Source organism: Paenibacillus sp. AD87 (assembly GCF_001659845.1).
Classification (GTDB): domain Bacteria; phylum Bacillota; class Bacilli; order Paenibacillales; family Paenibacillaceae; genus Paenibacillus; species Paenibacillus marchantiae.
In genome coordinates this window covers 794,241-909,583 of the sequence record NZ_LXQN01000019.1, presented here as the reverse complement: position 1 = coordinate 909,583, position 115,343 = coordinate 794,241, and the positions used below count along the sequence as shown (strand labels likewise).

At 45.0% G+C, this 115,343-nt stretch carries 94 protein-coding genes and 1 riboswitch (2 of these 95 cut by a window edge); of the genes, 4 read left to right on the top strand and 90 right to left on the bottom strand.

Annotation, left to right across the window (positions count from 1 at the left end; all coding sequences use genetic code 11):
* Positions 1–738, top strand: the 3' portion of a protein-coding gene (locus gpAD87_RS27560) for an alpha/beta hydrolase (protein WP_064641947.1). It extends 51 nt beyond the left edge of the window; the window shows 738 of its 789 coding nt (coding positions 52–789); its start codon lies beyond the left edge, outside the window; its stop codon occupies positions 736–738.
* Positions 739–840: 102 nt separating this feature from the next.
* On the opposite strand, the gene argH is transcribed toward gpAD87_RS27560, so the two are convergent.
* The 7 genes from argH to argC all read right to left on the bottom strand — a co-directional run bounded on the left by argH (position 841) and on the right by argC (position 10,033).
* Positions 841–2,244, bottom strand: coding sequence for an argininosuccinate lyase (argH, locus tag gpAD87_RS27555; RefSeq protein ID WP_064642079.1), 1,404 nt, complete (start codon positions 2,242–2,244; stop codon positions 841–843).
* A gap of 108 nt (positions 2,245–2,352) precedes the next feature.
* Complete coding sequence (locus gpAD87_RS27550) at positions 2,353–3,588, bottom strand: argininosuccinate synthase (protein ID WP_063567516.1); 1,236 nt, start codon at positions 3,586–3,588, stop codon at positions 2,353–2,355.
* Between the two features lie 85 nt (positions 3,589–3,673).
* The gene (gene argF / locus gpAD87_RS27545; protein WP_064641946.1) at positions 3,674–4,642 is read right to left on the bottom strand and encodes an ornithine carbamoyltransferase; all 969 of its coding nucleotides are present in this window, start codon (positions 4,640–4,642) and stop codon (positions 3,674–3,676) included.
* 199 nt (positions 4,643–4,841) lie between these two features.
* Positions 4,842–6,098: an acetylornithine transaminase gene (locus tag gpAD87_RS27540; RefSeq protein WP_064641945.1), complete on the bottom strand. Its 1,257-nt coding sequence runs from the start codon at positions 6,096–6,098 to the stop codon at positions 4,842–4,844.
* A 365-nt stretch (positions 6,099–6,463) separates the two neighbouring features.
* The gene (argB, locus tag gpAD87_RS27535; protein ID WP_064641944.1) at positions 6,464–7,303 is read right to left on the bottom strand and encodes an acetylglutamate kinase; all 840 of its coding nucleotides are present in this window, start codon (positions 7,301–7,303) and stop codon (positions 6,464–6,466) included.
* 325 nt (positions 7,304–7,628) lie between these two features.
* Complete coding sequence (argJ, locus tag gpAD87_RS27530) at positions 7,629–8,867, bottom strand: bifunctional glutamate N-acetyltransferase/amino-acid acetyltransferase ArgJ (protein WP_064641943.1); 1,239 nt, start codon at positions 8,865–8,867, stop codon at positions 7,629–7,631.
* 116 nt (positions 8,868–8,983) lie between these two features.
* Positions 8,984–10,033, bottom strand: a complete 1,050-nt coding sequence (gene argC, locus gpAD87_RS27525; RefSeq protein ID WP_064641942.1) for an N-acetyl-gamma-glutamyl-phosphate reductase — start codon at positions 10,031–10,033, stop codon at positions 8,984–8,986.
* A 330-nt stretch (positions 10,034–10,363) separates the two neighbouring features.
* On the opposite strand from argC, the gene cls reads away from it, so the two are divergent.
* Positions 10,364–11,812 (top strand): cardiolipin synthase, encoded by a 1,449-nt coding sequence (gene cls, locus gpAD87_RS27520; RefSeq protein ID WP_064641941.1) that lies wholly within the window; start codon positions 10,364–10,366, stop codon positions 11,810–11,812.
* Positions 11,813–12,035: 223 nt separating this feature from the next.
* On the opposite strand, the gene gpAD87_RS27515 is transcribed toward cls, so the two are convergent.
* The 29 genes from gpAD87_RS27515 to gpAD87_RS32005 form a co-directional block, all read right to left on the bottom strand.
* Positions 12,036–12,941, bottom strand: a complete 906-nt coding sequence (locus gpAD87_RS27515; RefSeq protein ID WP_064641940.1) for a YitT family protein — start codon at positions 12,939–12,941, stop codon at positions 12,036–12,038.
* A gap of 99 nt (positions 12,942–13,040) precedes the next feature.
* Positions 13,041–14,154, bottom strand: a protein-coding gene (gene prfB / locus gpAD87_RS27510; RefSeq protein ID WP_157258584.1) for a peptide chain release factor 2 whose coding sequence is annotated in 2 segments (ribosomal slippage) — positions 13,041–14,081 and positions 14,083–14,154 — 1,113 coding nt in all. Because the reading frame shifts where the segments join, the coding sequence is not laid out codon by codon here.
* 465 nt (positions 14,155–14,619) lie between these two features.
* Positions 14,620–17,124, bottom strand: coding sequence for a preprotein translocase subunit SecA (secA, locus tag gpAD87_RS27505; protein ID WP_063567525.1), 2,505 nt, complete (start codon positions 17,122–17,124; stop codon positions 14,620–14,622).
* 817 nt (positions 17,125–17,941) lie between these two features.
* Positions 17,942–18,505 carry a ribosome hibernation-promoting factor, HPF/YfiA family gene (hpf, locus tag gpAD87_RS27500; protein WP_053779540.1) on the bottom strand — a complete coding sequence of 188 codons (564 nt, stop codon included), beginning with the start codon at positions 18,503–18,505 and terminating at the stop codon, positions 17,942–17,944.
* Between the two features lie 378 nt (positions 18,506–18,883).
* On the bottom strand, positions 18,884–20,914 hold the full coding sequence (locus gpAD87_RS27495; protein WP_064641938.1) for an S-layer homology domain-containing protein: 2,031 nt from the start codon (positions 20,912–20,914) through the stop codon (positions 18,884–18,886).
* Positions 20,915–21,935: 1,021 nt separating this feature from the next.
* Positions 21,936–22,133 (bottom strand): cold shock domain-containing protein, encoded by a 198-nt coding sequence (locus gpAD87_RS27490; RefSeq protein ID WP_024631599.1) that lies wholly within the window; start codon positions 22,131–22,133, stop codon positions 21,936–21,938.
* 146 nt (positions 22,134–22,279) lie between these two features.
* Positions 22,280–24,106, bottom strand: coding sequence for a glycosyltransferase (locus gpAD87_RS27485; RefSeq protein ID WP_064641937.1), 1,827 nt, complete (start codon positions 24,104–24,106; stop codon positions 22,280–22,282).
* A 15-nt stretch (positions 24,107–24,121) separates the two neighbouring features.
* Complete coding sequence (locus gpAD87_RS27480) at positions 24,122–25,036, bottom strand: NAD-dependent epimerase/dehydratase family protein (RefSeq protein WP_064641936.1); 915 nt, start codon at positions 25,034–25,036, stop codon at positions 24,122–24,124.
* A 43-nt stretch (positions 25,037–25,079) separates the two neighbouring features.
* Positions 25,080–26,855 carry a thiamine pyrophosphate-binding protein gene (locus tag gpAD87_RS27475; RefSeq protein WP_064641935.1) on the bottom strand — a complete coding sequence of 592 codons (1,776 nt, stop codon included), beginning with the start codon at positions 26,853–26,855 and terminating at the stop codon, positions 25,080–25,082.
* 15 nt (positions 26,856–26,870) lie between these two features.
* Complete coding sequence (gene rfbG / locus gpAD87_RS27470; RefSeq protein ID WP_064641934.1) at positions 26,871–27,938, bottom strand: CDP-glucose 4,6-dehydratase; 1,068 nt, start codon at positions 27,936–27,938, stop codon at positions 26,871–26,873.
* Positions 27,932–28,726: a glucose-1-phosphate cytidylyltransferase gene (rfbF, locus tag gpAD87_RS27465; protein WP_064641933.1), complete on the bottom strand. Its 795-nt coding sequence runs from the start codon at positions 28,724–28,726 to the stop codon at positions 27,932–27,934. The genes rfbG and rfbF overlap by 7 nt, the downstream gene beginning before the upstream one ends.
* Before the next feature lie 16 nt (positions 28,727–28,742).
* Positions 28,743–30,308 carry a lipopolysaccharide biosynthesis protein RfbH gene (rfbH, locus tag gpAD87_RS27460; RefSeq protein ID WP_064641932.1) on the bottom strand — a complete coding sequence of 522 codons (1,566 nt, stop codon included), beginning with the start codon at positions 30,306–30,308 and terminating at the stop codon, positions 28,743–28,745.
* A gap of 573 nt (positions 30,309–30,881) precedes the next feature.
* Positions 30,882–31,571, bottom strand: a complete 690-nt coding sequence (locus tag gpAD87_RS27455) for an acylneuraminate cytidylyltransferase family protein (protein ID WP_064641931.1) — start codon at positions 31,569–31,571, stop codon at positions 30,882–30,884.
* A gap of 9 nt (positions 31,572–31,580) precedes the next feature.
* Positions 31,581–32,714, bottom strand: a complete 1,134-nt coding sequence (gene neuC / locus gpAD87_RS27450) for a UDP-N-acetylglucosamine 2-epimerase (protein WP_064641930.1) — start codon at positions 32,712–32,714, stop codon at positions 31,581–31,583.
* 6 nt (positions 32,715–32,720) lie between these two features.
* Entirely contained in the window at positions 32,721–33,770 is a 1,050-nt protein-coding gene (gene neuB / locus gpAD87_RS27445) for an N-acetylneuraminate synthase (RefSeq protein WP_064641929.1), read from the bottom strand.
* A complete protein-coding gene (locus tag gpAD87_RS27440; RefSeq protein WP_197521528.1) occupies positions 33,771–35,570 on the bottom strand; it encodes a motility associated factor glycosyltransferase family protein in 1,800 nt (599 codons plus the stop codon).
* 135 nt (positions 35,571–35,705) lie between these two features.
* Positions 35,706–36,050, bottom strand: coding sequence for a hypothetical protein (locus gpAD87_RS27435; protein WP_064641928.1), 345 nt, complete (start codon positions 36,048–36,050; stop codon positions 35,706–35,708).
* Positions 36,050–36,430 (bottom strand): flagellar export chaperone FliS, encoded by a 381-nt coding sequence (gene fliS, locus gpAD87_RS27430; RefSeq protein ID WP_064641927.1) that lies wholly within the window; start codon positions 36,428–36,430, stop codon positions 36,050–36,052. Before fliS ends, gpAD87_RS27435 begins: the two co-directional genes overlap by 1 nt.
* 23 nt (positions 36,431–36,453) lie before the next feature.
* Positions 36,454–37,965 carry a flagellar filament capping protein FliD gene (gene fliD, locus gpAD87_RS27425; protein WP_064641926.1) on the bottom strand — a complete coding sequence of 504 codons (1,512 nt, stop codon included), beginning with the start codon at positions 37,963–37,965 and terminating at the stop codon, positions 36,454–36,456.
* A 12-nt stretch (positions 37,966–37,977) separates the two neighbouring features.
* Entirely contained in the window at positions 37,978–38,352 is a 375-nt protein-coding gene (locus tag gpAD87_RS27420) for a flagellar protein FlaG (RefSeq protein WP_064641925.1), read from the bottom strand.
* A gap of 153 nt (positions 38,353–38,505) precedes the next feature.
* Positions 38,506–39,279: a flagellin N-terminal helical domain-containing protein gene (locus tag gpAD87_RS27415; RefSeq protein ID WP_064641924.1), complete on the bottom strand. Its 774-nt coding sequence runs from the start codon at positions 39,277–39,279 to the stop codon at positions 38,506–38,508.
* Positions 39,280–39,468: 189 nt separating this feature from the next.
* Positions 39,469–39,702, bottom strand: coding sequence for a carbon storage regulator CsrA (csrA, locus tag gpAD87_RS27410; protein ID WP_064641923.1), 234 nt, complete (start codon positions 39,700–39,702; stop codon positions 39,469–39,471).
* Positions 39,702–40,151 (bottom strand): flagellar assembly protein FliW, encoded by a 450-nt coding sequence (fliW, locus tag gpAD87_RS27405; protein ID WP_064641922.1) that lies wholly within the window; start codon positions 40,149–40,151, stop codon positions 39,702–39,704. Before fliW ends, csrA begins: the two co-directional genes overlap by 1 nt.
* An 83-nt stretch (positions 40,152–40,234) precedes the next feature.
* On the bottom strand, positions 40,235–41,143 hold the full coding sequence (flgL, locus tag gpAD87_RS27400; RefSeq protein ID WP_064641921.1) for a flagellar hook-associated protein FlgL: 909 nt from the start codon (positions 41,141–41,143) through the stop codon (positions 40,235–40,237).
* A gap of 23 nt (positions 41,144–41,166) precedes the next feature.
* Positions 41,167–42,729, bottom strand: a complete 1,563-nt coding sequence (flgK, locus tag gpAD87_RS27395; protein ID WP_064641920.1) for a flagellar hook-associated protein FlgK — start codon at positions 42,727–42,729, stop codon at positions 41,167–41,169.
* 18 nt (positions 42,730–42,747) lie between these two features.
* Positions 42,748–43,248, bottom strand: a complete 501-nt coding sequence (locus gpAD87_RS27390) for a flagellar protein FlgN (protein ID WP_064641919.1) — start codon at positions 43,246–43,248, stop codon at positions 42,748–42,750.
* Positions 43,249–43,256: 8 nt separating this feature from the next.
* Positions 43,257–43,541, bottom strand: a complete 285-nt coding sequence (flgM, locus tag gpAD87_RS27385; RefSeq protein WP_064641918.1) for a flagellar biosynthesis anti-sigma factor FlgM — start codon at positions 43,539–43,541, stop codon at positions 43,257–43,259.
* 152 nt (positions 43,542–43,693) lie between these two features.
* A complete protein-coding gene (locus gpAD87_RS27380; RefSeq protein WP_064641917.1) occupies positions 43,694–44,101 on the bottom strand; it encodes a TIGR03826 family flagellar region protein in 408 nt (135 codons plus the stop codon).
* 312 nt (positions 44,102–44,413) lie between these two features.
* Positions 44,414–44,899 (bottom strand): ComF family protein, encoded by a 486-nt coding sequence (locus gpAD87_RS32005; RefSeq protein ID WP_157258582.1) that lies wholly within the window; start codon positions 44,897–44,899, stop codon positions 44,414–44,416.
* A gap of 378 nt (positions 44,900–45,277) precedes the next feature.
* Between gpAD87_RS32005 and gpAD87_RS32350 the strand changes: the two genes are divergently transcribed.
* Positions 45,278–45,514 (top strand): hypothetical protein, encoded by a 237-nt coding sequence (locus gpAD87_RS32350; protein ID WP_197521527.1) that lies wholly within the window; start codon positions 45,278–45,280, stop codon positions 45,512–45,514.
* 113 nt (positions 45,515–45,627) lie between these two features.
* On the opposite strand, the gene gpAD87_RS33035 is transcribed toward gpAD87_RS32350, so the two are convergent.
* From gpAD87_RS33035 to gpAD87_RS27265, 23 genes are all read right to left on the bottom strand, one after another.
* A complete protein-coding gene (locus tag gpAD87_RS33035; RefSeq protein ID WP_064641915.1) occupies positions 45,628–47,520 on the bottom strand; it encodes a helicase-related protein in 1,893 nt (630 codons plus the stop codon).
* Positions 47,521–48,083: 563 nt separating this feature from the next.
* Positions 48,084–48,464, bottom strand: a complete 381-nt coding sequence (locus tag gpAD87_RS27365) for a hypothetical protein (RefSeq protein ID WP_064641914.1) — start codon at positions 48,462–48,464, stop codon at positions 48,084–48,086.
* A gap of 325 nt (positions 48,465–48,789) precedes the next feature.
* The gene (locus gpAD87_RS27360; RefSeq protein WP_063567747.1) at positions 48,790–49,512 is read right to left on the bottom strand and encodes a response regulator transcription factor; all 723 of its coding nucleotides are present in this window, start codon (positions 49,510–49,512) and stop codon (positions 48,790–48,792) included.
* A gap of 4 nt (positions 49,513–49,516) precedes the next feature.
* Positions 49,517–50,677, bottom strand: a complete 1,161-nt coding sequence (locus gpAD87_RS27355; RefSeq protein ID WP_024631628.1) for a sensor histidine kinase — start codon at positions 50,675–50,677, stop codon at positions 49,517–49,519.
* 47 nt (positions 50,678–50,724) lie between these two features.
* Positions 50,725–53,448: a stalk domain-containing protein gene (locus gpAD87_RS27350; RefSeq protein ID WP_064641913.1), complete on the bottom strand. Its 2,724-nt coding sequence runs from the start codon at positions 53,446–53,448 to the stop codon at positions 50,725–50,727.
* A gap of 316 nt (positions 53,449–53,764) precedes the next feature.
* The gene (locus gpAD87_RS27345) at positions 53,765–57,478 is read right to left on the bottom strand and encodes a SwmB domain-containing protein (RefSeq protein WP_197521526.1); all 3,714 of its coding nucleotides are present in this window, start codon (positions 57,476–57,478) and stop codon (positions 53,765–53,767) included.
* A gap of 212 nt (positions 57,479–57,690) precedes the next feature.
* Complete coding sequence (metK, locus tag gpAD87_RS27340; RefSeq protein WP_064641911.1) at positions 57,691–58,893, bottom strand: methionine adenosyltransferase; 1,203 nt, start codon at positions 58,891–58,893, stop codon at positions 57,691–57,693.
* A 257-nt stretch (positions 58,894–59,150) separates the two neighbouring features.
* Positions 59,151–59,423: an alpha/beta-type small acid-soluble spore protein gene (locus gpAD87_RS27335; protein WP_064641910.1), complete on the bottom strand. Its 273-nt coding sequence runs from the start codon at positions 59,421–59,423 to the stop codon at positions 59,151–59,153.
* Between the two features lie 148 nt (positions 59,424–59,571).
* Complete coding sequence (locus gpAD87_RS27330; RefSeq protein WP_064641909.1) at positions 59,572–60,165, bottom strand: hypothetical protein; 594 nt, start codon at positions 60,163–60,165, stop codon at positions 59,572–59,574.
* A 148-nt stretch (positions 60,166–60,313) separates the two neighbouring features.
* Positions 60,314–62,947, bottom strand: coding sequence for a hypothetical protein (locus gpAD87_RS27325; protein ID WP_064641908.1), 2,634 nt, complete (start codon positions 62,945–62,947; stop codon positions 60,314–60,316).
* A 113-nt stretch (positions 62,948–63,060) separates the two neighbouring features.
* Positions 63,061–63,231: a hypothetical protein gene (locus gpAD87_RS32345; RefSeq protein WP_197521525.1), complete on the bottom strand. Its 171-nt coding sequence runs from the start codon at positions 63,229–63,231 to the stop codon at positions 63,061–63,063.
* A 180-nt stretch (positions 63,232–63,411) separates the two neighbouring features.
* Entirely contained in the window at positions 63,412–63,615 is a 204-nt protein-coding gene (locus tag gpAD87_RS27320; RefSeq protein ID WP_064641907.1) for a hypothetical protein, read from the bottom strand.
* Positions 63,616–63,735: 120 nt separating this feature from the next.
* Positions 63,736–67,311 carry an S-layer homology domain-containing protein gene (locus tag gpAD87_RS27315; RefSeq protein ID WP_064641906.1) on the bottom strand — a complete coding sequence of 1,192 codons (3,576 nt, stop codon included), beginning with the start codon at positions 67,309–67,311 and terminating at the stop codon, positions 63,736–63,738.
* Between the two features lie 517 nt (positions 67,312–67,828).
* Positions 67,829–68,170, bottom strand: a complete 342-nt coding sequence (locus gpAD87_RS27310; RefSeq protein ID WP_053782862.1) for a hypothetical protein — start codon at positions 68,168–68,170, stop codon at positions 67,829–67,831.
* A gap of 206 nt (positions 68,171–68,376) precedes the next feature.
* A complete protein-coding gene (locus gpAD87_RS27305; protein ID WP_064641905.1) occupies positions 68,377–72,267 on the bottom strand; it encodes an S-layer homology domain-containing protein in 3,891 nt (1,296 codons plus the stop codon).
* Between the two features lie 161 nt (positions 72,268–72,428).
* Positions 72,429–73,556 carry a glycosyltransferase family 4 protein gene (locus tag gpAD87_RS27300; protein WP_053782860.1) on the bottom strand — a complete coding sequence of 376 codons (1,128 nt, stop codon included), beginning with the start codon at positions 73,554–73,556 and terminating at the stop codon, positions 72,429–72,431.
* Positions 73,557–73,928: 372 nt separating this feature from the next.
* On the bottom strand, positions 73,929–74,687 hold the full coding sequence (locus tag gpAD87_RS27295) for a WecB/TagA/CpsF family glycosyltransferase (protein WP_064641904.1): 759 nt from the start codon (positions 74,685–74,687) through the stop codon (positions 73,929–73,931).
* Positions 74,688–74,693: 6 nt separating this feature from the next.
* Positions 74,694–75,848 (bottom strand): polysaccharide pyruvyl transferase CsaB, encoded by a 1,155-nt coding sequence (gene csaB, locus gpAD87_RS27290; protein WP_064641903.1) that lies wholly within the window; start codon positions 75,846–75,848, stop codon positions 74,694–74,696.
* Positions 75,824–77,845, bottom strand: coding sequence for a DUF5693 family protein (locus tag gpAD87_RS27285; protein WP_064641902.1), 2,022 nt, complete (start codon positions 77,843–77,845; stop codon positions 75,824–75,826). Before gpAD87_RS27285 ends, csaB begins: the two co-directional genes overlap by 25 nt.
* Before the next feature lie 239 nt (positions 77,846–78,084).
* Positions 78,085–79,806 carry a phospho-sugar mutase gene (locus gpAD87_RS27280; RefSeq protein ID WP_064641901.1) on the bottom strand — a complete coding sequence of 574 codons (1,722 nt, stop codon included), beginning with the start codon at positions 79,804–79,806 and terminating at the stop codon, positions 78,085–78,087.
* A gap of 57 nt (positions 79,807–79,863) precedes the next feature.
* Entirely contained in the window at positions 79,864–80,295 is a 432-nt protein-coding gene (fabZ, locus tag gpAD87_RS27275; protein WP_064641900.1) for a 3-hydroxyacyl-ACP dehydratase FabZ, read from the bottom strand.
* A 483-nt stretch (positions 80,296–80,778) separates the two neighbouring features.
* Entirely contained in the window at positions 80,779–81,003 is a 225-nt protein-coding gene (locus gpAD87_RS27270) for a DNA-directed RNA polymerase subunit beta (RefSeq protein WP_024632706.1), read from the bottom strand.
* A 12-nt stretch (positions 81,004–81,015) separates the two neighbouring features.
* The gene (locus gpAD87_RS27265) at positions 81,016–81,855 is read right to left on the bottom strand and encodes a flagellar hook-basal body protein (RefSeq protein ID WP_064641899.1); all 840 of its coding nucleotides are present in this window, start codon (positions 81,853–81,855) and stop codon (positions 81,016–81,018) included.
* Positions 81,856–81,920: 65 nt separating this feature from the next.
* On the opposite strand from gpAD87_RS27265, the gene gpAD87_RS32000 reads away from it, so the two are divergent.
* Entirely contained in the window at positions 81,921–82,085 is a 165-nt protein-coding gene (locus gpAD87_RS32000) for a hypothetical protein (protein ID WP_157258581.1), read from the top strand.
* A gap of 409 nt (positions 82,086–82,494) precedes the next feature.
* On the opposite strand, the gene gpAD87_RS27260 is transcribed toward gpAD87_RS32000, so the two are convergent.
* The 31 genes from gpAD87_RS27260 to ychF form a co-directional block, all read right to left on the bottom strand.
* Entirely contained in the window at positions 82,495–83,379 is an 885-nt protein-coding gene (locus tag gpAD87_RS27260) for a flagellar hook-basal body protein (protein ID WP_064641898.1), read from the bottom strand.
* A 103-nt stretch (positions 83,380–83,482) separates the two neighbouring features.
* Positions 83,483–84,481, bottom strand: coding sequence for a rod shape-determining protein (locus gpAD87_RS27255; protein WP_063567732.1), 999 nt, complete (start codon positions 84,479–84,481; stop codon positions 83,483–83,485).
* A 219-nt stretch (positions 84,482–84,700) separates the two neighbouring features.
* Positions 84,701–84,988: a sporulation transcriptional regulator SpoIIID gene (spoIIID, locus tag gpAD87_RS27250; protein WP_024632710.1), complete on the bottom strand. Its 288-nt coding sequence runs from the start codon at positions 84,986–84,988 to the stop codon at positions 84,701–84,703.
* A gap of 171 nt (positions 84,989–85,159) precedes the next feature.
* Complete coding sequence (locus gpAD87_RS27245; RefSeq protein ID WP_064641897.1) at positions 85,160–85,897, bottom strand: M23 family metallopeptidase; 738 nt, start codon at positions 85,895–85,897, stop codon at positions 85,160–85,162.
* 789 nt (positions 85,898–86,686) lie between these two features.
* Positions 86,687–88,027 carry a stage II sporulation protein D gene (spoIID, locus tag gpAD87_RS27240; protein WP_064641896.1) on the bottom strand — a complete coding sequence of 447 codons (1,341 nt, stop codon included), beginning with the start codon at positions 88,025–88,027 and terminating at the stop codon, positions 86,687–86,689.
* 461 nt (positions 88,028–88,488) lie between these two features.
* Entirely contained in the window at positions 88,489–89,835 is a 1,347-nt protein-coding gene (gene murA / locus gpAD87_RS27235) for a UDP-N-acetylglucosamine 1-carboxyvinyltransferase (RefSeq protein ID WP_083678749.1), read from the bottom strand.
* A 520-nt stretch (positions 89,836–90,355) separates the two neighbouring features.
* On the bottom strand, positions 90,356–90,613 hold the full coding sequence (locus tag gpAD87_RS27230) for a DUF1146 family protein (protein WP_062321714.1): 258 nt from the start codon (positions 90,611–90,613) through the stop codon (positions 90,356–90,358).
* 603 nt (positions 90,614–91,216) lie between these two features.
* Entirely contained in the window at positions 91,217–91,621 is a 405-nt protein-coding gene (locus tag gpAD87_RS27225; RefSeq protein ID WP_062321712.1) for a F0F1 ATP synthase subunit epsilon, read from the bottom strand.
* 59 nt (positions 91,622–91,680) lie between these two features.
* Positions 91,681–93,084, bottom strand: coding sequence for a F0F1 ATP synthase subunit beta (gene atpD / locus gpAD87_RS27220; protein ID WP_063567728.1), 1,404 nt, complete (start codon positions 93,082–93,084; stop codon positions 91,681–91,683).
* Between the two features lie 94 nt (positions 93,085–93,178).
* Positions 93,179–94,051: an ATP synthase F1 subunit gamma gene (gene atpG / locus gpAD87_RS27215; protein ID WP_063567727.1), complete on the bottom strand. Its 873-nt coding sequence runs from the start codon at positions 94,049–94,051 to the stop codon at positions 93,179–93,181.
* A 208-nt stretch (positions 94,052–94,259) separates the two neighbouring features.
* Complete coding sequence (atpA, locus tag gpAD87_RS27210) at positions 94,260–95,774, bottom strand: F0F1 ATP synthase subunit alpha (protein WP_063568357.1); 1,515 nt, start codon at positions 95,772–95,774, stop codon at positions 94,260–94,262.
* 16 nt (positions 95,775–95,790) lie between these two features.
* Positions 95,791–96,339: a F0F1 ATP synthase subunit delta gene (locus gpAD87_RS27205; RefSeq protein ID WP_064641894.1), complete on the bottom strand. Its 549-nt coding sequence runs from the start codon at positions 96,337–96,339 to the stop codon at positions 95,791–95,793.
* Positions 96,336–96,824, bottom strand: a complete 489-nt coding sequence (atpF, locus tag gpAD87_RS27200) for a F0F1 ATP synthase subunit B (RefSeq protein ID WP_063568355.1) — start codon at positions 96,822–96,824, stop codon at positions 96,336–96,338. Before atpF ends, gpAD87_RS27205 begins: the two co-directional genes overlap by 4 nt.
* Positions 96,825–96,938: 114 nt before the next feature.
* Entirely contained in the window at positions 96,939–97,163 is a 225-nt protein-coding gene (gene atpE, locus gpAD87_RS27195) for a F0F1 ATP synthase subunit C (protein WP_062321699.1), read from the bottom strand.
* A 76-nt stretch (positions 97,164–97,239) separates the two neighbouring features.
* Entirely contained in the window at positions 97,240–98,058 is an 819-nt protein-coding gene (gene atpB, locus gpAD87_RS27190) for a F0F1 ATP synthase subunit A (RefSeq protein WP_063568354.1), read from the bottom strand.
* Between the two features lie 41 nt (positions 98,059–98,099).
* The gene (locus gpAD87_RS27185; protein WP_063568353.1) at positions 98,100–98,480 is read right to left on the bottom strand and encodes an ATP synthase subunit I; all 381 of its coding nucleotides are present in this window, start codon (positions 98,478–98,480) and stop codon (positions 98,100–98,102) included.
* Positions 98,473–98,727 (bottom strand): AtpZ/AtpI family protein, encoded by a 255-nt coding sequence (locus tag gpAD87_RS27180; RefSeq protein ID WP_063568352.1) that lies wholly within the window; start codon positions 98,725–98,727, stop codon positions 98,473–98,475. The genes gpAD87_RS27185 and gpAD87_RS27180 overlap by 8 nt, the downstream gene beginning before the upstream one ends.
* A gap of 186 nt (positions 98,728–98,913) precedes the next feature.
* A complete protein-coding gene (gene wecB, locus gpAD87_RS27175; RefSeq protein ID WP_064641893.1) occupies positions 98,914–100,071 on the bottom strand; it encodes a non-hydrolyzing UDP-N-acetylglucosamine 2-epimerase in 1,158 nt (385 codons plus the stop codon).
* A gap of 223 nt (positions 100,072–100,294) precedes the next feature.
* Positions 100,295–100,924 (bottom strand): uracil phosphoribosyltransferase, encoded by a 630-nt coding sequence (gene upp / locus gpAD87_RS27170; protein ID WP_053782842.1) that lies wholly within the window; start codon positions 100,922–100,924, stop codon positions 100,295–100,297.
* A gap of 423 nt (positions 100,925–101,347) precedes the next feature.
* The gene (gene glyA / locus gpAD87_RS27165) at positions 101,348–102,595 is read right to left on the bottom strand and encodes a serine hydroxymethyltransferase (RefSeq protein ID WP_162842473.1); all 1,248 of its coding nucleotides are present in this window, start codon (positions 102,593–102,595) and stop codon (positions 101,348–101,350) included.
* A 233-nt stretch (positions 102,596–102,828) separates the two neighbouring features.
* A complete protein-coding gene (locus gpAD87_RS27160) occupies positions 102,829–103,422 on the bottom strand; it encodes a TIGR01440 family protein (protein ID WP_064641892.1) in 594 nt (197 codons plus the stop codon).
* 141 nt (positions 103,423–103,563) lie between these two features.
* Positions 103,564–103,645: riboswitch (ZMP/ZTP riboswitch) on the bottom strand.
* A gap of 116 nt (positions 103,646–103,761) precedes the next feature.
* On the bottom strand, positions 103,762–104,334 hold the full coding sequence (locus gpAD87_RS27155) for a low molecular weight protein arginine phosphatase (RefSeq protein ID WP_064641891.1): 573 nt from the start codon (positions 104,332–104,334) through the stop codon (positions 103,762–103,764).
* 124 nt (positions 104,335–104,458) lie between these two features.
* Positions 104,459–105,019, bottom strand: a complete 561-nt coding sequence (locus tag gpAD87_RS27150; protein ID WP_064641890.1) for a manganese efflux pump MntP — start codon at positions 105,017–105,019, stop codon at positions 104,459–104,461.
* Between the two features lie 173 nt (positions 105,020–105,192).
* Positions 105,193–106,350 carry an L-threonylcarbamoyladenylate synthase gene (locus tag gpAD87_RS27145; RefSeq protein WP_442950745.1) on the bottom strand — a complete coding sequence of 386 codons (1,158 nt, stop codon included), beginning with the start codon at positions 106,348–106,350 and terminating at the stop codon, positions 105,193–105,195.
* A 283-nt stretch (positions 106,351–106,633) separates the two neighbouring features.
* Positions 106,634–107,293 (bottom strand): stage II sporulation protein R, encoded by a 660-nt coding sequence (gene spoIIR, locus gpAD87_RS27140; RefSeq protein ID WP_064641888.1) that lies wholly within the window; start codon positions 107,291–107,293, stop codon positions 106,634–106,636.
* Between the two features lie 299 nt (positions 107,294–107,592).
* Positions 107,593–109,152 carry a glycosyl hydrolase family 18 protein gene (locus gpAD87_RS27135; RefSeq protein WP_064641887.1) on the bottom strand — a complete coding sequence of 520 codons (1,560 nt, stop codon included), beginning with the start codon at positions 109,150–109,152 and terminating at the stop codon, positions 107,593–107,595.
* A gap of 756 nt (positions 109,153–109,908) precedes the next feature.
* On the bottom strand, positions 109,909–111,129 hold the full coding sequence (locus gpAD87_RS27130; protein WP_064641886.1) for an FtsW/RodA/SpoVE family cell cycle protein: 1,221 nt from the start codon (positions 111,127–111,129) through the stop codon (positions 109,909–109,911).
* A 213-nt stretch (positions 111,130–111,342) separates the two neighbouring features.
* On the bottom strand, positions 111,343–112,563 hold the full coding sequence (locus tag gpAD87_RS27125; RefSeq protein WP_063568410.1) for an FtsW/RodA/SpoVE family cell cycle protein: 1,221 nt from the start codon (positions 112,561–112,563) through the stop codon (positions 111,343–111,345).
* An 85-nt stretch (positions 112,564–112,648) separates the two neighbouring features.
* Positions 112,649–113,533 carry a peptide chain release factor N(5)-glutamine methyltransferase gene (gene prmC, locus gpAD87_RS27120; RefSeq protein ID WP_082935381.1) on the bottom strand — a complete coding sequence of 295 codons (885 nt, stop codon included), beginning with the start codon at positions 113,531–113,533 and terminating at the stop codon, positions 112,649–112,651.
* A 25-nt stretch (positions 113,534–113,558) separates the two neighbouring features.
* Positions 113,559–114,626: a peptide chain release factor 1 gene (gene prfA / locus gpAD87_RS27115; protein WP_064641884.1), complete on the bottom strand. Its 1,068-nt coding sequence runs from the start codon at positions 114,624–114,626 to the stop codon at positions 113,559–113,561.
* Between the two features lie 651 nt (positions 114,627–115,277).
* On the bottom strand, positions 115,278–115,343 hold the final stretch of the coding sequence (gene ychF, locus gpAD87_RS27110; protein ID WP_064641883.1) for a redox-regulated ATPase YchF. 1,035 nt of this gene lie beyond the right edge of the window; only the last 66 of its 1,101 coding nucleotides appear in the window; the start codon falls outside the window, past its right edge — the gene reads right to left on this strand; it ends in the stop codon at positions 115,278–115,280.

Genomic DNA, 115,343 nt, shown 5'->3' with positions numbered 1-115,343 from the left:
AGTATGCATGTTATTCTTCCACAACAGACCCACAATCAGATTGGCATGGATAACGTATCCGGTCAGGGATTACATCCCACGCTGTATCTGCTGCATGGGCTATCGGATGATGATTCCATCTGGCTGCGTCGTACATCCATCGAACGATATGTTGCGGACCTTGGTATTGCCGTTGTGATGCCTCAGGTACATCGCAGCTTCTATACGGATATGGCAGAAGGCGGACGCTACTGGACGTTCATCAGTGAAGAGCTGCCTGCACTCGCGCGTTCCTTCTTCCCGCTATCACACAAACGTGAGGACAACTTTGTTGCTGGCTTGTCCATGGGTGGCTACGGAGCATTCAAGCTGGCACTTCACAAACCGGAGCAATACGCAGCTGCGGCAAGTTTGTCGGGAGCGCTCGACATGGTAGCACATATGGATAACCGAATTGTTAAGGCATTAAGTGATGCTGAATTCAAGCGGATTTTCGGAGCAGAAATTAAAGGCTCGGAGAATGACTTGCTGCATCTACTTGAAGAAAGCAAAACATTCAAAGATCCAAAACCTTTGCTCTACCAATGCTGTGGGACAGAAGATTTCCTGTATGAAGAGAATCAATCGTTCCGTCAAGCTTGTGCACAGACCGATTTTCAACTGACGTACGAGGAAGAACCCGGTGGACATGACTGGGGATATTGGGACGAGAAGATTCAGAATGTGCTGAAATGGTTGCCTTTGCGTGAACGAGAATAGGTTCAATTTATAAAATATGAAAAACAAAAAAACAGGCCAGAGACATATTCTCCGGCCTGTTTTTGCGTTATATATCTTTATTTCATTCTAGTAAATGCGTCACTAACCCCGATTGGTGATCCATTGCTCTGTAATTTTAAGCACCTTTTCACTACGTCCAATCGCATCAGCCACCTGGTTCGAAGCTGTTCCACCGTATACGTTACGAGCATTTACAACCGCTTCTGGTTGCAGCACGTCGTAAATACGCTCATCGAACAACGGAGAGAACTGACGGAATTCATCAATTGTCAGATCCAGCAGATACTTACCGTTCTGGATACAATACAATACCGTCTTACCGATAACTTCATGCGCTTGGCGGAATGGCAAACCTTCGCCCACGAGGAAGTCCGCAATATCCGTAGCATTCGAGAAATCCTGATTGACTGCTTGACGCATCCGACCCTTATTGACCGTCATCGTCGCAATCATCGGAGCGAACAATTGAAGTGCGCCTTCCAGCGTCGCTACCGTGTCAAACATGCCTTCCTTGTCTTCCTGCATGTCTTTGTTGTAAGCGAGCGGCAGAGATTTCAGCACGGTCAGCAAACCGATCAGGTTGCCGTACACACGTCCTGTTTTACCACGAACGAGTTCCGGAACGTCTGGATTTTTCTTCTGTGGCATAATGCTGCTGCCCGTGCAGAATGCATCATCCAGTTCAACAAAACCAAACTCTGTGCTGCTCCACAGGACCAACTCTTCGCTCAGACGGGACAAGTGAGTCATGATCAGCGAAGCGGCTGCCAGGAACTCCACAATAAAGTCACGGTCACTGACCGCGTCCAGACTGTTCTCATATACACCATCGAAGCCCAGTTGTTCCGCCACAAAATGACGGTCAATCGGGAACGTTGTGCCTGCAAGCGCACCTGCACCCAGTGGCAAAACGTTAATGCGTTTGTAGCTGTCCATAAGACGCTCTGCATCCCGTTGGAACATCGATACATACGCCATCAGGTGATGGGCGAACAGAATCGGTTGTGCACGTTGAAGATGCGTATATCCCGGTACAATCGTATCGAGATTATCTTTGGCTTGTCCGATCAGCGCTTCCTGCAACGAGTGCAGCATGCCAACAAATCCAACTACGCGCTCACGCAAGTACAAGTGCATATCCGTTGCCACTTGGTCATTCCGGCTACGTCCTGTATGTAATTTGCCGCCTACAGGGCCGATGGTATCGATCAGGTTTTTCTCAATATTCATGTGGATGTCTTCATCCGATACGGAGAATTCCACTTCGCCTGCACGGATTTTATGCAGAACAGTGATCAAACCTTCCTTAATCGTTTCTACATCCTCTGCTGGCAGAATTCCACATTTGCCCAGCATCGTTACATGAGCCAGACTTCCTTGAATATCTTCCTCGGCCAACGCTTTATCAAAATTGATTGACGCTGTGTATTCCTCAACCAGGTGATTGGTTTGTTTGGTAAAACGTCCTCCCCACAGCTTGCTCACAGTGAGTACTCCCCTTTCGCTCATGGACAAAGCCGCTCCTGCCAGATGTGCAAGAACGGCCCGCCTTGTCAGTTATTATCGTGAAGCTTTATATGCTGCATAATGAGATTAGTTTTTGTTTTGTTCCACACCGGAATTTACTTTCAAACGCAACGCGTTCAGGCGGATAAAGCCAGTTGCATCCCCTTGATCGTATGCTTGCGTTGGATCAGCTTCCATCGTGGCAATGTCAGGATTGTACAGGCTGACAGGGCTTTTCACACCTGCGCCGATGATGTTACCTTTATACAGTTTCACACGAACGGTACCTGTTACATTTTTCTGGCTTTCAGTCACCAGCGCTTGCAGCGCCAGACGTTCTGGTGCGAACCAGAAGCCGTTGTAAACGAGTGTGCTGTAACGTGTGATCAGACTATCACGCAGGTTCATGACTTCACGGTCCATCGTGATGGATTCCATTTTGCGGTGTGCCGTAAACAGAATTGTTCCACCTGGTGTCTCGTATACGCCACGGCTCTTCATGCCGACAAAGCGGTTTTCTACCATGTCCACACGGCCGATACCATGTTTGCCACCAAGTTCGTTCAGCTGCTCCATCACTTGCAGCGGGCTCAAGCGCTCACCATTCAGTGCAACACAGTCGCCTTGTTCAAATTCAAGTTCAACATATTCCGCTTGATCCGGTGCATCTTCAGGTGCACTGCTAAGCAGGAACATGTCTTTGTTCTCGTCCGCACTTGGATCGAACCAAGGATCTTCCAACACGCCGCTCTCATAGCTGATATGCAGCAGGTTACGGTCTGTGGAGTACGGTTTAGCCGCCGATGCGGTTACCGGAATGCCGTGTTTTTCAGCGTAAGCGATCATTTCGGCACGTCCCGGGAACTGGTTGCGGAACTCTTCCAGACGCCAAGGCGCGATGACTTGAATGTCTGGTGTCAGCGCAGCTGCGTTCAACTCAAAGCGAACCTGGTCATTCCCTTTACCCGTAGCGCCGTGAGCAATCGCTGTAGCGCCTTCTGCACGAGCAATATCCACCATACGTTTAGCGATCAGTGGACGTGCAATACTTGTACCGAGCAGGTATTGTCCTTCATAAAGGGCACCTGCTTGGAACATTGGATAGATGAAATCTTTGGCGAACTCGTCGCGCAGATCGTCGATGTACACTTTGGAAGCGCCTGTAGCGAGAGCTTTTTCCTCAAGGCCGTCCAGTTCATCCTTTTGTCCGATATCCGCCGTAAATGCGATAATCTCCGCATCATATGTTTCTTTCAACCATTTCAAAATTACAGATGTGTCCAACCCGCCAGAATAAGCGAGTACGATTTTTTCCTTAGCCATGTTCGATGGTCCTCCCCAAGTTCAGTTGCTTAATCTATCATCGCGAAATCTGTGCCTAAAATCAACCCATTCAGGCAAACAGCATCTATTCACTCATTAACGCAGCCATCAATGCTTTCTGCGCATGCAGTCGGTTCTCCGCCTGATCAAAGATCAGGGAGTTTGGACCGTCAATCACTCCAGCACTCACTTCTTCTCCGCGGTGAGCTGGCAGGCAGTGCAGGAACATATAATCAGGCTTCGCGCCTTTCATCAGTTCCTCATCCACCTGATACGCAGCGAATGCTTGTTCACGAATCTTCTGTTCCTCTTCAAAACCCATGCTCGCCCATACATCCGTATACACGATATCTGCATCCTTCACAGCTTCCTGTGCACTGTACGTTACTGTCACCTGTGAGCCGCTTTCCTGTGCAATGCTGCGCGCTTGCTCTACAACTGCGCTGTCAGGCTCATATCCTTCCGGAGTCGCTACCGCAACATGCATACCCATCTTCGCTGCACCAAGCATTAGGGAGTGCGCCATGTTATTGCCGTCTCCGACATAAGCCATTTTCAGACCTTCCAGCTTTCCTTTGTGCTCAAGCACTGTTTGGAAATCTGCGAGTACTTGGCATGGATGTGCTGCATCGCTCAGGCCGTTAATAACTGGAATATCCGCATGTTGTGCCAGTTCAGTCACATTATGGTGTCCAAAGGTACGAATCATGATGCCGTCCAGGTAACGTGACAGGACTTTGGCTGTATCATGTGTCGTTTCCCCGCGACCGAGTTGGATATCGTTTTTGCTCAGGAAGAGCGCGTGTCCGCCCAATTGGAACATGCCGACTTCAAAGGATACACGCGTACGTGTAGATGATTTCTCAAAAATGAGTCCGATCGTTTTGCCTTGGAGTGGCTTATACGGCACACCGTTTTTTTGTTTGCCTTTAATCTCAATCGCAAGGTCCAGCAAATAGCGAATTTCCTCCGCTGTATAATCTATAAATTCAATAAAATCTCGGCCTCTAAGATCGACCTTCTGTACCTTTTCCGTCTGTTGCGCTTGTGTCATGTTAGTGTTGTCCTCCTTATTTCCGGTTCCCTGCACCCGCATGGGCAGAAAAGTGTAGAAGGTTGATATCTTGCCATCCGACTACTCACTTTCATCTTCCGCTAGTTTACCGCGCGGCTACAGGGATTCATGATTCATCATTTTGGTTCCGCTTCGAGGCCCGCGAAGGCCCCGAGTCAGAAGGTTGTATACAGTCTTTTTAGACGTTCTTCGCAGCTACATGCTCTTCAATCAACGAAGCAACCAAGGATACCGCCTCATCGATCTCTTCCTTGCTCACATACAAGTTTGGAAGCAGACGAATGACATTCGGCCCTGCGGATACAAAGAGAATGCCTCTCTTCTGACCAGCAAGCACGATGTCGCCTACTGCTTCAGCACATTCGATTCCAACAAGCAGCCCCATACCCCGAACTTCTTTTACAAACGAATTACCAGCTAAACGCTCCCGCAGAGAGTTCATCAGGTATTCGCCCATTTCAGCTGCACGCTCAGGCAGGTGATCTTCGAGCATGGTTTCAATCGTTGCAATGACAACGGAAGAAGCAAGTGGTGTTCCGCCAAACGTTGTTGCATGACTGCCTGCAGTAAACGCATCCTTCAGATAACCTTTACCCAGCATCGCACCTACAGGGAATCCACTACCAATTCCTTTAGCTACCGTGAAAATGTCCGGCTCAATGCCATAATGCTCATGCGCGAACAGTTTACCTGTACGTCCCATTCCCGTCTGTACTTCGTCTACAATCAACAGCAGTCCGTGCTCTTCACACAGTTCCCGAACGTGGTGAACAAAATCTGGTTTGACCGGATGCACGCCACCCTCGGCTTGCACCATCTCCAGCATAATCGCTGCTGTATTGGGTCCGATCGCAGCTTCGAGAGCCGCTGTGTCATGCAATGGTACAGTTACGAATCCGGCTGGCAATGGCAAAAATCCTTCTTTCACCTTATCCTGCCCAGTTGCTGTCAAGGTTGCGAGTGTCCGTCCGTGGAAGGATTGGGCAAATGTAATGACTTCGTACCGACCTGTGCCTTTTACCTTCTGGTGATAGCGACGCGCCAGTTTGATTGCCGCTTCATTCGCTTCTGCACCACTGTTACAAAAGAATACAGCGTCTGCGCACGTATTTGCAGTCAACAAAGCCGCTGCTTTTTCCTGACCGGGAATCTGGAACAGGTTAGATACATGCCACAGCTCATCAATCTGAGCTTTCAGCTTGGCTCCGACTTTCTCCGGTGCATGGCCCAGACTCGTTACAGCCAACCCGCACATGAAATCAAGATAACGATTGCCCTGATCATCCCACAGCCAGCTACCTTTACCTTTGACCAAACTGATTGGATAACGCGCATACGTTTGGAAAAGAGAGCTTTCCGTCTGTGCCGCTGCACCTGTCGTTGCTACGCCCGCTACTGCTGTGCCAGAACCTGGCTGTTCATTGCCTTTTGCCATCACCTATCACTCCTTATTTGTTGGTATGAGTACACTAGGCAAACCATATAAGCTAAACCTACTTTCCACAAGGCCACTCCGATTGCAGTCCACCTTCCGAACATATGCATACTCCCACTTCGATGACAGAACAACCTTCCGATCGCTGTTATCCCCAGATTTCTTTGATTAATTGTTTAAAGGTGGAAATCCAGTGATAAAGGCGCACGCTCCGCTTCTTCAGGTTATTTCTGTCCTCTCCGTTCTCGCGTTTTTGTTTCTTCAGATTGGTACTGCACTCTCCGTTCTCGTGTCATGTCCAGTTCACCTTATATAAAAAATGCCGTGTACATAATGTTGATTCCTCTGGTTATCACAACTTCACCTTACTGCATACGGATAATGCGGGTTCCGATCGTTTCTCCGCCAAGCACACGGCTCAGGATCTGTGGTTCGCTGCCATCTACGATGATGACCTCACGCACTTTTCCGTGAATACAAGCGATGGCTGCACGTACCTTTGGAATCATGCCGCCATAGATTTCTCCGGTTTGGATCATATCCTCGATCTCTTGTACAGAGACAGATGGCAGTACTTTTTTCTCGCCACCTACATTCTTCATAATGCCAGGGACATCAGTCACTACGATCATCCGGCTCACTCCGAGATGGGAAGCTACCGCACCTGCGGCTGTATCCGCGTTGATGTTATAGCGCTGCCCGGTTGCATCCACACCAACTGGCGCAATAACTGGCATATAGCCCATTCCCACAATACCTTGAATAATCTCCGCGTTAACGCCCGTTACGTCACCTACCCAACCGATCTCTGCATGGTTGCTAACCGGTTTCGCTTGGATCAAACCACCGTCCACACCCGACAATCCCAGTGCACGTCCACCAACACGTTGGATTAGACGTACAATCTGTTTGTTAATACTCCCCGCAAGAACCATCTCCACGACGTCCAGCACGGGTTCCGTTGTTTTGCGCAATCCGTTCACAAACTCGGTCTCAATGCCCAGCTTAGCCAAGTTATCCGAGATCGCAGGACCGCCGCCATGTACGATGACAGGCTGAGTTCCCTGGGACTGCAAGTCACGCAGATCTGCAAAAAAGGATTCAGGCAACGCCGCCAGCGTACTGCCTCCGCATTTCATTACAAACGTCTGCTTCTCAGCACCAGCCTCTGTTCCGATACTCTCATTTTGCAATGTTGAATTCATGAGGGCACTCCTTTCAATTCAAATGTTTTAACGAGATTAACACTTCATTGATGCAATATTCTTCGGCTGACGTTCCGAATCCGGATCGTTCTTTCGATCGCTGTTGTCTCCAGGTTTTTTTAAATCCCCTCTTTTGAGGGGAAAACCCGGAGACAAAGGCGAACGCTTCGCTTCTACAGAATCGATTCCGCCTTCTCCACTAACTTCGCAGTTATAAACCACCAAAGAAAGTTCAATCCTTATACATTTTCAACATATTTTACGAAGCAGCTACTCATAGGAAAGCAGCATTCTCCGTTAACGTGTAAATATAAATAGTTGCTTATTACGTGCGGTATGCCGCGTTAATTCGTACATAGTCGTACGTCAGGTCACAGCCCCATGCAATGGCTGTACCCTCGCCGTGGTGCAGATCGACTACAATACGTACGGTATCGGTCTGCAAGTAGGCCAGCGCCGCTTCTTCGTCGAATACGACTGGACGGGATTGAGCGAGAACAGAGATGTCTCCCAGACGGATATCCACCATCTCCGGGTTCACCGGCTGTCCCGCGCGCCCTACGGCTGCAATAATCCGTCCCCAGTTGGCATCAGCGCCAAACATGGCGGATTTCACCAGGCTGGACCCAATGACAGTCTTTGCAATAGCTTGCGCGGATTCATCACTTACGGCACCCGTTACCTGTACTTCTACCAGCTTGGTTGCTCCTTCGCCATCGCGCGCAATGGCTTTGGCAAGCACTTCGCACACATAAGTGAATCCGGCAGCAAAAGCATCCCAATCCGGATGTTCCACGGTCAGTTCTTCGTTCCCTGCCAGACCGCTGGACATGGCTACAAGCATATCGTTCGTGCTCGTATCTCCATCAACTGTAATCATGTTAAATGTATGATTGGTCGCCTGACGCAGCAGGCGCTGCAACGCTTCTGCACTAATGACCGCATCAGAAGTCATAAAAGCCAGCATGGTCGCCATATTCGGATGAATCATCCCTGATCCCTTGGCAGCACCCGCAATCGTAATCGTTTTGCCGTTCACCTCAACGGAGACGCAGGCTTCTTTTTTCACCAAATCGGTTGTCAGAATAGCTTGGGAAAAATGCTCCGCCTCTTCTGCTTCCTTGCCCAAATGTGCCGGAAGTCCGCTAATCCCCGAGTGTACAGCGTCCATCTTCAGCAATTCACCAATGACACCTGTAGAAGCTACAGCAACATCCTCTTCTGCTACACCCAACTCACGTGCGGCCGCCGTACGCATGGCGTAGGCATCCTCTTCACCTTGTTGTCCAGTACATGCATTGGCATTCCCGCTGTTCACGATGACTGCCTGAAGGCGTCCATTGCTCAAGCTCTCACGTGTGACTTTCAGAGGTGCGGCTTGGAATACGTTCGTTGTATACACCGCAGCTGCAGTTGCCGGCACGTCACAGCGAATCGCTCCGATGTCGTTACGAGACGTTTTTTTCAATCCGCAGTGCAGTCCACCAGCAGTGAACCCGAGCGGGGTTACAATCGTTCCGTTCTCAACTATAGTAAAAGCCTTTTGCTCCACATTCGTTCCCATATGTTATCCCCCGTTATGCGTTCGGCTGCATGCCGATTGTCCGCTTGCTTTGCCTGATCCGTTTTCCCCACATTGTATCGGAATTGCGTCTAGACGCTCTCCCAATGATTCAACCCTTATGGATATACTGGAGTCATGTTCAGCCCGAGGTTCTCCTCCCATCCCATCATCAGGTTCATATTTTGAATGGCTTGCCCGGATGCACCTTTTACCAGGTTGTCGATGACCGAAATAATCGTCAAACGACCTGTACGAGGATCAGCTGCAAATCCGATATCACAATAGTTCGATCCGTACACTTCCTTCGTTGAAGGCCAGATCCCCGGCTCACGTACACGCACGAACGGACGATTTTCATAATATTTACGGTACAGATCAACGATTTCACGGTCACTATATTCACCAGTTAAATTAGCATACATCGTACTCATGATTCCGCGAGTCATTGGCACCAGTTGAGTTGTGAACGTTACTGTGACAGGAGATCCAGTGATATTTCCCAGCTCTTGCTCAATTTCGGGAATATGCTGATGTTTGTTCAGTTTATATGCTTTAAAATTCTCATTCATCTCTGCATAATGATTCGTCAGACTTGTTCCCCGTCCCGCACCCGATACGCCGGATTTGGCATCAATGATGATACTGGAAGGGTCAATCCATCCTGCCTCAACAGCTGGAATCAATCCGAGTAACGTAGCCGTTGGGTAGCAGCCTGGGTTGGAAATAAAGTTCTTGCCCTTCACTTTGTCGCCATACACCTCTGCCATGCCGTATACCGCCTGTTCCAGCAATGATTCAGATGGTGCCGGATGTTTATACCACTCTTCATACACCGTTCCATCCTTGAGTCTGAAATCTCCAGACAGATCAATGACCTTAAGACCTGCTTCAAGCAGGCTTGGAACGAGCTTTGCGCTTACACCAGACGGGGTCGCTGTGAACACCAGATCTGCACGACTTGCGATCTCAGCCGGGTCTACGCCGTCGAGTGGCCTCTGAATCACGTCCGTCAAATGCGGGAATCCATCTGCGATGGACTCACCACTGCTGGATGAAGAGATTACCGAAGTAATTTCAACCTGCGGATGGTTCTGGAAAAAACGAATCAGCTCCACCCCGCCGTAGCCGGTGGAACCGACGATTGCCACTTTTAATTTGTTATTCACTCTCGCTCCCCCAATCTTGTCGTATGCGCTACTTATACTGTTCTCCTGCTCCCAATGAGCTTTCATACAGCAATTCCGTCGCTTCTATGCATATTTGTGTATTATTATACGACTCTAGTTATATAAATACAACACTCTATCATCAATTTTACATGGATTCTCATCGCTTCCGAACATATCTTTCCAACATCTGCGGACGAACCCGTATACTTCTGCTAAAATACGTATTATAGGAAACATTACAACCAGGGTCTAATTCATAATCAATCTACACGAAGAAGGGTTTATGAATGGATTCATGATGGTCATTATGAGACATGGGGGACTACAGTGCATATCGAATCCATTTTACTTGTTGTACTCCTGGGCCTGAATATTATTTTCGCTGCAGCGGTCGTTTTCTTCGAACGAAAGGATGCCAGTGCATCCTGGGCTTGGCTGCTCGTCTTGAACTTTATTCCGGTGTTCGGGTTTGTACTCTACTTATTAACAGGGCAAAACCTGACGCGCTACCGACTTTTCCAGTGGAAAGAGCGCAAGAAGCTTGGGCTTGAAGAACGTATTGCTTCCCAGCTTGCACAGCTGCAAGACAATAGAACACCTTTCCGTAATCAAGCGACAGAGAGTAGTCAGGACATGATTTATATGAATCTGAAGCAAAACGATGCTCTGTTGACGGAAGACAATGCAGTCGAGATTATTACCGACGGTACAGACAAATTTCAGCGGTTGCTCGATGATATCGAAGCAGCACAGGATCATGTTCATGTGCAATACTACATTTATAGAGGTGACCGACTCGGCAAAAGAATCCGGGATGCACTTATTCGTAAAGCACGCGAAGGTGTCAAAGTTCGTCTGCTGTATGACGCGCTGGGATCACGGCGGGTATCCAAACGCTTTTTCAAAGAATTGCGCGAAGCAGGCGGTTTGGTTGAGGTCTTTTTCCCCTCCAAATTCAGTCTGATTAACCTGCGTATGAACTACCGAAATCACCGTAAAATCGTCATCATTGATGGCAACCTTGGATATACAGGCGGGTTTAATGTAGGGGATGAATATCTCGGCTTGAATTCCAAGTTCGGTTACTGGCGCGATACTCATTTACGTATTCAGGGTAATGCTGTTCATGCTCTTCAGACTCGTTTTCTTCTCGATTGGAATGAAGCGTCCAAGCAGCACGATACCCCGTATGTTCCGGCGCATTTCCCTCATATAGAGGGCACAGGAACAACCGCCATGCAGATTGTATCTAGCGGACCGGATGCAGAGACAGAGCATATTAAGAACAGTTATCTGAAAATGATTAATGGAGCTAAACATTCCATTCTGATTCAGACGCCTTATTTTATCCCAGATGCCAGTGTATTCGAAGCCATTCGTCTTGCGTGCCTGTCAGGAATCGATGTTCGAATTATGATTCCAAATAAACCGGATCACGCCTTCGTATATTGGGCTACACTATCTTATATCGGTGAGTTGTTAAAAGTAGGGGCAACCGTATTTATATACGATAACGGCTTTATTCATGCCAAAACGCTCATTATCGACAGTATGGTTGCATCCGTGGGAACCGCTAATATTGATTACCGCAGCTTCCGTCTGAACTTTGAGGTTAATGCCTTTATGTATGATGAAGCGATTGCGACTACTCTTGTGCAGACATTTGAGCATGATCTTCTTGTATCCCGTGAGATGACGCTTGATGAATACAATAATCGCAGTGTGAAGATCAAAATTAAAGAAGCGATTTCTCGTCTGCTGTCTCCGATTCTGTAAATACAGTAGTTATAGCAGATAGTAAGTAGTACAGTGATTTTCGTTCCAAAAGACAAAACAAAAAGCAGGTTCTTCCTTTCCAGCTATGTCTGGTGGAGGAGTACCTGCTTTTTTTAGATTATATGTTTACTTTCTTCTTATAAGTTAAACGAATGACCTCTACATTGCTCTCTGTTATTATGTGAATGTTAAGTTCAATGCTAGAGTGCCTACTCGCTGTGCCTTACAATTCCCCACGCTTAAAGCCTTCACCCAGTACTTCATGCGCATTGCTAATAATGACAAAAGCCCCAGGGTCCACGGACCGAATTAAAGCTTTTAGTCTCGGCACCTCATTCTGTCCAACGACCACCATCAGGACGGTTCGCTGATCGTCGGTGTAGCCACCTTTTGCCTCCAGCTTCGTCAGCCCACGATCCAGATCATCCAGAATCACCTTCGTAATCGGTTCGGTCTGGTTGGAAATAATGTAAGCTACCTTGGAATAACCAAGTCCCATTTCGATGGAATCAATTACTTTTCCTGTAACGTATAACCCGATTAGGGCAAAGAGTGACTGTTCCAATGACAATACAAAGGCAGCCATAATAATAACTGTAGCATCCATTATCACTACGCAAATAGAGTAACTCAGTCCGCTGTATTTCTGAACGATTCTGGCAAGAATACTCATGCCTCCTGTTGAACCTCTCCCCCGATAGACGATCCCAATCCCGAGACCAACCCCAATTCCTCCATAGAGTGAACCGAGCAGCGGATTCGTTGTTGGAATAGCCCAGTCTTTTGTGAGAAATACAAACAGTGGCAGTACAACGCTGCCGAGTACAGAACGTATACCATACTGCTTGCCAATCAAGAGAAAACCCGCGATTAGAAGCGGAATATTAATGGCCCACTGGGTGTATGCCGGTTCAAGCCCCAGCCATTGTTTGCCCAATATTGATAACCCGGATACCCCACCTGAAGCAATCTGGTTCGGTAGTAAAAATAAATTAAAGGCCACGGCAATCAAAAACGAACCTAAAATGATGGATACGGTATCCACAACGTTTCTCCAAGGGCCGTTCAGGGGAATGAGAGTGGTTAACCTCTTCTTGCGGTTATTTTGTAACTGCTGTTGCTGCTGCATGTCATCGTGCTCTCCTTTTTTTGTATATATGTTCAAAAAAAAGCCCCTATATACACCAGCATACGTCTACACGTATCAGGTCTATACAGGAACTTTTGATTAATCAGTTTCTACTTTAATCTGGCTGCGCAAATAACCATCGATGAATCCATCGAGGTCGCCATCCATTACTGCACCAGTGTTTCCCGTCTCTACGCTCGTACGGTGATCCTTTACCATACTATAGGGATGGAACACATAGGAGCGAATCTGGCTACCCCACGCAATTTCCGACTGTTCTCCTCGGATTTCGTCCAGATGCTGTTTTTGTTCTTCAATTTTACGCTCATACAATTTCGAACGGAGCATCGTCATCGCCCGCTCACGGTTCTTGATCTGTGAACGTTCATTCTGACACGTTACCACCACACCTGTTGGAAGGTGAGTAATCCGTACGGCTGAGTCGGTGGTGTTGATATGCTGCCCACCCGCGCCGCTCGCGCGGTACGTATCGATCTTGAGATCTTCTGTTCGAATATCCAATTCAATCGTGTCATCAATCTCAGGAACCACATCACAGGATACGAAGGAAGTGTGCCTGCGTCCCGAGGAGTCAAAAGGTGATATCCGCACCAATCGGTGGACACCCTTTTCGGCTTTCAGATACCCATAAGCATTATGCCCCTTGATGGATAGCGTGACACTCTTGATGCCTGCTTCATCTCCTGCCAGATAATCCAGCACCTCAACCTTGAAGCCACGTTTCTCGGCCCAGCGTGTATACATCCGCATCAGCATCTGTCCCCAGTCTTGTGACTCGGTACCACCAGCACCTGGGTGAAGCTCGAGAATCGCATTCATCTTGTCATACGGCTGATTCAGGAGAAGCTGTAGCTCGAACTCTTCTACCTTTCTCACGATGGCTGTCACGCTGTTGCCGATCTCCACAGCCAGATCATCATCGCCTTCTTCGTCAGCCAGTTCTGCCATCATGACCGCATCATCATAATCTTGCTGCAGCTTGGTGTATTGATCCACAGATCCCTTTACCCCGTTCAGCTCAGCGATTAAAGATTGTGCCTTATCATTATCATCCCAGAAATCCGGGGCGGACATCTTCACTTCGAAATTCTCAATCATCTCTTGCTTAAGATCTAAGTCAAAGAGACCCCCTAAGATTTGTTAGTTTCTTGCCAATTTCACGCAGGTCCTGCTTCACGCTTGGATCGATCATGTGCAATTCCTCTTTTCATTAAGATAAGCTCCCCGCATCCAGGGCATTCCTCTAGATCAAGTTTCCGATGTTTCACCTTGGAGTCTGGGTTACCTTTATGTCGGCAATCCTCTTCTCCATGTTCATGGTCACATAGTTATAACTATGCACCAATTACAGGTTATGCATCCTTCACTTGATCATTTGGAATACCCGGCTGCAAGGAGCCGTTCATGTCATTCTATTTAAGTTGAGCCAGCATTCGTTATACCTTACCACTCCGATTGCAGTAGCATCTTCCAATCGCTCTTATCCCCAGATTTTTTTGATTCCCTCTCACAAGGGAAAAAACCTGTGATAAAGGCGCAGCGTATGCTTCCGATGTAGCTTTCTTTCAGAAAGCTTTTAGCTCCGCTTCTTCAGATTCCTTCTGCACTCTCCATTCAGTTCCAACTTATACACAGGGTATATAAGAGAGTCGTTTAACTACTCTTGACCGTGGCAGTGTTTGAACTTTTTGCCGCTGCCACATGGACAAGCATCGTTACGTCCGATTTGGTCAGACACTTTTACCGGACGTTTCTCAGTAGGTTCTCCGCTTGTCGAGATCTGACTTTCGTCCACAACCGCTTGACGCTCCTGATTGCTCTCGATTTGTGCTCTCATCACATAGGTTGCCACTTCTTCCTGAATCGAAGCAATCATCTGATGGAACATCTCGAAGCCTTCGAACTGGTACTCACGCAGTGGATCTGTACCGCCGTAGGCACGAAGGTGGATACCTTGACGCAATTGATCCATCGCATCAATATGATCCATCCATTTGCTATCTACTGCACGGAGCACAACCACTTTCTCGAATTCACGAACCATCTCTTCACCGATTCGCTCTTCACGTGCATTGTACTTGTTCTGAACTTTCTCAAACAGGTAGTCAATAATCTCTTCTGCTTCTTTGCCCCACAGATCATCTTTCGTTACTGAACCTTCATCCAGCAGTTTGCTGTTCATGTAGTCAGCAACTTCCTGCAGTTCCCAGTTTTCCGGAATATCATCACTGCAATGAGCTTCCACAATACGTTCAATGGAAGGCTTGATCATATCCATAACGATCTGTTTGATATTCTCGGACTCAAGCACCTCACGGCGTTGTTTATATATAATTTCACGTTGTTGGTTCATGACATCATCATATTGGAGAACGACTTTACGTACGTCAAAGTTATTACCTTCAACGCGTTTTTGTGCCGACTCTACCGCACGGGTAATCATCCGGCTCTCAATCGGTTGGTCTTCTTCAAAACCAAGACGCTCCATCATGTTCAGTACATTGTCTGCACCGAAACGTCTCATCAGCTCATCACCCAGTGACAGGTAGAACTGTGTAGAACCCGGGTCACCCTGACGTCCTGCACGTCCACGCAGCTGGTTATCAATCCGGCGAGATTCGTGACGCTCTGTACCGATGATATGAAGGCCGCCCACTTCAGCTACACCTTCGCCCAGGATAATATCTGTACCCCGTCCAGCCATGTTGGTTGCAATCGTTACTGCACCGGCTTGTCCAGCTCCTGTGATGATCTCCGCTTCTTCCGCGTGATATTTGGCGTTCAATACCTGGTGACGGACACCACGGCGTTTCAGCATATCAGAAATACGCTCGGAGTTTTCGATGGAGACCGTACCAACCAGAACCGGTTGGTTCTTGCTGTGACGTGCCACGATTTCTTCCACAACCGCGTTGAACTTGCCATCGATGCTCTTGTACACCACATCAGCCATATCATCCCGTTTGTTTGGACGGTTGGTTGGAATCTGCAATACTTCGAGACCGTAGATTTTTTTAAACTCTTCTTCCTCGGTCTTCGCTGTACCCGTCATTCCGGCGAGCTTGCGGTACATCCGGAAATAGTTCTGGAATGTAATTGTAGCAAGAGTCATGCTCTCGTTCTGTACTTCAATGCCTTCTTTGGCTTCGATCGCTTGGTGCAATCCATCGCTATAACGACGTCCTGCCATCAGACGGCCTGTGAACTCATCGACGATCAGTACTTCTTCATCACTCACCACATAGTCAACGTCACGACGCATGATTACGTTAGCTTTCAATCCCTGTACGATGTGATGGTTGAGCGTAACATTGGCATGATCATACAAGTTTTCGATACCAAATGCTTTCTCCGCCTTCGCCACACCAGCTTCAGTCAAAGCTACGGATTTCACCTTGATGTCCACCGTAAAGTCTTCTTCTGGAACCAGACGTTTCACGAAACGGTCAGCTGCATAGTACAGATCTGTCGATTTCTGAGCTTGTCCGGAAATGATCAGAGGTGTACGTGCCTCATCGACCAGAATGGAGTCCACTTCATCAATGATACAGAAGAACAAAGGACGTTGTACCATCTGCTCTTTGTACAACACCATGTTGTCACGCAGATAGTCAAAGCCAAATTCATTATTCGTTCCGTACGTAATATCACATGCATAAGCATGTTGTTTCAAAGCATGGTCCATACCGCTCAGGTTAACCCCTACCGTCATGCCCATGAATTCATAAATTTGTCCCATTTCCTGGCTATCCCGTTGAGCCAAATAATCATTGACCGTTACCACGTGTACACCTTTGGACGTCAATGCATTCAGGTATACCGGGAGTGTTCCTACCAGTGTCTTACCTTCACCCGTCTTCATCTCTGAAATCCGGCCTTCATGCAGGGCAATGCCTCCGAGCATCTGTACGTCATAGTGACGTTTGCCCAGTACACGGCGAGATGCCTCACGTACGGTTGCAAATGCTTCAGGAAGAAGTTCATCTGTTGTTTCTCCCTTTTCAATGCGGGCACGGAATTCATCCGTTTTGGATTTCAGTTGTTCATCAGACAGAGCCTGAAATTGTGGTTCCAGTTTATTGATCACATCGACTGTCTTCATCAGACGTTTAACATCACGTTCGTTCATGTCGCCGAAGATCTTTTTGACAAGTCCTAGCATGGTATACCCCTTTCGTGCAAAACAGAATAGACCCCCTGCTGCCGCCACGCGACACCATCGGATGGATATGTATCCACTTGCCCGGGGGTGACAAACGATATAAAAAATAATATAGATGAATCAACTCCAGGCTTGCCAAGGTTCCCTCATGAAGCTGATTCGGTATTCAACCGGATCCGGTTATTAGAAATAAGCCGAATACCGAGCCTTATGAATCATGTTCATGGTGCTGTGCCTGTCATTGATTATGATTAGCGATCATTCGTTGACAATTCCCCATCAGGACAATGATTCTCTTGCATAAATTGTAACAGTTTGTAAGGGTCGCCGCAACACGCCACGGCACACTTCTTTGAACTTCTGAAGCCTCTCCGATGGAGTTTAAGTGCAAAAAATCATAGTCGTTAGCGGAAGCCCTGGATTCTATCGTTTCATTTTCCAGTAAGATAAGGCAGGTTAACGAATTTTGGTGGTAAATTTGGATGAAAATCTCAATATAGAGAAAAAGAATACATCTTTAACGACTTCTCCGTGAGTACTTATAATTTTGCATTCACTTTGCACAGATTTGTCTATTCCTACTATCTATTAGACGCAGTAGCATGGGAAATAGTTTCACAATCTTGCTTCAGTGACTTTTTTCCAGCGCCAGCACGCACAAAAGAGCCCCATCCCATAAAGGATGGAGGCTCTTGTTAGTTTAATCCATTACAGGAATCCAAAGTATCCCTGTCTTCATTCGTTATTATTAAGGAATCATTTTTCATTTCAGTTCATTGGTTCAGTTACTGAACTAAGTTAGGTTTCACTGAATCCGTTAACCTTGTTCAATCAAACCGTATTTACCATCGTTCCGTTTGTACACAACGCTGACTTCTTCGTTCTCAATGTTGGAGAATACGAAGAAATTGTGGCCAACCATGTTCATTTGGAGGATAGCCTCTTCCACGTCCATCGGTTTCAACATAAACCGTTTCGTCCGTACCACTTCCAGGTCATCATCTTCAGTCTCCGCATCCAGTTCAGCGGTAGCCACTGTACCTGTCGGATCTTCGACGAAGAGCGTTTTCAGGCTGCCTTCCTGGCGGAACTTACGGTTAATTTTCGTTTTGTGTTTACGGATCTGACGTTCCAGCTTGTCCACCACGGAGTCAATGGATGCGTACATATCGTCACTCTCATCCTCGGCGCGGAGCACAATGCCTTTCAAAGGGATCGTCACCTCTACTGTATGCAAGCCTCTCGTCGTGCTCAGGGTAACAGCACCGTCAGAGTTAAGGGGTGCATCGAAATACTTCTCGAGTCTACTCAACTTTTTGTCGACATAATCCTTCAAAGCATCGGTAACCTCGATTTGTTGACCTCGAATACTTAAATTCATAGGGCACTCCTCCTTTTCCTTTGCCACTTCATTATAACACGAATGTAAGCGCCATGTAAAAACTCCTGGTGACCGAATAATGACATCTGTTCAAGCCACATCAGCCAACATAGGCTTGCCGCCATATTTCGCGATATTTCACCATTTTGAGGCATAATCGTTAATTAACATGCATTGTCTTATTAGGCGCTTGATGATGTAATTAACCGTTTCCGAGCTCCTTCAATCTATTAGGGTATACTTCATAGAAAAATAGCCCTATGGAGGTTCTCTCTCTCCATAAGGCTACATAATAATATATTTTCCGAACCATATTAAACACTAAAAATTTCGTTTCTTTAGCTTTTGCCTTCTACTACTGCAGTGCTTATAATTGTCCTACTCTGACTGGAAGGACTCAATCACAGCATTTCCATCCTGATACATCGCAATTTTAGCGGCTTTGACCTTCGTGCCATCCTCCAGCAATGTAATGCGGTACGGAATTGTTTTATTGCCGTTAGCCTTCACTTTGGCCCAATCCGCTGGACTCAACACACTTCCTGTAATGGAGATTTTCCCATCTACAACCGAAATGGCTTCTGCATTGAACGATACTTCATACTTGTTCTCGATATAATCTTTGATTTCTCCCAGGGTGCTTGGCACTTCGGCACCACTCTCATTAACTAAACCTGCTGCTAAGAACTTCGCTCCAGTTGCGGTTACTCTGGCAACGTTAAGCGTTTTTAATCCATTAGCTGGCGCGGCTAAATGCCATTGTGCATATGCCGTAGTGTTCCCGTTGATCACTGTTGTACCGTCCACAGATGTTCCGCTGCCATCAACTCCTGTGTTCCAACCTGCAAAGACATAACCCTCTCTTGTAGGTTCAGCTGGCAAAGTCACTGTTTTACCTGTTTCCACTGTAGCTGCAGTTGGAGCATTGCCATTTCCTCCGTTGAGGTTGAAAGTCACTGTATATGTCACCTTCGTTTGGTCACCGCCTCCACCTGTGGAACCACCCCCAGATCCACCACTAGAAGATCCACCTGAAGAAGAACCGCCACTTGATGATGAAGTTGCAGTAGATGGTGTGTTTACAATAATGCTACCTTTCTGGTCACCCTGGACATTGCTCGGTCTTGCATCAAAAGTAGAATTTTGAGAACCAGAATTAAGTGTTACTGTTGTAATATTGGAAGCACCCAGTAGTTTAGAGATGGCGTTCAATACCAAGTTTACAACTTGCGCACCACTGCTCAGTTGGATTGTATTGTTAGCAGCTGCAGCATCAACTGTTACATCCTGAATCGAACCACTGAGCAATTTCACGGATACGGATGCGCTAAAGATATCAACGTCGTCAAATTTACCGTTCAATTGTACTGTTGCGTTGGCTGGCAGTTCTTTGGCCAGCTCAACATCGGTGAAACCTTCGCCGTTCAGATCGCTCTCTTCCAACTTGGCTGATGATTGAACAATAACCTTCTGGGCTTTAGTGGTACCTTCAGCTACTAGACGAACTGTACCGTCCTTTTTATTAACTAAAATGTTGACCAGCACTGAATCCACGAAATGAATAGAATTTTCACCGCCACCCTCGACGTTAGTGGTGCCGTGAACTTTTACGTTTTTAATTGTTACGTCTCCACTGCCAATACCTGCTGCAAGTAACAGATTACCTTTAATTTCGTAGTTTTCCAGAGTTACACCAGGCACATTAATAATCACATCGCCGTTGACTATCTTTGTCTCTTGCGTATTACCGTAAATTCCAGCCTTATCAATATTTACTGATTCTGCAGCAACTTCCCGGTTACTCATAGCAGATTCAATAAGCACTACCGCTTCTGCACGAGTTAGCTGCTTCTGGGCTTGGAATGTTCCATCTGGATACCCTTTCATGATTCCTTTCTTAATTACTGCCGCAACACTCCCCTGGCTCCACGTAGGAATCTTTCCTGCATCTGTGAATTGTTTGATCTCTTCGGTGTTGCTAGTGTTCAATCCAAGAATATTTGAAATCATTGTTGCAGCTTCCTGACGACTTACGTTGGAACCAGGGTGGAAGGTATTATCCGAGTATCCTTTCACATAACCAGCTTTAAGGGCTTTTGCTACATCATTATATGCCCAGTTAGACGAAGACAAGTCTTTGAAATTCGCTTCGGCTGTGTCTGTGAATCCAAACATGCGATTAACCAAAGTAATGAATTCAGCGCGTGTAATTGAATTATTCGGTTTTACTGAACCATCTTGATAACCTTTCAAACTTCCATTCTCAATCCAGCTTTGAATTTGTTGCTCTGCCCAGTGTCCTTGTACATCATTTACAGATTGTGCAGATACAGCACTAAGCGAAGACAATGCCATACTCAAACTTAGAGCACTAACAACTGCTCCACGTAGTTTCTTCTTTTTACTCATGTTATCCTCCTAAAGTCTTATGTATTATCCATCAAAAATCGTTTTAACAGGTTGTTAGCTGATTAATATAAATCTAACAATCTGTTATATGAGTCTAATTAACTACTAAACTAGATCTATACTACCATATGTTAATAGAATTATTCTACTATATTTTAACTTTTAATAATAGTTCAGGAAGGTAACTAGTATTTTTTCCACAAAACCTCATTATTTACAAGCCTTATCCAGCTACTCAGCGTCAAATTTGCATATTTACCCCGTAGACCTTTCAGTTTTGTGCACTGATAAAAATGATACCAAGTCTGATTCCAGAATAAGGCCATAAAGTACCTCAAGTAGCATGATATAACTATTAAAAACAAGAGGTACTATAAAAATCATGTTGAAATCGTTTTATCCAAATAGTCTTGATGTATCATAAGTTTTTGAGATTTTTGTTATTAGTAGAATAGGAGACTGAAATTTCATTGCATGGATAAGCCCTCTGTTTTTACTTTTCTATTTTTCTAGCTCCCCTTCATAAAACTGCGCATGAGGTTTCAAACTGCTTTATGATGTTCTTCTTCCTGTGTCAATACGGATTCTTTTCATCATTTAGTCATTTTCTAATAGCTTGGCGTTACTCCATAAATGCCAAGACTACCACCACTCGACTTGAAATGTTTCCATACTCCCCAAAGAACATTTACTAGGTAACCCTTGTCGTATAGCGCATGAAACCCACGAAGGGGAGTTCTCTAGTTCCAGACTCAACTTTCTCTTTATCCTCAAAACTTCCAAGGGCTCACACGTTACAAAGCCTTTGCTCATCGTTTCGAGGGGTGGCTCTCTCTTGTCCTAAATAAATGTTTCTTCTTGCACCGTGGCTCTTACCTCGAACGGACTTTCACCCAGCTAATTGAGTCTACCTTAGCTAGCCGCAAACAAAAAAAGACCCCGGAAAAACCGGAGTCTGATGCTAGCGATAATTCAATTGGTAACCATCTAACCATATATGTAGGTCGGATTGTCCGGATGATTATAATTTGATTACGTTAGCTGCTTGCGGTCCACGCGCGCCTTCGACGATGTCGAATTCTACGGATTGACCTTCTTCCAAAGTTTTGAATCCTTCGGATTGAATTGCGGAGAAATGTACGAATACGTCGCCGCCGTCTTCAGTTTCAATGAAACCGTAACCTTTTTCTGCGTTGAACCATTTTACTTTACCTTGCATGCACTAACATTCCCTTCGTCATCAAATGAAGTGAGGTTGTGTCAAAGACCCTTGCCCACAACTCAGATGATATCACCTAATCTTATCCATTGTCAATTGGTAAAGTAAATGTTTTCTTGGTATAAAATACAAAAAAAGAGACATACTCAGTTAAGTTGTAATACATATTTTTTCAGAGTCTCACGCCATACTTCATTACTCCTGTTAACCTCAGTGTAATCTTTAAAATAATTTAAATAATGTAAATCAGAGCAATACAGGTGAACCTCATCAATAATATCCAAAAGTTCTTCTTGCGAAGAGAAATTTTTATAAAAATTCTCCAAAGAAATGTATATCAACCAAAATGTCTTATCACATAGTATTTTATACATTTTTTTTATGATCTCTTCATCCTTAAAAATTTCCATAGATTTCATGACTTCAAAGAAGCCACGATGTTGCTCCAAGCGACTCTCAATAGTTGCATATTGTGACACTTTTCCACGCTTTTTTATTATCTTGATATTCTCTGCTTCCATTTTTTCTGGTGCTCCTTCATTGATCAGTTTCAATGAAGTAGAGTAAACTGCTCCATACTGACACATTAGCAACTCCCAGCACATATGAGGATAATGCAGCGTAGCCTCATTCCCTAATGAATGAATTATTTCAATATTTTCAATTACTTTCTTTTCTACAAGTAAATCTTTATTGAAAATAATACCTGACATATAGTTTGAAGTTAGCATAAATTGATATAATGATTCTGTTCCCGGTGAGGTTATAATTTCTTCAAACGCACTTTGGTTAGTTGTACTTGATTTAACTAAAGCGAGATTAGGCTCCGAGCGCAGAAATGATACCATTTTTTCCAATATATTTAAATCCACCGAATCTTCATCACTTAATAAGAGCATGAACCTTCCCGACGCTTCCTTACATACATTTACCAAATTACCATAAAACCCTTCATTTTTATGAAGTTCAGAATATGTAATTCGGCTATCAGTACAAGCTTCTATTTCTTTGTAGAAACATGCAGTGTCATTTTGAGTTCCGTTATTAGAAACTACTATCTCTAACTCATAGTCATAACTACTACTCAGCAAATGAATTACGTTTTCTAACGCTCTATGACCTCTATTGTATGAAGGTATACAAATACTCAGTAAAACATTCTCACGATTCTTGTTTAGTGACGTTCTCCGGTGATTATGAATATATTGAATATACTCTTGAGATTTTTGTATTTCAGTTGAGAAACTTATTATGTTTCTTGGTATATAGTTCGTATAAAGCTCAAAAAAAGTTTTCATTGTATGATAGGATAGGAACAACGTCAGATGCTTCAACTGTGCATTGCAACCACCTTGGAGAGTTGCGAGGAATTTGTCACCCTCCTCAATTAGAACGAAACATTCACGTTGCTCTTTAGCGATCGAGGACACTGCAGATAACGAATTACCGATCTCAAACTTTTCTACATACAAAAAAGAAGAGAATGAGTCAAATTCATTTTTTTTATAGCATGATGCTTTTGTTTCAAATAAAGTAAAAGTGTCCTTTATTTCTTTTGTCTTTTTGTTGTAAAAATAATACTGGTTTTCCACTTCTGTAGGAATTAAATAGTAGAGCAATTCAGAGAACGGTTTTCCATCAACTGGTAATTTTAATGCCTTTAAGTTCTCAATGTAATTCGTTTCAAATTCAGGAATGTTTGGTTCAATAAAAGCCTGCCGAATAAAACAGTCTATTTCCTCAGAAAATTCCAGTGATTGTGCAATTTTAAACATCGATATAGCCCGATGATATTCTCCTGATTCAAATAAGACCTCTCCAAAAAATTTATAAAAACGATGTTTATTTTCATTGGAATATTGGTCAGGATTGTTTGAAACATCATCATAAATCTCATAGAGTTTAAAAACAGCTTGTTCTTCATCCCCTTCTTGTATCCACTGCAAAAGCTGCTCCCACTCGAAATCATTCATATTGAACCTCGTTTCTCAAATTTCAAATTGATTTCTCACATAATCGACCGTCTCTCGAATCCCATTAGAAAATGTTGTTAGTCCAACCAAACCAATATCTTGTTCCAATTCAGCAAGGTCGGTTGAGAGATGCATCACTTGGTTGGGAGAATAAGGAATTCCACCAAACTTCAGTAGCTGTAAAGGTGAAACCTCATCTCTCATTTGCTCTATGAAACTTTTTAAAGGACGAGTGTCTTTACTACCTATACAATAAACTTTTCCATCCAGTCCCTTTAAGGCTAAGTCATAAAAAATTTTCGCTGCATCTTTGCTGTAAATAAAATTCCATATTTGCTCACCTTTTGTGAAAACTATATTTTCTTTTAACAACATTTTTCTAATAGTGTCAATAATCATTGTTTGGCTATCATCGTAGGGACCATATACACTTAGCACTCGTGTCCAAATATGCTTAACCTCTAACTGTTCACAAAGTATCCTACTTAATTGTCCCGCACTTAGCTTAGCTATACCATAACTATTCTCAGGAAAAGTCGCAGTTTTGGAAGTAAGAGGATAAGATGACCTTCCGTATTCTGCTTGAGACCCAGCGCCAATAAACATCCGGCAACCAAAGTTTTTTGCTAAACGTACCGCGTCTAATGTGAAATTAATATTGCTGTTCTGTGTATCAACGTTATTACGTTCAGGACCAACGCTGTCATTCCACGCAAAATGATAAAAAACATCATAATGTCCCTGAATATTTGCTGTTGCATATTCAGCTAAATTAAGTTCAACTATTTTGATTAAATCACTTTTGGGTAGGTACTTAATGCCTGTAGATTCTTTACGACATATAGCAAGTACTTCCACGTTGTTCTCCAAGAACAGTTGGATTAGGGCCATTCCAATAGAGCCCGTAGGTCCTGTAATTACAACCTTCATAATTAAAAACCCCTATAATGCTGTATTTTGTGATTAAAAGAATTTAACTAGAGAAATCAATTTCATCTACCAAATCGATCAACATAATCTCTTTAAGTACTTGTCGATCTAAATATGGAAACATGTCTTCTAATGGTCTGTTAACTACCAATTTAGGATATACTTCAGAATTGCTTGACAACAAGACCTCCAAAAAAGCTGGCCCAGAGGTATCAAAAAATTCCTTCATTATTTCAATTTCGTCCATTGATGTAATTGAGAAGCTTGGGATATCATACGCTTGGAAGATGCGACCAAAGTCAGGATTCGGATTCACCGTAGACTGTTTCCGGCCATTCATATACAAGTCTTGGAATTGACGAACCATTCCAAGTGATTGATTATTGAATACAACTATTTTTACGGGTAAATCAAGACGCACAATTGTATCTAATTCTTGAATATTCAGTTGAATACCGCCGTCTCCTGCTATGACAAGGACTTCTTTTTGTGAGGATAGGGCAGCTCCGATAGCCGCAGGCAGTGCAAATCCCATGGCTCCCATCCCCCCTGAATTCAACAATCTCTGACCAGAAGAAAGCCTAAATGACTGGGAGGCCCACATTTGGTGTTGTCCAACGTCCAAACAAATTGTATTAATCTGACCTGCCTGTAAAGATAACTTCTCAATAAATTGATTTGGTTCTACCTCAACACCCTCAGAAACAAATGACAATGTAGGATATTTGCTTTTTTTATCATTAATAAAGCTCAGCCAGTAATCGAGAGGTTTTTTTCTGTAATTAGCTAGTTTGATATTCAGCTCGGTTAAAAACACTTTAATCGAAGCCGTAATAGCAATGTCCACATGTACTTTAGCATTTAGCTCACATGCTTCGATATCTACATGTATTTTGGTAGCTGCTCTAGCAAATGTGTCTGGACGAGTTCCGGTTTGTCTACTATCCAATCTCGAACCCAGTATAATTAAAAGATCACAATTGGCCACGGCTAAGTTACTATATCTGTGCCCATAGGAACCAATCAAACCAAAGCTACGATTGTACTCTGTAGAAACAACGTCTAGTCCCATTAGCGAACTAACAATTGGAATTCCTGTGAGACTCAGAAATTTTTCCAACTCTCCTTGAGCACCACCGCTTCGAACCCCTCCACCTGCTAACACGAGTGGTCTTTTTGAGAAACTTATCAAATCAATAATTTCATTGAGTTTTTCTTCTGCAATAGTCTTCGATGCTGTACCTTGCCTAAGAAGTTCATACTCTTCGCTATTAAAAAAACTTGGCAATTCCTCCGGTTCGATATCAGCGCGCTGAAGATTCATTGGGAGATCTATTAAAACAGGTCCTGGACGTCCATTTTGAGCAAAATAGGTGGCTTTTTCAAGCTCATATCTGATCATTTTTGGATCAGTAATTAGCACAGCATATTTAGTGAGGGATTTTACAACACTAACAATATCGGTTTCTTGAAAACCTACCTGCCGAAGCGGTCTATCGAATTTGTATTCATAGGTGTTAACCTGACCAGTGATAAATAAACAAGGAACGGAATCAAAATAGCAGCTACCTATTCCTGTAAGCAAGTTCAACGACCCTGGACCACTGGTTGCCATAGCAACTCCTAATTTGCCATTCACACGTGCGTAAGCTTCGGCGGCAAATGCTGCCCCTTGTTCATGTCTCACTGAAATACATTCAATCTCAGGAGTTTTGGATATTGAATCAAGTAGGTGAACAATTGCCCCTCCAATAAACTCAAAAACATGAGAAACGCCTTGATCTTTGATGAAATGAACTACATAATCAGATAGTTTCAATTCCTTCCCCCCAAACTATGTTACTTGATGCTCTTCAATCTGACTCAAACAAAGATCAAGGAGAGTTTCTTTGTTAGGATCAGCCTTTGAAAAGGAAATAATTTGATCAATCGTCTTTTCCAGACACCATCTAGGCCTCCAACCTAATTCCTTTTTAGATTTAGAACAATCCAGTTTAAGATATGTCGCTTCATGTGGATGGTCACCAACAGAAATCTCGTATCCTTTGTTAGAATCACTCCATTTAGTGCACATCATTTGAACGATACATTCTACTGATTTTGCATCAGATTCATCTGGGCCAAAATTCCACGCTTCTGCATAATCCGATCCTTTTTCAAACAACTTTTCTAATAGCAGAAGGTAGCCACTCAAAGGTTCAAGAACATGCTGCCATGGTCTAATTGAATTCGGATTTCGAATTTGAACACTCTCGTCTGCCGATAAAGAACGAATACAATCAGGCACAAGACGATCCACAGCCCAATCTCCCCCACCTATGACATTACCTGCCCGTGCTGTTGCTACCGCTACCTTTCTACTTTCATTATTAAAAAAAGAATCGCGGTAAGCAGATGTCACCAGCTCTGAACATGCTTTGCTGCTAGAATAAGGATCATATCCACCAAGTGGCTCCGTTTCTCTGTAACCCCATACCCATTCCTTGTTGTCATAACACTTGTCTGTAGTTACATTTAAAACACATTTGACTGATTGACACTGTCTTACAGCTTCAAATACATTGACTGTCCCCATAACATTAGTCATATAGGTTTCAACTGGAGATTTATATGATTCTCTCACTAAAGGTTGGGCCGCCATATGAATAACAATTTCAGGTTGGGAGGTCTGCATAGCTTCACTTAGGGGATGATACTCTCTAATGTCCCCAATAACGCTTTTATAAATTAGATTCTCGACTTGGCAAATCTCAAACAAGCTAGGTTTCGTTACAGCCGATAATGAAAATCCGGTAATTTCTGCTCCCAGTGAGCTTAGCCATATACTTAACCAAGACCCTTTAAACCCTGTATGACCTGTTAAAAAAACTTTTTTCCCTTTCCAAAATTCCTTGTTCACCATTTAAATTCCACCTTCAATTTCCTTTCACTCCAAGGAGCATTCCCTTTCATCCACAACTCTTCCAAGTAGTTCTTGTCTCTCAACGTATCCATAGGCTGCCAAAAACCAGAGTGCTTAAATGCTTGTAACTGATTATTCAAAGCTAAATTCCTTAATGGCTCTTCTTCAAAAATCGTCTGATCATCTTCAATATAATCAATAACTATCGGGTTCAAAATAAAGAACCCGCCATTGATCCATCCATTATCTCCTTTTGGCTTTTCCTTAAAACCAAGCACATTTGAATCCCCATCTAATTCCAACGATCCAAAACGACCATTGGGTTGAACCGTTGTAACTGTGGCTTGTTTCCCATGACTCTGATGAAATTCAACGAGTTCCTTAATATTCACATCAGAAACTCCATCACCATAGGTAAGCATGAAGGGTTCATTATTTAGATATTCTCTTACTCGCTTAAGCCTCCCCCCCGTCATCGTCTCCAAGCCCGTATCAACCAATGTAACCTTCCATGGTTCAGCATGAATATGATGGATAACTTGTTGATTAGTGGTAAAATCAAAGGTGACATCCGACTCATGCAAAAAGTAGTGAGCAAAATACTCTTTAATTACATATCCTTTATAACCTAAACAGATAATAAAATCATTGAACCCATAGTGGGAATATAATTTCATAATGTGCCATAAAATTGGTTTACCCCCGATTTCAACCATAGGTTTAGGTTTGAGATGAGATTCTTCACTAATTCGGGTGCCGTATCCCCCCGCCAAAATGACTACTTTCATACCTGATCCTCCGAATCTATTTTTTCTCAAGCACAAACCTTCGAATGGTCTCTATCATGTAATCTACCTTTTCTACTGTAAGTCCTGGATAGACTCCAACCAGAAATGTATCATGCATGATTTTATCTGTATTCGTTAGACCCCCACTAACTCGATAATTGACATGTTGAAATGCAGGCTGACGAGTTAGATTGCCTGCGAATAGCATACGGGTCTGAATACGATGAGCTTCTAGATAAGCTACAACTTCATTTTTTGTAAACTTCACTCCATCGCGTAACGTTAAGATAAATCCAAACCAACTGGGGTCCGAATCCCTCGTAGCTCTTGGTAGAATAAAAAACTCCTCTAAATCCTTAAGCCCCTCTAAAAGACGACTAAAATTAAGTCTACGGGCTTGAGTAAAACTTGGTACCTTTTTCAACTGCTCTACTCCAATAGCTGCCTGCATCTCAGTTACTCGAAGATTGTAACCGATATGCGAATATGTGTATTTATGATCATATCCAAACGGTAACGAGCCTAGTTCCCAGCCAAAGCGTTTATTGCAGGTATTGTCGCAGCCAGAAGGGCACCAGCAATCTCTTCCCCAATCCCTGAACGACTCAAGAATGGACTTTAAAAGTGCATTGTTTGTATAGACCGCTCCACCTTCTCCCATCGTCATATGATGGGGCGGGTAAAAACTGGATGTGCCAATATGTCCAAAAGTTCCCGTTAATTGACCTTTAAAAGTTGACCCAAGGGCATCACAGTTATCTTCAACAACCCATAAATTATACTTAGAGGCAATTTCTATAACTTGGTCGATCTCGAATGGATTCCCCATCGTATGAGCTATCATAATTGCTTTGGTTTTGGGAGTAATAGCGGCCTCAATCCGGTCAACCAAAATGTTATACGTTCCTAAATCCACATCTATAAATACAGGAATAGCACCATTCTGAACAATAGGTGTTACTGTTGTTGGGAATCCTGCCGCAACTGTAATCACCTCATCTCCAGGCTTAATCTGACGATCTTTCAATTTAGGCGAACTGAGGGCAGAAAAAGCTAAAAGGTTAGCAGAAGAGCCAGAGTTGGTCAAAAGAGCATATCTCACTCCCAGAAAATTAGCATACTCTTGCTCAAACTGCTTATTGTATCGGCCAGCAGTTAACCAAAAGTCCAGTGAAGAGTCAACTAGACTCCTCATTTCTTTTTCATCGTAAACACGTCCGCCATATGAAACTGAGGATACTTTTGGAATGAAATCTCTATCCTTATCTGCATGGAACAAATCGTAATAGTTTTCTACTTTTGAGAGTATTTCTAGTCGGGATATTTTTTCGAGATAGAATTTATCAACTTCACCAATTGTCACAAGATTATCAGGCTCTATTGTGTCTTTATTACAAATATCTAAATATACTGTTTGCTCAAATACTGACAAAGTCATTTCAATACTATACTTTTCGTCATACTTATGTGGGGGATCGAACGCCACTGGATAGATTTCAACTGTATCATCATTGATTTCACAAGCAACCACACCATAACTTTCAGTTTCCTTTATACGAAAAATACTTCCCTGCTTAATCATTTACACACTCCTTATAATCATAGCCCTCTTGCTAAATTTATTTTTAAAGGCTGGAAAAATGTGGTCTATATCAAACGAATACAAATCATAGAAAATGAACTGTGGTTTCAAACCTTTAATTACTTTAACGACAAAATCCATTCAAATAATTAGAGATATTTTGATTGATTGGTCACTTTGTTGAAAAAAAATCGCTTTATGAGCATTTGCGCTTTAAAACGATTCAATTCCTGAGCTTATCAAACAATTAGAGCACAGGAATAATAGCGAAAACTCTACCAATTTTATGGTAGAGTTCCGATTTAAGAAAGGAAAAAATAAGATCTTATAAAAAAGAGTTTGTATTATTACTTACCTTTGCTGCTCGCCTGGAGCGGGCATAAACGGAACTTGGAATCTTAGCGTATATAAAAAAACTGCCTTGGAGTCATATAATTATTACTCTTTCAGAGACGTATCGTTAATAAAAGAAGTTCTAGCATACTTAAGTTGGTGAAAGAGTCTCTGACATCTTCTTAATTGCTTAACTTCCGGTATTATTAATCAGATGGAATATTTCATGAATGCTACACTTTATTTTAATAGCCATCTCAATTTCTCTAAATCTGCTAAGGTATCAACATCAAGATCATATTTCTTATCCATTACATAAGGAATCTTATTATCATTGAGACTAATATCTTGCGTTACAATATCGCTGACTTTATTGATGTAGATAGCACCATTTACTTTATAGTAGATAGGAAGATCTTGTCTTCTGACTGTACTTGATGTCTGCAAAAGTGACTCCAGTTTACCTGATTCATTGATTTTTCTCATAAACAACGGATGATCTTCCACTTCTGATACACTAATGATACTAGCATCTTCATGAGCGGCAATAAGACTGATCGCTTCATCGATATGAACGCAACTTCTCAAAGGTTGCGTTGGTTGTAACAAAACGACATAATCATAAATTTCATTCTGTGATTGTAAGGAGTGAAGTGTATATTTCAAAACATCTATCGTTTTCGCCTCATCTGTAGCAAGATGCTGTGGCCGCAATCTTTCAACCTCAACTCCATGGGCACGGCATACGTCTGCAATCTCAATACTATCTGTAGATACGTATATGCGGTCAATGTACCGAGATTCTAACGCAGCATTAATCGTATACACAATAAGGGGATTTCCATTCACATCCACAATGTTTTTATTTGGAATCCCTTTACTTCCAGCTCTAGCCGGAATAACCGCAACTATTTTCTTATCATGAAACATTAGCTCCCCCTAAATTAAGTCCAAGAACGTTTTTTGAATGTGAGTGTTCCAAATCGCATTTGACTGCAAAATTTTCATGAAACGCTCGGAGCTATCCCCATTCCCGAACAAGTTAGACTGTTTAATCACTCCATGTGGAGGCACAGAAGCTATAGCTTCTAAAATCTTTTTTTGTTCTTCTCCCACATGCTGAATCATAAAATCTTGATCAGAAATATATCTTCCAGTCTGTCGATTCCCAACATCAATCGTCGGCGTTCCATATATCCCTGCTTCACGAATGCCAGCACTTGAATTGCCTATAATATATTGAGCGTGCTTTAAAAGCGTTAAAAAATATTCAAATCGAATAGATGGATAAATTATAAAGCGAGGATGGTCTTCCAGTTCCTGATATGCATTAATAATCAGTTCGCTACCCTTATCATTATTCGGATAAATCACTACATAATTATGGCCCGATTGCAATAAAGCTTTCTTAAACTCTTCGACATGCTTGGGTAACAAATCTACTTGCGTTGTAACAGGATGATACATAACAATGCTATATGTGGAAAAAGGAATTTCATAGCGTTGTTTTACTTTTTCCAAAGATGGAAGTGTTTCGGAATACATAATATCAATGTCTGGTGAACCTATAACATAAATGTGTTCACTTTTTTCGCCTAACTGCATAATTCTACGTTTCGATTCTTCATTACTGACAAAATGCAAATGTGCAAACTTGGTAATGGCATGCCGAATGGATTCATCAATCGTACCCGAGACTTCGCCGCCTTCAATATGTGCGACCAAAATATTATTAAATGCTCCTACAATTGCCCCCGCTAGTGCTTCTAAGCGATCCCCATGAACTACAATCAAATCTGGTTTGATTTCAGAAACATAATTACTCAGTCCACTAATGGTATTACTTAGTGTTAAGTCCATAGGAGTACTATGGTTCTGGTTGATAAAGTGGTATACTTGCCGAAATCCATCCTTTTCAATCTCACGCCATGTAGAACCATAACGGGAATGCATATGCATTCCCGTTATAAATAAGTTCAACTCAAAAGCAGGGTCTTGATCAATTTTCATCATTAATGATTTTAATTTGCCATAGTCTGCTCTCGTTCCTGTTAGAAAAACAATTTTTTTCATTCGTTCTCACTCCACATGCGAGACATCGCTAAATTTCAAATGTTCGTCCTGCTGGATGGATCTCGTTACTTTCTTCCCCAATAAATCATTGTAGTGCTCTGCTTTGATTTCCCCTGCACCTGGACGTTTTACCCAGATATTCTGTTCCGTCAATATTTCTCCTTCTTGAATTTCTTTTGTCGTTACCACCGTTGCAAAAGCAAAATCTATGGTTACCTGCTCCTCAGCTACAGCGTTTTTCTCTCCACCACGCATCATAGCAATCTCCTTGGAACCTTGAATAAGTTCTGTTAATTGTTCAGGATCCATAGAACAAGCAATGTCCGGTCCAGGACGATCGAAGTGATCGGTGAAATGCCTTTCCAAAATGGAGGCACCTAATGCTACTGCTGCTAAACACGCATGGTTGTTTAACGTATGATCGGAAAGTCCGATTACCGCATCTGGAAATTCATCCTGCATCTGACTCATCGCACCAAGTCTGACCAAATGCGCAGGAGTAGGATACACATTCGTACAATGTAATAAAGCATATGGTGTACGATAACGTCTGAATATTTCTACAGATTTCCGGATACTCGCCAAATCATTCATCCCTGTAGAGAGAATAATTGGTTTACCCTTTTGCGCAATATACTCTACTAACGGATAGTTATTGCACTCGCCTGAACCAATCTTATAAGCAACAACATTCATTCGTTCAAGTCTGTTTACAGCCTCGCGAGAAAAAGGTGTACTGATAAATGTCATTCCCTTTGATTCAACGTATCGCATAAGTTCTCTCTCATCTTCTTCGCTTAACGCACATCGAGCCATAACATCATATATTGATACATCCGTATTTCCGGGAATTACTTTTTTGGCTTCCTGACTCATCTCATCTTCAATAACATGCGTCTGATGCTTGATGATTTCGGCTCCTGCAGAAAAAGCAGCATCTACCATCTCTTTTGCTACAGCAAGGGATCCTTCGTGATTGATGCCAATCTCAGCTATAACTACGGGGTCAAAGTCTGCACCAATCAATCTTTGGTTAATTTGAATATAAGGTTCCATCTAACACTCATCTCCCCTGACTATTCTTGATCGTCTAATTGCTTCAGTCATTATTTCAATAGATTCCGGTATAGAACTAACCATTGCAGTCAATAGTGATCCCAGATGTTCATGCATGAGGTCCGATTTTTTTCGCACATCTTGCTCATTCACAATGATTGGAAGTATTCTATCAAACTCCATCATTGCAATTGGGATAAAGGCTTCAAATATCACATCAAACCATTCTTGATTTGTAAGTGCACTCCATCTTTCTTCAACTTTTCCAAGCAGATCCCAAGCCTTTACTTGCTTTATTCTAGATTGGTCACGTCCTTTGTTTAATAACTTTTTAATTTGTATCGCTTCTTCTTTGGCTACCTGTAGTGCATCGATCAAGAACTCAAGCTTTGCTTCAAACTTAGGTAGTTGAATCAACGGCGAAGCACTGCTCTGATCTAAAAAGCTCTCCAAAAAATCCTCCGACAGTGTCCTCTCACATGCAAGCTTTTCATATATATCTTGTGCGGATACCCATGCAGCACCTGCAATTTCAGCACCATGTGCCGTAGTATTCAAAAATTCAACATCATGGAATAACTCAATCAGTTTTTCTATATCATCTTTCATCAACATCAAACTCAAAGTCGTTTCGTTATACCCACCTTTTACATTCTTCACTTTAAGCTTCTTCTCAGGATGTTCAGACGAGCTCACCTCTCCTGCAGTGTGATTCACTCCAGGTGCATAATAACTTCCATTATGGAAAGATAAATCTTGCCCAAAGAGAACTATGCGCTTAGCTCCCAATATAATTGCAGTCTGAATTGCCGTACCTACAACTGTAGTTGTAGAGTGAAGATATTTACGGTTTGTGTCTAAACCTAGAACATATGGCGTGACGGAATCATGATTTAAAAGAGAATAGACCACGCGCTTTTCTCTTTTATTGACAACGCCCTGATAACCTCTAGTCGCTACCATCAACGGAGTTTGGCTTGCAATCTCCGAAGAGAAAATCTGATCATTAATTTCATTTCCATCTAGTAAGGTGACCAAGTGAGGCTTGATTTGATTTTTTTGAAAAAACTGAATGCTGGAACCTGAGGCAATGACAATAGCATGATTTTTGATTTTTTTTAACCATTCCAGATCCTCTTGAAGTGATGGACCCGATGCAACAATTACCGCAGTCTCACCGGAGAAACGATTTTCCAAGTCATAAATTTCAGGATATTTACTAAACTCACTAATGTTATACAATGTATTTTCAAACCACAATTTCTTGAAATGCTCGCGTGTATTGTGATTTGTTACAAAAGCAGCATAGTGATTCATAAATTTCTCTCTCGTTTGTTGCAGTTCTTCAATCTCATTTTCAAGATAATATCGTAGTGGAACAAAGGCTAATTCTTCTTGTATATGTGTACTCAGTCTAGAAAACATTAAATTCAGCTGTTTTTCTCCGACAGACAACCATAGTAATCTAGACCATTCTAAAATAGGAGTCAAATCATATTGTTTCATTGCATATTGGAAAGAAAGTTCATTTGGCTCATACACTACAAAAAAGCGATCTGGATATTTTTCAATCAGATCAGAAATGCCAATCCCTTGACCAAATCCATATACAAAAATAATCCCAATATTCTGAACAGAGAGTTCAACAGCTTGCATCCATTGTGCATCATATTCAATATGTTCCTGGATCATCATGCTTCCAATTTCCACATCGCCTTGTAATGTAAGAAGTAATTCTTTAGAGAAATCTTCGTAAAAGCGCTCCCTTATTACGGTTATATTCTTATTGTAATTATCCATTTTACCTCTCAATGACATAATTCCATTAAATATGTCGTGTATTTATTAGTTTGAAAATATATTTCCCATCAACTAGAGAATGTCTGCCAATCCCTAAAAAGAGTCCTCTTGTTTTCAGAGAACTCTTGCTTTCAGTCAGTTTCGATGATCAATAAACCAACTATCCGCTGCATACTGCTGTTGGTAAGCATTTAGTTGCTGTTTCGCTGAACCTCGCCGTTGCAACCAGGCTCCGGCTTCATTTTTCAGAAATTCCATTCGTTCGACAATCATCTTATCAAAATTCAAAATATATTCAATTTGCTCGCGATTTTGTTGAGTCATACGCGCTTTATGACATTGAAATTCATTTACAAGCCTTTCACGGGTTTCCGCGAGCCGAAAAAGTTCTTCCTCCTGCAGTAAATTTAATTGATTGACCGCTTCTTCAGTAACGCGCTGCAGTTCACTTAAGATCTCTTCTGCCGATCTTTGACTCATCACATGCTACCCGCAACAGCCGACTTGCTAGCTTCGACCCATGCTTCGCGCAATTCAACAAGATGGGCTATAACTTCCTCAGCAGGTCCAACTTGTTTTTTTACATTTGCTTCAATTAATAGAAGAAGCATATATTCATAAATTCGGACTAATTCATTCGAAATTGGGTAATCAAAATTCAGTGAGGAAACTAACTCATGAATAATTGCCTGAGATTTAACCAGGTTATTATTAGCCATTTCATAATCGCGGGAGGTAATTCCTTCAACCCCTGCTTTTGTAAACCGAATCGCACCATCATACAACATAATCAGTAATTTAGGCTTAGATGCCGTCTCCGCTTGTGCTTGCCGATATTTCTGATAAGGTGAATGAATCAAAGTGAAGCCTCCTTTTCAAACGATTAACCAAATAAACTTGATGCTGAGCTGTTGTATTTATTGATCGCTGTCTCCATCGCTGTAAATTTCTTAAAGTAGTTAGTCTCAATATTATTCAGTTTAGATGTAAATTCTGAAATTCGACGATCTAGTGAAGACAGCTGTGTTCCAATTGTACTGCTTGTCATAAAAGAAGCCGTGATGTCACTACTTGAGATTGAAACACCTGCTGTGGTATTCATACTTTTCAGAGCATTGGTGGTAATTTTTTGTAACCGAGCAAGAATACCATCTTTATCAGTAACTTTGTCGCTTGTATATACTTTATCATAATTGGTCGTAAAGACTTCGTTCACGGCATTTGGATTTCTCTCCAGTGCCTCTTTAAGTTTATCGACATCCAGCGTTAACTTCCCTTTGCTTTGATAGTCTCCTGTTGAGATACCCAGACCTTGCAACAGATTAACTTTACCATTACCTGTATCTACATCTCCCATAATCGCAGAACGCATGCTTGAGATAGCCTCTTGCAAAATGCTATCGTTTTTTAACATCCCGCTTTTCGCCTTGTTCGTCCATTCAGTGATTTCGTCTTCTTTCATATCTGCCTTCTGCTCTGAGGTCAGTGGTGCATATTTCGTATAACGTTCCTCAGAAACCTTACTATTCATTAGTGACAGTACTTGATTATAAGAATCAACAAAATCTTTGACAGATTTAACTATTGCATCCGTATCTTTGCTTACTGTAACATTTGCCTCACTGCCTGCTGCAGTTATTGTATTCAGAGTTAGTGTGACACCGTTAATTGTGAACATATTGGACGTTTTCTCCATGCTCAAACCATTCACCGTAACCTCTGCGTTTTGGGCTTTTTTAACAGTACCATCTGTTGGGTCTGCCCAGAAGATATCTTTCAATTTACTATCAATATTCAAACTATTATTATCAGGAGCCGAATTGTTTGTGAATAATTTCCCGTCAGTACCAGAAGCCGTAGCTGTAAGTGACAGACCACTCGTTGCGTCATAAATCGCAGTAACTCCTGTTGCTGAATTATTATTAATCTTTGAAACCAATGTAGCTATAGTGTCACTCTCGTCAATTGATATTGTCGATCCTCCAACCTGTAGAGAAGTTCCGCTTGTGAGCCCCAAATCAGTCAATTTTGTAGTTTCTGATTTACCATTCTGCCCAGTCAATATAACATTAGCAGCCGTAGCCAGTTTAGTCACACCTACTGTCATACTCCCGCTCGCTGTTGCAGAGGCAGTAGCGGTCACCGCTGTTGTATTCCCCGTCACGGTAGCTTTTTGTGCATTTAACGATGATGCTTTACTGAACGTATCCTTGATTTTATCTTGCAAAAAAGTCACCATTTTAGTACTAACTTCCCGATAACTTTCTCTTTTCCAATCAAGCAGTTGCCTCTGTTGATTCATTTTATTCAGAGGTACCTTTTCTGCTTGCATAAGCTTTTGAACCATGGTATCGATGTCCAAACCTGAGGCCAAACCTGTTAAACGCATTACCATTTTTATTTCCTCCTAGATACGTTCATCAATCAATATACCTGCATGTTCAAGCATATTGGCGACAACATCCAATATTTTTTCCGACGGAATTTCGCGTATTACATCGCCGGTTTCTTGATTTTTCACTTTAATCATGATGGCATGTGTCGTATCATGTACAGAAATCTCCAATGTTTTCTGTGGGCCTTGAATTGCACGAATGGCACGTTCCAGATCTTTCATGGTCTGTTCCCGATCTTGGGCAATTTGAGAGATAGTTGTTCGGGGAGCAGATACACTTAAATTAACATCTTGTGGTTTTGAATTTCCTTCAGATACATATTGTGTTGCTTTTACATACGAAGATGAATTCGGTCCTAAGGGATTTGGGGTTGCATTTGTACTCATCCTATTCCTCCCGTTCTCTTCTTAAGCTTCTTCAATTCTATTACCTTATATATCGGCATTGTTCTATCATTACTTTATGTATTCTCAAAAATAAAGAGCCCTGCATATGCAGGGCTCCAAAAAAATTCAATATTAGCTCTTGTAAGCCAGTGATTAACGCAGCAAGGACAGAACGCCTTGTGGCGCTTGGTTTGCTTGTGCCAACATCGATTGCGAAGCTTGCAAAAGGATGTTGTTTTTGGACAGAGCAACCATTTCTTTCGCCATGTCAGTATCACGAATACGGGATTCGGAAGCTGTCAGGTTTTCTACCGTTGTACCCAAGTTGTTAGAAGTATATTCCAAACGGTTTTGGATCGCACCCAAGTTACCCCGTTGAGTTGATACTTTGGAGATCGCATTTGTGATGTTAGACAGCGTTGTAGCAGAATTCAGTCCGTTGAATCCACTTGTGCTGATTTGTTTAATGTCGATTTTGAAAGCTGCATCATCCGCTTGAATAGAGATGCTAGTTGTACCTTTAATCGCGATACCATTAAACTTCGTGTTTGACATGATCGCATCAATTTGAGTTCCCAGTTGTGTCAACTCGGCATTGATGTTACCTTTGTCACCAGATGTATAAGTACCATTTTCTTTTTGTACGTTCAGTTCTTTCATACGAGTCAGCATGGAAGATACTTCGTTCATTGCGCCCTCTGCTGTTTGTGCGAATGAAATTCCGTCCTGAACGTTACGTTGCGCTTGTTCCAGACCACGGATTTGACCACGCATTTTTTCGGAAATTGCCAGACCTGCTGCATCATCAGCCGCACGGTTGATCTTCAGACCGGAAGACAGCTTCTCCATGTTTTTGCTTGATGCCGCTTGGTTCAGACCCATGTTACGGTGTGTATTAACAGCAGAAATATTGTGATTGATAATCATTGTTTATTTCCTCCTTGAAATAGTTATATGCCCACATCCATGTGGTATTAGCGTCTTCACAGGTCGGCCGCCCTGAAGATTACCGCTCTAATATATATATCGACGTCATGGTATAAATTGTTTATAGTTCTTTTAACTTTTTTTCTACTTTTTCTTCAAAACTTTTAATTTGATATGAATATTACAAGGTTATTCAATCAACTTTCCAAATCCGTTTATGGTTTTCTGCAACGTATCTAAATTCATAACTGCATTTTGATTATTTTCTTGAATTGCATCGAGTACTTCTTTACGATAAATATCAATATCTTTTGGAGCTGCTATTCCAAGTTTGACGTGCTCCCCATCTACAGAAAGTACTGTCAGTACAATATTATCCGAAATCACAATGGATTCACCCTTCTTGCGCGTAAGTACAAGCATCAGACGTCACCAACCTTATTTTCAGAATCATTATCTCTCCATAATGCATGTTTTGTTATATATTCTGTATTTTGCAATACAATTTGTTTACCTAAATTATTCTGCTTATTTAGTACAATGGGCGCCAGCAAGTTGGCTGTAGAGTTTTTTATTTCATCATAAAGAGTTACAATGCAGCGAACCAAGATGTCACTTTGATCAATAACACTGAGTTCATTAACAATTTCTGGAGAGAGTTCAAATTCGTAATCCGAATGAAAATCGAAAGGGTTCACTGTTACAAAGGAAATAGCTGGCTCTTCAACTGAACTGAATAAGCTGAACACCTCATCATGTTGCTGTAAAGTAAAAGATCTCAGTTCTTCAAAACCTGGTATTCCTTTAGGAAGGGTATATATTTCTTTTGCCATCTGTTCTTCAGTTGAGTCTAAATTATTCTGCTGATTCATTTGTCCATCCTCCTAAACTATTAAAAAAGCTATGGAGCATCCATGTCCATAGCTTACTGTTTATCTATAATTAAAATCAAACATTATCTCATAAAGTCCATCAAAGATGGTTGCATGATCTGAGCAGATGATTTGAGAGCTGCTTGATAGATCGTCTGTGCAGAGGTAGCCTGTATCATTAGACTTGCCACATCCGCGTCTTCTGTTTTTGATTGCAATGTTGTAAAGTTCAAATTCTGATCATCCAGGCGATTTTGAACCAATTCGATCCGGTTGGTTCTAGCCCCAACCTCCGAGAGACACGCCTGCATTTTGGTTGAACGGGATTCAATGTTTTGTAGTTGTTGCTGTACCCCCGCTTGATTCCCGCTATTTAACGCAGCTGAAAGATTATCGATGATTTTGAAAACATTGTTGTCCTCACCCTTATTACCAAAAAATTCTGAACCGGAGGTATTTATTCGGAATGTGACCTGTTCACTGATGGAATACATTACTCCTTGTGTATCCGTCTCCACATCTGCATAGTCCGTTATTGTTCCAGATAATTCATACGGTGCCTTGTCATAGGTTTGGCCATTAAAAATAAACTTCCCACGGATTTGAGTATTACCAATATCCACTAGGTGCTTTTTCAATTCCACTATTTCAAGATTAACCGCCTCCAAATCGGAATCAGCCAAGGTTCCATTGGATCCTTGAACCGCGAGTTCCTTTAGCCTTTTCATCACATCACTGGCTTGCTGCATATTCGAATCCGTCGCATCAAGCCAGCTCACAGCAGCATCGGTATTAGTCTGATATTGTTCATTCGCTGACAAATCTGCTCTATAACGAAGAGCATATGTTACGCCAACAGGATCATCAGAAGGTTTATTAATTTTACGACCGGTAGAGATTTGGTTGGACATTGTATCCATACGGTTCAGGTTCCGGTTCAGGTTACTCAGCATCTGAGTGCTCATCATACCTGAGGTTACGCGAATAGCCATTATTAATTACCCCTTTCTACGTCTTAGCGACCGACCACACCAGTGCTGTTAATGAGCTTATTAAGCAGTTCATCATAGGCAGTCATGAAACGGGCAGCTGCACTGTATGCGTGCTGGAATTTAATTAAATTGCTCATTTCTTCATCTAGAGAGACTCCACTTACGGATTGACGATTCAAGTCGACCTGTTCAGTGAGGAGTTGAGCATTTTGAGCTTGTCGTTTAGCTTCCTGAGTCTGGACACCAAGTTGGCCTACAATCGCGCCGAAAAAGTCATCCACCGTAGTTGGTTTAGACAATGCTGATCCAAAATCAAACTTTGTATCTCTTAAGCCAGCTAACGCTATGGCTAAACTGTTGTTCCCTAGTACTACACTCTCACTTGTACCTGTTCCGGTAGTCCGCATCGAAGTAGCTATCTTATTCGGATCATTTTGGATATCTGTACTTAATGTAATATTACCAGCCGTAATCGTTCCAGAACCGTCTTTGGTTGAGAAAAAATCCCCGCCTGCTGTCGGAGTATCACCGCTAAGGGTATACCCCAGTTTATGAAGCCCATTAATCCCTTGAACCGTCACTTTCAAATCTGACGTTAACGTTCTATTGTTATTGGCATCTGAATAGGTCACATTGTTGAAAACCGTGCCGCTAGGCAGTACGGATCCAGCAGGAATGGTAATCTCAATATCCCCGGTTGCGAGCGTATTCGCCAGTTGATTGATTTGATTACGATAGTCTGCTACATATTGATCACGAGAATGAATCATTCCGTAGACTTCGCCGCCAGTTAAAGTCCCCGCTTGATAGGCATTCTCTAGAATATCAGCCGTGACAGGAACCACCGCAGCTCCAGTGACTGCTACTTGGCCTGCAATCGTTACCTGGTAGCCACTATCCAGTTCTGTTATCTGAACGCCTGCAATCTTGGAGAGCTGGTCAACGGCATAATCACGTTGGTCACGCAAATCATTGGCATTGTCGCCCAGTTGCTCCACTTTTACAATGTTGTTGTTCAGATCCGCTATGGACTGCAGATATGAGTTGATCTCAGTGGTTTTTAACGAAACGTTATTGGTCAAATCACTAGTCAGTGCATCCAATTGAAGACTGATTTGATTTAAACCATCTGTTAACGCCAAAGTTGTCTCTTTCACAATTTTGCGGTTTGTAACATCCTGTGGATCTTGACTAAGATCGGACCAAGAGTTCCAGAAGTTATTCAGCACTGTGCGAATACCCGTATCCGAAGGCTCATTCATGATGGTTTCAAGCTTTTCAAGTGTACTATTACGAATGGTCCATCCTCCAAGTGAGGTGTTCTCATTACGGAATTGCCCGTCCAAAAAAGATTCACGAACACGCATAATTGAGTTGAACTCCACACCCGTTCCAAGCTGACCTGGTGCTGTTGTACGGTAAAATGCCACTGCATCAATTGGATCTGCTGCCGTCATGTTGACAACTTGTCGTGAATAACCTGGTGTATTCGCATTGGCAACGTTATGTCCTGTTGTGTTCAAAGCGGCCGTTTGTGTGATCAGACTGCGTTTGGCCGTTTCAATTGAATGAAATGTTGAAGCCATATTATTTTTCCCCCATTGTTAACCACGAGTATCAAAAAGACCAGAGCGAGCTATACCATAAGATTTCTCTAAAGGATTCTGATATGTGGCTTCTGATTCAGCATGAAATGACATTGTCTCAATAAAAAAGTCGATGTACGAGAGCGACTGCTTAATAAGCTGTTGATTGGATTCATTAAGATATTTCACCTTTTCTAGCACATCTGTTAATGAAGTTTGAGCTTGAAGAAGCCTCTTTTTCTCTGCGGTATCAAAGACCAGTCTTGTCAACTCACTAATGGTCAGATTTAACTTGGACTTAATACCACGTTCCTCCAGAAACTGGTGGACTGCCAGAATTCTTTGCTGCTCGATCAACTCAATCCTTTTCAGCAGTTTAGATTCCTGGTTAATTAGAGAAATCAGGATATCAACTTTGTTGGCAACAACAGCTTCCTTCTTCCGTTCCCCCAGCTCAAGCATCTCCACATGTGCGGCTTCCAACTGTTCAAGTACATCAATTATCGATTCAATTGCCATGTGTCCTCCTATTGATTAGGGAAGTTCTTAAAGTATGGAGCAAGCTTCTCTGCAAGCTTCTGGCTGTCTACTTGATAAGTTCCCGAATTCACCTGTTCCTTTAATTCCTGAATACGTTGTGTGCGGCCTGCGTCCTGTGTACGACCTTGTTCCTCAAGCATCTTCATCGCCTCCGGAGAAATGGATACTTCGTCCTTACGGCGGCTCTTTTTGGCATCAGCCTGCTGATTGGATTCAACGTTTCTCTGATAGGAATTGATAGCACCAATTCTATTCGGTTCATTGATTTTCATACAAACTACACTTCCTTTACCCTAGGATTTTTTACATTATCTTTATGTTATTGAATGATTGAGATAATAAAAAAAACCGATAATCTTTAATAAGTTTATCGGTACGTTCCAAAACATTTGTTATAGCAAAAACTGTATTTAAGCCCTCGCTCCTATGAATCGCGCAGTTTGTCGACAGCATTGTAGGCTCGCCCGCCTATATTATTGTTATCCTTCTGGCCTACTTCACGGGCTGCTCCTGCCAAATCTTTGGTCAAGCGGCTTCGACATGAATCACACATATGTCCTTCACGAATCAGCGTTCCACATACTTCACAAGGATACATCATGTTAGGGGCGTTTTCGATGGAAATCCGACCCTCCCGAATAAAGCGGGTGATTTGCTTAATCGAAATCTCCGTTGCATCAGATAATTCCTGTATATTGGTACCCTTATTCTCACGTAGGTAGTCTACACATGTTTGGTATTCCTGCTCAATTTCTTTGATACAGTTCGAACATACATCCCGAAAATTCAACGCATATAATCTGCCGCAGCGAGGACAATTACCTAGATTCATTGCTAAAACGCCCCTCTCATACTTCCTTTTCCGAATGGATAATAATTATACATTACCTTATTTTCACACATCAAGCCATAGTCTATTGCAAACATAGCAAGGGGTTAAAATGCATGTATGCGCAATCTTATGGATATTAAACAAGTTGTTTTTGCAGAATTACACATCAATTTTTCTCAACTGATGAACTAATGAGCATTAAACCCAGATATGTTGTTACTCGAAAATCAGTAAAGTTATCACCAGTAATGGAGACAGGCATCACGTTAAATTTAACATGCATTTTCATATATCACTTATTGATTCTTAAGCTTAAGATCTGGCCAAAGTCAGCGTGTAAATCTCTATTGGAAGGTTAATAGAAGATCCAGCGTTTAAGATCACCTGTCCACATGCATCCAGAGTACTACCGGTTGTATAAATATCATCGATCATTAGCAAGCGTAAGGGAGCAATTTGCCAGCCTTGTGTTGTCGGTCTGAAATTCGAAGAGGCTCCTTGTCCAATCGTATATGAATTGGCTGATTGTGAATACACGTTCTTTTGAACGGATTGAGTGGCGACTTTATAGAGTTCAAGTATCATCTCCATTCCACCTGGCTGAATTGCAAATGCATCCTGCATCGTCTGAATGCGCTCGCCGCGTGTTTTGAAGCTTTGTTTGGTGGTGTTGATCCGACGCTGTAGCAGATCAACAACTGGTAGGCGGACGCCAGCGGCAAGTCCTGCTGCGAGCCGCTCGGCCTGGTTGAAGCCGCGCTCGGCAAGGCGTTCGTCGCTGACGGGGACATAGGTCACGGCGTCTGGCCGCCATCGTGGCTTATTGCTTTGGAGCAGCGACTGGCGGTTGCGCATCGTTGCTCCGGGATGAGCGTGCGTATAGTACGCGTCTGAGCTGTGGTTGTTGTGTTGCGCGTGTATATGCACGGGCGCTAACGCGGCAGGTAAGTGGACGGGCGAGGGCGATGTTACGTGCCCGTTAGGTCGGTGAACGAGTGCGTTTGTTGACGCACTCGAGCCATGTGGATGTGAAATGACATCCACATGGTATTGAGCGGGCGTGGCGGAATGAGCTACGGGGGCCAGGGTTTCTTTTGCCAAAACAGGGTTGAGTTCTTCACTCATTGCTTGAAATGCTTGAATAATAAGAGCAGTTAACAGTGGCGCATAGCGCGCATGGCCTCTGAATTTGTACATCCCAATCCATTCCTTCATAAGAGCGTTATACTGGACGGCACTGCGGTTGCATATGAAAGAACGGTTTTGCATATGTGGGCGAACGCAGTCCGGACAGCCGATCCCCCGACCACAACGCAGACAGCGGATGGAACGAATCCATGGAATTTGCTGCACACAACGCGGACAGATGTCGGGATAGATCGGGGACAATATCGCTCGTGTACCACAGGTTAGACAAGTCGCTCCGGGTGGGGCGAGTAATCCATGCAAGCGATGGGTAAGTTGGTGCAAGTGGTCAGTGATGCTGCTTAGCCAGTTCGACATCCGATTGTAACCTCCCTCAGTATCTATTGATGTGCTGGCGGGTGAAGATAGCCTTTGCGTTTTGCGATGTTGTTCATCTTTTGGATTTGTGCCACCGCTTTTACCTGGGAACGCGTACGACGGGATGATGCGAAGACGACTCTTCCTGCTGGATCATCCATAGATCGACCCGCTCTACCCGCCATCTGTACCAGAGATGCTTCGTCGAAGAGACCATTATCCGCATCCAAAATAAATACATCGCTACGTGGAATGGTGACGCCCCGCTCCAAGATAGTGGTGGTCACGAGCAGACGTATGGTCCGTTCACGAAACGCAATTACTTTGCTCGCACGATCCGGATCTTGGGATGATGTTCCTTCGATATGGATTTTTGGAAACATGCGACGCATGAGATTTACAAATGCCTCAATCTGAGCGATCCGTGTCACAAAAACAAATACCTGAGCTTCCCGTAGCAAGGAGGTTTGAATACTCTTTTTTAGTGTCGCGGGCAGCTCTCCCTTTCGAATACATTCAGCGACGGTAGGCATTTTCAATAAACGCGGTACGGGTAAAGGGTGGCGGTGGAAGCGGACAGGAACTTTGGCGTGAGTGAGTTTCCCTTGCGCCGCTTCCCGCTGTAGTCTAGCTGGTGGCGTAGCGGACAGATAAACAAAATGACCATCAGGCTTGCACGAGGACGTCGCCGCATGAGCGAGCATGGGATCATTATGGTAGGGAAATGCGTCGAGTTCGTCGATAATGACCAGATCGAATGCCTGGTAAAAACGCATCAGTTGGTGCGTGGTCGCGAGTGTAAGCTCTGCGTCTTTCCAGCGCTCGGTGCTGCCTCCGTATAGCGTAGCGAGCGAGATGTCAGGGAACGCCTTCGCCAAACGAGGGGCAAGCTCCAGCACGACATCCCGGCGCGGCGTAGCGACAAGCGCTCGTCCACCGCGCTCCAATATGTATTGGAGCAAAGGGAATATCATTTCCGTTTTGCCGGCCCCGGTCACGGCCCACAACAAAAACCGCCCCGGCCCATCCCCTGCGGATGGCTGGGCCAAAAAGGCCAGCGCCGCGGCAGCAGCCGCGCTCTGCGCTGGGCTGAGCCCCCACCGGGCAAGTCCGCCCTCGGTGGGGGCAACGGCCATGCCACGCTGCGATGCACCGTGTGGCACGGCCCATGGCGCTGCGCTACGCAGCAGCAGCGCACAGGCACGGCTGCGCCCCAGCGCGAGGCAAGCCTCGCAGTAGGCGCACGCCGCCAGGCCGCAGGCAGCGCAGGGCACGCGCTGCCCGGCAAAGCTGCCGCATCGGCGGCAGCGGGGCGCGCTGTGCGCGCGACCAAGCCACGCGAGGCGTTGCCGCCGCGTGGCAGGCCCTTCCAGGGCGGCTGCTATGCTCAGCCGCCCACGCAGGTGCGCGAGCTGCGCAGCCGCGCGCCAAACCGAGGCAAGCTGCGGCGACGTGTCCGCCAGCAGCGCCTCTGCCTCGGCCGCCAGAAATTGGCGGCCGCGAAGCCGCTCAGCCAGCAGGGCCGCGCCCCGCTCAAGCTGAGCCCACTCCCCGGCGGGATACGACTCTGGCATCCCGCCCACCTCCGCACCTCTTTCAGCGCCAATCCCTACATTGCCTCCCATCTCTACCCTAGCCGCAAGTTCCCCGGAGGCCCTCTCGTACTCTTCCAGTTTGCGCTGCATATGCGTCTGCCAATGCTCCTCTCCCCACTGATCCATACCTCGCTCCACCTCAAAATTCTCTACCATCCACGAGGCCTGACTTAAAGGTAACTCCCTGCCTAACATTAACCATCGCAACACCCATTGTCCGCTCAATCCCTCAAGCCACCACGCCACATCCACTCGGATATCCAGTGACAGCACCATCTTCCACTCTTCTCTCACTCGGCACACATACAACCCAACCTTCATTCGCTCTCCTCCCTCATCCTACATGTCCCAAAACGCAAAAAAAGCACATGCCAACCGACTATTCGTCGGAGCATGTGCTTCATGTCCATATCTCATTTATTCTTTATTCATTTGTATTATCACTATATCAATTGTGAAGTCGTCCCACAAGTCGTTTAGTTTCCAAAAGCAACCGATACGATCATTTTACCCATTCAATGAGAAGCGATAATCTTTCTTTGATCATGCGAAACTTTTTCCAATCTGCTTCGTCTATACTTTTAACTTAAGAGTTCTGAATTCAAAAAGGTTCGTGCTGCGATCCCCACAAGGCTCCAACAGGGACAATAACCATAGATTGCATAAAAACCCATATTTAATTTAACAGCAAGCTTGGCTACAATGACAAAAAAAGACTACAGCATAAGCTGTAATCTTTAACCTCAAACATGATGAAATTTATGCTTATTTTGGCAAACTGGCATGACCTCATTGAAAGTGCATTCTGACTGTTGACACGCTTTAGCCAGTCTGTCTCAGCAGCTTGCACGATTAATGGACCCAACTGTTGCAAAAAAAAGCATCTACTGCTTTGGCTCACGCAAATCGATAAGGCGAAAAGAATGACTCCCAGTCTGATTCCACTGTTCCATATCCGAAGGGACAGCAGACAAGTAAGATAACTCCATTCCTTGCCTATGCATAAGCTTCTCAATAATACGAACCGTTTCGGCTTCCGTACGATCAGCGACAACCGTCAATGTGAAGCTCTTTCCACGGTAAAATAATTCCCGGCAAAGCGCTCTTACAATGCCTTCAATCCGCTGCTCCTGATTGGAAGGAATGAGCATAATCTGCTCGTAGCCCTCGGGGTCCGGACGGGAAAGATGGCGCTGGTGCATGGCATGAACGGCCATTGCCGCCAGGAAGTATATGAGCAGAATCATAGTCAGATGAGCAACCATGGCAACTGCACCTCCTCGGAAGGTCATGCTCACCCATGGCGAACATCCCTGTATACAGCAGTATATGCTGCATTCCCCGAAGGGTTACACTTGCAAATCCTAAAGCGCATATTCCATTCTGATCGACACCGGACGAAGAAGACAGGCCAGGTCGTTCAATCATTCATGCCGAAGCTTGAACATAAGTTCTTCTAACTTCACACTTTGCTCATTTGCAGTAATAAAGTCCATTAACCCGCTAACCAGTCCAACACTCTGGAATGGGCGCGAGTAAACAGAATCCTATAATTGCTATAATCAAACTGCATCTAAATACAATCGTATATTAGAGGGTAACCCAACCATATTTGATCGAGTTGATAACCGCTTGTGTACGATCGTCCACTTCCATCTTCTGCAAAATACTGCTGACATGGTTTTTTACTGTTTTCTCACTGATGAACAGGAACTCACCAATCATTTTATTGCTCTTACCTTCAGCCATCAGACGCAATACTTCAGCCTCACGACGAGTAAGCGGATTATTGTCGCCAGCGACAAATTTAACGCCAGCTTCCTTCGAAGCTCCTTCGCTCATTGCCCCTGTCTCATTAAGGTACGTCATACGACGCAACTGCATGATCAGTTTGCCAGTTACTTTAGGGTGGATGAATGCATGCCCTTCATGAACAGAACGAATCGCATTGATCAGGGACTCGGCCTCCATATCTTTGAGCAGGTAGCCATTAGCACCTTTACGCAGCGTCTCGAACACATAACTCTCATCATCATGAATAGACAAGATAATGACTTTGACATCCGGGAACAGCTCACGCAATTTCTCCGTCGCTTCAACCCCGTTTTCCACAGGCATGTTGATGTCCATCAATACGATGTCCGGTTTATCCTGATTACAGAATTCGAGCACCTGAATCCCATCGCCGCATTCGCCGATGACCTCAATGTCGTCCTCCATATTTAAAATGCGTTTCAGACCTTCACGGAACAGCTGATGATCATCAGCCAAAAGAACTTTAATTGATGTCTTTCCAGTATCACGGTTTTCCATCCTGCTACTCCTTTCCCTTATCCACGTTTGTCGGGATATGAATCACTATTTTGGTTCCTTGATTTTCCGCGGACTCGATCTCTATTCTTCCTTCTAACAGTTCAACCCGCTCTCTCATCCCAATCAGACCGAAGTGGGTATGATCCTTGCTCTTCTTCGCAAGAAGCTCCGGTTTGAACCCAAGCCCATTGTCCTGCACGACAATCTTAACGAGCTGAGCCTGGTATGTAATTTCCACTACAACATAAGTGGGATAAGCATGCTTCGCAGCATTGGACAGACCTTCCTGCACGAGGCGGTAGATCGCAGCCTCCATTGCCGAAGATAAACGGTGTTCCTTGCCTCTCGTTTCAAAAAGCGAGCGGATTTTTGTTTTTTCTTCAAAATCCTGCACGTACTTCCGAAGCGTTGGAATCAATCCCAGGTCATCCAGTGCCATAGGACGCAAATTGAAAATAACTTTTCTCATTTCTCCAAGACTCGAACGAACCTGGCCTTTCAAATCTACTATTTCGGCCTGGACCATCTTAAAATCCTGCTTTATGAGCATTCTTTCTACAATTTCCGTCCTAAGCACTAGATTTGCGAGCATCTGCGCAGGTCCGTCATGGATCTCACGGGCAATACGTTTCCGCTCTTCTTCCTGGGCCAAAATTATTTTCAAACCAATCATTTGTCGATTTTTGGCGGATTCAATGATGCGGGTCACTTGACCCAGCTCACCCGACAGATACTCCAGTACAACCCCCATCTGGGAACCGATCGTCTCGGCGCGCTCCACGGAAGCTTCCACATTTTTGGCACGCTTCTGCAGATCATCCCGACGGGCTTTCAGATACATTTCCTTCTCACGGTAAATCATCAGATCCAGCTGTAACTGCGTCGCTTTCTCATACGCCTGCTTGATATCATGCTCGGAATAACGGACGAAGTCGCGGCTAACCTCAGTTAGCCGGATCCGGGAGCGGCGGTAGTTGAGCTCCAATTGATCTACTTTCTCGATCGTTTCCGCCGTCTCCTTCAGAACCGACTTCAATTCCTCGTTCAGCGTTTTCAGCTCATTCCGAGTCGAGTCCATAATCTCAAACATTTGATATTTACTGTTTTCCATGACTTGTATGGCGTTTTTTATGACGCGGTCTATGGCATCGGCTTGTAAATCCACGTTTGTTCGACTCCATTTCTATCGTTTCCGGTATATATCATACCATATCACGATGAGATGGTAACGGTCTTCGTGTTCTGTTCCCATTTTACAGTCAGTCCAAGCTGCTCTGAAACGAGTCTGAGAGGGACTAAAGTCCTACCACCAGATACGTAAGGTGCTACTGTTGCACTTTGTCTTTTGCCATTGATGATGAATTCTTTCTGGCCTACAACCAGATCAATCAGCTTGCCACCGCGCACGACGGTAACTCTTTGATTTTTGCTATCCCAGCTCGCCTGTCCGCCAAAAGCATCCAAAACATGCTTGATTGGAACATATGTTGTACCATTTTTCAGTACTGGCGCAGAATCGATTGCCTTTTTCGTTCCGTTTACGGTCATGGATTTCTGTCCAAGCACCAGAGAAGCAGTTCCTGTAGGCAAGCCCACTTCACTGGATTTGGATGGCATGGTGAAAGCAATGTTGTCAAAAGCAACCGTGCCTGTCTTCGCACGCTCATCCTGACCTTCTTCCACATTCACCACATAAACCCGTTTCAGCTTCGCCGGATAAGAAATATTCAGCCCATTCAGGTCCACGTTCAGTTTTTTCCAACCATCCCAATCAATTGCCTTAGCGAGATCGGCATATACCGTTTTGCCACTGGCATCCGTAAATTCAGCACGCAGCCAGTTCAGGCTCTTATCTCCCATAACATCCATCGACATGGATGTTGCTGTTGCAGATACCTCTTTGCCAGTGGAACCGTTCAATTGGGCATATGCATACATTTTACCTATTCCTGCGGTCATGTCATAGCTCAGCTGCAGCACCTTGGAGCCAGCTTTTTCACCTGTTCCCGCTGTCACGGACGCCGATCCAGTTACACCTGATGCATTGGTCGTGAAGTTGATCGGGTAGCTAACATTCTCGAAGTTCTCCCATATCGTTTCACTTGCCGCAGCGGAGAGCACAACCACCGTGCTGTAGCCGTCATAACGACCGATCGCATAGCCAACTTGAGCGCCAGCGTTCACGGAGGATACGGTTAATTGGTCTGCAGACACTTTACCTTTGAATCCAATAAACTCCCATGTCAGCGAATCCGCCGGAACTGTCACACTTTGTCCGTCTTTGGTCTTCGCCGTTACTGGAATGGAAATCGTTGTATCCGCTTGGAGCGATCCCAAGCCAGATCCGGCTGTCAGCGAAGCCAGTTCACTTCCGCCCAACACGGTAACTTTAATGGAAGATGAAGCTCCATTGCTTGTTGCAGTCAGCGTCACTGTACCTGGTTTCACACCTTTGATCGTTCCATTGCTTACACTCACGATGCCGTTGTTGCTCGATTTCCATGTCATCTTGATATCGCCTGTCGCAATCGGGTTATAGTAGGTGTCATATCCTTTAGCTGTATACTTGCCCTCTTGCCCTACTAGCAATGTTTGGCTGCCACTCACGGCAAAGCCCTGCAGCTTACCTTCCGGAGCCGTAGAGAACACGCCCAGCGTGTTTACGACCTGACGCTGCTCTGTACCGTACTCCGTGTTGAACGTAAGCCCTGCTGTCTCCTCGCCAAGCGGACGAGTTACCATCGTTGTGGAACCGCCTCCGTCCAGATTCATGCCTTTCCATACACCAATGCTGGTCATGAAGGATTGCAGTTCAGTCAGCGACAAACCGCTGCTGTTACTGTTTTTCTCCGCTGCAATAATGTAGACATACCGACCATCTTGGGAGTAGCCGACTGCTGTTCTCGCACGAATGCCACCGATGCCGGAAGCAGCAATATCACGGGAAAAAGTAGCCGCCTTGCCACCATTCACCAGAATGGTATGTCCACCGATCATCATCTGCAGGTTGCTTGGATCAACGGTCTCCCCCGTCGTTTTGGCTTTTAACTTGTAATCCGCATTCAGCGACTGTCCTACCGCCAGGTGAGTCATAATCCATGTCGCTGCCGTTCCGTGCGCACGCAAAATGTACCCATCCGCCGGCACCGTCATGTTTAACGCCTTTTTATCCGAAATTTGGGTGATCACACCGTTCTGCACAAGTACCTCAGTTGGTGTTGTGGAAGGATCATTCGGTCGCTTCGTTGACGTCCAAGCCGGTGTATAAATATACATCGAATTGGCGTGACTGTATTTCACCGAGCTTGATTCGACCGTGTAGTCCTCTTTATTTATCCCACGCAAAGCAAACGTTGAACCATCATCTGCCTTCACGGTGCCATCGAATGAATATTCATCAATCATCGGCTTGCCGTCTTTGGTTACGGTGAGGGCATACATCCCTGACAGCTCTGATGGAGTAGATACGAGGACCCCATCCGAGACCTGTCCACCAATTGGGGCAAGTTCCCCGGATACATTGAAATAATCGCCGTTCACGGCGGCTACTGCTCCGTTTTCCTTAGCCATGCCACCCGTGCTTTGTTTACTATTCAGATTGCCGCCCTTGCCTGTCATGACATCCAGCTTCACATAGGGATTTTGTAAATCCACTTGAATGACATCTGCCAGTACGTTCACCTTCGAGCCGGAACGTGTCGTTGTATAATTGTATTTCATCAACTTCGCACCCGAAGTCAGAATTTCTTCGCTCAATTTACTTGTTGTTGTAGAGGCCGCTGCAGCCACCGACTGCCATGTACTTCCCGACCACACCTGTTGTCCCGCTCCCAGAACCGGTGCAATCCAGATCACGCCTGCCAGCGTCACAATCGCCCATTTCTTCGCCTTGCTACCCTTAACGTCGTTCAGCCGTTTCCCTTGTTTCCCCAGCATGTTTGAAACGTCTCTCCCATCTTGTATATCAATCTTAGATATCACGATCTCTACCATGTGGCAGCAGACAGCGAGATTTCTAGTATACTCTTCTATTAATAGACTACTTTTTGTGGAAAAAGTTACGCCTGGAGCCTATATTAGCACTCATTGATTAAAAATATGGATTTCAAGCTTATGTTTTGAATTTTTTTCTGAATTCTAATTTCGCAGTTAAATTTCATGTTCCTTACAAGAACTATCTCATAAAAAAGAAGCATATCAGCTAGTTTTAATCTGATATGCTTCTTTTTGAGTCATAATAATTTTTTTTATTTTATAGATATCCTATTTTGTTAAGCATGCGCTTTAGCATGACTGCTGCCTGCGCTCTTGTTGCGTTTTCCAAGGGCTGAAATTCCATTTTAGTCACCCCTTGAATAATTCCTGTCTGTACTGCTTTAGCAACAGAATCTTTGGATTTTATACTTTTGTTATCCTTGAATTTAGATAAGGTGTCTTTAGCTGATGATTGAAGAGTCGCTGATTGCCCAGCATATTCCATCCCCCTAATCATCATAATTGCCATCTGTTCTCGGGTTATTAAGCTATTGGGTTTGAACTTATTGTCCTCAACCCCTTTAATAATTCCGGCTTCTGCCGCAGCTCCAACATAAGCAATCGTTGTACTATTCCCATTAAGATCACGGAAACGTTGCGCAGCTTCACGATTTCCTTTCAGACCCAGCCCTTTAGCAATCAATTCCGCAAATTCTGCTCTCGTAATTTTCTTATCTGGCTTGTAAGCAGCAAGGTTGTCGGCACTAATGATCCATTTTGATGCCAACTCTGTAATAGCATCACGCGCCCAGGGCTTTGCATCCGGGAAGCTAACCAAATGAGTTACAGGCACTACAATCTGATTGCCGTTTAATTGCCCTTTAGCAATTATTCCAGCTGTCGTGTTTCTGAATGTTGTTGGTACATAGGATAAAGTCTGTGTAACTGAATCAACAGCTGTCATACTAGATAAGGTTGTTGACGTGTTTCCAGGGAGTTGCATCCAAAACTGGCCTTTGATGTTCTGTTCTACATTTTGTCCGGTATTACCATTGTAGAGATCAATATGGACTTCTGTTACATTAGCCAAACGTTGAGCGTTGAAACTTGACAGCATGTACTCCAGCGTTCCTAAGGAGAAAATAGGAAGAGCCTCCAACTGTACGTATAATATAGCAGTACCAGGAGCAGTCGTTATACCTGCACTTTGTCCCATAGCCACAACGTCTAGTTTGGAAAAGGGAACGATCCACACACTGTCACTATACTTAATTCCAATTGAACCCGACCGATAGTTTGCAGCCATCCGAGAGAGTGTATGAAACGGGATGCCAACAGAAGCAGTCGCCTCACTTTCTGGTACTTCAAACATTACGGGTTGATTTAATTTCCCGCTTGAATAAGCATACTCGAATGCTTGGGCAAGCTTCGTCTCATCTATGGTAAACTGCCGCGTAGAACGATTATTGCGTGAAGTTGAGGTTTCTACAGAAGCCGTATCATTATTCATTACAAACATCGCTTGCCCAAATCCGGATTCAGCAGCACTCCATTCGGTGATCCAGGAAGGTTTTCCCTCCAGTGGAGTGGTAGTAGGAGTAGAGCTTACACTTTGCTGCAACGTCAGTGGGCCGAATGCCCCTACTTCAGAATTAAGAGCATCTCTAAGCGAAACTAAACCTGGGGCATAGCTAACTGTACCCGTCTGGCCCGCAGTTACCGAGCTTGGTAATTTCAAGGTAACGACTGAGCCGGATACAGATGCTGAGTTAACGGATACTGTGTTGCCACCGATCTGAACATTGAACTGAGAAGGTGTTAATACCGACTCTGTCTTTAAAGCATGACGGAAGTTGATAAGTATTGTGTCTCCTTGTAGTACACCCGACAAGATCGTTCCGTTTCCGTATGTATACTTCACGGGGATTAAATCTAAGTATCCAGCAGGATTACCGTTCAGGTCCGTTAGACGGCTCGCCCCCGGAACGTAAGACAGCGTAATGGTCTGTGTGCTCGTCACCGCTGAAGCGAGTGTAAGTGTGACAAAATCATCCTCGATTTCCGAATCGTTTACAAACAAGGCTTTGCCGTCTACCAGTACGGAATACTGACTTTTCAGTGGCTTGTTCGATCGACTTAGCGGCTCGTTATAACGAATCCACAATTTATTGCCGCTAACCTCTGCACTCTGGAATTCAGGATTCTTGGTATCGATGCTATTACGAACGTAAAAGCCGCTAAACCCCGCAAGAGCCTGACCGCGGCTATCCTTCACAGACCATTCACCCGGCTGATAGGATACACGGACGACTTCACCATTCGTGATCGAACGACTCAAGTTCAGAGTAACAAGAGAGCTGTTGTTAGTCGACATACTACTTACACCCACTGCTGACCCATCTGCAGTCACACTGAATTGTTTAAATGTTTCACTAGAATTAATATATACGGTCTCCGGATAATAGAGACTAATCGTATTATTATAGGCACTACCTTCTCTTGGTTTGGACATAATCGATTCAAGACTGTTCTCCACATCTCTGGCCGAGAAAGCAGCGGCGGAATTCAGAGATAAATCCTGAATCTTGCGCGTTGATGATCCAGGAGAGTAAGCAATTCGTACCACTTGCCCTACAGCTACGCCTGTATCTAGTACAACATAGACGCTATCCCCAGACACATAAGACGTGCTCACACTTCGTGACTCCCCGTTAACGGTAACCGTGAAGCTTGAAGTATAAGGATCTATACTCGAGAGCAATTTATCATAAGTGAGACGAATAATAGTATTACTGTACATTTTAGATGTCTTTAGAACCGGAGCCGTTCGATCCAGCGTTAATGTTCTGAATGTCCAAGACGACGCTCCGTTCAGCCCCATGTATATATTTCCTGATTTGTCCTGTAATACCCCTCCTGGAATGTCCACGATATAGCTGGTATTACTCGCTAGACTATTTAGCGGAATGATTCGTAACTGTCGATGATTCGAACTGTTCACTGCTGTTGTTGTTGCAATTACTGCACCACTGGCATTTCTCAGCGACACTGATCCCGGATAACGAGGATCCAGTTCTTTGTTAAATGTAACTATCAACTCTCCTGTCAGCGCCACCCCACTTGCTCCATTAGTTGGTGAAAGGGAAGATACTGTTAAGGAAGTAGGATCAGATTGAAACACTTTAAAGTTCCATCCATTAAGTCCTGTTCCAGCAACATCGTTCCCCGCCTTATCTCTCAAAGCCCCTTGAGATATACCAACTGAGTATGTAGCATTATTGGAAAAACTTCTTATAGGATCAATCGTAAGTGTATTCCCACTAATCACAACACGAGGTTGCGTTAATGTCATATCATATTTCTCAAACAGCACACCATCTTCGAAAATTTCAATTTCTCCCACACCAGCCTCAATAGGATTGCTATAAGTCACCCGTAAATTTGAGTCTCGTGCTACGGATACTGCACCGTTAGCTGGTGAAAAGGAAACCGCCGTTGTCGCCCCTACTCCCTTGGTACTGAATGACCATGCCTCCTGATTCAATCCATTAAAGGGTTCATTAGCTTCAAATTCAAAAGATTTACCACCAATTCTAATTGCGTAATACCCACCTTTAAGAGATTCAGGTAGCTGGAAAGTAATTGTTTTTCCTACATCTGGAGTTCCTGGCGAGTCAGGAATGAGGTTCACCCCAGAACTCACAGGAACCTCAGCTACAAGCCGTTCCTCCGGCAATCTGTATATGGATATGTTCTCTTGCGTTCCTACAACTTTTTTAACCGGCTTCTTAAAAACAAGAATAAATGGTGATGTACTATCAGCATTGCTTGCTCCTAATGCTGGTACGGAAGACTCAATTCCTAAACTTGTCAAATCATCAGCATACACTTTACTTTCTTTCCAATCAAAACCACTATACCAACCTTGCGTGATCAACAACGCAATTAATAACCCGATGATCCCCTTACGGATCAGTCCTTTTATGCTCACCTTTCGTTCCTCCTCGTCCATATTCATCTGTCTGAACAATGTATAGACCTCTTTATGTATTTCGGTTAAAAGGAAATATTTGATTAGTGAATAGTTATAATATGTAAATTTATTTTCTTTTCCTAAGCTAAAGAAAATACGAATATCTAAAGTAAAAAGCCCCTGATTCCATATCGGAACCAAGGGCTTCTATTGATGACTTTATCGTTAACTTACAGACCTGCTTGCTCTTTCAAAACGTCTGCTTTGTCCACTTGTTCCCAAGGTACATCCAGGTCTGTACGGCCGAAGTGACCATAAGCAGCCGTTTGTTTGTAGATTGGGCGACGCAAATCCAGCATACGGATGATACCAGCCGGACGAAGATCGAAGTTGTTACGCACAAGCTCAACCAATTTCTCTTCGCTGACTTTGCCAGTTCCGTATGTATCTACGTTGATCGATACCGGGTTAGCTACCCCAATCGCGTAAGCGAGCTGGATTTCCACTTTGTCGGCAAGACCTGCAGCAATAAGGTTTTTCGCAACATAACGAGCTGCATAAGCTGCGGAACGGTCTACTTTTGTTGGATCTTTACCAGAGAACGCGCCACCGCCGTGACGTGCATAACCGCCGTAGGTATCTACGATGATTTTACGTCCAGTCAGGCCTGCATCTCCTTGAGGTCCGCCAATAACGAAACGTCCAGTTGGGTTGATGAAATATTTAGTCTGCTCATCCAGCAATTCAGCTGGAACGACAGGCAGAATTACATGTTCTTTGATATCTTTTTGGATCTGCTCTAATGTGGTCTCTTCAGCATGCTGAGTAGACACGACGATCGTATCAACACGTACCGGTTTGTCACCGTCGTATTCAACCGTTACTTGAGTTTTACCATCCGGACGGAGATATTCCAATGTACCGTTCTTACGCACTTCAGCCAAACGGCGAGCGATACGGTGGGACAATGCAATTGGCAAAGGCATGAGTTCAGGTGTTTCGTTGGTTGCAAAACCAAACATCAGACCTTGGTCACCCGCACCAATATTCTCTGTCTCGCGAGCCATTTGTTCCGGGTCACGGTTCTCCAGAGCGGCGTTAACGCCTTGTGCGATGTCAGCAGACTGCTCATTCAAAGAAGTCAGGACTGCACAAGTATTATAATCGAAACCAAATTTGGCACGAGTGTACCCAATTTCCTTAATCGTATTACGAACGATGGACGGAATGTCCACGTATTCAGAAGCTGAACTGATCTCACCGATGACAAGCACAAGACCTGTAGCTACGGAAACTTCGCACGCTACACGAGCGTTTGGATCATTCGCGAGGAACGCATCCAATACGGCGTCCGAGATCTGGTCGCAAATTTTATCCGGATGTCCTTCAGTTACAGACTCCGATGTGAATAGATGTCGGCCTTTAATAGACATTGAAGTTTCAACCTCCCATAACGAGTAGTATGGCGATTGCCCGAACAAAACATTTACGTTGATTCGTTCACTGTACCCTCGAAAGCTTTCCGGGCGGAATAAGGACGCAGGGTCCGCAGTTACGAAGATAAGGATTTTTCAGGTAATGGCCTCAACAAAAAATCAACCTTTCCCTAGCGGAAAAGGTTGCGTACCTCAACTGCCATCTTAACGTATTTGTCAAGACGTGTCAAACGGATTGGGATAAGGAAAACACCCTATAAGTGCTGCTGTGCCTGGCGAATCAGCCTTTTGGTAATCTCTCCACCGACCGATCCATTTTCACGGGAAGTCAGATGGCCCCAGCCTTTATACTGGCCATAAGAGTGATCACTCACCTCACCCAGTTCAGAACCAAATTCAGTATCTGCACCAGCAAGACTTCTACCGCCATATCCTACATTCAGACCAAACTCAGCGGCAATTTCATACTTCATCTGATCCAACATCTGACGACTTTCGGGTACCACTTTGCGGTTACTTCTAGCCATGATTCCTGCACCTCCGATTATTGGTTGTGTACAGTTATAGAGTGAGCAGGAACAAGGCAGGCTAGCCGTATTAATGTTTGTTAGAACTGGGTAATCTCAGCAATCCTTATTACGTAATATTGAATAATTTCAGGTTACAATGCTCAAACTACTTCAAAGAATATCCACCGCGAACCATAACGGTCAGACTGTATTTGTTGCCATCGAGAACTGTAATGCCTCGACCATCCTTTGGAAAAGAAAGCAGGTGATTGTTCGGTGCTTCCTGACCATTCGTCAAGTCTACTCCATCCGTCAGATCGGCTACACCATTCGTACCTTCACTGACGATCACAGCCTTGCCGCTACGTACGATGAACTCCGCACCAGTTGCACCTATCAACTGTTGACCCGGTTTCACCATAACGATCTCAAGCGCATCCGAAGCACCGGATACTAGTGGAGGAAGCGTGGTATCGCCACCTGTGTTACTTGAGTTTCCGGTTCCAGTTGAGCCAGTATTGCTACCATTGCCTGCATTACTGTCTGCACCACTACTGGTATTACTACTACCTGTGGAAATCTTGCCCCCCAACGCCTGCTGAATTTGTTGGTCTACATAACTTTTGGTGACTACAGGATCATCTGCTGTTCCCGGTTGAATTGTGCCTGCACCTATTGCCGTGTTGCTGTATACAGACCCAACCCACACGCCAACACCAATTGCCAGCGCAGCCAGGGAAACTTTCATATAAGGTTTCATGTGATTTATTTTCCTCCTCTGGAAATCTATTAACTTTAACTATAGAGAAAAAATGTTGTGGGGACAAGCAAAACCTCGATCCCGATTTCTCGGAAAGGAGGTTTTGTCTGTATTCACAGTATAGTAGTATAGATAATCTATCTACTTATTATTTTGTATTGTTGTTCCCGGAACCCTCTTCCGGAAACTCTGGTTCTTCTTTTGGCAGTTTGGACACATCGTAACTGTACCCTTGTTCTGCAAGACGAATCCGTTGGCCCTCAAACACATCATACAACGCTACGCGATATGAACCTCCACGTATTTTATCGAAAACAGTGTCATCTATGCTCCAGTTCAGCGTCTGATTAATACCGGTTTTCAGATCGGTTCCCGGCGTAAGCTCTTTATCAAACACTTTACCAGATCCATCTGTGAGAGAAAGAATCAATTTGTGTCCATATTCGCCGCTATCTACTGCTTCTTCCTGCGTTAACGAGTAAATCATCTCAATCTGAACCGATGTACCACCTGTGAGATAGGCTCTGATATTGCTGCCAGAGAATTTGTACGGATACAAATCAATATCGTTCAGGGAAGCCAGCACTTGTAGTGATTTTGGCTGTACTTCAAATGCCATCGCATTGACATAAGCCGTAGCCTCACCTTCACCAGATACAAATTTGTTGTCAGCCACACCTTCACCCACAATTAGTCGCATATCGGATGTTGACGTTACACTCTTCGGTACTTTGGCCCAGAAGGTCACAACACTCTTCTGACCCGGTCCTGGTACACGATCAGCCTGTTTAGCAGTAGCTTTATAATACTGACCATCTGCTGTTTTATAATATCCTACGAGTTTTCCGAGACCATTCTGTCTGAGGGACTTATTCGTCATTTCAAACTCGGTATATACGATATCCGAAGAAGATCCAGGATACACATAGGTTCTGCGTACACCAAGCTCTGTTTCCTTCTCTGAAGTACCTTGAGTAAAGGTCTTCCCTGCTCCTACATACGAAAGTGGCTGGATTATACCGGATGTACTAAGAGTAATCCAATCATTCGTTTCTTCTTCGCCTACCTTCTCCAGCAAAGTTACTTCCAGACGACTCATATTCAACTCTGAAGGAATTTTGGTCAAAAGATAAGCCTCTGTTGTCATACCTGGGCCGAGCAGCTTGCCCCCTTGCGCACGAATTAGCTTCGTATCACCGTCGATCTTTGCGGAATCGATAGTAAACATCGCTTCCAGTTCAGGTAATTGAACTGTTTTGGCCGATGCGTTACGAATGGTCACCTTGGCAGCAATAATATCACTGTCTGTCCATGGCAGGCGTTGGAGAGAGCCGACAGACACTCCGAATGTGCCTTTGCTGTTCTTGATCACCGTTTCAGTAGTAAGCCCATCTCCACTAGTTACCGACTCCGGAATAGCATAGATACCCACAGGATAGGAGAACTCAAAGCTGCTAGTATTCGTGTTTCCTTCCTTACTTTCTTCCTTCGTTATCGGAGTCATGGCATATAGTTTGATTTTGCTGGTATCCCCATCACCTTGAATGGTAGTGATCAGCTTAATCGTCTTGGTTGCACCTGGCTTCAACTTCAGATCATCCAATGCCTTCGTCTCAATCGGGTATGCTGTACCATCTGCTGTTCGAATCTCTAATGCATATTTAGGAACCTTAACTTCTTTCTTACCTTGGTTTTTAATGACCATTTGCATCGTCAGATCGTATTCTTCATCCTCTGCACGAACACGCGCAGATTCCAGAAGGGTGGATACAGGTTGTCCATCAATCGAAATGATATTCGGTTGATTGGCTGCTGTATCTACATTAGATTGACTAGCTTTTGGCAGTTGTAACGCAGCTACAGGCAGGGCTGTCTTCTCTTCACCTTGTTCTTCCACAAGCAGCAATTCGGACTTTTCGATTTTCAACGCTGTGGGCAAAGAGGCCATTAAGCTCAATGTTTTATTGGCCTGTGCCTGAATGCTGATGCCTGTACTGTCTTTGTCCGGGGTTAATGGATAATTCACACCATTCGGTGTACGCAAAATCCACTTGATATTCGGATTATCCAACAACTTATAACTAATGTTATTGAGGTTCACGCCAACTTTGACATATTGCTTCTTATCTTCACCCGGATATACTTTGATTCCGGACACCTTAACTTTGACCGCTGAATCACTCAAACGAACCGTTTTGGTCTTGCCTACAGGTGTTGTAATGCTATATGAAGCTGGAACGTTGAATTTCCCCAAAGTGCTTTCATAGTTAGGTTTACTGAAATCCCATTTCACAATGAGGAAGTTCAGGTCACTCAACTTCACCTCACGTCCAACTTTCATGACATAAGTAAGATCAACCGTAGAACCAGGTGATACTGTCTTTTTTTCCTGGTCCTTGGCGATCAATTTAGGTGAGAAGCTTGTCCCACCCTTGGTTTTCACTTTGCTCCAATAATCGAGCATCATCATTGGTGTGCTATCGTTGTTTTTATATGTCAGCGTATACGTCACTGTATTCCCGTCGTCTTGAGACAAGAGATTTACATCCGTTAATTTCACGGTACTCCGCGCAGTGACTTTCACTGCTGGAACGTTGGCTAAAGTATGTACCACTTTTGTAACTGTGGATGTTTGTTCTTTCTTCGTTGTATTGTTCGTTTCACTGTTCTTCGATGTTTTATTTGAACTCGTTGACGTATTCGCAGCTGCTGCGATACCTCCACTTGAACTGATCAACAACATACTTGCCATTAAAGTCATCATGACTTTTTTATGATCCACTTCCAAACCTCCCATAAGTTGCTTGTTGCTATATAGTATAAACGTTTGAGAGGGGGAGAAAGTTACGATGTTGTTTGTTTTTGAGGTGAGAATATGGTGGGTTCTCTAATTTACTAATTTTGATTATTTCTAGTTGTTGTATACCACTCTGATTGCATTGCTGGTGTTCCATTGGAACGAATAAAAAGTGCATCTTTCACTTGTACGGCGTATTCATCTGTGTAATCGACTAAGAAAGTTACGATATTCTTGTTTCCTTCAACTCTCGTTGTATAATCCGTCATGTGATTTAATGTTGGGCTGTTAGTCAGCCCTACTTGCTTGATCACTAAATCATGTGAGTACAATTGTTGGTTAGTAGTATCGAGTGATTGTGTAAATGGAATTTCGATCTCTTTGTTCTTTTGGGGAATAAGAGTTTCAGATCTGAGACTCACCTCGGGAGGTTTTATAACAATTAACCCTTATTGTAAAAAAATAGGATTTATGACCTCATTCAGAGTGTGAGAATTAGGTGCATTCGAGGTATATTTTAAGATATTAGTCTCATAATAGTTATTATTCTTCATCTGACCAACATCCCTAATATCTGCTGTTAAAACACTTACTCTTGAACTGACTACTAGAACACTTAAAACCACTGGAGTGATAATATTTTTAACATTCACCACTGAACCTCCCATAAGTTTCTTGTTAATAGTAAAAAAGCTTGATAGGCGAGAAAATTATAATGATATTATATAGAAAAAGAGCCCCAACTTCTTGGGGCTCCTCTCTCGAATAACTTATTACTTCACGTTTACCAAAGTAATTTCAACTGCAGCAGGTACTGTATAAGTACCGGAGTTAACTGTCAAAGTTAAACCATCAGCAGAGATTTTAACAGCGGATTTAGCGAAAGTTTGTGATACTCCAGTAGCTGTATTTTTTACAATAACACCATCTACAGAGGTAACTTTCTTATCGACAGTAAATGTGAAGTTAGCTTCCACTTCGTTTTTACCGTTAGCAGTTTGAGTAATACCGGATACAGCTGCAGGAGCAGTATTTTCGGCAGATTTACCAACTGCAAACAAGTTATTAACAGTTGCATTACCTTCTAATGCTGTTACGACTTCAGAAGCTAATACAGTGTTATCTTTGATTTTGATTGCGATATTTTTATCAGTTACTGCAACAGTAGCTTTTGCAGTTTGAGCAGCATCAGTAGTGAACGTAATTGTGTAACCATTCTCACGTGCACCAGCAGTTTTTGCTTCAAAAGTGATATTAGCATCAGTAGAGTAAGTCAATGTCGCATCTGCTTTAACAGCAGCTACAGCTCCATTAGAAACTACAGAAGCATTGTTAGCTTTTGGTGCATCAACTGGTGTAGTTGTGGAACTAGCTTGCACAGTGTATACATCGGATTTTTCAGCACGAACGCCGTTGATGCTTTCGATATACTGTGGTTTTTCTTTAACTTGTACAGTATAACGACCAGTGTAATCTTTAGCTTGACCTGTAGTTTTATTGATAGTTACTTGAATACCGTTAGCAGTCCAGCTAGTAGTATAGTCAGTTACATTAGCAAGCAAAGTTTTGTTAACTTCGTCATCCAATCTGATTTCCAAGTCACTTCCGTATTGTGCAGCATTTGCAGATGCAAGAGTTGTAGTGAATGGAACTACAAACACATTACCATTAGATGGAATTGTTTCGTTAGTTTTCAATGCAACTTTTGGTGCTGCTCCACCGATAGAACTGATATTACCGGAATTCACAGTATTACCCGCATAAGTTCTAAGACCATTATTTCCATTGATAGAAACAGTATTACCAGCAGCGTTCAGATCGTTAGAAGTTTTGATTTCAACAACATCACCACTATCTTTGATCGACACGCTGGATACAGAAGCACCACTTACAGCAAAGTCAGTAACATAAGCTTGGCTGATTGGTTGATCGAATGTTACTTCAATTGTTCTGTAATCTTTTTGCTCTGCTTTAGTAGCAGTTGCTTTTGTTTCAACAACAGCTTTTGGAGCATAAGTTTGGTTCAAAACGTTTCCTGCAGCAGATTTAACACCTACTACTGTAACTTGACGAACAGTACCAGTGTTGCTAGTTGCTGTTGGGAACAATGTTCTTACGTTGCTTTGAACATATTCAGGGAACACGAGTACAGCAGCGCGACCTTCAAGGATTGGACGAATAGTCACTTCAGATGGGAGACTCTTAGCAACAACGTCTGATCCATCTCCTTTAGCACTCAAATCAATGTAGTAGTTATTAGGATTGGAGATACTAGCCAGATCCATTTTCTTATCGAAAGTAACTACCAGTGTACGGTTAGCGTTGTTAGCGTCAATTTCTTTAGTCAAAGTAGGACGACTTACATCATCAACTTTGAAAGTCGTGGAGTAATCTTCGATTTGGTTGCCCAAAGTAGTTCTGTCTTTAACACCAGTAACTTTCAGAGAATAATCACCATCTGGAAGAGTCTTCGCAAATGTCAGTTCATATTCTTTGTAGTCAGTACCAGCTACAGGAGTAGCACTACTTACAGGGTAAACATCGTCACCTTTTTTAACTGTGTAGAAAGTTCTGTCAGATGCATTTACAGCTTTGTCGAATTTAATTCTCAAAGTGTTTGCACTGTACTCACCAAAACGTACATCAGATACTTTAGGACGAGTCAAGTCAACAGAAGCAGTTACTTTATGTTCTTTAACAGCATTAACGTTACCAGAGTAATCTTTCACGTCAATGTACAAAGTAGTTTCGTATCCTGGCAGACGGTTGTCGTTTGCTCCGAAATCAACTTCATAAACATTACCTGCGATTTGTGTAGCTTTACCAGTCTTTTTAGTAGTACCGGACAACCAGTAGAAGCTTTCGGATTTAACGCTTTCTGGATCAACTTCTTCATTGAAAGTCACAGTTACTTTTTCCAGTGTAGCACTGATTTCAGTAACAGTTGGACCTTCTTTATCTTCAGCTACTGTGAAATCATTAGTAGCAGAAAGTGATTTCAGACCTGCATAGTCTTCAACCAAAGAAGTAGTCAATTTGTGGCTACCGATTGCCAAATTACCTGCATAATCTTTCAGGATAACTTCTCTTTCGTTAGCACCTTTAGTGACAGATCCTACGAATGTTTTATCATTCAATTGGAAGTTGTTGGATGCTACGTTGCGTACTGGCTCAGAGAAAGTAACTTTAATTGCTTTGTTACCCAGAGCTTTAACTTCACTTACTGTTGGAAGAGTGTTGTCCGCAGAAGTGAATTTAACGCTGGATGCGCTCAATACAGTACTAGTGGAAGATTTAACGTTTTTCACGGCAACTGTGTACTCATAACCTTGAGTAAACGTTCCTTCGATCAAAAGACGAACTGTTTTTCCGTCTTCCAACAAAGTTGCAGATTTAACTGGCTTAGTACCTTGTTGAGTGATGGAATAGTTATCTTTGTCAGTTGCAGTAACTTTATCTACTTTACCGTCATAAGCAACGTCTACTTCTTTCAGGTTAGTGGAAGTAGCAGATTGTACTTTAGTTGCAGCTTCTACAACATAAGTAACTTTTTCAGTGAAGTTCTTATCTTTGTAAGTAAATTTCACTTCAGTTTCTTTGTTAGCTTCAAGAGCTTTATCCAAAGTAACTTTTACAGTTTCGCCGTCACTGATTGTGAAAGTAACGACTTTACCGCCTTCACTTACTTCGTATTTAGTAACTTTCAAGCTTTGCGCTTGGTCAATTGCGTAAGCAGCGCCTACAAGCAATTCACGGGAAGCGTTAGCACCGAAGTTAGCTTTAGAATCGATCAAACCAGCGTTGATTGCTGCTTGAACATAACCTTTAGCCCAATCAGCTGCATTGTTGTTAGTTTCAGCTGGGATTTCCAGGTCAAGTGCACGAGTCAAGATGGTAGCCATCTCGGAAACAGTTACTTTACCGTTGAAGTCGAAAATTTTCTTCTCAACGTTTTTACCTTCCATGATACCCGCAGCAGTTACTGCTTCGATGTAAGGTACAGCCCAGTTTTTAGCTGTGTAGTTTTTGTCAGTGTAAGAAAGAGTTCCAGTGATCTCTTTCAGACCGAGCAATTTAGTGATGACTTTAGCGAACTCAGCGCGAGTCATGTCTTTATCCAAACCTGCAGTACCATCTGGGTAACCAGAGAAGATACCTTTTGCTTTCAATGCATCAAACTGTTGTTGTGGTGAAACTGCTGTGTCACCGAATGCTACAGATGCAAACATCGAGAATGCCATTGCTGTAGACAATGCTACGGATAAAATTTTCTTCATAACCTTTTTTTCTCCTCCTTGGGTGTTCATAACATTTGAATTTTCTTTAATAGGGTCGCTCGTATTCCTCATATATTGTTGCACCCCCTTTCCAGAGTTGTGAGCAAGTTAATATAAATGATGTCTGTGAGCATATCACAGAAACTTGTAAACTAGGTTGTAAAGCAGAACCATACGAAAATAGAGTAGTTTCCTAATCCTACCTTCGTATTATACAATGGGTCTTCCGAGTCGTAAAGCAATTTTTTCTAATAAATAGACAAGATTCTTCACGAGGTCAATCTTGGTAACAGGCCCAATGTTTTTGACTCTACATCTTAAACGCAGCAGATTTCAAAAAGTTGCGGATTCCACAAAAAAAGTTTTGAATTTATTTATGTATAGGTACAGTGCGGGTAAGATAGCCATTCAAAACCCATATAATGCATTGATGCGACTGTGTTCTTTCCAATATAAAAGGTGCTTCTTCTATGTTGCCAACGTTTATTTATACCCATAGTTTCATACTATGAAGCGACAAAATCCACAAAAAACAAAATAAAAAGCATCCCTGAATGGGATGCTTTTCGTACTATCCTGGTTATATAAGTTAGCGAATTTTCATCGCAAGATCGATAATTTGAGCACGCATCTGCGGATCACTGTTCAATCTCAGATACATATCATCGATTGGTTGTCTGTTCTCACGGTACGTTTTCTCATGCTTCATCGTCGTGTGAGACCATTCAATCAGTTCATTCTCAGCCAGAACCAGATTGTTATACGCATCATGGAAGCCAGTAGTCTGTACAAGCCCTTCCATCACTTCCTGAGAGATCTCCTCCGTCTTACGTGTATCTTCCAACTTTTTCTCCAGAATGACTGCCTGCTTCTCGAACTGTGTCTTTGCCTTCATGTAGCCCAGCTGGGCCTTCGAATAAATCGGTTTCATTAGCTAACTTCACCCTCTAGATCATTGTGTATTTACCGTTATTGTATCTTAAACTCTAGCAAATTACAAAAATAGTTATTGGTAAAAAACTTATTTCTTCTATTATAAAAGTGTTCTTATCAGTTATATAACAGTCATAAAAAGGACCTGCCCCTTTAGCGCAAGGGACAGGTCCTTCCTAAAATGCATCGATACTATCACATAAATTAACTCAAGTTTTTAGGGAATACTTTGGTACTCTTCTTGAGCAATTCAACCGCGATCTTCCCTGCTTCTGCACGAGTCAGGTTTCCTTTCGGGTTAAATGCATACTGTGGTTTGCTTTGGCCGGTAACTGTTACAGGAGATCCTTCCATGATCTTCGCTTTGGTAACGGCTTGCACAGCAGGACCTGCGTAGTTCTCCATGCTGCCCGAGTCGATGAAAGACTTGGCCAATGCACTTTGGAGCTTGTTGTCATTTGCAGCTAATTTGAGCTCAAGTGCTCTCGCTATCATGACCGCTGCCTGTTCACGTGTGAGAGGACGATCCGGTCCAAACACACCATCGGTCAATCCTGTAATGATACCTGCTCTGGCGGCTGTCTCAATACTGTCATAATCCCAAGTATATGAACTTGTTCCAGGCGCCACATCTGTAAATGTTCTTCTGCTATCAGAAGTAATCGGAAGATTCAATCCTTTTACCAAAAGTGTGGCAAACTCTCCTCTGGAAGTCCGATCATCTGTTCCAAATTGTTCAAAACGCAATGGTGCCATAAATCCTTTGGCGTATAATGCATTAAGAATATTTCTGGCCCAACCGTGGTTCGTGATATCGTTGTAACTTCTTCTAAGCTTCATGACCTTATAGTACCCGAAATTATCGAACGGAACGGTTACTGTATGCTTCTTGGAATCCACTTCTCCACCAATACGTTTCCATTCTCTACTTGAAGAGTAGTAGAATACCGAGATTGTGGAGCCCGCGTCATCTACCACGTTAGAATCGTAAGTCAATGTCAATGTACCACGTTGAGATGGTTTGATTTTGCGTTCAGTTGGTGTTAATGGGTTACCATACAATGAATCTATAGTGTATGGACCTATCCCATTTGTGGGCTCTTTGTAGTTGTCAGTGCCTCTTGTGCCCGACTCCCCTAAACCTCCACTAATCCAGTAAATGTCTGAAATCGGACTAAAGTTCACAGAATCTCCCGTGATCGCCGAGAACCTTCTGTAATAATCATCCGGTACGCTTAATGGATTGGGATCTCCTTCTTCTGTTTTGAAACCAACAATACTTCCGTAATCGTTACGACGTTCCACAATACCAGTATTCGGATCCGCAATACCAAACAACAGTTTGTTATTAGGGTAGAACTTTGCGATTCCACTGGTATCTAAACTTTCCATTACCGTCCCTTTCGGGAAGCTTAGCTCAAGCTGTTTATTGAAGGCAGAGTACTTAGTGGCTACTTTAGGAGCCATATACTGAGAATCCACTCCGGTAGCACTAGTATAGTACACTTCAATTGTATTCGTTGTTTTTACACCATTACGATCAATTGTGAGTTTAATTTTGTTCACTTTATCGGATTTGAGTCCAACATAATCAAGAGCAAAACGGTCCGTTTCTATTCCTTGAAGCTTTTTAGCTGTCTCTTTATCAATAATAACGGAAGTTGCTCCCTCTGCCTCAATATCAAAATGAACAAAGTTTTTGTTGACAACAATTTGACTACCTGAAGTAGGTTGCGGAGCTATAATACGATAACCTGCAGCTTCTCTGACCACTTCTACCTTCTGACTTGTTTTTGCTCCAGTTTTGTTATAAAGATCTAATGTGTAGATATATGTTCCTGGTGTCTCAGCTTTCAGGTCTCTCAATCGTACAACAAAGTCCTTCTGACTTCCGGCACGATCCACAATAACATTACCATTATTCAGGGCATACTCAGAAGAAATTGTTGGATCTGCCCAAGTTGTATTACCTGCCGATCCTTCTGGTATATTCACGTCAAAAATAGTTTGAGTACCCATACTCAGGCTCATTCGAATAGCACCTGCACCACGTATTGCCAAGTCAAAATTTTTAAGGCTGGTCGTGTATTTCTTGTCGGCAAATGTGAAATCCGTGGACAGGTTAAACAGGTTTTTCACCCATTGATCATCCGGGTTATACGGATCAAGGAATGTGGAGCGATTTTTACTTGGTGCCGGCTGGAAATTGTTGATTGTCGATACATTATTATCATTAATGTATATGCGCAATTCTTTGGTTACTTCATTCAGCTGGCCTTTCTCTCCAGTTCCTGTACCCGTTAATACGATGCGGTTTTCCCCAAAGAATAAAGGTCCCTTATCCCCGTCAATATCAATTTCGACGTCTTTAAAGCTTCCATCCGCGCCCAAAGTCAACTGTTTTTGAGTCGTGTTCGCTGCAGGATGTGTCGAATACACTTTTACACCGTTTGCGAAAATCTCTGCTACAAAGTACTTGCTATCTAATGTTGCAAAGTCAACGTACTTACCTTCAACCAGCAATTTATCAGTTTTTTTGGAGTTCATGTCATACGTCTGACCATCCGTCAGGTTGCTCACGAAGATATAGTTTTTGGATGCAAACGAGATCGTCGCATTACGACTTGATGTTGATCCAGCAAACTTGAACTGAACGGTTTGATTTCCGTTTTTGAAACCTTTGATTTGATAGATATATTTAGTTGGTGATACTTGTATCGGTGGTGAGAGCTCAATTGGGCTTGTGCTTCTTGGAAGATATTCGGCTGTCAACACACTTCCATTAGGATTTCTGCTGGTTTCTACGAGGATATAAAAATCCGCAGAAGTGACACTTGAACCCGAAAGAGGTACCCCTTCTGGTGCATCACCAGAGCCGCTATAGTCCTTAAGATATTTTAAATCCGTAATAACCGTTTCATTCTCTAGATATTGAAAATTCATATTTACACTTGCTGTGTTTTTTCCATACTTCACACTCAACGAATGATTTTGCAAGCGATCGATCGTAGTATTAGGGGCAGTTCCTGATTCTGTAAATTTCAATGATGGAATTTCAAACGAAATCAGAGCATATGAAGGCGTGTTGATTCCCACACTAGGAATGGGTTCAATTTTTGGAACAATGCCACTCAATGCGCCATCCACCGAGATTTCAGGAACAGCAGTTGTTTTATCATCCGGCAAAAGTAATTGAACAGTTACACTGGCTTGTGAAGGGTCACCTCCATAAGTAGGTCTTTCCGAGAGCATACTCTGCGACAGTCCACCTGATCCCTCATTCAAATCCAGTTGAGAGAACGGATTTTCCTCATCATAGTAGAGAAGAGAATAAGTGTATTTATTTTTGTCTACGCCGCTTTCAATAGTGATGACAAGATCATTCTTGCCTGCCTTCAATCGAAGCATTGGCGAGAAAAATGCACCGTCTTGTTGAGACAATGATGTTGGTAATGCCTCACCATTATTCAAACTTACTGTTACTTTAGAGGAGTTGTGGGCTACACCTTGAATAGTCACATCACCCGTATCTACAACAACCTGTGATCCTTCATTTAGATCAAGGTTATCGGCCCCACCCAAAACTTGCAGCTTTTCAATGTATGGTACAGAGTCATACAAGATATAGAAGCTTTCAGAACGTTCGCTTGGTCCCTGGGAACCGGTAAACGTTACTTTGTTCATTCCGGGAAACAATGTAAGTGTTGCTTTAAAACGATTGTCTGGCCGATCTGGATCAACCGTTACAACCGCTGGTGCTACTCGCGTGCTGTCTGGAACCCAAGTGCCATCCTTTAGATTCATCAGTTGAACGTTGGCACCCAGTGTAGAGCCTGTTACGTTTGTAAATGTACCCGTTACCGCCTGTTCACTGTTAGTTACAACAAAAGCAGTTGAACGTGATAGCACATCCAAGCCAGTTCCACTCATTTTGAGACCTACTGTATTTTTCAATTGGACGTTCCCAGCATTATCTGGAGTAAAATAACTCGTCTGTCCTGCCGCCGACGCGACTGGTGCAAGGCCTGCTGGTATTAGAGATACAACCAGTGCCACCATCATCAGCCAAATCATCGGCTTCTTCGTACGCTGCATGCAATCATCTCTCCTCTATTTAAGTCAGTTAACTTTTTTATCGGCCGAAAGGTTCCAATTATTTAGTAAAAACAGCAAAATAAACAAAAAACCTTGTCCACAGGGGACAAGGTTTGGGTCTGAAAGAATATTCAATAAGATCAGTAATCAAACGTTTCTATTTAGGATTTCGACCGGGTCTCCGGGTTCAACTTGACGCGCATACGCATCAGGAAGTTAATGACCGGCCTTCTGGTTTTACTTACAAGTCCAATGACTTCTGCACCCACCTGGAGGAAGAACATCATGATACAGATCACGACGAACGTTACCCAGTTGGCTTCGAACATCGCAGCGGAAGATTGGATAATCGCCAGTACACCGAAGAATGCGGCAATACCGTAGATGATCAGCACCGTCTGACGGTGACTGAATCCAAGCTCACGCAAGCAGTGATGCAGGTGACCTTTGTCCGGTGAGAAAATCGGTTTCCGTTGTACCGCACGACGAATGATCGCGAAGAAGGTATCCGAGAGCGGCACACCGATAATGATCAGCGGTGTAATGAAGGACACGACAGCAATTTGTTTGAATCCCAGCATGGACAGCATTGCCAGAGAGAAACCAAGGAATAGTGATCCCGTATCCCCCATAAAGATCTTGGCTGGGTGGAAGTTGAAGAACAAGAAACCAACAATACTACCAAGCAGTACAAGACACATCAAGGCAATCATCATGTTACCCATCAGGAAGGACATCACAGCAATGGTACCAATGGCAATACCGGACACACCGGCAGCCAGACCATCCAGACCATCAATCAGGTTAATCGCATTTGTTACACCAACGATCCAGAGAATCGTCAGTGGAATGGACACCCAAGCTTCCAGTGAGGAGTAAGCATCCTGAAAAGGAATATTTACGAAGTCTACACGGATATTGAATCCGAATACGACTACAGCAGCAGCAACAATTTGTCCGAGCAGTTTGACTTTGGCTGACAGTTCAAAACGGTCATCCAATGCACCAATCAGTACGATGATCGATCCACCAATCAGAAAAGCACTGACAAAGCTCATGTCTCTTGTCGTAAACCATGCCGATACAAAAGGAAGCAGTGCAGCAACGGTAATGACAAAGGCCAGGAAAATCCCTAGACCACCAAGACGTGGCATAATCCGAGTGTGCACTTTACGAGCATTCGGCGTATCCATTGCTCCGATTCTGACTGCGAACTTTTTGACAAGTGGTGTCAGGGCAAGAGCCAGTCCCATTGACACGATAAATCCAATGATAAAGATCGCTACCATTTGAACATTCGACCCCCAATTATAATACCTGTAAGAAATTATAAATCCCCTGATCTCTTTTTATATATAAATTATTGTTCGTCACTTTTAAGAAAAATACCATTTGCACCAGAACGGAGAGGGCAGAAATAACCTGTAGAAGCGAAGCGTTCGCCTTTATCACGGGATTTCAACCTTACAAAGGTTGATAAAAGAAATCCAGGGATAACAGCGATCAAAAGGTTATTCTGACATCGGAGTGGCCATGTGCAACTAAAAGTTTTTAATTGAGTGGCACACATGTAATCCGGAATGAATTATACGCTGATCACAGGCGAAATGCCAACCTCAATTTTTAGCAAAAACGTGCATTTTACGCGTAATAGCCTAATTTTAACGGACTTTAGTCACGTTTTCTTTGTCCCGCATCACTTTGACAGCGAATTTCGGAAGCGCAAGCATTCGGCCAGCCCGACTAGGTTCGCGAAGCAGACGATAAAACCATTCCAGTCTTAACTTTTGGAACACTTTAGGTGCACGCTTGGATTTGCCCGAAATCACATCAAAGCTGCCTCCAACCCCCATGGTAACGGGAACCTGAAGCGCGTCTTTGTACTTGTGAATCCAAGGTTCCTGCGTGTCTGCCCCACGTGCAACAAACAGCAGATCAGGTGCAGCTTCACGGATGGAAGCGACAACCTGCTCGTCCTCAGCCGGACCAAAATAACCGTCGCGATAACCTACAATTCGAATCGCCGGATATTGCTCTTGTAACCGAACTGCCGTTTCTTGAATCACCTCAGGTGTGGAACCGAGCAGATACACGCCCCACCGATAGTTTTCTCCAACACGTAGCAATTCATGTAAAAGCTCAAATCCAGGCACCCGCTCTGCCACAGGCTCCCCACAATAATTGGCAGCCCATACAACACCTGTTCCATCGGGAACAATCATTTCTGCAGATTGCATAACCTTCATCATCGCTGGATTCTCCAGCGCGGCCATGACCATGATGGGATTGGCTGTAATGACTTGGTGCGGCTGTTTTGTAAGCACTGCTTGGCGTAGAACCTCCACCGTTTCTTTCATCGTTAGTTTGGAAAAAGGAATACCATAGATTGAAACGGTAGGTATTGGTCCGGTCTGATTCATCTTATTTCACCCTTTGCGGCCTAAATATTTAATAATTTGCTGAGCAGGCACTTTGGCTTCCTGCTTCAATTCGGTAATGCCTTCTTCATGTTCCTTCAGCCACTGTGAACGCTGATCCAACAGGTTAGCCACTGTCTTCGCCAGTTTATCCCCATCCAGCGCATCCGTACTGCCCACGGTTTCACTATCCAGACGCAGCATGAACTGATCAATCTTCGGATCATACGAGATACCAACGGGTGGAACATACTGTGAAGCTGCATAGATCAGACTGTGCAGACGCATGCCGATAACGACATCACAATTGCTGACTTCCTGAAGCATCAGTTGGGGATCAGTGAGATCCTTGGTAATGCTGACCTCGCTACCTTTGTTCCCCAAATCACCGAGCATTTCCATGACAAACCTTGAAGCCTGTTCATCAATCGGTAAGTGAAACGGCATAAAGCGCAAGTGAACGGCCTTTTTGGAGCAAAGCTTCTTAAGTCCAGCAGCAATGGCTGTAAGCTCTTTACGATCCGACTCCCAGAAACGTACCGAAACGCCGATCACCGGGAGTTTGGTATGAACGCTTGCTCCTTGAGCATTAACCGCGACTGAACTTACTTCTTCCACTTTGGCTTCAGGCAGTGGCAGACCCATCACCGGGTCAGGGACCACATGAATCTGATTCCACTGCAATCCGAGCCCGCGCAAATATTCAGCAGATTGTTCATCACGTACAGATACATAATTACAGGCCTTGAAGACTGAACGAATCATTGGATTGAAAATTTTACGATTTACAGGTCCAATGCCCTGCGCATAGATAAATGTTGGTTTTTTCAACCACTGGGCCAGTTTGATGACACCCAGGTAGTAAGGGATGGATTTCAGTCCGGTTGCATCCTGCAGCAGACTTCCTCCTCCGCTAATTAAACCATCACTTTCCTTGATCGCTTCGCGAACCTCCTTCAACTTCATCCGATGTACTGAACGTACACCGTACATTGAAGTGGTCGACTCCGGGTCACCGGAGAGCACAATCGGCTCAATCGTGACATTCGATCTGTGACTCTCCTCTTCCAGCGCCGTCAAAATTGACTTTAGTACTGCTTCGTCTCCGCTGTTGCGGAAACCGTAATATCCCGAGATGACTAACTTTTGAGAAGTGGTGACCATTTTTTCCAACATCCTTCCGCTACTTGCCACACACCCACAGCAACGATACCGAAGATTAAGCCAAGTCCCAATCCCATCACTCCACGAATGAGTGACAATACAGCTGGCGTATGGATATGCGCGAACGTATCCACCATGGACAATTGTCCAATTGCTGCAATAATGAGCACAAAGATGACTTTACGATATTTTAAAGCGGCGAACACGCCAACGATAAACAGCGGGTGTCCCAGCATAAATTCTTTGAATCTTGGTCGCACGCCGAACGTGTCTTCCAAAACCACACGCAGGAACATCTCGAATGGCGTAACCGAACCCGAGTTGCCTGTACGACTCAAATAGTAATACCCAACAACGGCAGCAACAAGTGCCAATACAACCATCACAACGGTGATCGGAGTACGAAGCAGGTTCTTAATTTGCTTAATAGAGAACGTACCCGAACCACGGTAAAACACAATATAAATTGCTACCAGCGCCATAGGTGCAAAGTGCAACAGACTCACGCCTCGGAACTGGTTAATCACCAGACTGTACGTAATGCTGTTCAGCAATGCGATGACAAAAGGTACCGCCAGGAACGAAAGAATCGATGTTCTTACATATAAGAATAACGTTTGCGCTAAACGACGACCCGCAGGCGCGTCTGGCTGACGTTGTTGCTGATAGTTCACTGTACGAACCGCCAGCACCATCGCGATGGTCGGCGCGCTAATTGCGACCAGCAAGGCAATTCCTTGTTCCAGCAACGTCGGTTTGAGCAAGAATAACCCGGCACTGCCCACCAGAGCCAGCGCAAATACCAGCAATGTCAGCAGTGGCACAAAATATGAAACCATAAGCGTAATCATTGCGATTGCACCAATCAGGGCAACCAGCTTGGCATAACGCTGAATAGAAGAATCTTTCACCGTGAATGCTTCAGCTTGTCCCAATTCGAAGCCATGTTTGCCCATACGTTCAATTGCATGACCAGGCTCACCCAAACTGTTGATCAGGTTATCAATCGGATTGGTGATCATGGCTTTGGCCGTATTCCGACTTGGCGAAGCATTCATATAGATCATACGAATGTTGCGGTCTTTGGTAGCCAAAACAAAACGGTCAGCAATGGTGTCTACATCCAGATTGGCATCCCCGTCACTTAAGGAGTACAGACGAGTTACATTGTAGTCAATTTTATAGGAGAGAGTCTCAAAACCGGATTGTGGTTTCTTCAAATTCTCAATAGCCGCCAGTCCAATATGGTGCTTGTTCAGCAACTGGGCAAACATATCGATACTCTTCATCTCTGCATTATCATTGTACCCTTTCACAGCATCACCATCAAACAAGATGCGCTTTACCCCATTCTCTTCGAAGAAGGTAAGCAGGCGTTCCATGGATTCCTGATTATAAGGCACACTGTCTGAGATCCGTGGCAAAATGTAAAATCCTTTATCACGCAGCATCTTCACGGCAACCGGATCTGGCTGCAAAGGCTGCATGTTGGCGTTCTCCGGTGGAGTCTGCAATATTAAGCCGCTACGACCTTCATATTCCCATGGAAGCACAGGAATCTCCCGATCGGCGAACGTTTGTTCAATGATAGGGGTATACGTTTGTGCATTTTCCTCATTTGTGAATAACACATACGTGTAATTATCGTTAGCAGGAATGACATTTTTGGTCATGTTAGCAAGGTCCTGCCCGTTATATACCATCAGACGGCGGGACTTCTTCAACTCATCCAGTGTACTTTCGAACACCGCCATGGTTGTCACTCCGGCGTCTTTCAACCGAGTCAGTTGTTCGTTCATGAAGTCTTGCGGATGGGCCTGATAAGCCGAGATATCCAATAGACCCCGGTAATTGAAGACAAGCTCCACCTTTTTGGCGGAAGATTCCGTCTGCACCCGATCACTGATGACAGGGATGGAAGCAATCAAACCGATAATGACAACAATCCACAGCCACTTCCGTGAAGCGGTATTCCAATAAAGCCATTTTTGACGCACTACATGTACCTCCTCAAGTGTTGGAACCAAATGCACGTTCAGCTCATGATTTTCATTGCAAAATAGTGAATAAATACCGGATACAAACAGCTTGTGTTAACAAACGTGCATCTATCCGCAATTCATCCAAAATAGAAGTAGACATTTACCCTTTTTACCTAAAAGAAAAGCCCCTCCGCCAACCAACCTTACGGTGCGGAGAGGCTTTCTCATGTTCTTGCTCAGTACTTCATACGTATTTATTGTGCGTCTACACGCGTCATCACCGTAGTAGCCAAACGTTCGATACGGCTTTCCGCGTCTTCCAGGTTCTCTCCGCGCACGGCGAAGTACACTTTGATCTTCGGTTCTGTTCCCGAAGGACGCAGGCAGAACCATGATCCGTCTGCCAAAATAAATTTCAGAACGTTCTCTTTCGGCAAGCCATCCAAGCCAAGGGAGTAATCCAGCACATCTTGTACAGCGATGCCAGCTACTTCTTGTGGCGGATTAGAACGCCAGTCGGTCATTTTCGCCTGAATTTGAGCTACGCCATCCTTGCCTTTCAGCGTACGGGACTCCAGCTTCTCTAGGAAATATCCGAATTGGCTGTACAGCTCTTGCAGGACATCATAGAGTGTTTTGCCTTGGTTTTTATAATAAGCAGCTGCTTCAGCAATCAGCATTGCAGCCAGGACTGCATCCTTGTCACGTGCGTAGCTGCCTGCCAGGTAGCCGTAGCTCTCCTCATAACCGAATAAGAACGTATGACTGCCGGTTGCTTCAAACTGGTTCATTTTTTCACCGATATATTTAAAGCCTGTCAGGGTGTTCATCACTTCTGCACCGTAATGCTCAGCAATGACCGCTCCCATCTCGCTTGTTACAATCGTTTTGACAACTGCACTGTTCTTCGGCAGTTTACCTGTCTCTTGCAAACGACTCAACACATAATGCACCATGATAGCTCCGGATTGGTTACCCGACAGTACGAAATACTTGCCATCCTTGTCTTTCACTACTGCACCCATGCGGTCTGCATCCGGATCTGTACCGATCAGAATGTCCGCACCCACAGATTCACCCAGCTTCATTGCAAGCGTAAATGCTTCGCGCTCTTCAGGGTTAGGGGATTTCACTGTGGAAAATTCAGCATCAGGCTGTTCTTGTTCTGCGACAATGTGAACCTGCTCAAAACCGATCTGTTCCAACACACGACGTACAGGCACATTACCTGTTCCGTGCAGTGGAGTGAAGACGATTTTGAAATCACGGCCGACGCCGGATTGAATCAGGTCACGACTGAGACTTAGGCTGGCAACGGTATCAACAAATGCCTGATCCTCCTCTTCCCCAAGCCATACGAGCAATCCTTGAGCTTCGGCTTCTTCCTGTGTCAGCTTTTTCACATCCGTGATGGAAGGAACTTCCTGAATGTATTGAATGACTTTCTCTGCTTCGTGTGGTACCAGTTGGCCACCCTCGTGGTTGTACACTTTGTAGCCATTGTATTCAGGAGGATTATGACTCGCCGTCACCACAATACCGCCGGTAGCTTGCAGATGACGTACACTGAAGGAAAGCTGAGGCGTAGGACGCAGGGAAGTAAACAACTTAGCCACAATGCCATTTCCAGCCAGAACCAGGGCAGCATCCAGTGTGAACTCAGGTGAGAAATGACGGGAATCATGTGCGATCACTACAGAAGGTTTACCTTCTTTGTCGCCATGCTGCTCCAGCAAATAACGGGCAAACCCTTGCGTTGCACGACCCACGGTATAACGGTTCATCCGGTTGCTTCCCGCTCCGATCACACCACGCAATCCACCTGTACCAAACTCCAGATTTCTGTAGAAACGATCCTCCAGCTCTTTCGGCTGATCCTGCAAATCACGAAGCTCCTGTTTCGTCGCTTCATCAATCGAAGCATCCTCCAACCACTGCTGCAATGTTTGTGCTGCTGTTGTGCTTAACTGTTCCATTCCTGCAAACCCCTTCCTTCTATATAAAATTCAATTAAATGCTGAACTATACAATCCTTAGCTTGGGTCAGACAGTGCGAACATGATTTCGCCTTCAGCTACCACTTTGTCGCCTACTTTGGCTGTAGCCTTGCCTTTACCAATTGAACCTTTGAGACGCGTAATCTCCACTTCCAGCATCAACGTATCTCCAGGCACAACTTGTCCACGGAATCGGAAATTATCCAGTCCCGCCAAAAAGCCAATTTTGCCTTTGTTGCCTTCCAAATTAAGAATGGCTACTGCACCAACCTGTGCCAGTGCTTCTGTAATCAACACACCCGGCATTACCGGATACTCTGGAAAATGACCAATGAAGAAAGGTTCATTAATGGTTACATTTTTCAAACCAACGGCACGTTTGCCATCCTCTATCTCTAAAATCTTGTCCACCAGCAGAAACGGGGGACGGTGTGGAATAATTTCTTGGATCTGTTTGATATCGAGCACAGTATAATCTCCTCTCGGGATGTTTATATGAGAATTCTCCATCATGGATTGACTCTTAGCACTACGATGGTCGTTACGGTTACGGATCGTCCTTCTGATCGCTGTTGTCACCGAATTTTTTTGATCAACCTCAGAGAGGTCAAAATTCGGTGACAAAGGCGAGCGCTTCGCTTCTTCTGAACGATTCCGTTCCCTCCACTTACTTCGGTGCTGCAAGGTCAATTCCAACATGACAAAGTCAAAAACTCATATAAATGGGTTTTTAATTTTAATGTTGTATGGAAAGCATATTTTCGGTTAACACTAGTTATATCCTTCATGACTGCAGTAGTGAAGGTTGAGATAAGGGGTCTCTCTTCGCGATGACGAATGTCTTTCGCAGGGGAGGCCTCTTTTGACGTCAAACGTCATCCATCATTATACTGTTTTCAACACCAAAAAGAAAACTCCTGCCTGCGCAGGAGTTTTGCATATATCGTTCATCTACGGAGCGAACACCAAATCATATACATGTTCCCATGTACTCCACTGCAATACGGAACCGATATCCTGTTTGCCCAGTACCACGTAGCCAGCCACCAATCCGCCAGCGAGGGCAAGAACAAGCAGGACCGGAACCAAAAACCATCTTGCGATGCGCCATCCACTCTTCTTCTTCTTGACTTTCGTCTTATCCGGCTTACTGTTCTGCTGCTGTGTATCTGTCATCACATTCACCTTTTATGCTCTCATATTGTTGGCAAGACCCGCCATGGAATCACTGGATGTCAGCGCACGTGCTGCCAGTTGATAGGTCCGCTGTCCTTGCATCAGCAATGCCATCTCCTGTGTCAAATCCACGTTGGATTGTTCAATGTAGCCTGCACGAATCATAGCTGTTGCTTCACGTGTAGCTGCATTAGCTCCAAATACATCATCCTCGGTCAAACCCGCATCCAGACCAAACAGATTATCCGCATACTGCACAAGCCCTTCCGGGCGCTCGATATCTACGAGTTGCAATTGGGCTCCAATCGTTGCATTGGCTTCATTGCCACGACGGATCAACAAGTTGCCTTTTTCATCAAATGCAACCTTGCTGTTATTCGGTGCCGTAATGCGATTACCTTGACGATCCAATGCAAAGTGGCCTTCGCCATTGACCAATACCATCATGTCTGGCGCATTGGGATTCGTTTTGGGTCTTGTATCAGGGACAAAATGGAATGCACCCTGACGCGTCCACATTTTCTCACCATTCGCTTCAACGGCAAACATCGCATTGCCTTCAATCGCCAGATCGGTAGGATTACCTGTCTCATTGAGCGTACCCTGACTCATATCCTTTGTCACATCAGCCAAACGTACACCAAACCCGAGGTTGTATCCCATCGGGGTCGAGCGTCCATCCAGCTTGTACTTGTCAGGTTGCTGCTGCACACGTGTCAGTACATCTTCGAAGGCTGCTTGCTTACTCTTATAGCCTGCCGTATTTACGTTGGCAATATTATCGGAAATGACATCCAGACGCTGCTGTATTCCGGTCATGGAGACCATTGCACTAATCATGGAATTATTCATTCGGTGGTTACCCTCCCTGTTTCCTGTCCACCCTCCCAAACCCTCCCTAGTAGGGAGGGCCCCAGATGGCGCTGCCCTCTGGACTCCCGAAAACAGGCGGAGTGGGTGCGTGGGGTACGATCTTGCTAAGTGACGGTGGTGTGTGTGCGCCGCGACTGCCGGGCTATGATTCCCGCCATAGTTTCACATGGCTGAATCATAGCCCGGCACGCTCTTTATGCGGCGTGTAGCTCCGCGTGGTCTCTCCTTGCTTTGCTTCGCAAAGGGCTGTCGAGACCGTCGCTGCGCTCAGCTTAATGCTGCGCAATCCTCGCATAAGCTCGGCTGCGTTTATGCTTTGCGCTCCGCGTGGTCTCTCCCTGCTTTGCTTCGCAAAGGACTGTCGAGACCGTCGCTGCGCTCAGCTTAATGCTGCGCAATCCTCGCATAAGCTCGGCTGCGTTTATGCTTTGCGCTCCGCGTGGTCTCCCTTGCTTTGCTCCGCAAAGGACTGTCGAGACCGTCGCTGCGCTAAGGTACTGCTGCGCAATCCTCACATAAGCTCGGTTGCGGTTAGGCTTGCGCTTCGCGTGAGCCTCTCTGCTTTGCTTCGCAAAGGGCGTTTGGCTCTCCGCTACGCGGCTATATTATACGTTGGCGTTATACACGCCCAACTTCATTGACGGCTTTATCCAGACTGCGGTCGTAGAATTGTACGACCTTCTGGTTCGCTTCATATGCACGGAATGCTGCGTTCATATCTACAGTTGCCTGTGATGCATCCACATTCGAACCTTCCAGGTAGCCCTGACGGATCTGCACATTATCACCGGCAGCCATCATCCGAGCGGTTGCTCCATTCTGATCATTCAGGCTGAAATTACCATCGCCTTGACGTACCAGTTGGTTGGGTTGATCGATGACGCTGATTCCCAATGTGACTCCTGTAGGTGCACCCGTCTCTGCATTGACGAGACGACCTTGCTCATCCACTTTAAATTGGTCTACCGAGCCTGTCAATACAACAGGTTGTCCATTATTATCCAGAACCTGTGAACCTGTTGAGCTGAGCAGCTGTCCAGTTCCTGTAACCTCGAAGTGACCATCACGTGTATATCTTGTGTTGCCTTCTGCATCCTGTACTGTAAAATACGCCTGAGGTTGGTAAGTTACCGTGCCATCAGCTCGTACAAATTTGCCTGAACCGTCAAACGGGACAGGTTGTCCTGTCTGTGGATCATTCACGGCCAGATTGGACGAAATGGCAAAATCACTCTTTTGCCCACTTTCCATAATGGCTCCCTGCAAATTCATGGACAAACTTTCTTCCGCGAACACACCTGTGTTCAGCTTGCCCAGCCGCTTTGTCGGAAGATTGGCATCTCCGCCTACCAAAGTAATGAGCATTTCCGGGAAAGAACGGCTTACACTGTTCACTTGTTTATATCCCGTTGTGTTCATATTTACGATGTTCTGCGTTGCGGTGTCATGGCGGCGTTGTTGCGTAATCATTCCCGCGGTAGCGGTGTACAGACCTCTTAACATGTATTAACCCCTCTCCTCAAGCGCTTGTCCTGCATTACAGGATGGCTGCTTGTCCGTTCTGCTTCCCGAGCTTGGGCGAACCTTTGCTTTTTATATCGGCAGATTAGAACTTTTTCTTAACCACTTGATCCAAATTATTCAGCATAATGCCAGTTCCCTTCACGACACAATGCATCGGATCCTCTGCAACCCATACCGGTACATGCAATTCATTGGACAACAGTTCGTCCAGTCCGTTCAGCAAAGCGCCTCCACCTGTCAACACGACACCTCGGTCAATAATGTCTGCCGCTAATTCTGGTGGCGTCCGCTCCAATACCGACTTGGCTGCCACGATGATGGATTGCACGGAATCCCATAGCGCCTCTTGCACTTCATTTCCCGACACCGTTACGGTAACAGGCAAACCGGATACCATATCCCGACCACGAATGTCCATCTCTGTTTGACGACCACCCGGATGCACGGAACCAATCGCAATTTTGAGATCTTCGGCTGTACGTTCACCGATCATGAGTTTGTATTTGGCTTTGATAAACTTGGTAATCGCTTCGTCGAACTTGTCCCCTGCGACTTTAATAGAAGAGGCGGTGACTACGTCGCCCATAGACAGGACTGCAACGTCAGTCGTTCCGCCGCCGATATCCACGACCATATTGCCGCTCGGCTGAAAAATATCCATCCCCGCACCGATCGCTGCCGCTTTCGGCTCTTCTTCCAGAAATACTTCTTTGGCACCGCTGCGCTCAGCAGCTTCACGGATAGCCTTCTGCTCCACGGAAGTAATGTTGGTTGGTGCACAGATCAGAATACGCGGGTGGCTGTACCAGCTTCTTGCCCCCACACGATTAATGAAATGTCTAAGCATAGCTTCCGTAATCTCGAAGTCCGCAATAACACCGTCACGCAGCGGTCTAATGGCAACAATGTTACCTGGAGTACGCCCCACCATACGACGCGCTTCTTCCCCAACAGCAAGGACCCGCTTCGTATCGCTTTCAATGGTCACGACGGAAGGTTCATCGAGGACAACCCCACTTCCTTTCACGTGAATAAGCACGTTTGCCGTGCCAAGATCAATACCGATATCCTTGCTAAACATAAAAGAGCCCCCAAAGTGATATTATTTGGTCAGCGTATCCTGTGAAAAAGAGTCCCTTATCACGTCACCGCTCGTTCGACAAAGTGCAACATATATATGTAAAAATCGGGCTGATAAGATGTCATAATTCGATCCTGTACCAGCTTTTAACATATCATACTTCAGGGGAGGGATTCAATGCATGTGTGAGCTTTTTGGCCTACGTCTTTCCGCAGGTCTCTACGATTTAGCGGAAGCCAGCACCTCGCGTTTTTTACCGCTTGTTTTTTTGTATTTAATTTTGGTCGCTTCACCGCCCCGCAAATGACGGATGGACTTATGATACTCCAGAATGTGTTTCACCTGGTCAGCAAGATCAGGGTTGATTTCCGGCAGACGCTCCGTCAGATCCTTATGCACAGTACTCTTTGACACGCCGAATTCCTTGGCTATGGTACGGACCGTATTCCTCGTCTCAACAATGCAGCGACCAATTTTTATGGTCCGTTCCTTGATGTAATCGTGCACGCTCCCGCCTCCCTACTGTGTGGATAGTTTGGTACATTATATGAGGAGCATGCCTATATATTCGCGGTTTAAAGGTGTGACAAGCTTCGAAGGTCCCATTATTTTCTGAAAAGCACAAAAAGAGCAGAGGAGAATTCCCTCTGCCCGTCATGTTGCTGCGGTAAAAATCATTTATTTTTCCGGAAGATATCCTTGCGGGTTAACCGGTTGTCCGTCTTCGTAAACTTCAAAGTGAAGGTGGTTGCCCAGCGTTTTTTCCAGTTCATTAACGCCAGCCGATGCAATTGCATCTCCTTGCTTCACTTCATCATCCTGTTTCACTTTGACGTCAGCCAGGCTTTGGTATACGGTTTTGAGGTTATCACTGTGTGTGATTTCCACAACTTGACCTGTCAGCGGGTTTTGTTCAACCCGGGTAACTTTTCCGCCGAGTGCTGCTTTGACTTCGAACGTTTTGTTATCCCCACGTGCCAGATCTACACCCGTGTTCGGAATAAATGTGTCATTGTACTGCACCATCGCTGCTTCATGTTCCTCAGTTGAAGCTTCGTTGTCATAGAAAGGTTTTACTACCGAAATTTCGGACGGAACCGCTACCGGCCATACAAAATTCTCCGACTTTGCAACAACTTCCACACTTTCCTGTTCTCCGTTAACCGCTGTTCCTTCTGTACCCGATGCGCCCGTTTCTACTATCCCACTTGTAGGGTCCGAGTTCAGCGTTTTGTCGCCTGTGCCCTGATAGACCCACACTAAGGTTAGTATAATGCCTGCTGCTGCGATGTAGGCTGCCGGGAAGACCCAACGTTTGGACATTGCTCTTTTCCATGAAGAGGGCTGGCTAGCCGGTACTCCTTGAGTTGTTTTAGGAGTTTCTTCTTGGCCTGTTTTTTTGTTTTGTTCATTCATCTTAATCACCTCAGTAACAAGTGTTACCGGGTGCAACTCTTTTATACACGCGCGACTCTAATTATTTTCACAGAACTTTCAAAGAGTGCTATATAAGGCGAAAAAGGGGGCTACACTGGACCACTCCGCGCGCAGAACAACCTTTCGGCCGCTGTTACTCCCAGATTTCTTTCTATCACCTTCTTCAAAGGTGAAATCCGGGAGTAAAGGCGGACGCTCCGCTCCTACAGCTTTTTTCTGCTCTCTCCGTTCCGGTGTAACTATTAATTGCAACTGATATAGCCAAGTTTTGAAAGCTCAGGAAGGGGTTGCTGGTAGAGAAGCCTGGATTGCTGTAATAGCCAATCCTTCTAAGAAGTGAGTTCATTAGCTGAAAGCAACATGATATAGGCTTTGATTCGTTAATACCGATTTAAGGAGCCATAGGTTCGTTAAAGTGAGATGAGAGATTGGCGAGGCCGCGGCACTAATGACTGTTCCTTCTAACATCATGCTTAGATAATGAAATATTTCTAACGAACTCAGGTGGCCTTATTGATGGAAAAGCCGCAACCTGGAAATTCTAGCGAGCCTTAGGCACGCTAATTACTCTTTTTGGCGCTTTATCGGCTCCATTTCGTGATATGTCATGATATAGCGCTTCTGAGATTCGTTAGCTTCTCAAACGTACACCGAGAGTAGGAAAACTGCACAGTTCCACTTCACTGTTAAACTGTTGTTAATCTGTTCGTCGTTTTACATCTGTTAATAATCTATTGCTCTATCCTTATCCAACCGTATTCATGTTTCCTACTTTGAAGCCAGCATCTTGGATGCCTGTCCGAAGGAGATGCCTGTGTAGTAGTGTTTGAGAATCTGGGTCGCGGTGTGACCTTCCTGTGCCATCCCGTTGGCTCCCCATTGGCTCATGCCGACTCCATGACCGTATCCATACGTTGTAATCTGAACCTCATCTCCATCGGTCTTCCAGCTGAACTGGCTGGATCGAAGCCCAAGCAGCTTTCGAGCCTCCGGTCCGCTAAACGTTTTACCTGCAATCTGTATCTCCTTGATCCGATGGCCTTCCGTTGTAGACAATACTTCCATCCAACCACCGCTCTGCTGCGCGCTCACAGGGATGGCATTTGCCCCCAGATTCAACTTTTGAAGAATCTCACTGCGCTTCATCGTTATGGTTTCTTCAAAGCCCGGAGCTAGGTTTTTATCCCACGGACTCGCTACACTCTGTAAATAAGGTACGGGGTTGCCCCATACATCCTCTGCATTCTCAGTATACCCATTACTTGTGGAGAAAAAGGATGCGGTAATCGCCTTGCCTTGATATGTCATGACAGCATCCTTGCTTTCGCGGACAGCCTGCTGCAGCTTCTCCCATTCCTTCGCTTTCCCCAGACGCGTCCAGTCCGCTTTCACTTGTTCTGGTGGTATGAACACCTGATGACTCACGGTATCTGTTACATCGGCTTCTCCTGAAGGTACACCGCTTGTATCGTTGGCTGCCAGCCTTCTCACGATAAATGTCCTTGCAGCGATGGCCTGTGCCTTCAGAGCTTCCAATCTGAACTCAGCTGGCATCTCGGCAGCGACAACTCCGGTAACATAATCTTCAAGTGGAAGATTCATCGTCGTACCGGTTGCAGACAGGTACACCCTTACTTGAGGTTCAGGGTAGGTAACAGGTACAGCTGGAGAAGGTGCTGGAGTCGTTACACTGCCTGTACCTGGTGGGACAGGGATCGGTTTAACCGGATCATCCGTCCGCGGCCAGACCAGAATGGCGGGGATCAACAGCGCAAGTGCAAGCACTGCCGATACAGCGGCCGCTGGCTGCCACCGAGTATTGTTCTTGCCCCATCTGCGGCCTCGGCCGAACGTACGCATTCGGCGGCGCTTCACACGACGAAACTGGTCTAATTCAATGACAGGTATGTGTGCCGCAGTGTGTTGAGCTGACTCCTGTTGGGAGCTAGGCCGTCTAGGAGATGTTGTTACGGGCTCATCTGGAACAGTTCTGATGTTCGTTGAAGCAAGCTTGTCTTTTTCCACACCGAAACCAGCAATCTCTTCTGGCTCCTTCACTAGTGGACGAGGGACAAGAGGTACCTTAACCTGCACACGGGCTTCTTTCATTTTGATATAACCCTCCGTTGTCCATGGCCGGTCAAGCGCCGGTCCTTTTGTTCAAATCCATAGTTTAGGGTATGAGCTGGCTGGATCTGATAGAACCTGATTTAAGAGAAACGAAGGCATTCCATATGTGGCGATTTCTAACTTAATTCTGCTATGTATTATTAAAAAACATTGATCTGTCGCGGAATCCGGTTCCATAAGGTACCACCCGTTCCTCCAAAAGCATGCTCTTTCATTTGTTCAGAATTGGTACAGAATATGATGTTATGCTATATAAGTTAGGACCAGCTATTAATAGAATCAGGTACTGATTCAATGGATCGTTGAACACAAAAAAAAGCCAAGCCAGATGGCTTAGCTTTTGATCTGAATTTAAATGACAGCACGCATGCTCTCGTATCCGCAATATACAATGATGTGTGATTCATATTAGAGAGCAACGCCTATTGTCCAATTCGATGTTATGCCCAGGTCGGTTGTACTTTGAACAGCGGTACTTCTTCCCCGACTTTTTCATTCGATGCTTTAACTGCATCCAGCTTAGGCTCTTCAACCGAAATACGATAAATATCGGCTCCAAGTCCGTTAAGCTTCTCAGCGAGATGTACGTAGCCACGGTCGATGTGATGAACACCGCCCACTTCCGTTGTACCTTCAGCAACAAGACCCGCGATAATAAGTGCGGCACCCGCACGTAAATCGGTAGCAGTTACTTTGGCACCCTTCAGCTTGGCATTGCCCGTGATGATGGACGAACGTCCTTCAACTTTGATCTCCGCATTCATCAATTGGAATTCATCCACATGCATGAAGCGATTTTCAAAAACAGTCTCTGTTACAACACTGGTTCCCTCAGAGGCAAGCAAAAGCGCCATCATTTGGGATTGCATATCGGTAGGGAAACCCGGGTATGGTAATGTTTTCACATCCACAGCCTTGAGCGGACGATCCGCAATGACACGAACGCCATTCTCGTCAGGATGAATGGTTACACCCATCTCTTCCAGCTTCGCAATAACAGAACCCAAGTGGTCTGAAATCGCACCTTCGATATACACATCACCACCGGAGATTGCAGCAGCAGCCATATAGGTACCTGCTTCAACCCGGTCCGGAATGACGGTATGCTTCACGCCAGACAGTTTCTCCACACCTTCGATGCGGATGACTCCTGTTCCAGCACCTCGTACTTTGGCACCCATTCCATTCAGGAAGTTGGCAAGATCCACGATCTCTGGTTCTTTTGCCGCGTTCTCAAGAACAGTTACACCTTCAGCCAATGTTGCAGCCATCATAATATTTTGAGTGGCACCTACAGAAGCCACATCTAGATAAATTTTCGCGCCACGCAACCGCCCTTGGCTACGAGCTTCTATATAGCCTTGGCCCAAGCTGATCTCAGCGCCCATGGCTTCAAAACCTTTCAAATGCTGATCAATAGGCCGTGTACCGATGGCACATCCACCAGGAAGCGAAATTCTTGTATGACCCATACGCGTCAACAATGGCCCCATGACCAGAAATGACGCCCGCATTTTACTTACCCATTCATACGGTGCCTCACAGGAAGTAAGTTTCTCCGCATTTACGGTAATCACTTCGTCCCGGTATGTAACACCCGCTCCCAGCGATTCCAACACCTTGTTAATCGTCATCACATCGTCTAGAGGAGGAGCGTCAATAATAACGCTTTGTCCTTCTTCCCCTAAGAGAGAGGCAGCGATGATCGGAAGAACAGAATTTTTAGCGCCGCTAACTTTGACACTTCCGGTCAACCTTTTGCCACCGCGGACGATAAATTTGCTCATCATGGTTCCCTCCGCGCTTTTATTCCCTTTTCTTCATTCCGGAATACGTAAGCCCTTCTGTAATAGAAAAGACTGTTGCTGTGTGTGGAATTTCGACATAGCCTGGCAAATAATGCCCTTGATGTCTATTCAGAAAAGAATTGGTTTATGATCCATATCGATGATACCACGTGCGTTGCATGATGCCCTCCGACTTGTAAATGTAATGCCTTACAGGCCAGCAAACATCTGAACAGACAGATTGGGATGATTAGTAGCCGGATTCAACCGGATATCCCGTTTATAACCACAAAATAAGTGAACAATTGTGAATTCCCTAACTTCCATCATAACATTGTTGAATTGTACGATACAAGCATTTTTACATAAAACATCTCAAATTCATCCAATTGCACGTCACACTTTTTTCTTAATTTCTTTGCCGACAACTCATACTCTAATTGTTAACACAATTAATCGATGTTATTCGACATTACAGTGCTTGAAGAACCTAACAGATGATTAACCAACCATCTCAACATTAAAACAAATGGCGCAACATTTGTGTCCATGACAAATAGTCAATGACAAAGCCTGAAACAGCATGCCCAAGTATAATGGCCAACAGTAAATGTAACAGTCTTCCCTGTGCTCCTCGTGGCTGCCTGATGATTAAATCCAGCTTGAGATTCTGCAAAGCCCACCACGACAACGCTATACATAAAAGAGAGACGATAATCGAAACTAAGCCATTCGTACTTAATGTCTGGTTCAACTGATTCGTCAGGTCAGTATCCATATATTCATTACCTCCACATTTGTTGCAGCGATCAGCATAATTATGCCTGGCATCCATAACTTGTTAGAACAATGGAATGACTTGAACACAACGTACTGAGCCTACTGTCAGACTTACTCCTGCTATGCAGGAAATCTGGATGCCCAATCACGGAGCAGCAACAATCTGGCTGTGAATGACTATGGAATTCATCAACGCAGCTTCCTGCATCTGCTGACTCTATGGAATATAGGCTCTTTCATCATACATTGTCAATTACATTGATTTCCACTTTGATAATATTTTAAATTCAAAATGCCGGGATTTTGTGACTAAAACGACATAAAAGAGCGTTATTTCGATATCGATCCTGTCATTTCCTCGGAAATAATTTGGATTTCCGTCGTTAAAAATGGTTCCAACAGTGATCATTATCGCCACGACTTTAGTCCTACATTCTATTCAACTGCCCATAAACGGTGAATACAATTAACTTTATTTGCCGTTAAATCAAGATCTTCAACCGAAGAAAATGACCATATATTTTACTGTAACTGGAAAAGGAAACGTTCCAAAAACTCAAAAAAGCCCGGCAGACTAAGCCGCCAGGCTCCAATGAACAGTTTATTTGCCGTATACGTTGATCCGGTTAACCGCTTTTTGCAGAGCAATCTCTGCCCGACGGTGATCAAAATGATCCTGATTGCTTTGGCTGCTGAGACGGCGTTCTGCCCGCTCTTTCGCCGCACGCGCACGGTCCACATCGATACTTTCCGGGAATTCGGCACTTTCTGCGAGGACAACAACCTTATCTTTACGGACTTCGATAAAACCGCCGCCAATAGCGACCTGCTTGTTCTGTTTTCCGTTTTTGATAATGATTGGTGCGATCTGCAATGGTGTAACCATAGGGATGTGACCTGGCATAATACCCAGTTCCCCTTCAACACCACGAACGATGATACTATCCACTTGCTCTGTAAATACCAAACGCTCAGGCGTTACAATTTCCAACAAAAAGGTGCTCAATTCCATCCCTCCTGAAACTATCCGATAGCTCGCTTCATAAGGACAATCCTGGATTCAGATTATACCAGTGTTTTGGCTTTCTCCACTGCCTCTTCAATTGTACCCACGAAGAGGAAAGCTGCTTCCGGAAGATCGTCATGCTTGCCTTCGAGAATTTCTTTAAAGCTGCGCACCGTTTCTTTAACCGGAACGTATTTACCCGGAATACCGTTAAATGCTTCAGCAACGTGGAATGGCTGGGACAAGAAACGTTGAATTTTACGAGCACGGTAAACGAGCGCTCTGTCTTCTTCACTCAGCTCGTCCATACCCAGAATCGCAATAATATCCTGCAATTCATTATAACGTGCCAAGATACGCTTAACGCCTTGAGCTACGTTGTAATGCTCTTCGCCTACAACTTCAGGGGACAAGATCCGGGAGCTGGATGCCAGCGGATCTACCGCAGGGTAGATACCCATCTCGGAAATTTTACGTTCCAGGTTCGTCGTTGCATCCAAGTGGGCAAACGTCGTTGCTGGAGCCGGGTCAGTATAGTCATCCGCAGGCACGTAGATGGCCTGGATGGATGTAACGGAACCTTTTTTAGTCGAAGTGATACGTTCTTGCAGTTGACCCATTTCCGTTGCCAGCGTTGGTTGGTAACCTACCGCTGAAGGCATACGTCCGAGCAAGGCAGATACTTCTGAACCTGCTTGGGTGAAACGGAAGATGTTATCGATAAAGAGCAACACGTCACGGCCTTCTTCATCACGGAAGTATTCCGCCATAGTCAGACCAGTGAGGGCTACACGAAGACGTGCGCCTGGAGGCTCGTTCATTTGTCCGAAGACCATTGCTGTTTTGTTGATAACGCCGGAATCACTCATCTCGTGATACAAGTCATTACCTTCACGTGTACGCTCACCAACACCTGCGAATACGGAGATACCGCCGTGTTCTTGTGCGATGTTGTTGATCAATTCCTGAATCGTTACGGTTTTACCTACACCGGCACCACCGAAGAGACCGATTTTACCACCTTTGGCGTAAGGAGCCAACAAGTCGATAACTTTGATTCCTGTCTCCAGCATTTCAGCCTGGGTAGTCAGTTCATCAAATGCAGGAGCCGAGCGGTGAATCGGATTTTTATGTGCAGCAGCTACAGTGCCGCCAGTATCAATGGCTTCGCCGAGTACGTTAAATACACGACCCAGTGTCGCTTCCCCAACAGGTACAGAGATTGGAGCTCCTGTATCTACGGCTTCCATACCACGAACGAGTCCGTCCGTGGAGGACATCGCGATACAACGTACCCGGTTGTCACCCAGATGTTTCGAAGCTTCGAGTGTCAGATTAACACTTACGCCAGCTTCGCTTACTGTAGTGATCGTAATGGCATTGAGGATTTCCGGCAGACCGCCGCGATCAAACTCGACGTCAACAACCGGACCCATGATGCTCACAACGCGTCCTTTGTTCATCTTAACGTTCCCCTCCTACAAGCCTGCTACTTTTGCAAAAATAATGTACCGTTCTTTTATCTTTGCTCTGCAAGCCTTCATTAATAAAAAACGGTTAGCCTTGTGCTGCGTTGGCACCTGCCACAATTTCCGTAATCTCCTGCGTAATCGCCGCTTGACGGGCACGGTTATAGGTCAATGACAAGTCATTAATGAGTTTAGATGCATTTTTGGTTGCATTACCCATGGCCGTCATTTTCGCACCCAGCTCACTCGCTTTACCGTTCAGAAGTGCACCATAGATCAGCGTTTCCGCATAACGCGGAAGCAAAACCTCCAGTACAGCTTCAGGAGACGGCTCATACTCGTAGCTTGCAGTCGGTCCTTCTGCAGCAGTTACCTCAGGTGTTTCCATCGGAAGAAGACGTTCTACCGTAGGAATCTGGGTCAACGCATTTACAAAGCGGTTATAACAAATGTACAATTCATCAAATTTACCCAATTCAAACCCTTTAACAGCTTCGTGTGCGATGGATTTGATATCTGCAAATGATGGCGAATCGGAAAGATCCGTTGTAGTGGATGTCATCGCCATTTCACGCCGTTTGAAATAATCGCGTCCCTTACGTCCAATGACGAACAATTCGTAGTCATTCTGAGAGTTGTGCTTTTCTTTGAGTGTCAGGTTGACCTGACGCAAAATATTCGCATTGTAACCACCCGCAAGACCGCGGTCCGATGTAATAACCAGATAAGCTGTCTTTTTGACCGGACGACTTTCCAGCATCGGATGCTGAACCCCTTGCGTGCTTTTTGCAATACTTGCCACAACTTCTTTCAGCTTTTCCGAATAAGGACGAGCTGCTTCCGCTTTCTCCTGCGCTTTACGCAGTTTTGCGGCAGCTACCATTTCCATTGCTTTGGTGATCTGCTTGGTGCTTTGTACGCTTTTAATTTGCCGCTTTATTTCGCGCATGCCTTTTGCCATGATTTCACCACCTTAAAGTTTTGACATAGTCAAAACTACTTCGTAAGCATAATCTTTACCTTGGCTAGCCAAAGTTACTTCGTAAGCCTATACCAGTTTTGACAGAGTCAAAACTACCTCATAAGCATATTGAAACTTTGATAGATCAAAGTTTTACATGCAGACATGCGGAATCGGTTAAACAACTCCGCAACTGCATATCATCTATTTAGACAGAGACAGCAAAGCTCTTTCTGAACTTCTCAATAGCATCTTTCAGAGCGGATTCATTGTCTGCAGTCAATTCTTTTGTATCACGGATAGACCCGAGAATTTCCGGATGGCTGCTCTCCATGAACGCGAGGAACTCACCCTCAAAACGAGTAACATCACCTGTAGGAATCTCATCCAGGAACCCTTTAACCGCTGTGTACAAGCTGACTACCTGTTGTTCTACAGGCAGAGGCTGGTTTACACCTTGCTTCAGGATTTCCATCATACGAGCACCACGATTCAGGCGGGCCTGAGTCGCTTTATCCAGATCGGAACCGAACTGGGAGAACGCTTGAAGCTCACGATATTGAGCGAGGTCGAGACGCAGGGAACCTGCAACTTTTTTCATCGCTTTGATCTGAGCAGAACCACCAACACGGGATACGGAGATACCTACGTTGATCGCCGGGCGTTGTCCAGCATTGAACAAGTCAGCTTCCAAGAAGATTTGTCCGTCCGTAATGGAGATTACGTTCGTCGGAATGTAAGCAGATACGTCGGAAGCTTGTGTTTCAATGAACGGCAGTGCGGTTAAAGAACCACCACCAAGCTCATCATTCAGCTTCGCTGCACGCTCCAGCAAACGGGAGTGCAGGTAGAAGACGTCACCCGGATAAGCCTCACGGCCCGGTGGACGGCGAAGCAGCAAGGAGAGCTCACGATATGCGGAAGCTTGTTTGGTCAAGTCATCGTAGATAACCAAAACGTGCTCACCTTTGTACATAAAGTACTCACCCATCGAACAACCGGAATACGGTGCGATGTACAACAATGGTGATGGGTCAGATGCTGCTGCAGTTACAACAATCGTGTACTCCATTGCGCCTTTACGACGAAGAGTTTCTACGACTTGTGCAACTGTAGATTGTTTTTGACCGATAGCAACATAGATACATTTCATGCCGCTGCCTTTTTGGTTCAGGATGGCATCAATCGCGATTGATGTTTTACCTGTTTGACGGTCACCGATGATCAACTCACGTTGTCCGCGACCAATTGGAACCATTGCGTCAATGGCTTTAATCCCTGTTTGCATCGGCTCATGAACCGATTTACGATCCATTACGCCTGGTGCTTTACCTTCAACCGGACGGAATTCCGTTGTAGCGATTGGCCCTTTGCCATCCACTGGAATACCGAGCGGGTTAACAACGCGTCCAATCAATGCTTCGCCAACAGGCACTTGCATGATTTGACCGGTACGTTTTACTTGGTCGCCTTCACGAATATCATAGTAAGGTCCCAGGATAACGATACCGACGTTGCTCTCTTCCACGTTCATGGCGAGACCCATAACACCGCTTGGGAATTCAACCAACTCGTTGGACATGACATTCTCAAGTCCGTAGACACGAGCGATACCATCACCAACCTCAATAACCGTCCCGACTTCGACTACATCGATATCGTTCTTGTATTGTTCGATCTGGCTCTTAATTAATGTACTGATTTCTTCTGGTTTGATACTCAAGTGTCCTCACCCCAATCTACTGTACTCGTCTGTTAAAAGACTGCTCAAGACGTTCAAGCTTGCCAGCCAAGCTACCGTCATAGATCGTATCGCCAATGGCAACTTTCAATCCGCCCAGCAAAGTCGGATCGACAATGTTCTCGATACGGATCTTTTTATTCACACGGCCACCGAATTCACGGGCTACCGCTTCTTGTTCTTCATCATTCAAGGCATAAGTCGAGTACACGCGTGCATCGGCTATGCCGAGCGATTCGCCCTCGATCTTCACATAATCATTCAGCAGAGCTTCCAGCAGTTCAACGCGTCCACGCTCAATCAAAAGCAAGACGGTTTTCAGAACAGGTTCAGACACCTTGCCGTCAAGACTTGTGCGAAGTACGTTCTGTTTTGCCTCTTCAGAGATGTTGGGTGACTCGATAAATTTACCGATTTCCGCATCGCCAGTGATGGCAATTACAACAGTACGTAGCTCTTGTTCGACTTCAAGCACCTTCTGCTGTCCGAGAGCAACTTCAAACAATGCTTTCGCATAACGCTTAGCAACAATCGTATCGCGGCTCATTGTCGGCCTCCTACCTCATTGAGGTATTGGTTCACAAGCTCCTCTTGTGCAGGACCGTTCTCAACTTCTTTTTTGATCAGCTTGGAAGCGATTTGAACGGAAGCTGTACCCAGTTCGCTGCGAAGCGCTGCAACCGCTTTGTTCTTCTCGCTCTCAATCTCACGCACAGCATCGTCTTTCAGGCGATTCGCTTCTGCTTTTGCATCCGCCAGAATCGTTTCAGCCTGTTTGCCGCCTGTTTGTTTGGATTGTTCAATGATGTCATAAGCATCTTTACGCGCTTTTTCAAGAGCCTGCTTCTGTTCCTCAACATAGGCAATAGCCTGATCCCGCGTTTGGGCAGCCTCATTCATTTGCGCCAATACGAGCTCACGACGTTTTTCCATAATGGAGAAAAGTGGACCAAATGCATAACGGCTAAGCAGCCAATATAAAATACCAAATGCTATAATCGCCAGAACTGTATTTTCCCATACGAAATTCAATCTGTTCACTCCTTCCTGAAGGTATCCTCAGGCCGCAACTCCGGTTTACGGACGCTACCTAAAAAGAAGGCGCGGATGGCTGTGGCCTTCCCCGCCAAACCTGCACTGATTTTATTAAGCCGCTCCGTAGAACATGAACGCGAGTACTACACCAATGATCGGCAATACCTCGATCAAACCTACACCGATAAACATTGTTGTTTGAAGAGTGGATTTTGCTTCCGGTTGACGTGCAATACCTTCCACCGTTTTGCTAATTACCAAACCGTTACCGATACCTGCGCCAAGTGCGCCCAATCCTGCAACAATTCCTGCTGCCACTAATGCCATTGCTCCCATTTGTATATCCTCCTTAGAATGTTCGTTCAAATTTTATAGTTCAGCCCTACAGGTTTAACCGTATTGGACCTGAATCTTAATGTTCCTCGTGCGATTCGACGGTTTGTGATATGTATACCATCATCAAAACCGTAAATACGAATGCCTGTATGGCTCCGATGAAAATACTGAATCCCTGCCATGCCGTCAACAGCGGAATTGCTGCAATTGCGCCAATCCATTTGAATGCTGTAAGTTTCATAATCGTGGAGATCAGAACCTCACCTGCAAAGATGTTGGCGAACAAACGCATACCGTGTGTCAACAACTTGGATGCCGTTTCCACAATGTTGATTGGGAAGAACAGCCAGTGTGGTTGGAAATAATGCTTGAGATACGCTTTGGTGTTACGGAAAAGTCCCAATCCATGCGCGATAGCAAATGCGATCAACGCTAGACCCATGGTTACCGAAAGGTCAGCCGTAGGTGATTTCCACCAGGCAACTTCGATATGTGGATGAGCTTCAGGATTCTTCTCATGAGCTTCATGGAACGCTTCTTGGACCGAGACAATTGGCTTGCCAAAGATTTCAGCTTGGCTTGCATCCGTAGCCCCAGTTACAAAGCCCAAAGGGAGACCCAACATGTTTCCCACAAAGATAAACATAATCATTGTGGTTGCCAAGGTAAGGAAATGCTGCCCCTTCTTCATGTCCATCGTGCTCGAGATCAGGTTACGTACAAACTCAATCGCCCACTCTAGGAAGTTTTGCATTTTGCCCGGATTTTCCACTGACAAGTTCCGCGTAGCCAGTTTTGCAACAATAAATACAATGGCGGATGTTACGATCAGCATCAGCAGAACAGACAAATCCAGATGGAACCCACCCAGGTTAATTATCGGAGATTCATGCATATTTTTCTCACCCCTTTCTCATTCGAAAGCTTGCAGCACCTCTATGAGTCTGCTTTGCGGGACAACAATATCCCTATAAATAGTAAGGAAAATTGCGCTATGACCAAGCCAACTACAACCGCATATAAATTGAAGTATTGCGGATACTGCATCGCCACGAAAACAGCGAGTACTGCGAGAGCTGCTCTAGTCAAAAATCCCAGGTTCACACGCTTAAGGTTTCCTTCCGCTGCACCATCCAACATTCTCCTGACTTTGCGACCCAGATAAGACGCGTTGATCCAACTGATCACCGTTCCTAGGGCCAGTCCCAAAGCTATTGTTTCCACACGGGGCAGAAAGGCCGCTGCTAGAAAACAAATCATAAGAAAGTACATGATGAAAACAGTCATCCATCTGCGGTATCTGGTTAGTTCACTCATCACTTTCCCCCATGAATTTTTTCGCGATAAAGTAGATGCTTACGCCGCCTGCTGCCAAAAAAAAGAGAACGCTTACGGCGATCCATATTCCGCTACCCCCGATGGTCTTGTCCACCCAGGAGCCAACGTAATATCCGGCAACAGCGAGAATGGCAATCTCGATTCCAAAAGCTGTCACGAGCCCCATCGCTTTCCATACATTATCGTCATGGTTACGGGATGAATTTGGTTTGTTCGAATCGGCCATTTTCCACGCCACCCTTGCAATCCCAGTTAATTTTACTGAATGATGAGAGCCTTTGTCAATTGAATGATTTTAGCGTTTTAAAGGGGGAAACGACGGGAATACAGGCCCTCAGAGCCCATAAACCCGCGTAAACCGTACAGTTTAACTGTATGCTGTACCCTTTAATAATCCGTTAGAAAAAATGAATTATTTTTTGAATTTTCTGTGAAATGATTCCGGACGTTCACTATTCACACCAAAATGATGCAAAATCGCATTGACAATTCTTTCTGAAGCATGTCCATCACCATAAGGATTGGCAGCCTGACTCATGCTTGCATACAGTGTTTCGTCTGTAAGCAGAGCTTTGGTCCGCTCATATACACGTTCCTCTTCGGTACCCACCAGCTCCAGTGTTCCAGCCTCAATTCCTTCCGGACGCTCCGTTGTATCCCGAAGGACGAGAACAGGCACACCAAACGAAGGCGCTTCTTCCTGCAAACCACCTGAATCTGTCAAAATCAAGTGAGTATGCGGGTAAAAGTTATGCAAATCCACCACGTCTAGTGGATCAATAAGTTGAATACGGGGGTGATTCCCCAAAATCGCGTGAGCCGGCTCCTTCACAGCAGGACTTAGATGTACCGGATACACGATGGCAATATCCTCAAACTCGTCGGCAATCCGTTTGACGGCCCGGAAAATGTTACGGTGAGGCTCGCCTTGGGATTCACGGCGGTGAGCTGTCATCAGCACAAGACGCTTGCCCTGTGCCCAATCTAGTACCGGATGTGTGTAATCCTGCCGTACTGTATATTGAAACACATCTGTTACCGTGTTGCCTGTGACATACGTACTAGACTCCGATTTATTTTCTTTGGCAAGGTTGGAAGAAGACCAGTCCGTAGGTGCAAAATGCAAGTCAGCAAGCACACCTGTTAACTGACGGTTCATTTCTTCCGGGTATGGAGAGAGCTTGTTCCACGTGCGAAGACCGGCTTCCACATGCCCCACCTGAATCTGCTGCAGGAACGCAGCATAGCTGGCTACAAACGTTGTCAGCGTATCACCGTGGACCAACACGATATCCGGCTTTGCTTCACGCAAAACCGGCTCCAGGCCTCCCAGCACACGAATCGTAATTTCATTCAACGTCTGGCGATCTTTCATCACATCCAGATCGTAGTCTGGATGAATATCGAATACTTCAAGAACCTGATCCAGCATCTGACGATGCTGTGCAGTAACGCAAACGATCGATTCAATAGATTCGGGATGTTTCTGCAGTTCCAAAATAAGCGGAGCCATCTTGATGGCTTCCGGGCGCACCCCGAATATCGTCATGACTTTAATTTTCTTGGACATTGAAGCAAAGCCCCTTTTCTATAAGTTCATGTTCAAAAAGTCCGGTTTTCAGTACCAAGAATATGGAATGAAGGTAGAAATGGAGTAGCGGAGCGTAGGGAAAACTACGTGAGCAACGGACATTTCGGCTGAATTTCATATTCGATGCCGATGATGCCCTTGGGCATCCTTCGTAATCAAAATTGGACTTTTTGAACAACCTCTTACAAAGCATGCGATATGCTTATTTAGTGCCGTATAGACGGTCTCCTGCATCTCCCAGTCCGGGAACGATATAGCCGTGATCATCCAGACGATCGTCCAGTGCAGCAACGTAAATGTCTACATCTGGATGCGCATCCTGAACAGCTTTTACTCCTTCAGGAGCTGCAACCAGGTTCATCATTTTGATTTGCGTGCAGCCGCGTTTTTTGAGCACGTCAATAGCAGCAATGGCAGAACCGCCAGTTGCGAGCATAGGGTCGATGACAATCAACTGACGCTCTGTAACGTCCGTAGGCAGCTTGGTGTAGTACTCAACCGGTTGCAGGGTTTCCGGGTCACGGAACAAACCTACATGTCCAACTTTTGCCGCTGGCAGCAATTTAACAACACCATCCAGCATCCCAAGGCCCGCACGCAAAATCGGAACCAGCCCAAGCATACGTCCAGAAATTACTTTTCCTTGTGTTTCAGCTACTGGTGTCTGTACATCAATAGTTTCCAGCTCAACATCTCTTGTAATCTCATAAGCCATCAGTGTAGCCACTTCATCCACCAATTCACGAAAATCTTTCGTATTCGTACGCATGTCGCGTATAAACGTCAGTTTGTGTTGAATCAAAGGGTGATCACATATTACTAATTTTCCCATCTAATTTGTCCCTCCGGTATGTTCTTCATGTTCAGCATTACCAAATATGCCTAATCATCATTCATAGGCCCGATAAATCCTGTATATTATATCATCACCTACTCCGAATTACACCATCAAAGGGCACTTAATCATTACAGAAAACCGAATCCTATAAAAATAGGACCGGAAAAATGAGTCTTCCGGTCCTTTTTGCTCTCGCTGTTATGTCAGTTGAATGTTAAAAATGTGTAAACACTATGAAGCTCCGCAAACCGAATGACCTTCTGATCGCTGTTATCCCCAGAATTCTTTTGATCCATAAATAAATGGTGGAATTCCGGTGATAAAGGCGAGCGCTACGCTTCTTCAGGTTCTTTCGGTTTGCTCCGTCTGTGTGTTTACATAAGAACATCTCAAATACAAACACCATGAGCAAGTTTTTTAGTATTTAAGATCTGTGTACAGTGGGAATTGATCGGTAAGCGCCGTTACTTCAGCACGGGCTTCGTCCAATTTAGCTGTATCTTTAGGGTTTTTCAATGTTTTGGCAATAATCTTACCAATAGCTACCATCGCTTCTTCGTTCATACCACGGGAAGTAGCTGCAGGTGTACCGATACGGATACCGCTCGTTACAAATGGGCTAGTTGGGTCAAACGGAATTGCATTTTTGTTCACGGTAATGCCGATGGAATCAAGTACATGCTCGGCTTCTTTACCTGTGATATTCACGCTGCGTGTGTCGATCAGCATCAAGTGGTTGTCTGTACCGCCGGATACGATGTTCAATCCTTCAGCAATCAGCGTTTCAGCCAATACTTGTGCATTTTTTACCACGTTTTGTGCATACGTTTTGAACGAAGGTTGCAGTGCTTCACCGAATGCTACTGCTTTGGAAGCAATTACGTGCATCAGAGGTCCACCTTGGGAACCCGGGAATACCGCTTTATCAATCGCTGCTGCCCAAGCTTTGCGGCACAGAATCATACCACCACGAGGTCCACGCAACGTTTTGTGTGTTGTTGTCGTTACGAAATGCGCATGTGGAACCGGGCTTGGATGCAAGCCTGCAGCTACCAGTCCTGCAATGTGAGCCATATCCACCATGAACAAAGCACCTACATCATTAGCGATGGAAGCAAGCTTTTCAAAATCAATGATACGCGGATATGCACTTGCACCTGCAACGATCATACGAGGGCGATGTTTAAATGCCGCTTTGCGCACTTCATCATAATCAATCAGGAATGTATCTTCTTGTACACCGTAAGCCACAAAATTGTACAGCAATCCAGAAGCATTAACCGGGCTACCATGTGTGAGGTGTCCGCCATGCGCAAGGTTCATACCAAGCACAGTATCACCTGGTTTCAGAGCCGCAAGGTATACTGCCATGTTCGCTTGTGCACCGGAGTGAGGTTGAACATTCACATGTTCTGCTCCAAACAATTCTTTGGCACGATCACGCGCGATATCTTCTACGATATCCACATGCTCACAACCACCGTAGTAACGTTTGCCTGGATATCCTTCAGCGTACTTGTTAGTAAGTACAGATCCCATTGCCTCAATAACCGCTTCGCTTACGATGTTCTCGGACGCGATCAGCTCAATGTTGTTTTGTTGACGTTTCAGTTCAAGATTCATCGCTTCCAGTACTGCCGGGTCATTCTTGCGCAATTGTTCCATGATTAAATTCCTCCCAGTTATAAGTGAAGTTATAAAGCGAAACTACAGTGGTTACACTCCTGACTTCGATTGCATCACCATCTTCCGATCGCTGTTATCCCCAGATTTTTCTGAACTCCCTTATAATAAGGGGGAAATCCGGGGATAAAGGCGAACGCTTTGCTTCTTCAGATTGGTGTTGCACTCTCCGTTTTCGTGTAAAGTCTAATTTGGCTTTATATAGGTTGAAGATATCAGTCACAAAATGTCGAATCTGGTTGCTCTTCCATACGATACACTGCACGCTCGCCGCCAATCAACTTCGGACGGGTCAGTGCTGTAGTTACACGGGCATCACCGATGTAGCGGAGTGCTGTTCTGAAAGGTACTGCCACATGCCGCAAATGCATGCCAATCATCGTCTCCCCAATATCCAGTCCCGCATGGGCCTGCACATGTTCAGCCAGGCATGGATCGGTCAGCGAGCGATACGCTGCGGATGCCATGGAACCACCTGCTTTGGGCACAGGTATTGCACCCACTTCAGTCAATCCAAGACGTGTAAGCAGTGAACGCTCCATAACCAGCGCACGGTTCAGGTGCTCACAGCATTGGAATACAACATCAAAACCGAACTCCTGCTGCACCTCGCGTATACCCGCAAGAAGCTGGTGCGCTACTTCAACAGCACCGCTTGTACCAATCCGTTTGCCTGCAACTTCACTTGTACTTGTACCGATCACAACGATCTGTCCAGGTCCAAGCTGTCCGGCAAGCGCCAGTTCACGCAGAATGGATGCGGTCTGTTCATGCAATCCGGGTTGTTCCGAATCTAACTCAATAGTCATCCTATCGCCTCCCGATAAAATCATGCCCGGCTTCCTCTTGGCTGCCCTTGGTATTCTCTTGTATGGCATTTCAGGTACTATTATAGCGAATAATCAGATGAAAGACGAAAAAAAGAGCAGTCTGCGGGTAACGCAGAATTGCTCTTTTGCCCAGGCGACCGGCCGTTTGTTCCGGTGCTCCATCGTGGTTATGCCCACTTCGTCGCCAGTTACACCGGATCCCTGTTTTCCCATTCATCATAAAACAACCTGCGTTTAAAATCAATGGGTAATTTACATCCCGTGTACGTTTTTTATATGGAAATCCATCGGTACTTGGGAATGATTAAACGAATCCAATTACTCCAACTTGTCCAAAAGTCTGTCGAGAGCAGTCCGAATCTCTGCCGCAGCGATGTTGTAATCGTCGCGACTGCCGCCAAACGGGTCCGAAATATCAAAGCTCGGAATGCGCTGTCTGATCTCGATTGCCCGCTCACGTTCAGATGCCAAAATCTCCTGACCTAGCGCACGTTTCATTTCGAATGTCGCAAACAGGCTGTCCAATTCCTGAAGATCATTCAAGACTTGCTCGTCATTTTCCGTATACTCTTTCAAGGTATATGTCTTGTGTACCGAGTCAGGAAAAACCTGCATGACATGCTGTTTATGACTGCGTGTCAACGTGAGAATCAGGTCGGCCCAGCCGACTAGGTTCGAGCTAAGGAGCGTCGAATGTGGGGGTCCCTCAACGTTGTGATCCCTTAATACGGCCTCCGCATGACGGGAAATCGGCATGCCCGTTGTTGCGGCTACACCTGCGGAACGAACGTCCACCTGAATGCCCCGCTCAGACGCCAGTTTACGTAAAAGTCCCTCCGCCATGGGGCTGCGACATGTATTCCCTGTACATACAAACAAAATATGTTTCATTGTGGTTAGCCTCCCCATTTTGCAAATGTTGTCGAATCATGTTTGAAACTCCATCTGAACCAATGAAACTCTTAATTATATATTGAAGACTGCACTAGGCTGTAATTATGGTTAACGTCGTTTTTTAAAATATAAACAGAAGTCCAAAAGCGAGCAAGATCGCTCCGCCGACCGCTTCCCCATAATCGCCCATATTTTGGCTCACACGCCGTCCCAACAGCAGACCCATGACGGACATTACTCCACCACAGACACCGAAAGCCAGTACCGTTAACACCAAATCACTGCTGAACATGCCGAGCGAAACTCCAACGGAAAACGAATCTACACTGACACTCAGTGAGAACAGAATCACTCCGAGCAGAGATCGATGATCCACCAGTTTGGTATCTCCCTCCCGGAAAGCGTTCAAGATCATATGGGCGCCGAGCAGGACCAGCAGACCGCCAGCTGCATACGTCGTAATGTCACCAAGCAGGGAACTGACATATTTGCCCGTATACATGCCGATGAGCGGCATGATGATGTGAAACAGGGCCGTTACGGTACTGATTCGCAATACGTCTCTCATACGAATGCCCTTCATGCCAATCCCGATGCCGAGTGAGAACGCGTCGAGTCCGAGAGCGACGGCCATAATCAAAATGGTTACCAACTGCCCTACATGGGCAGACACATCCCACATCCCCATACCCCCAAGTCACGTAAAGGTTCTTGTACACCTTATGCGGACAAGGACATAAACATGACCTGAGAAGACATTTTGCAATCCCGGCTCAAAAAAATTGAATTGCTAGTCGTAACTAGAGGACGGGTGCCAGAGGGAAATATTCATAGCGATATTATGGAAAAATGGAGCTATCGGTCACCGACCTGAATGAGTCGGTGACCTGCCGCCTTGAGCAGCCGGTTCATGACGGCTGCTCCCAGTCCTTCGCGCGAGCAGGCTTCAGCCACAATATATGTGGCGCCCTGCTCATCGCAGCTGCGCAGCGCGGCGTACAGCCGGCGCGCTGCTTCCTCCAGCTCGCTGGCTTCGCCCAGCGAGAACACGGCATCGGCGCGGTACTGCTCCGCGTGCTCGGCGAACGCCAGCACTGCGGTGCGCTCCCCGCGCTGCGCCGCCTCTGCGAGGGCGGCGCTGATCCAGGCCGCCACCGCTGCGGGCGGCCCCTCCACCACGCACAGCGCACCTGTGGGCGCGTAGTGCGTGTACTTCATGCCCGGCGAGCGCGGCGCCGGGCTGTCATCGCCACCGGGCCCCTCGGCGAGCAACGCCGGGTCCGTGGCGACACGGGCGGCAACGGCGGACAGCTGTTCCGCCGTAATGCCGCCAGGGCGCAGGATGGTGACCGTACCGTCGTCACCGACCTGCACCACCGTGGACTCGACGCCCACCCCGGTGGGGCCGCCGTCCACGATGCCGCCGATGCGGCCTGCCAGATCCTCGCGCACATGTGCTGCGAGGGTCGGGCTTGGCCGCCCGGAGCGGTTGGCGCTCGGCGCGGCGACCGGGCATTCCGCCGCCGCGATCAACTGCAAAGCCACCGGGTGATCCGGCATACGCACGGCCACCGTGTCCAAACCGGCGGTTACTCGCGGGGATACCGCCCCTGGCCTAACCGGCAGCACAAGCGTAAGCGGCCCCGGCCAGAAGGCCGCCATCAGCGCCTCCGCTGTGCCATTCACTTCCGTGACCAGTGAATCCAACTGGTCACGCTGTGCAATATGGACAATCAGTGGATTGTCCGAAGGCCGTCCCTTGGCTGCAAATACAGCTTCCACCGCAGCTGTACTGCGAGCATCTGCACCGAGACCGTATACCGTCTCGGTTGGGAATGCCACGGTCTGTTCTTGACGAAGACAGGCTGCGGCATCCTGCAAGTCAGCAAGGGCCTGTTTATATGCACTTCCTTTTGCCACATCATCCTTGTCCTCATTGGTTACCAGTATATTGACATCCCACATACTTGTAACCATTTCCTCTGTACTTTCATCGTTCTCCATGCCTTTCATGGAAGACTGATGCAATTGCTCGTTCTCTCTCGTCATATATCCATCATTCCTAAACTTCAGTAGGGTAGTTAATGCAAGACATTCCGCTTCCGAGATGCCTTCTTCGCTTATGTTTTCTGATTCCTATAATTATAACATATCTGCTCTGCCCAAGGATGCGGTCTGAATCTTCCCAGCGATTAACATCATGCGATCTTTGACTCGAGCCTATGATAAAACAAAAGGGCACTTCCATGAATCGAAGTCCCCTGATAAAGCTTATATCCAGCAGCTTGTTATGCAGTTATGCAAACAATCCCGTCACCCAATCCCACAATTTGACCGCCATATCCCACAGGAAGAAACGCGCTTCTGGTGTAGCTGCCTGCACAGATGCTTGTGCGTCCCCAGGCTCTGCGGCAGCTGCAGATGCTGTTGCAGGCTTCGCCAGCGCATCACCTGTTCCTGCATCTATGAAGCATAATGGTGGAAACAACACACACCACCAGTTTTGTCCCTCACCTTTTCCCAGTGTTATCCGCACTGCTTCGTAATCTCCAGCCGGATATACGGTACCTCCATATAATTTGGTTGGAAATGGAACAACCCCAAGTTCCACCTGATATGAATAGGTTAAGCCACGATTGGCAAGCTCTTCTCCCACACGATCCTCGATTTCAGATAAATGCTGACGGATGACCCCACGCGCTTCTTCCAGACTTTGCGGATTCTCCAGTTCGGTTACCCACCCATTCATTTGGGCAACGACGGCGTCCCGAATCTCTCGTTTGACCAACTGATCTCCCGCTGCATCCGAGTTTGCGAGAATACGCAAGCGAATGGATTGTTCCGGAATCGCTGTGGCCGCCACAGCTGCATCCGTTTTCTGACCTTCCCACATCATAATAATCATCATAAGACATACAATTATAAGTCCATTTTGTTTCACGATTCTTCTGCTCATTCCGTTCTCCCCCTCGGCTCCCGTGATCATGATCCCTGTAACTCTCTCATGTCTATCAGTATGCCCGGAAGAGACGGAAGTAAACCTGCTAGATTACAAATCTACTAAAATTTTAATAGGAGGGTAAGATTTAAAACGAAAGGACTGTTAGCTCGCTTTATGTCTGGCGGAAATCAAAGAAGCACCTGCCTACGGAACGCTTGTCGGCTGGCACTTCTTTGATAAATCTAAAATTCAACCTACCCTTGATGTTCCAATTTGGCATGCTGTATGGATGCCCTTGCTTCTCGGCTTCGCTGTTACTTATTCACCCGGAAAGCTTCCCAAGCCCCGCCAACCGAATTGCGGCTCGCGACAAGCTTACCGCCATTATTCAGATCACAGGTCACATACAGGTTATTGGCGAGTGCCTGCAACGCGATTGTTCCATCACCCAAATCCACACGATTGAATTTCTCCCATTGCTGAATGGTTGTGGCTTTGGCGATCAGGGCACCACCCACATTAACATCTGCTGTGACATATTTATTATTGATTTTGGACTTGAGGGATACCGTTCCATCGGAGTTCGTGATCCATTCAAAAAGCTCCCAGTCTCCTGCCGTCGTCCGATTGGCGACAAGCTGGTCATTGCCTTGATTCTCGGCAGAGACGATTTGCTGATTGGCTTGAGCAACCAGATAGTTGTAACCACTTGGATTCGGAGGCTGCACCGTGCCCCCACCCGTAACCTCCGAATATACGGCCTGAAGCAGCGCCCCTGAGCGGTCATTGCTGTACTCCCAGAACATGATGCCACCCAGATTGCTGTTTTTCACATATTGCACCTTCAGGCTGAGCGATTGCGGGTCATCATAGGAGATAAAGGTATTCCCATTAAACAGATAAGGAGCTTGGGCACTGCTGTCCCAGTACCGTGTATATCCGTTTTTATTCAAATATTGGCTGACAATAGTGTTGTAGTCGGGTTCAAAACCACCGGAACCGGGCCTGTCCAGACCATTGTTCGAATTCTGAACCCCAGTCCAGGCCCGGCCGTAAAAGGCTCCGCCAATGACCAGTTTGTTCGCGGGAACACCGCTATTTCTGAACAGATTGACCGCAGACGTTACACTAATATCTCTTCCGGACAGATTCGTATGATGACCTGTTGTTGCATCCCAGGTTCCATGAAAATCGTAAGTCATCAGATTGATCCAATCGAGCAGAGGCGTGATATTATTGATTTCCACACCGTTCAGATAACTGCTGCTCGCTCCGGCGGCAATGGTCAGCAGATATTGTTTTCCATTCATTTGTCCTTGAGCATTCAGCTTCTCACGAACCTTCGAGAGCAGTTGTGTGAAGTTTTGTTTATCTTGCGGCCGTGCAGTTGTACCGGCAGCAGGGTTGGTCGGATATTCCCAATCCAGATCGACGCCGTCCAGATTGTTGGAGGTTACCAACTGCACAATGCTGTCGGCAAATGTTGTGCGTGAGGCGTCCGTTAGCGCAGCGTCTGAAAAACCGTTAGCTCCCCAGCCACCAACAGACAATATCACCTTCAGATCAGGGTTTCTGGATTTCAGTCCAACCATAAGTTGCAGTTTGGTACGATCCGAGTTTGTAATGGTTGCTTTGCCGTTAGAGATGAGTGCAAAGGAGTAATTGATATGAGAGAGCTGTTCTGCCTTGATATCATTCGCGGTCCAATTAGCCCAACCAGCCACGTAAGCAATAATTTTCTTTGGAAGAGGAGCTGCGTCAGCTTGTTTCGCTGGTCCGAAGGCAAATGTTGAAACGGTTAGTGCAAAAGATAAAAACAAGAGCATGAACACTTTTACAAATGAAGGGATCGTACCAACTCGATTTAGGTTCATCACTTAACTCTCCTTTGGGTTTTAATTTTAGGAATTCAGCAGTAGCCTTACGTTTTGGTTAGCAGGAGGATCACGCCCTGTAATCCCTGCTGCTTCTCTCGTTAATGCCGCTGAAAGGCTATGTTTGTTGATCCACATCGCTTTTCCACCCTTTCTGTTCCAATTAGACTCGAAATAAAGGAAGCGTTTACAATTAAATGTAATCGATTCCATTTAAAGAAAAAGGAATCTGAGCCGCTGAACATTCATGGATGGAATTCATAGATTCGCAGAAAAAATAGGCTAACTCAAAAAGGATCATAGTACGTTGAGCTGAAGGGCAATGGGATATCAAAGGAAATTTGTGGCTGAACAATTTTGATAATCTAGGGAAGAAGTACACCAACGAAATTACAATTACATTCATCATTGGCATGACTGGTTGCATGGATGAGGAGTAGGTTTATAACCGACTTTCAAAGTATTGAATACTGTCTGACGTGTAGAGTGTAAGTAGGCGGGTAAAATACGTATATAATCTAGTTAAAATTAGGATAATACAGAATTGAAATATTTGTCAATAAAATTTAAATTTGGCATTCATTCAAAATTCCAAAGATCGCCTTGCCTTTTTAACAAAAAAAAAAGATCTTCACCTGGCTGCGCAGGCAAAGATCAGAATAACAAACAAATCACTTACTGCTCTATAACATACTCCCCCCTCTTAATGAGAAGCTGGATGTCCCTAGCAGAGATGAATCATACCAAAGTTCAAGATTACGCTGTTGTCTTTTCCTTTTTGACCATACTCCATAAACGTTCCAATAAGGTAGGTCGTTGTTCACCCATAAGAAGCTCGTCCTCGTCTTCCTGGCCATACAATTTAATGCTCATCACCAGTCCGATACATGCCATATTAATGAGCAACGAGGTGCCTCCATAGCTGATAAATGGCAGCGTAATGCCCGTAAGCGGCATCAGCCCAAGGAAAGCGCCAATATTTTCAAACACCTGATATAACAACATGCCGATAATCCCCACAATCACGACAGGTCCCGCCCGGTCTCTACAGTGTAAAGCGATTAACACCATACGATGAATGAGGATAAAATACATTAAGAGCAGAACAGATCCACCTACAAAACCAAACTCCTCGGCAATGACCACAAAAATGGAATCCGAATATGTATAAGGTACACGCCCCGATTGAACAGATGTGCCTTGCATGTAGCCTTTGCCTGTTATGCCTCCCGAGCCTATGGCGAGACCCGCATTTTTCGTATGCCAGGAAGCTTTCGACGTTGCTTTATCCGGTACAAGCCAAGGATCAATACGCTCGGCCCAGTGCTCCCGGTTCGCCTTTTCCAGAAAGGTAAAAATCTCATCGTGATATGACGTATATGCTTTGACGAATCCAAAAAAGGTTATCCCCACAATGGCAAGAGCAATTAGTGCATGCGACAACTTGATATTCCCTATCCATAACACAGCGACCAGAATCACGATGTATCCAAGGGCGTTGCCCAGATCATTCTGAATCATTACGAGTGCAAAGGGAACGAACGTCCATAAACCAATAGGAACGATGTCTTTCCAGAAACGAAGCGTAGAATTTTTTCTTTTGACCAATACATGAGCCAGAAACAGAATCAAGATCATTTTAAACAACTCTGCCGGTTGAAAAGAAAGATAATCATTAATCTTTATCCAGCCATTCGCATTATTGATCGTGCCTCCTATGAAATTAACAAGAATCAACAGGACAATCCCAAACCCGTAAATATAAAACGCATATTGGATATACAGTTTATAATTGACCAATCCAATACCAATGAGGGCTACGAATCCAATTCCGTAAAACTGCAAGGTTTTGATATGATGATTGCCCAATTTCGGATCGGACTGAATCGCACTGTACACCGTAAATACACTCATGACCATAAGCAGCAGCAACACAAACAGAATAACCCCGTCCATCTTCTTCAGCATTCTCAGCATGTTCCCACGTATCCCCCTGAGGCTCAATACCCATTAATTATTTCCATTAGTCTTTAATATTACCATTGTATAGAATTGGAAGAGAAAATGGAAATCCGTCAAACAAAACAACGAAAAACCCTGAAACCCACAGATCTGTCTTGCTCCGATCTGTTGATTTCAGGGTTAACTTATATCGTATTCATTTGCAAAGAGTCTGTCCTAGGATAAAGACTATTGCTCCTGTTGCGTTGATTTGCGTTTAAATAGTTTCAATACCAACTCCGTAATGCTTGGCTGTTCTGCGGAACCGAGAATATCCTCGTTCTCTTCTGTATGCACTTTGATACTCATCACAAGTCCCATACTAAGCATGTTGAGAACAAGCGAGGTTCCCCCGAAACTGATAAACGGCAGTGTAATGCCTGTCAGCGGCATCAGACCAATGAATGGACCAATGTTGACAAAGATCTGGTAGAGCAGCATCGCTATAATACCGACAATGAGATATGGCCCTGCCCTATCCCTACATTCCAGTGCAATCAGCACCAGCCTGTGAATCAAGATAAAATAGAGCAGCAGCAGCACCGATGCTCCAACAAAACCAAATTCTTCACCAATCTGCACAAAGATCGAGTCCGCGTAGGCCAGCGGCACCCGATTCGACTGAATCGTGGTACCTTCCATGTATCCTTTACCGCTAATACCTCCAGAGCCTATAGCCAACTTGGCATTGTAGGTCTGCCAGAGCACATCCCTTGACGTCTGATCCGGTACTAGCCAGGGGTCGAAACGATCTGCCCAGTGAGAGCGACCAATGTCCTTCAGAAATTTCACAATTTCATCATGATAATGAATATACGCTTGTGTTCCAGCGATCAAAGCGGTCACCGCTATGACAAACCCGATCAGGGCATGCGTGAATTTGATATTGCCTATCCATAGAAGCCCCACCAGGATAACGACATAGCTCAGCGCATTCCCCAAGTCATTTTGAAGCAAGACGAGCAACAACGGTGGAAGCACACAGAGTGAGATTGGGATGACATCTCGTCCAAAAAACAACGGCCTGTTTTTCTTCCTCGCCAGAAGCGCTGACAGGAAGACAATCAGACATAGTTTGAATAGCTCGGCAGGCTGCAAGCTCAGGCCAAATATGGATAACCATCCTTGAGCCCCGTAGTACTCCTTACCGATAAACATAACAAGAATAAGCAGTATCATGCCCACGCCATAAATGTATAGGTAATTTTTAATGATCAATTTGTAGTTAATCATAGACATTCCGAAAAACACAATAAAACCGATAATGTAAAAAATTACTGCTTTCTGGGGATAAGCCTCCCACTTCGGTCGGCCGAAGGTGGTACTATAAATCGACAAAATACTAATAGCCATCAGTATGAGCAATATAAAAACAATCGAATAGTCTATTTTTTTGAATTTATGCAGCATGTAGTTATGTTCCTCCAAGCATTCAGCAATCTTCGGTATATCTCATTGTAGAGGATTTCACGGCAAAAAGAAAACCCGTGGAACCTTACATTTTCGTCACCTGTTCCGAAGTACGAACACCCAGTACATGCCGTTCAATACCTGCAAGGTCTGGCACGACGATAATTTCCGGCCAATATCCGGCCGATTCAAGCAGAGCTGCGATGTCCCCAGCCTGACCCTCACCCAGCTCAAAACCGATGATCTGAGGCGGTGCAGGCAGCAGTGCCAGCTGCTCCAGCATGATGCGGTACGGCCCCAGCCCATCGGGGCCGCCGTCCAGTGCCGTGCGCGGCTCATGATCGCGCACCTCGGGCTGCAACCCGGCGATATCTGCCGCCGGGATGTAAGGCGGGTTGGACACCAGGATGTCCACCCGTACCCCAGCGAACGGGGCCAGCAGATCGCCTTCACGGAAGTCGATCTGTACCCCGTTCGCGACCGCGTTCCGCGCGGCCACTTGCAGGGCAGCCGCCGAGATATCTCCGGCGCCTACCTGCCAGAGCGGGCGCTGCGAAGCCATCGTCACCGCGATGGCTCCGCTGCCCGTGCCAATGTCGACGGCGAGCGGAGCGCCGCCGGGAAACACGCGGTCGGCTTCGCGCAGCACAGCCTCGACCAGCAACTCGGTCTCCGGCCGCGGGATCAGCACGGCCGGCGTGACCTCGAACGGCAGCCCGTAGAATTCCTGGCTGCCGATAATGTACTGCGCCGGCTCACCCGCAGCCTTGCGCGTGACGGCGTCTTCCCAGCGGCTGCGAAGCTCGCTGGGAAAGGGCTCCGGCTGCATCATATAGTACGCGGCCCCTTCGCGGCCGAGTACATGTTCCAGCAGCAGCCGGGCATTGTTGTGCGGCTCGTACACGCCGCACTTCTCCAAAAAAGAGGAAGCCTCCACGAAGGCTTCCCGACAGCTCTGTTCCGGCGTCATGACAAACTGCGCGCGGGTCACAGCATTATTCTCCTCTATCCATCATATCCGTCTGCTCCGCAATGGTCAGTGCAGACAAGATATCTTCAATTTCACCATTCATGATTTGATCCAGCTTGTGCATCGTCAATCCGATACGGTGATCCGTAACACGGCTTTGTGGGAAGTTATAGGTACGAATCCGCTCACTGCGGTCGCCTGTACCCACTTTGCTCTTCCGTTCACTCGAAATTTTTGCTTCTTCTTCCTGACGCATCATATCGAAGATACGCGTACGCAGAACCTGCAATGCTTTTTCCTTGTTCGAGTTCTGGGATTTACCATCCTGACACGTCGCCACGATTCCCGTTGGAACGTGAGTTACCCGTACAGCCGATTTCGTGGTATTAACCGATTGTCCACCGGCACCACTGGAACAGAACGTATCTACACGGATATCTTTATCATGAATTTCGATATCGAAATCTTCGGCTTCAGGCATAACGGCTACTGTCGAAGTAGACGTATGAATACGTCCACCCGATTCGGTTGTCGGGATACGCTGCACACGGTGCGCACCACTTTCGTATTTCATTTTGCTGTAAGCACCACGACCGTTGATGAGGAAAATAACCTCTTTGAAGCCGCCCACATCATTCGTATTGGCATCCATCAGTTCCACGCGCCAGCCTTGATTATCGGCATAACGTGTATACATCCGGTACAGATCCGCTGCAAATAACGCCGCTTCATCTCCACCAGCCGCTCCGCGAATTTCCACGATGACGTTTTTATCATCATTCGGGTCTTTTGGCAGCATGAGAACACGAATCAGATCGTCCAGTTCTTTCTGGCGAGTGCTCAGCTCATCAATTTCCATTTTGACCATTTCACGCATCTCGTCGTCCAACTTCTCACCTTGCATCTCTTTGGCGGCTTCGAGATCCTGACTTACCTGTTTGTACTCACTGTATGCTTCATAGGTAGGTTGCAGATCGGATTGTTCTTTAGAATATTCCCGTAACTTCTTGTTATCACTTGCTACATCCGGGTCACACAGCAACTCGCTTAGTTTGTCATAACGGTCGGCTAACGCCTGTAATTTATCCAACATATATAGTCACCTCACGCTTTATTTTCGTTCCATCATTTCAACATTCATTTTGATCCCGATAAGCATTCATGCATGCATCATCAGACCATCTATATTTCACAAGGCACGGAGTTCTCAGAAATCCCTGACCGTAACATTCATTTTATGATCGACGTATAACATCGCTACAACGTCATCAAATCCTTTACTTTTAAGTTATATAAAGAAATCGCGTACCCTGTGTGGAAACCCGCTTCAGCTCATCAAGTGGAGCGCGAAATTCAACGTGGGTATACGACTCTTAATTATAGCATATTCTTATGCTCCTGAATAGCGACTGTTCACCGGACAATGCCCCAATATTTGCATAACCAGAACATCAGAGGTAACCAGCCGCAATATCTCATCCTCTGTCTGTTCAAGTACAACACTTCACCATGTCACCTCGTTCATGACCCTCGCTGGATTATAGAACACTCGTAGCTGAGGCAATACGGATGGAAATAACAGTTCCCCTGTCTCTACTACTTTTTATTATATCCACCAACTGCAAACAATCCAGCAAAAATAAAGGTTATGTAAAAGGTTCTAGCATATAAAAAGCCCTGCCATCTTCACGAGAAGACAACAGGACTTTATTAACGGTATATCTAATTGTGGATTGGATATCCATTAAACATTGAAGCGGAAGTGCATAACGTCGCCGTCATTGACAACATACTCTTTACCTTCGAGACG

Bases quoted from the DNA above. Each gene is read 5' to 3' on its own strand.
- gpAD87_RS27435 (WP_064641928.1), bottom strand. From the start codon at position 36,050: ATGAGTCAAAGATCGGCAGAAGAGATCTTAAGTGAACTGCAGCGCGTT.
- gpAD87_RS27380 (WP_064641917.1), bottom strand. From the start codon at position 44,101: ATGAATCTAGGTAATTGTCCTCGCTGCGGCAGATTATATGCGTTGAAT.
- gpAD87_RS27255 (WP_063567732.1), bottom strand. From the start codon at position 84,481: ATGTTTAGCAAGGATATCGGTATTGATCTTGGCACGGCAAACGTGCTT.
- atpD (WP_063567728.1), bottom strand. From the start codon at position 93,084: ATGAACAAAGGACGCGTTGTGAGCATCATGGGTCCGGTTGTTGACGTC.
- csaB (WP_064641903.1), bottom strand. From the start codon at position 75,848: ATGGTCACCACTTCTCAAAAGTTAGTCATCTCGGGATATTACGGTTTC.
- flgM (WP_064641918.1), bottom strand. From the start codon at position 43,541: ATGAAAATCAATGAACCGAATAGAATTGGTGCTATCAATTCCTATCAG.
- rfbG (WP_064641934.1), bottom strand. From the start codon at position 27,938: ATGGTGAACAAGGAATTTTGGAAAGGGAAAAAAGTTTTTTTAACAGGT.
- metK (WP_064641911.1), bottom strand. From the start codon at position 58,893: ATGTCTATTAAAGGCCGACATCTATTCACATCGGAGTCTGTAACTGAA.
- gpAD87_RS27330 (WP_064641909.1), bottom strand. From the start codon at position 60,165: ATGAAACCTTATATGAAAGTTTCCCTGGCTGCGCTGGCAATTGGTGTT.
- gpAD87_RS27440 (WP_197521528.1), bottom strand. From the start codon at position 35,570: ATGGATAATTACAATAAGAATATAACCGTAATAAGGGAGCGCTTTTAC.
- gpAD87_RS27155 (WP_064641891.1), bottom strand. From the start codon at position 104,334: ATGAAACATATTTTGTTTGTATGTACAGGGAATACATGTCGCAGCCCC.
- glyA (WP_162842473.1), bottom strand. From the start codon at position 102,595: ATGGAACAATTGCGCAAGAATGACCCGGCAGTACTGGAAGCGATGAAT.
- fliD (WP_064641926.1), bottom strand. From the start codon at position 37,965: ATGGTAATGCGTTTAACAGGTTTGGCCTCAGGTTTGGACATCGATACC.
- gpAD87_RS27455 (WP_064641931.1), bottom strand. From the start codon at position 31,571: ATGTTTCATGATAAGAAAATAGTTGCGGTTATTCCGGCTAGAGCTGGA.
- spoIIR (WP_064641888.1), bottom strand. From the start codon at position 107,293: ATGAGCAGAAGAATCGTGAAACAAAATGGACTTATAATTGTATGTCTT.
- argJ (WP_064641943.1), bottom strand. From the start codon at position 8,867: ATGGGAACGAATGTGGAGCAAAAGGCTTTTACTATAGTTGAGAACGGA.
- gpAD87_RS27180 (WP_063568352.1), bottom strand. From the start codon at position 98,727: ATGGCCGATTCGAACAAACCAAATTCATCCCGTAACCATGACGATAAT.
- atpB (WP_063568354.1), bottom strand. From the start codon at position 98,058: ATGCATGAATCTCCGATAATTAACCTGGGTGGGTTCCATCTGGATTTG.
- argF (WP_064641946.1), bottom strand. From the start codon at position 4,642: ATGACACAAGCGCAACAGACGGAAAAGGTACAGAAGGTCGATCTTAGA.
- gpAD87_RS27205 (WP_064641894.1), bottom strand. From the start codon at position 96,339: ATGAGCCGCGATACGATTGTTGCTAAGCGTTATGCGAAAGCATTGTTT.
- gpAD87_RS27135 (WP_064641887.1), bottom strand. From the start codon at position 109,152: ATGAACCTAAATCGAGTTGGTACGATCCCTTCATTTGTAAAAGTGTTC.
- gpAD87_RS27335 (WP_064641910.1), bottom strand. From the start codon at position 59,423: ATGGCTAGAAGTAACCGCAAAGTGGTACCCGAAAGTCGTCAGATGTTG.
- gpAD87_RS27150 (WP_064641890.1), bottom strand. From the start codon at position 105,019: ATGTGGGATGTGTCTGCCCATGTAGGGCAGTTGGTAACCATTTTGATT.
- secA (WP_063567525.1), bottom strand. From the start codon at position 17,124: ATGCTAGGACTTGTCAAAAAGATCTTCGGCGACATGAACGAACGTGAT.
- gpAD87_RS27495 (WP_064641938.1), bottom strand. From the start codon at position 20,914: ATGAGTAAAAAGAAGAAACTACGTGGAGCAGTTGTTAGTGCTCTAAGT.
- murA (WP_083678749.1), bottom strand. From the start codon at position 89,835: ATGAGCAAATTTATCGTCCGCGGTGGCAAAAGGTTGACCGGAAGTGTC.
- gpAD87_RS27360 (WP_063567747.1), bottom strand. From the start codon at position 49,512: ATGGAAAACCGTGATACTGGAAAGACATCAATTAAAGTTCTTTTGGCT.
- gpAD87_RS27390 (WP_064641919.1), bottom strand. From the start codon at position 43,248: ATGGCAATTGAATCGATAATTGATGTACTTGAACAGTTGGAAGCCGCA.
- gpAD87_RS33035 (WP_064641915.1), bottom strand. From the start codon at position 47,520: ATGAAGGTTGGGTTGTATGTGTGCCGAGTGAGAGAAGAGTGGAAGATG.
- rfbH (WP_064641932.1), bottom strand. From the start codon at position 30,308: ATGATTAAGCAGGGAAGTATTTTTCGTATAAAGGAAACTGAAAGTTAT.
- gpAD87_RS32350 (WP_197521527.1), top strand. From the start codon at position 45,278: ATGGCCTCTGAATTTGTACATCCCAATCCATTCCTTCATAAGAGCGTT.
- flgL (WP_064641921.1), bottom strand. From the start codon at position 41,143: ATGGCTATTCGCGTAACCTCAGGTATGATGAGCACTCAGATGCTGAGT.
- gpAD87_RS27365 (WP_064641914.1), bottom strand. From the start codon at position 48,464: ATGGTTGCTCATCTGACTATGATTCTGCTCATATACTTCCTGGCGGCA.
- gpAD87_RS32345 (WP_197521525.1), bottom strand. From the start codon at position 63,231: ATGACGGATTATACAACGAGAGTTGAAGGAAACAAGAATATCGTAACT.
- flgK (WP_064641920.1), bottom strand. From the start codon at position 42,729: ATGGCTTCAACATTTCATTCAATTGAAACGGCCAAACGCAGTCTGATC.
- gpAD87_RS27550 (WP_063567516.1), bottom strand. From the start codon at position 3,588: ATGGCTAAGGAAAAAATCGTACTCGCTTATTCTGGCGGGTTGGACACA.
- prfA (WP_064641884.1), bottom strand. From the start codon at position 114,626: ATGTTGGATAAATTACAGGCGTTAGCCGACCGTTATGACAAACTAAGC.
- gpAD87_RS27130 (WP_064641886.1), bottom strand. From the start codon at position 111,129: ATGCTGAGAATGCTGAAGAAGATGGACGGGGTTATTCTGTTTGTGTTG.
- gpAD87_RS27280 (WP_064641901.1), bottom strand. From the start codon at position 79,806: ATGGAACAGTTAAGCACAACAGCAGCACAAACATTGCAGCAGTGGTTG.
- atpG (WP_063567727.1), bottom strand. From the start codon at position 94,051: ATGGCAAAAGGCATGCGCGAAATAAAGCGGCAAATTAAAAGCGTACAA.
- argB (WP_064641944.1), bottom strand. From the start codon at position 7,303: ATGAATTCAACATTGCAAAATGAGAGTATCGGAACAGAGGCTGGTGCT.
- gpAD87_RS27515 (WP_064641940.1), bottom strand. From the start codon at position 12,941: ATGCAGCAGCAACAGCAGTTACAAAATAACCGCAAGAAGAGGTTAACC.
- wecB (WP_064641893.1), bottom strand. From the start codon at position 100,071: ATGTCCAAGAAAATTAAAGTCATGACGATATTCGGGGTGCGCCCGGAA.
- fliW (WP_064641922.1), bottom strand. From the start codon at position 40,151: ATGAATCAGCAGAATAATTTAGACTCAACTGAAGAACAGATGGCAAAA.
- gpAD87_RS27160 (WP_064641892.1), bottom strand. From the start codon at position 103,422: ATGACTATTGAGTTAGATTCGGAACAACCCGGATTGCATGAACAGACC.
- gpAD87_RS27265 (WP_064641899.1), bottom strand. From the start codon at position 81,855: ATGAATAATTCCATGATTAGTGCAATGGTCTCCATGACCGGAATACAG.
- neuB (WP_064641929.1), bottom strand. From the start codon at position 33,770: ATGGAACCTTATATTCAAATTAACCAAAGATTGATTGGTGCAGACTTT.
- gpAD87_RS27260 (WP_064641898.1), bottom strand. From the start codon at position 83,379: ATGTTAAGAGGTCTGTACACCGCTACCGCGGGAATGATTACGCAACAA.
- gpAD87_RS32000 (WP_157258581.1), top strand. From the start codon at position 81,921: ATGGCGCTGCCCTCTGGACTCCCGAAAACAGGCGGAGTGGGTGCGTGG.
- gpAD87_RS27490 (WP_024631599.1), bottom strand. From the start codon at position 22,133: ATGCAAGGTAAAGTAAAATGGTTCAACGCAGAAAAAGGTTACGGTTTC.
- gpAD87_RS27315 (WP_064641906.1), bottom strand. From the start codon at position 67,311: ATGAGGAATACGAGCGACCCTATTAAAGAAAATTCAAATGTTATGAAC.
- upp (WP_053782842.1), bottom strand. From the start codon at position 100,924: ATGGGAAAATTAGTAATATGTGATCACCCTTTGATTCAACACAAACTG.
- gpAD87_RS27415 (WP_064641924.1), bottom strand. From the start codon at position 39,279: ATGATTATCAATCACAATATTTCTGCTGTTAATACACACCGTAACATG.
- atpE (WP_062321699.1), bottom strand. From the start codon at position 97,163: ATGGGAGCAATGGCATTAGTGGCAGCAGGAATTGTTGCAGGATTGGGC.
- gpAD87_RS27145 (WP_442950745.1), bottom strand. From the start codon at position 106,350: ATGAAAGGCATGGAGAACGATGAAAGTACAGAGGAAATGGTTACAAGT.
- gpAD87_RS27485 (WP_064641937.1), bottom strand. From the start codon at position 24,106: ATGAATGATTTCGAGTGGGAGCAGCTTTTGCAGTGGATACAAGAAGGG.
- csrA (WP_064641923.1), bottom strand. From the start codon at position 39,702: ATGCTTGTACTTACGCGCAAGAAGGGTGAATCCATTGTGATTTCGGAT.
- spoIID (WP_064641896.1), bottom strand. From the start codon at position 88,027: ATGAAAGAAGCCCGTGTGCAGGTTAAGGTACCTCTTGTCCCTCGTCCA.
- gpAD87_RS27540 (WP_064641945.1), bottom strand. From the start codon at position 6,098: ATGGCAAAAGGCAATGAACAGCCAGGTTCTGGCACAGCAGTAGCGGGC.
- gpAD87_RS27300 (WP_053782860.1), bottom strand. From the start codon at position 73,556: ATGGTAGCGATCTTTATCATTGGATTTATCGTGTCAATGGGACTGGCT.
- gpAD87_RS27270 (WP_024632706.1), bottom strand. From the start codon at position 81,003: ATGACAGATACACAGCAGCAGAACAGTAAGCCGGATAAGACGAAAGTC.
- neuC (WP_064641930.1), bottom strand. From the start codon at position 32,714: ATGAAAAAAATTGTTTTTCTAACAGGAACGAGAGCAGACTATGGCAAA.
- hpf (WP_053779540.1), bottom strand. From the start codon at position 18,505: ATGAATTTAAGTATTCGAGGTCAACAAATCGAGGTTACCGATGCTTTG.
- gpAD87_RS27230 (WP_062321714.1), bottom strand. From the start codon at position 90,613: ATGGATACTGACCTGACGAATCAGTTGAACCAGACATTAAGTACGAAT.
- gpAD87_RS27295 (WP_064641904.1), bottom strand. From the start codon at position 74,687: ATGAATCAGACCGGACCAATACCTACCGTTTCAATCTATGGTATTCCT.
- gpAD87_RS27480 (WP_064641936.1), bottom strand. From the start codon at position 25,036: ATGAAGGTTGTAATTACAGGACCTACGGGCTCTATTGGAATGGCCCTA.
- gpAD87_RS27420 (WP_064641925.1), bottom strand. From the start codon at position 38,352: ATGAGTACAAATGCAACCCCAAATCCCTTAGGACCGAATTCATCTTCG.
- rfbF (WP_064641933.1), bottom strand. From the start codon at position 28,726: ATGAAAGTAGTCATTTTGGCGGGGGGATACGGCACCCGAATTAGTGAA.
- gpAD87_RS27245 (WP_064641897.1), bottom strand. From the start codon at position 85,897: ATGAATGAACAAAACAAAAAAACAGGCCAAGAAGAAACTCCTAAAACA.
- gpAD87_RS27350 (WP_064641913.1), bottom strand. From the start codon at position 53,448: ATGCTGGGGAAACAAGGGAAACGGCTGAACGACGTTAAGGGTAGCAAG.
- prmC (WP_082935381.1), bottom strand. From the start codon at position 113,533: ATGACGCCGGAACAGAGCTGTCGGGAAGCCTTCGTGGAGGCTTCCTCT.
- gpAD87_RS27185 (WP_063568353.1), bottom strand. From the start codon at position 98,480: ATGAGTGAACTAACCAGATACCGCAGATGGATGACTGTTTTCATCATG.
- gpAD87_RS27310 (WP_053782862.1), bottom strand. From the start codon at position 68,170: ATGAAACCGATTTATTCGAAGGCCCAGCTGGGCTACATGAAGGCAAAG.
- gpAD87_RS27125 (WP_063568410.1), bottom strand. From the start codon at position 112,563: ATGCTGCATAAATTCAAAAAAATAGACTATTCGATTGTTTTTATATTG.
- gpAD87_RS27305 (WP_064641905.1), bottom strand. From the start codon at position 72,267: ATGCAGCGTACGAAGAAGCCGATGATTTGGCTGATGATGGTGGCACTG.